We start from the raw sequence: 115,343 nt of genomic DNA on the forward strand, positions 1-115,343 counted from the left end.
TGCAATCGGCAAATGGTTCAAACTCTGCAACTGACCGTGATGCACTGCAAAAAGAAGTATCAGCTTTACAAACTGAGTTGACACGAATCTCTGACACAACATCGTTTGGTGGGCAACAATTGCTAGATGGCAATTTTGGTACTAAGCAGTTTCAAGTGGGCGCCAATGCAAACGAAACTATTTCTGTGTCATTAAATAGTATTGCTGCTAGCGATATTGGTGTTCAATCTTTTGACCTTGAAGGTGCATCTGCGGGCTTAGGTGAAGCATCAGCATTAACCTCTACAGCAACTGCAAATAGTGTTACATCAGGTGGTTTGACCTTAGTAGGTAAGAATGGTGAGGATACACTTATTGGGAATGTTGCTGGTGCAAGTGCTGCAGAAATTGCAGATTCAATAAATGCAGCACAGTCATCTACAGGTGTAACTGCCGATGCGAGAACGCAAGTTGAGCTATCTACATTAAGTGGCGGTGGCGCACTTTCGTTTAAGTTAAATGGTAGTGTTATTTCAGCAAACCCTTCGTCGGGTACTGATATGGCTGCTATAGCAAGTGCCGTTAACGAGCGTTCAGGTGAAACCGGTATCTCTGCTGCGGTATCTGAAGCCGGGAAAATGATATTAACAGATGAGTCTGGTGATGATATTGAAATAACAGACTTCAAGGGCGGAGCTTCTGGAGCTGGGACAATAGTTGTTACTGGTGTCGATTATGATGGCACAACAAGTGCGACTACAGGTATTACATTAACTGGCGGTGGAGCTGATAAGGCTGTGACAGCTGGTACAGTAAGGTTATCCTCTACGCAGGCATTCTCAGTTACGTCTGGTGATACTACTTTAGGTGCTAATACAACTGGTGATGTATCTACTTTAGATAATGTTGGTAAGATGAATATTGAAACGCAAGCGGGTTCTCAAAATGCGTTAGATGTAATTGATGGTGCAATTGCAATGATTGATAGTCAGCGTGCTGACTTGGGTGCGGTGCAAAACCGTTTTGGTCATACAATTAGTAACCTTGCTAATATTTCTGAGAACGTATCTGCATCACGTAGCCGTATTCAAGATACTGACTTTGCTACTGAAACAGCGCAAATGACTAAAAACCAAATATTGCAACAAGCAGGTACGTCAATATTATCGCAAGCTAACCAGTTACCACAAACAGCACTTAGCTTATTAGGTTAATAAGTTAAAGCAATAGCTTAGTGGCTAGCTAACTAATACATAAAGTCAGTATTAGTATTTTAAAAAAGGAGGTGGCTTTAGCTACCTCCTTTTGTGGTTTAAGAATATAAACTAAGCTATTGTTGGTTTAATTAAGTGAAAAATAGGAATCTGTTATGAGCACAATCACTTCAAACGCAGAAATTACAACATTACCGACTCCCATTGCTAGTGATGATAAGCAAGTAGGGCAAACTGCTCGCTCTTTGACTGAGCGAGCGGTAGATGATGTAAAGCAAACGGAAGCGCTCAATCAACAAAAACTACAGCAAAGTCAATACGAAAATAATAATCAAGATGAAAAAACTCAGCCGTTAGAGCGCGAACAGCTAGAACAAATGGCACAACAATTGCAGGACTTTATGGGCGAAATGAACCGAAGTTTGCAATTTAAAGTTGATGAAGATTCTGGCCGCGATGTAATTAAAGTACTTGATAAAAACAGCGGCGAAGTAATTAAGCAATATCCTTCTGAGGAAGTATTAAGTTTAGTGTCTAAATTATCTGAATCTGCAGGAATTTTGATCGACCAAACAGTTTAGTCGATAGTTGTAATTACCAATATTAAGTTAGTTTATTTTTGAGTATTTAAAGAGGTAAAGTATGTCTATTACATTTAATGGTTTAGGCTCTGGGTTGGCTGTATCAGATATTGTTGATGCGCTAGTAAATGCTGAACAAGCACCAGCTGAAGCCCGTTTAAATACTACAGCAGGAAAATTAACAACGGATATTTCAGCGGTTGGAGCGCTAAAATCGGCGCTTGAAAAAGTGCAAACCTCAATGGGAGCATTGGGCGACAGTGATAACTATCAAAAGCGAACTGCATCTGGCAATGATAATTTTATATCAATTAGCTCAGATAAAGACGCTCAACCTGGTAGCTACAATGTAAAAGTAGACGCATTAGCACAAGCTCATAAATTGTCATCTCCTGCATTTGCAGCAGACGAGGCAATAGGTGCTGGTGTAATTACAATTGGCTCGGGCGAAAATAGCTTTTCCACTGTTTTATCGGCTACAAATACGTTAGAAGATTTACGCGACCAAATTAATAACGGCCCTTTTACTGGCAGTAATAGTAATGATTCTGTTGTTGCAACTATAATAACCAGTGATACCGGTCAGCATTTAGTGCTTACTAGTAAAGAAACTGGCGAAGACAACGCAATAACAATTACCGTACAAGACGATGACGGGAATAATACAGATACAGGCGGGTTATCTCGGTTAGCTTATGATGTATCAGACGCAGACACTGCTAACCACACAACTAATTTAACACAAGTTAATGCAGCACAAAATGCACAAATAACAATCGATGGCACTTTGACGGTATCAAGCAATACTAATGAGTTCAGTAATGTGATTGACGGCGTGGATATAACAGCTAAAAAATTGCATGATGTTGACGACGATATTAGTGATATTTCTGTTACCGAAAACAATAATAATATTAAAACAGGCTTAAATAGTTTCATAAGTAGCTACAATGAGTTGTTAGAGCTTAGTAACAACTTGGGGGCTTCAGGTGCAGATGGTGCAGGTGTTATGGCCGGTGATTCGCTACTTCGTGGCGTAATGTCAAAGCTTCGTAGTGAAATCACTGAGTCAGTTGATTTAGGCGATGGTAATTCGTTATCACTTTCGCAATTAGGCGTAGAAACAGACCGCTATGGTGTTTTAACGCTAAATACAGAAACACTAGATGAACAAATAGACGCTAATGTAAATTTAGTGCAACAGTTTTTTGTAGGCGATGACGATGATGGCTTTGCTCAGTCGTTTGATGAGCTAATGAGCTTTTATACAGACTCCGACGGTATTATCCAAAACCGAATAGACAGTAAAACGAATCAACTCGATGATTTAGATGATGATCGCTTGGACCTTGCCAGTAAAATGGAGTCGCTGTCGTCTCGTTTGTACGCTCAATATAATGCTATGGATTTACTAGTGGCGAGTCTTAATAACACCAGTAGTTATGTTCAAGCTCAGTTAGAGAATATGCCAGGCGTAGTTAGACAATCAAATTAATCACTGGGTAAAAAGTATTACAGAGTCAATAAAAAACCGCTAAGTTTAAACTTAGCGGTTTTTTATTGTGTACTGCTCTTTGGTTCAAATAGTAAGATATAGCTAGTACATTTAGTTAGAATAAAAGTCGTTTATTAAAACTATTTACTAGGTGGCTCTATAGGCCTTTATCGCCTTTCCTGATTTTTTATGTTTAATAATAGCTTTTGATGATTCGTTTTTGGCACAGTTCGCTTTTACTAAAATAGTATTTATACGAAGCTGGATTGACTTTAATTCTTCTTCACTTGGTATATCATTGCCCTCGCACCATTGCTTTATTTGGGCATTTAAAGCGTCTAAAAAAGGCTGAGCTTCGTCTGCATTATTATCGCTAACTAATACTTCAATTTTACTCAGTAATGCTCTTATTTGCTCAGAATAGCTTGTTAGCTGTTGTGAATATGTTGGCGTATCCATAATTAAAATTAAACCGTTGGGTTACGTTGCTCTAATGGTATGCTATCCCAGCCTTCTTTAATTTCTTTAACAATACTTGATACTTCAATAATTGCTTCAATATCGTTATTCATATTCGCTTGCGTTAAACGGCGCTGGCAGTAATCGTAAAGTGCCAATAAGTTGTTAGAAATACTAGGGTCTTGCTCTACTTCTAAATTAAGTGCGTCTTGTAGGGCACCAAATAATAAAACACAGGCTGAAATGTTTTCACCCTTCTTTTGTATTTCTTTGCGCTCAATAAATCCTTTTGTTGCTGCTAAACGACCGATAATATTACTAAATATAAGGTTTATTTGTTCGTAAGGTGCCATTTCGGCAATATTACTAGCACGAACTTGACTGTATTTTTTTACTGAGACATGGGCCATGGGAAATCCTAAAATTTAAAACGGTGAAAACTTTATTAGCAAAGCAATAATAATGCCAATGTTTATCATTGCCTCTATATCGACTATTCTTTAGATAACTTAAGTGATTAGATTGTAATAGGCTCTAACCCAAGCATTACAGTGTAACTAACTTTAGTCGATATGTAAAAAGACAGCAATTGCTTGCATCATTTTTTAAGTAACTTAGACTTGAAACTATATAAATTTATTTTAAGGAATCTGTTTTGAATACAGAGAATAATGAGCTAAAAAAAATGATGTTACATGCTACTTTATTAGCAAATATGACTTTATTAAAAGAAAAAATGCCTACCTTATATGATTTTTTTAAAAATTATCACCCTATAAATACGGGTGTAGTAATCGATGATAATGGGGATGAAAATTTATATAATAATAATCAATTTGTTTATAAAGAACCACCACAAAGCTTGGCTAAAAAACAAGTAACTAAGTTTCTAGAAAAACCTGCTTACTACAGTTACGAAATAGGGCATCAATCTGATGAGGACATTGCTTTCAAGCATGCTGCTTTGCTTAAATCTATTTATAATGTCAGAAGTAATAACACTGACAATAAAATTAGTAATCCAGCAAATGAAAGTCAGCTAGACTTTGTGTGTTTTTTAGGAGGAGGGTTAGGCTATCAAATAGAGGTGTTATTAAGCATGAAAAGCGTACCAAATGTGTTTTTATTTGAACCAAATAAAGATAGTTTTTATGCGCTATTACATTGCATAGAATTACGCCCTTTGTTTGAAAAGTGTACAAACAAAGGCGGTCGGTTCTCTATCCGCGTTGGAGGTGATGAGCATAATGTTGTGAATGAAATATCTTCATTTTTATTTCAACAAGGCCACTTCAATATGAGTGTAATGTACTTTTTCAAGCATTATGATAGTCCTCTGATGACTAAAATTGTTGAAAAAATAAAAGTCGCCGGCCATAGTATGCACGCAGGGTGGGGTTTTTTTGAAGATGAAATAATAGGTTTATCTCACACTTTAGCTAATTTGAATGCAAAATTTCCTATATTAAAAAAACCTTCTTTATTTAAAAACCCATTGCAAGACTCACCTGTATTTGTTGTAGCAAACGGACCTTCGTTAGATTTAGCGATAGATTTTTTAAAAGAAAATCAAGAAAACGTAATCATCATCTCGTGTGGTACGGCATTGAAAGCATTATTAGTCAATAAGATCGTTCCTGATATTCATGTTGAAATGGAGCGTGTGGCGGGTTTATTAGATTGGGTCAATGTTGTTGAGCGAACTAATGATTTGACAGTAAAATTAAAAGATCTAAATATTGTTGCTCTAAATACGGTATATGATGAGGTTTTAAAACGTTTTAAAACAGCTTATTTACTTCCTAAGGTTAGTGATTGTGGTGGAAGCTTTATTCGTGGGCTTGATATGAAAGCGCAGTACACCTACCCTGAATATATCAATCCTACAGTATCTAATACTAGTTTAGCGATCGCTGATAAACTTGGTTTTAAAGACGTTTATTTAGTTGGTATGGATTTTGGTTTTGTTTCACTAGATAACCACCACTCTAAACATAGTATCTATTTTGATAGTGACTTTAAGCATAAGGAATTAATGAAGAAGCTAATGAAGGGAGATATGTATGTGAAAGGCAACTTTAGAGATAGAGTATTAACTACTTACACGTTTGATTCGTCAAAATTTAATATAGAGCTGTTACTGGAAGAAAATAAACATATTCATGCATTTAATACTTCTGATGGTGCTTTTATATCCAATACTATACCTAAGAAAATAGCTGATATTGAAATTAATGAAAAAATAAATAATAAAAAAGAAAAAATTACAAAACTTCTTAAAGAAGCATCATCTCTAGACATTACACAGCTAAGCGAAATTGACAATAATATAGCCGAGATTAAAACTAGAACCAAATTGATATTAGGGCACTTAATTTCAATAACAACACCTTATTTTAATGATCGAGAAAATCTTGCTAATGCATTCACAATTCAAAATAAAATATTATTAGGGTTGTACGGGAGTCCGAATCATAATGATGTTTCTGTCTATTGGTTAATACAAGGGACATTTAGATATTTTCAAACATATATCATGGTAAACACTTATTATTATAGTAATTCAGAATCTCGAGCTGAATTTATGAATGCATGCATAGATGCCTTTCATAGTCATTTGAATGACATCTATATAGAGTTTGTCGAAAACTACGATAAACCGGCAAAAGTTTAACTTATTTCTTTGACAGCCGTACTATTAGAGCTAGTAAAATCCTATAGGTACTAGGTTACAAGAACGAGTTGATTGCGAAGAGGGAAGGCTGAAAAGTAATGTGATGCTCTTGCATTTAGTATAAAGCAGTCAAAAGTAGAACATTAGTAACCAAGTACTCTACAAATATAAAAGTTTCTATACACAAAAGTTATAGTATTTGAGTGTTGAGTCATTTATTCAGAAAAATACAAAATATTTCATCTACGTAAGGGCAAGACTTGTTGGTGACTATAGACTGGGTAGTGTGGACATAAATATCAGTTGATAGCGTCCCCTACTATATTAATCAATTTGTAACAATAGCGATAAGGTAGTTAGAATTCAATATCCACACAAGTGTTTTTGCAATTGGTGTCTGATTATATAACTTATAGTGGGTTTAATCTAATGGAGAGATATGTACTTTTCTAGTGTTAATATTTTAGTTGATAATGAATCATGGGTATTACCGTATGCAAAAAATCTATACGGGAAATTAAAAGAATTTAATTTGGAAGTTAAATTAGTTCGCTCTCAAAATGAATTGAAGAATGCAGATGTAACTTTTTTCTTGGGGTGTATACAGGTTGTTACTCCTAGAAATCTCGCTAAAAGCAAATTTAACTTAGTTGTACATGAAAGCGCCTTACCAAAAGGAAAAGGCTTTGCTCCAATGGCATGGCAGATAATTAATGGTTCTAACACTATACCTATTAGCTTAATTGAAGCAGATGATAAAGTTGATAATGGTAAAATATGGCTGCAAAAAAAAATATATCTAAAGGGAGATGAACTTTATTTAGAATGGCGGAAACTGCAGGGGGAGGCTACTGTATCTATATGTATTGAATTTATCCTTCAATATAAAAATCTTATACCTCATGAGCAGGTGGGTGAATCGACTATATTCAAGAAAAGAACAGCTAAAGATAGTGAGTTAAATACAGATTTATCAATTGCTCAGCAGTTCGATTTGTTAAGAACCGTTGATAATGATAATTTTCCAGCTTTTATTTACTATCGAGGCTACAAATATGAAATTTTAATTAAGAAAAAGCTATGAGTTTCTCTTTGAATTTATTTATTAGGGCTGATGCTTCTAGTATCATTGGGCTTGGTCATTTATACAGGACGCTTGTTTTTGCTAAATACGCTTTGCAATATGGTACAAAGGTACATTATTTTTGTAGAGATCATGACGGCTACGATTACAGTTGGCTATTAAAACATGGTGTAGCTCTCACAGTCAGGCAATCACGAAAAGAATTAGTATTTGATAGTGTTGAAAACAGCACAGATGATAAAGACTGGTTAGGTGTGAGTAGTATTGATGATAGCGATGAATTTAATATGCTTCTATCTCAATCTGTAAAAGACAAAACTATTGTGTTAGTTGACCACTATGGTGTCGATATTTGTTGGGAAAACTCTGTAAGGGAGTATTGTGATCAATTAATAACAATAAGTGACAAGGCATCAAGAAAATACGGCGCAGATATAGTTGTTGACCCAACATTTAATCGCGTACCTGAAGAATATTTAAATTATGTTAACGGTAATACTCAAGTGCTAACTGGCGGGAATATGTGCTTTATAGATAACCGCTTTTTAGAATTAAAAAGCGGAGCATTAAGTCGACGTAAGAGGAAAGCTAAAGTAAGTAATATTTTAATTATGTTTGGTGGGGCTGATCCATTGAATTTAACAGATAAACTACTTGAGCAATTAATAAGTTCTGGAATGCGTCATAATCTAAATATCGTTATCGGCTCTGCTAATAAACATAAAGCTCAAATCAAAAAAAAATATTCTTATCTTTCATTTATTAAAATTCATTACAATACTACTGAGATGCCGAAATTAACTGCCGAGGCTGATCTTGCTATCGGTGCCGCAGGAAGTGCATGTTGGGAGCGCGCAGTTTTGGGTTTACCCTCAATTATTGTCCCTTTCGAGTCAAATCAATTGGATATCGCTCATTCTCTTAATAAAGTACACGCTGCGGAAATTGTTACTTTAGAGCATTTTTCCAGTTTAAGTGAACGGGTTGCTTTATTATGTAAAAGTTATAAAAACCGGAAAATATTAACAGAAAATTCAAGCACAATTTGTGATGGGCAAGGGGCATTGAGACTCTATACGAGATTAGTAAATAAATATGTTTAATAATGAGATTTTTGTAGGTAGCCGGCGTATAGCAAACAACGAGCCAACTTATATAATTTGTGAGATAGGTTCAAACCACAACCAAAGTCTAAGTCAAGCTAAAGAGATGATTGAAATAGCTTATGAGTGTGGTGCTGACGCAGTAAAGTTCCAATCATTAAAATATGATCAACTTTATAAAAAAGATAAAACTCCGAAAGGTATTGAAAAATTATTTGAAAAAATTCATCTTGAAGAATCATGGTATAAAGAATTAGCTCTACATAGTCAAAAGGTGGGCCTCCATTTTTTATCCGCACCTACTTACCTTAATTCTATTGAATTACTTCATAAAGTAGGGTGTCCAGCTTTTAAAGTTGCGTCACCTCAATTTGATCTTTTTCCTGAAATTACGTTGGAAGCTGCTAAGTATAAAAAGCCTTTATTTATGTCAGTTGGGATTAGCCGTATTGGCGATATTGATCGAATGATGAAGCTCTGTAGTGATAAAAATATAAAAGATATCGTTTTATTACACTGCGTATCTCAGTACCCAACTCCACCTCGCCATGCTAATTTATCTTTTATACGAACTTTATCCACTATGTATAATACTATTGTGGGTTATAGTGATCATACTTTAGGTACACACTTTCCTGTTTCTGCAGTTGCTTTGGGCGCAAGAGTGATTGAAAAACACTTTACATTAGATAAATCGGATCAAGGGCCTGACCACTATTTTGCGAGTGAACCAAGCGAGTTTAAAATAATGGTGAATCAAATAAGAGAAATCGAAGTGGGCATTGGAAGTGGTGAAAAAGCCCCTTTGACAGATTGGGAGAGTAAACACAGGCAATCTATTGCAATGAAGTTTGTAGCTTCCAAAGTTATAAAAGCTAACACACAATTTAAACTTAATGATTTTCACTTACTTCGTGCTGAAGGAGGTATTAGTAGAGAGCATTTGGAGTTACTTGTAAATGGACAAATACAGACTGAACTAAAAGAAGGAGAACTATTGACATGGAAGAATATATGTCTCTCTTAAATAACAAAAAGAACGTTTTATTGATTAATATGGGATGGGAACAACAAGAGTATATAGAAAAACTACATAAATTAGAGTGTAATATATTTGCGGTACATCATGAAAAATGTAATGAAGATAGTCGGATTCAAGATTTGCTTATTTGTGACTACTTCTCTGTCAATGAAATAATTCAATTTGCTGTAAAAAATGATATTGAAGCCGTTTTGACAGATCAATGTGATTATGCATTATATGCTGCAGCTGCTGTAAATGATGCGCTTAGTCTTACTGGTGTGAGTATGAAAGAGGCTATCGCAACTACAGATAAGGGGATACAGCGTAATTTATTATCATTAAATAATGCTGCTTTACTACAGCCTCGGTGGTTTTTATGTAAAGATTTTCAAAATGCACATGATAATATAGAAGAAGTAGGTCTCCCGGCGATAGTTAAACCAGTTGATGCAAGAGGAAGTTTCGGTGTAACTAGAATAGACACTGTAGCTGAATTAAAAAGTGCGTTTTTTAGTGCTATAACACATAGTTTAAGTCGGCAAGTAATCATTGAGCAGTTTATTTCAGGTGAACAGTATACTGTTGATGGTTATATAGATTTAAAACTAGGTGCTCAAGTTTTAAATATTGCAAAAAAGAAGATGCTAAGTGAGAGTTTACAAGTCGCAGTAGAGATTTCCTATAATCAATTAATACCTGATAATTTATACTCTAAATTAGAAGAATATAACCTTGCTGTTGTAAAAGCATTAGGTATTAAATTCGGGATGACGCATGGAGAATATATGATCACCCCTAGTGGGGATATATACTTGATAGAAATAGCGAACCGTGGAGGGGGTTGTTTTACTTCTACTCTGATATTACATGCCGCTACAGGTTTTGATTTTTCATCTAAATTAATCGCAGATTCCTTTGCTGTTGAGTCCCCTAGGTGTAATTATGATTTACTTTCAAGAAATAGTATTAGCCTTATTTTTTTTAGTATTCCCCAATCAGGAAAAATAGAAAGTATTGAAGGCGTAGAAAAATTACTTTCAAACCCTAATATACTTTATTACCGCTGTAATATATCTATTGGCGACGATGTTGTCGTTACAAGTAATGATGCTGATCGACATGGATTTATAATCGTAAAGGATGTATTAATAATTAATATCAATTATGAGCTGCAATCAATAGATATTAATTTCGATAATGGCGAAGTTGTTAATCCAAAATGTTATTGAGAAGAGATCTTATGTTATGTGACGCTAATTTTCATTTACCTACGAGTTCAGGTTTGGATCTGCAAGATCCTGTAAATAAACTTGAGTTAGATAGTGTTATTGAGCAAGAATTTAATATTAATCAAAAAAATTTAAAGATAGTTCTTGAAGAGGCAATGTTAAAATCAGAAACTTTAGGCTTAAGTCATGCGCATTACATGATTTTAGATGAAAGTGCTGCAAGCAGTTTATTATTGAATGATTTTAGTGACGTTTTTTTTAATATTCATGTTTCTTTATTGATGAATTTTAGGCGAAAAGAATATAAAAAGGTTATTGATGAAATTAGCCGGCAGGGGGCAGTCGGAATAAAATTGCATCCCTACTTGCAAGAAATAATAGAAAAAGATTATAACAAAGTATTAGAAGTTGTAACTTATGCATCTGAAAAAAAACTCATAATTTCAGTCGATTGTTCATATGGGACAAAAAACTTATATAAAAGTAATGGGGTTCATTTAATTGCTTTCCTTTTGTCTAAAAATATCGAGACCAAAATAATCGCCTTACATTTTGGAGGACCTAAAGTATTAGATGTTATGTCTTTAATGGCGCAACACACTAACCTTTATTCTGAATTATCATTATCTTTATCTTACTGGAAGGGAAGCTCTGTGTGGCAAGACTTATGTTTTGCAATTAAGAAAGTAGGGGCTCATCGTTTTATGTTTGGCAGTGATCAACCTTTTATCGAGTTTTCTAAAGCCTTACATGATTTTAACCTTTTTTGCGAATTTGCTGATTTATCTAACTCAGAGATGTCTGACTTATCCAGTCAGACATATTTAGGTATTTTTGAAGGACAATGATGAACCCAATAGTAAAAAGTATTCCGCAAGCTTTATCTGTATACATTAATCAATTGGTTTATAAATTAAAGCAAAGGCAATTTAATATTATAACTTTATCATTGGGCGAAGCGTATTTTAATATCCCTTCAATAGACTTTAATGATATTGACTTTGAAGCGGGTTATCATTATTCAGATAGTCAGGGGTTATTTTCATTACGAAAAAGAATCAGTGATTATTATTATAATTCGTACGGTGTAAAATGTTCTCCAGAAAATGAAATATTAATTACTGCAGGTTCCAAAGTTGTCATTTACATGGCTATGCTAGCTGTATTAAAAAAAGGAGATGAAGTATTAACGCATGAACCAGCTTGGCTAAGCTACCAAGAACAGGTGAAATTGGTGGGTGGGGTATCATCTTTTATTCCTTATGACGCTTCTGTAGAAAGTTTTGAAAGTTATATTACCAATAAAACACGCTTGATTATTATTAATAACCCAAATAATCCTCAAGGTAAGGTATATAGTAAGTCTGAAATGCAACTTATCCACAGGTTATGTTTAAAATATGACATTTATTTGTTGGTTGATGAGGCATATAGTGATTTTGTCGATGGAGATGATTTTTGCTCTGCAGGTAAAGCTATAAAAAAATTGGATAATCTCATCATAGTTAATTCGTTATCTAAAAATTTTGGTATGTCTGGTTGGCGAATTGGCTATGTGATTACGAATAAAGAATTAACCCAAGAGTTACTTAAATTAAACCAACACCTTATAACTTGTGCACCCACACCTTTAATGATGTATTTAGATAAACATTTTGACGCGATACTTAATACAACAAGACAGCAAGCTGTTTTAGTCACAAAGAAAAGAAACAGAATAGTAAAAAAAGCTGAATCACTAGGTTTTACGTGTTTACCAGGGAGTGCAACATTTTATATTTTTATAGATCTTAATAAATACCTTGGAAGTGTCTATGATTTAACACTATATCTATTATTAGAGTGCAAAATCGCTGTTGTACCTGGTTTAGCGTATGGAGGAAGTACGGAGGGGTTTATTCGAGTTTCAGTAGGCACAGAAAGTGAGGTGGATATTATAAAAGCGCTAAAAGAAATACAAACTGTAATCAACAACCCTAGTTTATTAAAAATAGATGTAGATTTACTTTTGAAAAAAAACAACTTACCGAGTTTTTATTGATAGGAGTATCATTATGTCGACTGTATTAGTCGTTGTAGCTCATCCAGATGATGAAGTACTCGGATGCGGAGGTGTAATAGCTCGGCATACATCTCAAGGAGATAAAGTTGTCCTGTGCTGTATGACAAACGGTGTTTCTGCTAGAGAAAATCATCATGAGGAGCTGCTAAAACGACAATTAGCACAGAAAAGTGCTTCAATAGAGCTTGGGTTATTTGATGTCATTAACTTTAACTTTCCCGATAACCAACTAGATAGTGTGCCTTTATTAACTATCGTTAAGTCGATTGAAACAGTGATGAGTAAATATAGACCAACAATTATATATACTCATTTTTCAGGTGATTTGAATATAGATCACAGTATTACAAATCGTGCCGTTTTGACTGCTTCTCGTCCTCAAAAAGGAAATACCGTAAATGAAATTTATAGTTTTGAAGTGCTAAGCAGTACGGAGTGGTATCCGAATAGCTCCCAAATATTTTCACCGCAAATGGTTGTTGATATCACCCATGTATATGAAAAAAAAGTACGTGCATTGAATTGCTATGAATTAGAGCTAAGACCATTCCCCCATAGCCGAAGTTATGAATGTATTCATGCATTAGCCACTTTGAGAGGGGCTACGCATGGGTTTAAATTTGCAGAAGCTTTTATGGTTGAAAGGATATTAGTTAATACATAATAATTTTTATAAATAATTTACGTTAGAACCTTTAATTAATTAGGATGAGCTAGTGAGTCAGTGTGTAGTGGTCAATAAAATTTGGCCACAGTTTTAGAATCTTGATATCTAACCTCAGATTCATTTGGCGCTAAACCGGCATTATAATGATGCGGCCTAACGTTGTTGTAATATCCGTTGATATAATCACTAACGCTATATTTAGCATCTATAAAATTTCCATATCCAACCTTTGGCATAAATTTCCATATCCAACCTTTGGCATCCATTCCGTTTTAAAGCTTCTAAAAAATCGCTCCATTGGTGCATTATCCCAACAGTTTCCACGCCTACTCATACTTTGTTTGATTTTATAGCGCCATAAACGTTGACGATATTTTAAACTGGTATAGTGACTACCCTGGTCTGAATGAAACATCAGTCCTGTCGGTTTTCCTCTGCTTTCATACGCGAGTTCAAGCGCTTTTAGCGTTAAATTAGTATCTGGCGACAACGACATGGCCCAGCCAACTATTTTACGTGCAAATAAATCAATAATAACGGCTAAATAAGCCCAGCGATTACCTACCCAAATATACGTCACATCACCGCACCACACAGTATCTGGCTTAACAACATCAAATTGTCTATCAAGCAGGTTTGGAATTTCAAGGTGTTCATTACCGCCGCGTTTATATGAATGTTGAGGTACTTGGCAGCTTTCAAGCTTTAATTTAACCATTAGCTTAGCAGCACGATAACGACTCAATTCAAAATCGTTGTTCGTTGCTATTGCCGCGATTGTCCGCGCCCCAGCTGAGCCGCCGCTCATTGCATGTATTGCTCTAACTTCAGCCTCTAGCCTTACTTGTTCTGGTGTCGGCGTTGTATCCCTTATAGCCCAATATTTATAGCTGCTACGATGCACATTGAATACGTTACACAGCACGCTAATTGGGTAACGCTCTCGTTGATTTAGTTTCTCAATTAACGAGAATTGTTCAGGGAGTCGGACATCAAGAGAGCGGTAGCCTTTTTTAATATATCCTTTTCTAATTCGATGCGTTGGATTTGCTTTTTAAGTTCGCGGATTTCAATTTGTTCGGGCGTCATTGGCGAAGCTGATGGTGGCTGGCCATTACGCTCTTGCTTTAATTGAGTAACCCACTTACTAACGGTTGATTTACCCACACCCATCGCTTTGGCTGCTTCTTCTTGAGTATAACTTTGGTCAACTACAAGCTGAGCTGTTTCTAATTTGATTGCTGCAGAATACGTTGCGCGTTTTAATTTCGTCATTTTTTCACCCAAATTTGTATGCTTATCAGCATAACATTTCTTTCTTAATGGGTGGCCAAAATCACTGTACCACTACAGCCAGAAAGCGTTAGAAAATCAAAGTTTATAAAAGAAGATATACAATATTTCGATTTTATAGAGTCTTTAGAAGAACTCGAGATTCCGATTAAAGATTTGATTTATCATTTCCCATTATATGCAGGGCAAGTCAATATTGCTCGATTACTTACATTTTATGAAATTTATAAGCAAGTAGTAAACATATCAGGAGAAGTTGCTGATATCGGTACTTGGAAGGGAGCTTCGCTGCTTACATTAGCTAAGTTGAGCAGTCTACTTGAGCCACATTCAAATACAGAGTTATACGCTTATGATTGGTTTCAAGGGACGCATACGGAGTCAAACTATAATGAAAGTGGTAAAACCGTATATCAAAGTAGTCGTGTAGAGCTTGAGAAACTTATCTCAGGTCAAGGTCTGCAAGATCGAATTAATATAAATGAATTAGATTTATCTAAAGATACAAAGGGGTATTTCGAGGGTAAATCATGGTTAAGATTTAAATTAATTTTTATGGATTGCGGTATTCAAGCAGTATTAAAGCATTCATTACCTGAATTTTGGGATAAACTTTCTAATGGAGGGATTTTAGTACTAGATCACTATAATCACCCAAGCTCACCTTATGAATCAGATGTAGTACAATCTTTGATCGGTGATAGAGTGGTACATCAAATCCCTTTCTCTAGAAGCCCAACAGGCTATATTATTAAATGATCTTATTTCCTAATAGGTTTTTGTAATATTTCGAAAGCTAATTCTGCTTGTTCCCAATCATCAAGTGTATCGATATCGTGCACTAGTTGTCTGGGGATTATAATAGCAGCACTATTAGATGAAAAAAAGGGTTTAGATTCTTTTATTGCGGATGGAGAGCACCAATAAAACTGTCCCGCATCATGAAAGGCCGGAATTAAATCTTGAGAGCGGCTTGTTAAATGTTCTGGTTGAAACATACTGATAGTGCTTAGATCATTAAAATAGAATGCTCTTTGAATTGGGAAGTTATACTCAGTTGCCGAAAAAGTATAATTTAAGTTTGATGACATAATTTGTTCCCTGCCTTTTGCGATGGCATGCTCTGTTAAAAATGGGGAAGTTGCATATATACAGCAAATATATGTAACGTTAAAATTATTTTCTTCTAACCAAGTTAGCGAATGATTCAGTACATCAAGTGTGCCAGTATAATCGTCAGCTAAATTATTAGGTCTCATAAATGGAACTTCAGCACCATAGCTCCTTGCTATTTCCGCTATTTCCTGGTCATCGGTTGACACAATAATATGCTCGAATAAACCGCTCTTTTTAGCCACTTCAATTGAATACGCAATTATTGGTTTACCATGAAACATTTTAATATTTTTACGAGGAATTCGCTTGCTGCCACCACGGGCAGGTATAATTGCTATATTCATTATTAACACTCTAGTATGGCTTTTAATTTAGCAATTACTTCATCTTGTTGCTCATAAGTCATACCATGGAACATAGGAATAGAAATTGCGTTAGTATAATAAGCTTCAGCATGCGGGTAATCTCCAGGCTTAAAACCCATTTTTTGATAGTAAGGTTGTAAATGAACAGGAATATAATGCAAGTTAACCCCAAGCCCACCTCTTCTAAGCTCATCAAACACTTGTTTATACGTTTTTGAAAGCTTTTCAATGTCTAAGCGAATCACGAATAAATGTAATCCTGAATAGGTCTCTGGTAATTGATATGGCAAAGTAATCGGCAAGTTAGCTAACTTTTCATAGTAACGGGCAGCTAATTGATGGCGTGTAGCTACAAAATTACTTAAACGCTGCATTTGTGATAACCCTAGCGCAGCTTGCAATTCGGTCATACGGTAATTAAAACCTAAGGTTATTTGCTCGTAATACCATCCACCATGCGATGGATTTTCCATTAGAGCTTCATCGCGTGTAATACCATGGCTTCGGTATAGATCCATTTTTTCTGCTAGTGATTTGCTGTTTGTCAAGGCTGCACCACCTTCAGCGGTAGTGACGATTTTTACTGGATGAAAACTAAATACGGTTATATCACTGAACTCACATGCACCAACTGGTTTGTTTAAATAATGGCCACCAATAGCATGTGATGCATCTTCTATAACTTTAAAGTTGTACTCGATAGATAGTGAGCGGATAGCTTTCATATCACATGGCTGCCCACATAAATGAACAGCAACGAGTACTTTAGGTAATTTTTTTTCAATTTTTGCTTTTTCTAACTTTTTTCTAAGCTCATTTACCGATAAGTTATATGTTGCAGGGTCAATATCGACAAAGTCAACGGATGCACCACAATATAGTGCACAGTTGGCGGATGCGACGAAAGTAATAGGTGATGTCCACAAAATGTCGCCTTGGCTCAACTTTAAAGCTAAACATGCAATATGCAATGCAGATGTTGCGCTATTTACAGCAAGTGCATAGGTTGCACCTGTTACATCAGTTAACGATTTTTCAAATGCAGGAACTTGAGGGCCTTGAGTTAACCAATCTGAGCTTAATACATTTACTACAGCATCAATGTCTTGTTGTGAAATTGATTGCTTACCGTATGGAATCATTTAACTTCTTCTTAAACTAATGCTTGTATATTGAATTCTTTTATTTCTTTAATCGTCATAAAGTGTGAATTATGCAGCGAGTTATACTCAAATCCTTGCTCAACTTTATCTCCTTTTTCACCCAGTGCGTTTACAGTAAAGTCATTACTGCGGCTACTAAACTTAATACCAGGAGCAATAACAAAATGGTCATTATACTCATAAGTTTCAAAGCATAAATCAGCTGGGCACATTACCTCATGTAGTTTTTCACCTGGGCGAATTCCGATGATCTTCAGTGGCAAATCAGGGGCCATGGCTTTTGCAAGATCTGTAATGCGAATAGAAGGAATTTTAGGAACGAAAATTTCACCGCCTAACATACGTTCAAAGTTAGTTAATACAAAATCTACACCTTGCTGAAGGTTTATCCAAAAACGAGTCATTTCTTCATGAGTGATTGGAATATGATCGCGTTTTTCGTCAATGAACTTTTGAAAAAGGGGGACAACAGAGCCGCGAGAGCAAACCACATTTCCATAACGTACAACAGAAAAGGTTGTTCGGTTACCGCCAGCAATATTGTTAGCTGCGACAAATAGTTTATCTGACGCCAATTTAGTTGCACCGTATAAATTAATTGGGTTTGCTGCTTTGTCAGTAGATAGAGCTATGACTTTTTCAACATCGTTATCTAGTGCCGCATCAATAACGTTTTCTGCGCCATTAATGTTTGTTTTGATGCATTCCATAGGGTTGTACTCAGCGGCGGGAACTTGTTTTAGTGCGGCCGCATGAATAACGTAGTCAACCCCGCGCATTGCGCGAATTAATCTATCTTTATCTCTTACATCGCCAATAAAATAACGCATACAAGGTTGGTCGAACTCTTGTTGCATTTCAAATTGCTTAAGCTCATCGCGTGAAAAAATAATTATTTTTTTAGGATTGTAGCGCTCAAGTAGCGTTTTTACGTATTTCTTTCCAAATGAACCAGTACCACCAGTGATTAAAATTGTTTTATTATTGAACATAGTACTACCCAAATTATTTATTATTGGCATTTTATTACACGTAATCGTAATTTTTTAATACATATCTCAATACTTTAACTACAAGCAAGCAAAGTGCCAAGTTAATTTAGTAAAACGGTGGTATAAAGTATGGGATTTAGTAAGTTAAGTTATAATTTAATCAGTTAGCACCTTTTTACTGTTATGAGAGTTTGATCGTTGCGAATTAACGTTTTAAACCAAACGAATCAAGCTAGTAAGAAGTTTATAAAGTAATTAACCTCAAAGAAAATAATGCGCAGCCTGAGTTACTCTGGCTATTGTTTAGCAAAAATCTATTTATCCGCTTTAATAACATGAGCAATCGATAGAAGCTATTCTAGATTTATTTTAGTTTTGGTACTTAATGATTAACTATTAAGTATGATTGACTTAACTAGCCCGTCTGTTTTTTGGCGTTTATGTCAAAAAACTGCCGCTATCACTTGCATCCATGCTGAACTGGCTTACAATTTAACTAATTATACAAATTAGTGAAAGTACGGCTCGCTAAATATGATCTTGATTTTAGATAATAATAACAACCGCGCAATAGGATTAAATGCTTCACTTGGCTTTATTGGTGAAGCTGCTCAACTATTAAGCGAAGATTGCTTTGAACAAGAATGCAAAAAATATCAGCAGCAAGAATGCATGATTATTTTAGGAGCGTTGCAATCACTTGACCACGAAAGCTTAATTAAACGCTATCCAACATTACCGTTTTTATTAATTGGCGAAACGCTAAAACCACTATTAAGTATAGCTAATGTGGTGGGGCTTATTTGCGAGCCATTTAATCACGAAGTGACAACTCAGTTACTTCACGACTGTCAGCAATATCAGCGTATGCTGCCTAATGAGCATAAGCATACTAAACCGCATAAGATTTTTGATGGACTTGTTGGTGAAACAGAGGCCGTAAAAGATGTTCGCTTTTTAATAGAACAAGTGGCAAAAACCGACGCTAATGTTTTAATTTTAGGCGAATCAGGCACAGGTAAAGAAGTGGTTGCCCGTAATGTTCACTTGCTTTCAAAGCGTATTAATGGACCGTTTGTACCAGTTAACTGTGGTGCTATTCCTGCAGAGCTGCTCGAAAGTGAACTATTTGGCCATGAAAAGGGCGCGTTTACTGGTGCTATATCGGCTCGTAAAGGGCGCTTTGAACTTGCTCAAGGTGGAACGCTATTTTTAGATGAAATAGGCGATATGCCACTGCAAATGCAAGTTAAGTTGCTGCGAGTATTGCAAGAACGCAGCTACGAACGTGTAGGTGGTACCAAGGCTATTCAGGCTGATGTACGCGTTATTGCAGCCACGCATCGTAATCTTGAAACAATGATTGAAGAGGGCAGTTTTAGGGAAGATTTATATTACCGCTTAAATGTATTTCCTATCGAAAATCCATCGCTGAGTGAACGTGCTGATGATATTCCACTGCTTTTAAAAGAGTTAATGCGCCGTGTTAACGACCAGACTGGTTCTACCGCTAAGTTTACAGAGCGCGCAGTTGAGAGCTTAAAAGAACATGCTTGGCCTGGTAATATTCGTGAGCTTGCTAACTTAGTGGAACGAATGGTTATTATGTTTCCTGAGAAAGTGGTCGATATACCTGATTTACCTAATAAATATCGTTACATTGAAGTTGAAGCCTACGAGCCAGAATACCCTGAAGAGTTAATGGAAAAAGACGCCTTTAACGATATATTTAGCACCGGCTTTAGTGATTACGAAAGTGAGCCAGACGCTGAGTTTAGCCAAACGGGTAGTGGTTTATTGCCAGATGATGGTATTGAACTTAAAGATTATTTAGCAGAGCTTGAAATTAGCTTAATAACCCAAGCGTTAGAGCGCTATGATTACGTTGTGGCTCGCGCAGCCGAAATATTAGGTGTTCGCAGAACAACACTTGTTGAGAAAATGAAAAAGTATAATCTTTCAAGAGATTAAGGTTTAAAAGCAGCTGTCAGTGTTTAGTTATAAATTGGCCAAACACAGTAGATAAATAACCCCTCGTTTTGTAGGTGCGGTTTTATACCGCACTTTACTTAAAAATATTAGCAAGAGCGCGAAGTAAATTCGCACCTACACGGTTTTTACTTTTGTTGTAGACGCTAGACTTGCTCGCGTGAAAAACAAGACTTTTAATCATTTAAATAAAACGTTATTTCACAAATAGAAAAAACGAGGGTAAATGAGAAGCCATAGTCAACCTACGCGTTACTTCTCTAAAGCGAAGCGTCTCTTAACCTCTTTGTAAACAAATCACTTTTATAGCTATAAATCACTTACCCACTAAAAGCCTTAATAATTTCTTCTTTTCTAAAACAATCATTACTGTGATCGTTAACCATACCGCAGGCCTGCATATGAGCGTAAACCGTTGTAGGGCCTAAAAACTTAAAACCCCGTTTTTTTAAATCTTTCGCAAATGCGGTTGATGCCTCTGTAATTGCTGGGTAGTCCTCAACGTTATTTAAATTACTTATAATCGGCTTATTACCCACAAACTGCCATTGGTAGTTACTAAAGCTACCAAATTCTTTTTGTATTTCTATAAAGCGTTTAGCGTTATTGACGGTTGCCGCAATTTTTAAGCGATTGCGCACAATCCCTTCATCAAGCATTAGTCTCTCAACGTCATCTTGTGTGAATTGTGCCATTTTATCTACATCAAAATTAGCAAATGCTTTTTTGTAACCGCTGCGTTTTTTTAAAATTGTGTACCAGCTTAAGCCGGCTTGCGCGGATTCAAGCGTGATAAATTCAAACAGTTTTGTATCATCATAAAGAGGCACACCCCATTCTTCATCATGGTAAATAACGTAGTCGGGTTTAGTGGTGTCGAGCCACGGGCAACGGCACTTTATTTGCTCACTCATTATTATTCCTTTTTGTGTGCGTCATTTTTATGTCGCTCAAATTATTGATGTAACTTAATGATAAGTATGTAAATAAATTTTGGTATAAATCGTGCATTTAGACATATATCTACATCAATTCGAGATTTGATTATGGCCCTTGCTAGCGTGCTTAAACCACAGTTTTTTTCTGCAAATCAGTATAACCCATGTTTACTTCAAGAGGAGTACATTGGTGAATTAAGCGATCTGCGCAAGCAAGCAAGTTGGCTTTCACATTTGGTTGATACCATGCCAGCAGGTGTGGTTGTACTTGATGGCAAAGGGTTGATTGCAAAAGCGAATCAAATAGCGATTGATATGCTTGGCGAGCCACTTGAAGGCGAACGCTGGTTTAATGTTATTCAGCGCTCTTTTAGGCCACATCAAGATGATGGTCACGAAGTGTCTTTAAAAGACGGGCGCCTAATAAAACTTGATATTACCGCTTTAGCCCCAGAGCCAGGGCAACTTATTTTAATGACGGATTTAACCGAAACTCGCCGTTTACAAAAACGTGTTGCACATATGCAGCGATTAAGCGCGCTGGGTAAAATGGTTGCGTCACTGGCGCATCAAGTACGTACGCCGCTCTCAGCCGCTATGCTGTACGCTGCTAATTTAGGGTCTAAGCGCTTACCCGAAGCATCTCGCGATAACTTTCAAACAAAGTTAATGTCGCGTTTAAAAGATTTAGAAACTCAAGTAAACGACATGCTGTTATTTGCCAAAAGTGGCGATCAGCAAGTTGTTGAGCAAGTTTCAATGCAGCAGCTTTTAACAGAAGTTAAAGCAGGTGCTGATGCGATGGTCGCACTTAATGAAAGTGAGCTGGATGTAAGCTTACCAGAGCCAGATATACAAATAGTCGGTAATAAAACGGCATTGGCCAGTGCTATTCAAAATCTTGTGCACAATAGTATTCAAGTTATTGGCGGCGGTGCAAAAGTAAAAATTAGCGCACAAAGAGATTTAAAAGATTTAGATATGGTTCGTATTAGCGTGAGCGACAATGGCCCAGGTGTTGATTTAAGCCAAAGCGATAAAATTTTTGAACCATTTTTTACTACAAAAAGTCAGGGCACAGGTTTAGGACTTGCTGTAGTGAGTTCGGTGGCTAGTGCGCACCAAGGCCGTGTTGATGTGACCAATAATACGCAGGGTGGTGCCTGCTTTAGCTTGTTACTGCCTATTAAGGCAACATCTAAATTAGAGGGATCATTATGAGTAACACTATTTTAGTTGTCGAAGATGACGCTGGGCTTCGTGAAGCCTTAATAGATACCCTTGAAATGTCGGGTATTGAATGTGTTGCAGCGAGCAGTGCTGAGCAAGCTATGTTACTGCTTAAAAAAGATCAATTTTCGCTTGTTGTAAGCGACGTGCAAATGGGCGCAATGAGTGGCCTTGATTTACTACGCAGTATTAAATTAAACCACCCTGATTTACCTGTATTGATGATGACGGCGTACGCCACAATCGACGATGCGGTAGAAGCCATGCGCCTAGGTGCAATTGACTACATGGCTAAACCATTTGCACCTGAAGTGCTGTTAAATATGGTGAGCCGTTATTTGCCTGAAAAAGCAAAAGAAACCGACGGCCCCATTGTTGCTGACCCAACTAGTATTCAATTATTGGAGCTTGCAAGTAAAGTAGCACGCTCTGATGCAAGTGTAATGGTACTTGGCCCAAGTGGTTCTGGTAAGGAAGTACTTGCGCGTTATATTCATGATAAGTCGAGCCGATGTAATGAGCCATTTGTAGCGATTAACTGCGCGGCTATTCCTGAAAATATGCTCGAAGCCACGTTATTTGGTTATGAAAAAGGGGCTTTTACGGGGGCGATTCAAGCATGTCCGGGTAAGTTTGAGCAAGCACAAGGCGGTACTATTTTACTTGATGAAATTACTGAGATGGACTTAGGACTACAAGCTAAACTGTTACGCGTACTGCAAGAGCGTGAAGTAGAGCGTTTAGGGGGGCGTAAAACAATTCAGCTCGATGTACGTATTTTGGCAACCAGTAATCGTGATTTAAAAGAAGCTGTGTCTGAAAATCAGTTTAGAGAAGATTTATATTACAGGCTTAATGTTTTTCCACTTATGTGGCGACCATTGAGCCAACGCCCTGGCGATATTATTGTATTGGCTAAGCATTTAATTGAGCGCCATATAAGTAAAAGCAAAGAGCCTATGGCGTATTTAGATAAAGCTGCCGAGCAAAAGTTACTGGCTCACGCGTGGCCTGGTAATGTGCGCGAGCTTGATAACGTTATACAGCGTGCACTTATATTGCGCACGGGTAACACAATAAACGAGCATGCTATTTTTATCGAAAACTTAGTATCTAATAACTTTGTTATGGAGCCATCATTGGCACCAGCGCAAACAGTATCGCCAACAGAATTAGCTCACGCAGATAAAGGCGTTGACAAAAGCACGCTAAGCTCTGCATATTATGATGAAAAATCGCATGCCGAGGATGAGCCTAAGCAAGGTTTACTAGCGGCAGATACCGGTAGCTATAAAGATGAGCTTAAAGACAAAGAGCATCGCATTATTTTAGAAACCCTTGCACGTTGCCAAGGCAAGCGTAAAGACGTTGCCGAAACGTTGGGCATAAGCCCACGAACTTTACGTTATAAACTAGCGCAAATGCGCGATTTAGGTATTTCACTTCCTGCATAACCTCCTATAAACCCTAAGTTTGCGCTACGAACTTAGGGTTGTCAAAACTCTGACTAACACAAATTAAAGTTAACCTATTGTATTTTAATGATTAATTATTTGGCATGCTTTGTGCTTTATTACTTGTAAGAGTTCACTGCGTGTCAGAGATAAATTATGAAAATTCAAAACAGTGCTGTATTTCAAGAAATGCAATCAATGGCTTTAGAAGCCGGCCGTAATAATCAAATAAATAAATTGCCGACTCAAGTTCAACCTACTTCTACTTCCCAGTTTGGCGACATGCTAAGTGATGCACTAAATTCAGTGCATGGATTACAACAAGATGCCGCGCAAAAAGTAACAGCAGTTGAGATGGGTGATCGAAGTGTATCGCTTGCTGAGGCGATGATTGCTTCTCAAAAATCGTCAGTTGCTTTTGAGGCTACAGTACAGGTTCGTAATAAACTTGTTGAAGCTTATAAAGAAATCATGAACATGCCTGTTTAATTAGGTAGTGGAGAATTATTGTGGCGCAATCTAACCAATCTACAGACCTAGCACTTGCTGGTGGCGGTATTGACCAAAGTGGTGGTGATGATCAACAAGAACAAAAGTCAGGCTACTTAAGTGCTTTAAATGGTGTTGATGTATTGCGCCAAGTAACATTGGTTATAGCATTGGCTATTTGTTTAGCTATCGCGATTTTCATTATTATTTGGGCTCGTCAGCCAGATATGCGCCCGTTAGGCAAAATGCAAACTGAAGAGCTTATTCAAACACTCGACTTTTTAGATGCGCAACAAATTGAATATCAACTAGATGGCAATGTTGTATCGGTTGATGAAAGCGAATACCAAAATATTAAATTGTTAATGACCCGCGAAGGGTTAGAGCAAGGGCCAGCATCTGGCTCTGATATAATTATGCAAGATATGGGCTTTGGTGTAAGCCAACGCTTAGAGCGCGAACGCCTAAAACATGGCCGTGAACAGCAATTAGCACGGACCATTGAAGAGCTTAATAATATTACTCGCGCTAAAGTATTGTTAGCCATTCCTAAAGAAAACGTATTTGCCCGCAGAGAGAAAAAACCATCAGCAACTGTTGTATTAACACTCAAACGTGGACGCTCACTTGACCGTGAAGAAGTAGATTCTGTTGTTGATATGATTGCTTCGGCAGTACAGGGTTTAGAGCCTATGCGAGTTACTGTTACCGATCAAAATGGTCGATTACTAAATTCAGGTTCGCAAAGCTCATTAGCAGCACGCTCTCGTAAAGAATACGATTTAGAACGTAAGCGCGAACAAGAGTACCTTGAAAAAATAGACAGTATTTTAATACCGGTTGTTGGGCTTGCAAACTATACAGCTCAAGTTGATTTGAGTATGGACTTTAGCTCGATTGAGGAAACTCAAAAGCGTTATAACCCAGACCTACCAGCGGTTAGAAGCGAAACCACATTTGAAGAAAATAACATTGGCGGCCTAGCTGTTGGTATTCCAGGTGCGCTTACAAATCAGCCACCGTTAAACTCGAACATTCCTGAGGTTGCGGGGCAAGGTGGTGCAGGCACAGCTACATCACCAACACGCAGCCACAAAGAAGCCACGCGTAATTATGAACTCGATACAACCATTTCGCACAAGCGCCAGCAAAGTGGTGTAATACGTAGAATAAGCGTATCAGTTGCTGTTGACTACATCGCTAAAGTGGGAGAAAACGGTGAAACAACCATGACTCCACGTTCGGTAGAGGCATTGTCAAATATTCGTCGCTTACTACAAGGTGGTGTAGGTTTTGATATGCAACGTGGTGATGCACTTGAAGTCGTGACAGTGCCGTTTGTACGTGAAGAAACAAATTTAGCAATAGAAGTGCCACTGTGGGAACAAGACTGGTTTATGAAAATAGCCCGCCTTGTATTAGGCGCCTTAGTTATCATTGTATTGATAATGGCAGTAGTAAAACCAATGCTTAAACGCTTAATTTACCCAGACGATACACTAGAAGAATACGACGAAGATGCATTAAGTTCAGGCGTAGATATTGGCGACAATACACTTGATATGCTAAATAAAGACTTTGATTCTGCTTCGGTTGGTTTCTCAAGTGATGGTACACTGCAGTTACCGGATTTACATGGCGACGAAGATTTACTTAAAGCAATTCGTGCCCTTGTAGCTAACGAACCAGAACTATCATCACAAGTAGTCAAAGCGTGGTTAACAGAAGATGACTGATCAAGAACAAAAACAACTCCCGCCAGCCTTTGATGTTGATAAGCTAGATGGGGTAGATAAAGCCGCTATATTACTTTTGAGTTTATCAGAAGAAGATGCCGCGCAAATCCTTAAACACTTAGAACCTAAACAGGTGCAAAAAGTGGGTATGGCGATGGCTGGGTTACAGGACTTATCACAAGCTAAGATTAGCGCTGTACACAACTTGTTTATAGAACAAATTCAAAGCTTTAGTACCATTGGTTTTCAGTCAGAAGACTTTATTAAAAAAGCGCTTACAGCAGCACTTGGTGAAGACAAAGCCGCTAGCCTTATTGACCAAATTGTTATGGGCTCAGGCGCTAAAGGCTTGGATTCATTAAAATGGATGGACTCTAAGCAGGTAGCAAACATTATTCGTAATGAGCATCCACAAATTCAAACCATTGTATTATCGTACTTAGAGCCAGAGCAGTCTGCTGAGATTATTGCTCAGTTCCCTGAAAAAGTGCGCTTAGATTTAACCATGCGTATTGCAAACCTTGAAGAAGTTCAGCCGGCAGCACTGCAAGAGCTAAACGAAATTATGGAAAAACAATTTGCCGGCCAAGCAGGTGCACAAGCCGCTAAAATGGGTGGCTTAAAAGCAGCGGCAGATATTATGAACTACCTAGATACCAACGTAGAAGGGCAGTTAATGGACTCTATTCGTGAACATGACGAAGAGATGTCGCAGCAAATTCAAGATCTTATGTTTGTGTTTGAAAACTTAATGGATGTTGAAGACCGCGGTATTCAAGCAATCCTACGAGAAGTACAACAAGACGTATTAATGAAAGCAATTAAGGGCACCGACGATGCGCTTAAAGACAAAATACTGGGCAATATGTCTAAGCGTGCAGCCGAAATGCTTGCTGATGATTTAGAAGCTATGGCACCGGTACGCATAAGCGAAGTAGAAGCGGCGCAAAAAGAGATTTTATCAACAGCGCGTCGTTTATCTGACTCAGGTGAAATTCAGCTGGGCGGCGGCGGTGGCGAGGAGTTCCTGTAAACTATGAGCAAACTCAAAGGACGCACACTTCGGGCTGATGAAGCCGATGAATTATTAAAAAACTGGGCTATTCCAGATGTAGCACCAGATGAGAGCAGCTTTGGCAATCGCTCTACGGCTTACGGCACACCGCTTAGTGAGTTGTACAAAAAAGAATTAGCCGAAGAAATGCCTATTGATGAGCCACAAGAACCAGAACTCCCTGCGCTTACCATGGTTGAGCTTGAACGCATTAGACAAGACGCGTACGAAGAAGGCCTTAAACAAGGTCATGAGCAAGGCTACATAGACGGCTTTGAAAAAGGCGTTGGCGAAGGTAAAGAAGCTGGCTACAAAGAAGGCTTAGAGCAAGGTAAAACACAAGGCCTTGAAGATGTAAAACCATTAATTGAAGAGCAGTTAACAAGTTTAAAAGCCATTTTAGAGGGGCTAACTGCACCGCTAGATAAAGTGGACGAACAAGCCGAGAAGCAATTAGTACAACTTGCTAGCATGTTGGCGGAAGCTGTTATTTATCAAGAAGTAAAAACATCGCCTGAAGTGATTTTACATACTTTAAAGCAAAGTATTGATTCACTTAATGCGGAGCAAGAAAAAGTACGAATCCATTTAAACCCCGAAGATTTAGAACTCATAAAAGAGAGCTACGGCGAACAAACCATTATTGATAATAACTGGCAATTAATGGCAGAGCCCACTCTTGAGCGCGGTGGCTGTGAAGTTAAAACAGCGCAATCGTCACTCGACATGACCTTTAAAACACGTGTCAAAGAAACGTTGGATAGTTTTTTGCATAATAGTGGTATCTAACTATTTTATTGGCGTGTTATGTCAACTCAACGTGCACCTTTAAGCGAACGCTTATCTCAATATCAACAACATATTAAAACCCCAGCGCCTGCTGTGGCAGGTATTTTAACGCGTGTTGTTGGCCTTACCCTTGAGGCTAGAGGTTTACGTGCACCCGTTGGTAGCCAATGTAAAATAGAAACTATGAACGGCTTTGTAGACGCCGAAATAGTCGGTTTTAACGATCAAACTTTGTACTTAATGCCTAACGACCACATCTCTGGTGTATTACCTGGTGCGCGTGTTATTCCTCAAGTAAATAATTTAGGTTTACCTGTAGGGATGAGTTTATTAGGCCGCGTGGTGGATGGTTTAGGGCGACCGCTAGATGGCTTAGGTAAAATTAATGCTGAGCATCATTTAAAGTTTGCGCAAAATACTATAAACCCGCTTTCAAGAAGACCAATCACTAAGCCTATGGATGTAGGTGTGCGTGCTATTAACTCGGTTATCACAGTAGGGCAAGGCCAGCGTATGGGCTTGTTTGCAGGCTCTGGTGTGGGTAAATCAGTACTTCTCGGTATGATGACCCGAGGTAGCGAAGCCGATGTCATTGTTGTTGGCTTAGTGGGGGAGCGTGGCCGCGAAGTAAAAGAATTTATTGAAGAAATACTCGGTGTAGAAGGGCGCAAACGCTCAGTTGTTGTCGCAGCGCCTGCTGATTCATCACCACTTATGCGTTTAAAAGGCTGTGAGAGCGCCGTAACTATTGCAGAGTATTTTAGAGATCAGGGTTTAAACGTATTATTGTTACTCGATTCGGTAACGCGTTATGCAATGGCACAACGTGAAATTGCACTTGCTGTTGGCGAGCCGCCCGCTACAAAGGGTTATCCGCCTTCGGTGTTTGCTAAATTACCTGCGCTGGTGGAGCGTGCTGGTAATGGCGGTGAAGGGCAAGGTTCAATTACTGGCTTTTTTACGGTGTTGAGTGAAGGCGATGATATGCAAGACCCTATTGCTGATGCAGCGCGAGCTATATTAGATGGACACATTGTACTATCGCGTGATTTAGCTGACAGTGGGCACTATCCCGCTATAGATATTGAAAAGTCGATTTCGCGTGTTATGCCTCAAGTTGTTTCTGAGCCGCATATGCAACAAGCCCGAGTGCTTAAACAAGTGTATTCAATGTATCAACAAAACAAAGACATGATTACGTTAGGCGCTTATCAAAAAGGGACCGATCAAATGCTCGACCAAGCTATAAATATGATGCCAAGAGTGAATGCATTTTTACAACAAGGTATGCGAGATGTCATTAGTTACGATGATGGTCTGCAAGGACTTGCTCAGTTATTAGGACAAGCATAATGGCTAAAAACAAACTCGATTTATTGCTCAAAATTGAAAATGATAAAGAAGAAAATTTGCGCATGAGTTACTTACAAGCCAATCAAAACTTGCAAGCAAACCAACAAAAACTACAAGGTTTAAACAATTTTAGACTTGAATACTCTCAGCAGTTACACCTAAAAGGTAAGTCGGGTTTATCTAGTGCAGGGTTTGGGCAGTACCATGCTTTTATAGCTAAAATTGAAGAGGCAATTCGCCAACAAGCAAGTACCGTAAATACCGCTAAGCAAGTTGTTACTCAACGTAAAACTCTATGGCTTAAGCAGCAAATTAAAGCTAAAGCAGTTGCCAAACTAATCGAAAATCAAAAACTCAAAGCAAATGCGTTAATGGCAAAAAATGAGCAAAAAATGTTAGATGAATTTTCAGCTAATCAGTTTTTTCAACGTCGTAAAGCTTTGTAATTCAGGCACGTTAATTGCTTTGTTACTTAGTGGAATTCAACTTTTGGCGGTATGCGGTGGCATATTGCCGTAATGGTATTAGGTGATTTATGGCGATGAATAACATTTCGTTTTTAGTTTCTTCTGAAAAAGATTCACTGTTAGCTTTTAAAGACAATAGCTTAGCTAATGGCGAAGAAAATTTAGGCGATGAATTTTTAAGTCAGCTAAACGAAGCGCATAACTCTATGGAGCCATTGCTTAAAGGCAATAAAAATCCCGATGCCGAAAATTCGATTGCCATACCTAAGCATAAACAGCCAGAAGAAAATGAAAATCTGAGCATAAAGCTAGATGAAATAACAACAGACGAAGTTACTTTTGTGTCTGTTGAGATGCTTGATCAAATTAATTCAGCACAAGCAATGAGCACTTCGGTCAATAAGCCGTTCGATGCAACTAACAGTTCAGAATCAGAAAATGCAGAGCTAGAAGCTACACAAGCAGAGAATACCGAAATAGAAAACACAGAAATAGAGAATACAGAATTACAAAGCACACCAATAATTGCATCCACTAATACAAGTGATGAAGTATCGGCTAAAGAAGCGAATACAGCCAGTGTAGTGCAAAATCCAATTGCCACTAATATAGACTCTAAAACGGCTAAATTAACTGATTCAAAAAGCGATAACTTTAGCTCACCATCTTTGAATTCGTTACCATTAAATGAAGGCAAGCATCGTAAAAGTGGTGTTGCTGAAGCTATTGAAGGGCCATTAAATTCTATAAATAAAAAGCCCGATGACAGCATTGGCCCTATATTAGAAAAACCTGAAGTTGCATCAATGAGTTTTAAAGAGCAGCTAGGACAAAATAAGTCTGCTGATAAAAATAATATAGTTTTGCCAACACTCACCGACAAAGCGGGCGTTACTCAGTCTTCTTTAGTCGCAACTGAAGCTGATAATAATGCAGCAATAGATACGTTAATGACTAAAGATGCGAGCTTAATTAAAGCTAATGATGTTATTGCTAGTTTAACGCCTGAGCAGCGCTCACAACTTAACGCGCAAGTTAAAGTATTAGAAAATACTGATTCAACAAGTAACGCAACTAGTAGCACTTCAAATCTTAAGCAAATGCTTGCGCAATTTATTACTGATAACGAAAAAACGCAGAGCACTAGCACAAAACAATCTTTTAGCGCAGAAATCAATTCACTTAATACAGCTGAAAAACAAAGCTTATTAACGCAATTAAACGCTTATATTAAAGCAGAGCAGCCTAAAGGCGAGCAATTGGAAGTGCTTAAGCAAACAGTTAATGAATTAAAAGCTTCAATTGAAATAGGACTTGCCGATACCGCTAAGACCGACTCAAAAACGTTTGTAGCGTCAGAGACTCCTAATACAGTATATAATCCACAAAAGTTAAGCTTAAAGACATCGACAAACGAAGGGGCTGATTTAAATAAAGCCGTAACAACCTCAACTAAGGGTGATGATTTATTAAAATCACTTGAAGAATTACAAAAAGATGGCCTTAAAAAAATAACTGCAGAACAAACTCCTGTACGCGTGGCACAAGTATTTACGCAAATTACAGCTGCTTTAAATACTCAGCAAACGAGCACATTAAGCCAATACGACTCATTAAGTTACGAGCAGAGCTTACTTGATACCCAAATAATACAAACTCAACAATTACAAAGTACATCGCAAGTTAAGCAAGTAAGTATTGATCCTGGTGTAATGCAGGCAATTAATATTGTTAAAAGTGATGCAGCTAAATTACTGCAAGAGCGCGTTAGCTCAATGCTGAGCATTAATAACAAAGAAGCAGAAATTCGCCTAGATCCTCCCGAAATGGGCAGTATGCAAATACGTATTCGTAGCGATGCAGAACAAGCACATATAAACTTTGTAGTACAAAACCAGCAAGCCAAAGAAGCACTTGAACAATCAATGCCGCGCTTACGTGAAATGTTAGCGCAACAAGGGTTAGAGCTTGGTGAAAGCACTATTTCTTACGGGCAATCAGGTGGTGAAACTGCCGAGCAAAGTGAGAGTGGACCCCAAGGTAATATGGCTAATAATAAGTCAGTTAATGATGAAAACGACGAGCAAGCAAATAACACTGCACAAAGTTCTCGACAACAAACTTCATCATCAATAGATTACTATGCCTAAGTGCTGCTATTATAATAACTAAAACAAGCAAGTACCTTTGCGATTAAAGGAATCATGATGGCTGAAGAAACAAGTTTAGAAATTGAAGAAACCGGTAAAAGTAAAAAGAAACTAATAATAATCATAGTAGCTGTACTATTTATTGTAGGCGGTGCTGCAGGTTACTTTTTTATGTCGGGTTCGGATGCGCCAGTTGAAACCTTAGATGAAGAGACTGCGATGTCAGCAGATGCACCTTCTGCTGCAGTTGGTGATTCAGCTGAAATAGGCAGTGCTTTATATGTGTCAATGCCACGCCCATTTGTATTTAACGTTCCCGGTTCAAGTCGCGACAGAATTGTGCAAATTAAAGTGCAGTTACTAGTACGTGGCGAAGTAAATGAAGAAACAGCCAAAAAACACATTCCACTAATAGAAGGGACGCTACTAAGCGTGTTTTCTACTACAACTGCTGATGAGTTAAGTACGAGCTCTGGTAAAGAAACACTTCGTTTTTCTGCACTTGAAAAGGTACAAAAAGCCTTAATGGATGTTGAAGGCAGCAAAGTAATAGAGCGGGTATTGTTTACCGGCTTTGTGATGCAATAAGGGGTTAGCGTGAGCGATTTATTATCCCAAGACGAAATTGATGCGCTATTACATGGCGTTGATGACGTTGAAGAGGAAGATATACACGAAGGTGAAGATGGCGGGGGAAGTACGCTTCAGTACGATTTTTCTTCGCAAGATCGGATCGTGCGTGGTCGTATGCCGACGCTGGAAATTGTTAATGAACGCTTTGCTCGTCATATGCGAATTAGCCTATTTAACATGATGCGCCGCACCGCAGAGGTGTCTATTAACGGCGTGCAAATGATTAAGTTTGGCGAGTATATTCATACTTTATTTGTTCCAACCAGCTTAAATATGGTCCGTTTTAGACCTTTAAAAGGCACTGGCCTGATTACCATGGAAGCACGACTTGTGTTTATTTTGGTAGATAACTTTTTTGGTGGTGACGGGCGTTATCATGCAAAAATAGAAGGCCGAGAATTTACCCCAACAGAGCGCCGAATTGTACAAATGCTCCTTAAAATAATCTTTGAAGATTATAAAGAAGCTTGGGCACCGGTTATGGATGTATCGTTTGAATATCTCGATTCTGAAGTAAACCCAGCTATGGCTAATATTGTAAGCCCAACAGAGGTTGTGGTTATTAGTTCTTTCCATATTGAGCTCGATGGCGGCGGCGGCGATTTTCATATTGCACTTCCGTATTCAATGCTTGAGCCAATTCGAGAGCTGTTAGATGCGGGTGTTCAGTCTGATACTGAAGATACTGATTTGCGTTGGAGCAAAGCGCTTCGCGATGAAATAATGGATGTAGAGGTTGAAATATCAACTCAGTTACTTGAAGTTGATTTAACCTTAAAACAAATTATGGAACTCAAAGCCGGTGATATTATTCCGGTTGAAATGCCTGAGCATATAACCGTGTTTGTTGAAGAACTACCTACATTTAGAGCCAAAATGGGTCGCTCTCGCGATAATGTTGCGCTTCAAATTAGTGAAAAAATTAAACGACCTGATTCAGTTAAATCTGAGCTGCATGTATTTACCAAAGGCGGCAAGAAAATTGACTCAGATGCAGAATTAGCAGAACTAGAAGATGATTTACACCTCTCTGACGGTGTAGACTTAGACTGGTAATTGATTAAAAGGTTAAAAGTATGAGCGATGATCAAGACACAATGGATGAATGGGCAGCAGCATTAGCAGAAGCCGAAGCTCCAGATGATAGTAGCGAAGCACATGTTGCAGAGCTTGATGAGTTAAGTGATTCAAAACACGAAATGAGTGGCGATGAAAAACGAAAACTCGACACTATTTTAGATATCCCCGTTACTATTTCAATGGAAGTAGGGCGCTCTAAAATTAATATTCGTAACTTATTGCAACTTAACCAAGGCTCTGTTGTTGAGCTTGACCGTGTTGCGGGCGAGCCGCTAGACGTGCTAGTTAACGGTACTTTGATAGCCCATGGTGAAGTAGTTGTAGTAAACGACAAGTTTGGTATTCGCTTAACTGACGTGATAAGCCAAGTAGAGCGGATCAAAAAACTACGATGAGCTTATTAGTTGCTTTAACGAGTTCCGTTTTTTCAAAAGCAGATGTGGCAACACCAACTGGAGATATACTCTCTATGGTGCTGTCGCTTGTAATGGTGCTAGTACTAATTATTGTGCTGGCATTTTTTGTTAAAAAGCTTAATCCAAATTTAGCAAACAGCGATGAATTTAAAGTAGTCAGAAGTCTACCTTTGGGTTCTCGCGAGCGTTTAATGGTTGTTGAGATAGATAATGCTCAGCATTTACTTGGTGTAACTCCCCACAGTATTAATTACTTACACAAGTTAGAAACCCCATTAAGTGAAAAAGAACTACCTGAATTAGCTAAACGATTTGGTAAACTTTTAAACCCGCAATCAAACCAAAATAAAAAGAATTAAACCTATGACAAAGTGGCTGCTTATTATTTTTGCCATGGTGTTTGTACCAAATGTAAGCGCAGAAGGAATTGATGCGCTTACTATTACAACAAACGCTGATGGCACACAAGATTACTCAGTAACGTTACAAGTTTTAGCAATTATGACGGCGCTGAGTTTTATACCGGCTGCCATAATTATGATGACCTCCTTTACACGAATTATTGTTGTACTCGCCATTTTGCGCCAAGCAATTGGTTTGCAGCAAACACCGTCAAACCAAGTGTTATTAGGTATGTCGCTTTTTTTAAGTATTTTTATAATGTCGCCTATTTATCAGCAGGTAAACGAGCGAGCTATAGAGCCTTACTTAAATGAGCAGGTTACTTCAGTACAAGCATTAGAGCTGGCTAAAGAGCCAATGAAAGCCTTTATGCTTTCTCAAGTTCGTCTTAAAGATTTAGAAACGTTTGCTAAAATTGCCGGTTACGATCAGCTAGATTCGCCACAAGATACACCGTTAATAGTGCTTATACCCGCCTTTGTAACCAGCGAATTGCAAACCGCATTTATAATAGGGTTTATGTTTTTTATCCCATTTTTAATTGTTGATTTAGTGGTCGCCTCAGTATTAATGGCGATGGGTATGATGATGCTTTCACCCATGATTGTGTCCTTACCGTTTAAAATTATGTTATTTGTACTTGTAGACGGTTGGAGCTTAGTGATGGGGACTCTAGCCAAAAGCTTTGGTTTAGGGACTTAGTATGCAAAGCATTAACATGACCCAACAATAGGAGTACAACATGGAACCGGAAATTTTTGTTGATATCCTAAGTGACGCTCTTTTTTTAGTTATCAAGCTGGTGTCTGCAATTGTAGTCCCAGGCTTAATTATTGGTTTAGTTGTGGCTGTGTTTCAGGCCGCAACGTCTATCAATGAACAAACATTGAGCTTTTTACCTCGTTTATTAATTACCATTAGTGCGCTTATTGTGGGTGGGCATTGGCTTACTCAAGAGCTAATGGACTTTTTTACTCGCCTAGTATTACTTATTCCTGAAATTGCAGGTTAAGCGTGGAATACCCCTTTGCTGTCGTTATTCAATGGTTGAGCGATTTTTTGTTGCCGCTGGTACGCATTAGCTCAATGATTATGATTATGGCTGGTTTGGGGGCTAAAAATGTTCCTACACGTATAAAAATGGGTTTATCGGTTGTTGTAACTTTTGTTGTAGTTCCTGTTCTGCCCCCAGCTACATTCACTAATTTATTTTCGTTTGAGATGATTTTAGTCGTTATTCAACAAATGCTGATTGGTGTTGCTATTGGTTTTGCATCTATACTTTTATTAAATACTTTTGTGTTAGCAGGGCAAATACTCGCGATGCAAACCGGTTTAGGTTTTGCTTCGGTTATTGACCCTTCTAATGGTGCGAGTGTGCCTGCTGTGGGCCAGTTTTTTCTTATTTTGGCCACCCTATTATTTTTTGCTTTTAACGGTCATTTAATGATGATTCAAATGGTGGTGCATAGTTTTCAAGTGCTACCCATTGATGGCACATGGTGGTCTGTAGATCATTACTGGGACATAGTGACCTGGGGTGGCTGGATGTTTACTACAGCACTTGTACTCTCACTTGCACCGCTTACCGCGATGCTCGTTATTAATATGTCGTTTGGTATTATGACGCGTGCAGCACCGCAATTAAATATTTTCTCCATTGGTTTTCCGTTTACCTTGGTAGCGGGGCTTATTATTATTTGGGCGACACTAGGTAACTTTGTTACTCAGTTTGAGTTTCAATGGTTAAAAATGGTTGAGCTAATGTGTACTTTAGTTGGTTGCTCACCTTAGGAGAAAGTCATGTCTGAAGACTCAGGACAAGAAAAAACAGAAGAACCCACATCCAAAAAACTTGAAGAATCTAAAAAGAAAGGCCAAATAGCGCGCTCAAAAGAGCTAGGCACCATGTTTGTACTTATTTTTTCGGCTATATCGCTTTTGATGTATGGGCCAGAAATTGGCAAAGGTTTATACAATGTAATGGGCCGAACCCTTAGCTTAAATCGCAACGAAGCCTTTGATACCACTAAAATGTTTGCCGTATGGGGAGAGGTTGCAGACGCTTTAATGTTTCCTATGGCTATGTTTGTATTAATTATAGTTTTGGCTGCATTTATTGGGAATACGTTACTAGGTGGTTTTAATTTTAGCTGGGAAGCCGCTGCACCTAAAGCAAGTAAAATGTCGCCAATGAAAGGCTTTAAACGTATGTTTGGCCCGCAAGCGGCTATTGAGCTTGTAAAGTCACTTTTAAAATTTGGTTTGGTTGCAAGTTTTGCTATATTTTTAATTAATACCTATTTTGATGAAATACTGCATTTAAGTTTAGAAAGTGCGCCAGGTAATATTATCCATGCCTTAGAGATTTTAGGCTGGATGTTTTTAGGCCTTTCATGCACTTTAATTATTATTGCGGCTATTGATGCACCATTTCAAAGTTATAACCATAACAAACAACTTAAAATGACAATGCAAGAGATTAAAGATGAGTATAAAAACTCTGAAGGTGACCCACAAATAAAAGCGCGTATTAGGCAAACTCAAAGGCAAATGTCGCAAAACCGTATGATGCAAGATGTCCCTGACGCTGATGTTATTGTTACCAACCCAACTCACTACTCAGTAGCATTAAAATACGATACAGAGCGCGCAGGAGCGCCCATAGTACTTGCTAAAGGTATTGATGAAATGGCGATGCAAATTAGAAAAGTAGCAATAGGGAACGAAGTACCTATTTTAGAATCCCCTATGCTGACCCGAGCGCTTTATCATACGGCTGAAGTAGGAGAGCAAATACCCGATCAGCTATTTACTGCAGTAGCGCAAGTTTTAGCGTATGTATTTCAGCTTAAGCGCTTTAATAAAGGGCGCGGAAAACGCCCAACTAAACTTAATAATAAGCTCCCAATCCCCGATGCCTACAAGTATTAAACCGTTAACTTAGTAACTTGGAATAGTTATTGCAAATTCTACGTAGTGTCAATTTTTTGAAATTGTAGAATTATGAGTTTTAAAGCGGTATTACAACAACTTAACAGAGACAAAAAAGACTATGCCAAAGGGGTAGGTACTCCTTTGCTTGTGCTTGCAGCCTTGGGAATGGTGATCTTACCGTTACCGCCATTTTTACTCGATATCCTTTTCTCGTTTAATATTGCCCTCGCATTAGTGGTTTTACTCGTGACTGTTTACACGATGAAGCCGGTTGAGTTTGGTATATTCCCCTCTGTATTACTAATCGCTACGATTATGCGCTTAGCGCTTAACGTTGCCAGCACTCGAGTTGTATTACTTGAAGGTCATAATGGTGGTGATTCTGCCGGTAAAGTAATTGAAGCGTTTGGCTCAGTTGTTATTGGTGGTAACTACGCAGTTGGTTTGGTCGTATTTTTAATTCTGATCATTATTAACTTTGTGGTAATTACTAAAGGTGCTGGGCGTATTTCTGAGGTATCTGCACGTTTCACCCTTGATGCAATGCCGGGTAAACAAATGGCAATTGACGCCGATTTAAACGCTGGTTTTATCAGTGCTGAGCAAGCGCGTGACCGCCGCGAGGAAGTAACTCGCGAAGCTGATTTTTACGGCTCAATGGATGGTGCGAGTAAATTTGTAAAAGGCGATGCCATTGCAGGTATTGTTATATTAATCATCAATATTGTTGGTGGTTTATTTGTCGGTATGATTCAACATAATTTGAGTTTTGGCAACGCAATGGAAGTATATACATTACTTACCATTGGTGATGGCTTAGTTGCTCAACTCCCTTCTTTACTGCTTTCAATTGGTACCGCGATTGTTGTAACACGTCAAAATGAGTCGCTCAATATGGGTGACCAATTTAAGAAACAACTAGGTAACGAAAAATCACTCTTTATTGCTTCAGGTATTTTGATCATCATGGGTTTAGTGCCTGGTATGCCGCATTTTGCTTTTTTAAGTTTAGGTGCGTTATTGGGTTATTTAGCTTACTACACACAGCAAACTAAGTTAAAAGCCGCTGCAGCAGAAGCCGAAGAGGCCGCCAGTGGCGGAAGCGCTGCAACAGGTATTGCCAATAAACAAGAGCAAAAAGAACTTGGTTGGGATGATGTTCAGCAGGTTGACGTAATTGGCCTAGAAGTAGGTTACAGATTAATTCCGTTGGTAGATCAATCTCAAGGTGGTGAGTTACTTAATCGTATAAAAGGTGTACGTAAAAAGCTTTCTCAAGAACTTGGCTTTTTAGTACCACCTGTTCATATTCGCGATAATTTAGAGCTTGACCCTAATGCTTACAGAATAACGCTAATGGGTGTTTCAACAGGTGAAAGCGAACTTAAACATGGCGACGAGTTAGCGATTAACCCAGGGCAAGTATTTGGTCCTATTAAAGGGGTTGAAACTAAAGATCCTGCGTTTGGCCTTGATGCAGTATGGATCAAGCCTGATCAAAAAGATGAAGCGCAATCACTAGGTTATACCGTTGTAGATTCAGCCACGGTAGTCGCCACTCATATTAGCCAGTTATTAACTAACAGTGCGGCGTTGCTACTAGGGCATGAAGAAGTTCAAAACCTGCTTGATATGCTTGCTAAAAGCCATCCTCGCTTAGTGGAAGGACTAGTACCTGATGTGTTGCCATTAACTGCAATTGTAAAAGTACTGCAAAATTTATTGAATGAAGGTGTAGCTATTCGCGATATGCGCTCAATTGTTCAAACCCTTGTTGAGTATGGTCCGCGTAGCCAAGACCCTGATGTATTAACGGCTGCAGTGCGTATTTCTCTGCGTCGGTTAATTGTTCAAGATGCGGTTGGCATGTCATCAGAAATCCCTGTCATAACCTTGGCACCTGAGTTGGAACAGATGTTGCATCAGTCATTACAAAATGCAGGCGATGAAGGTGCCGGTATTGAGCCTGGACTTGCAGAGCGACTTCAAGTGTCATTGACACAAGCGCATCAAAATCAAGAAATGGCCGGTGAACCTTCTATATTGCTAACGTCAGGAATGTTACGCACTGTGTTATCTCGTTTTGTTAAGTACACCATTCCAGGATTGAGAGTGATGTCTTATCAAGAGGTACCAGACGAAAGACAGATCAAGATTGTTAGCTCTGTAGGCCAACAATAAGATTTTAACAGGGGTTGAATCATGAAAATTAAACGTTTTTTTGCTAAAGATATGCGCACAGCACTTAAAGAAGTTAAAGATGAGTTAGGTGTTGATGCGGTTATTATGTCAAATAAGAAGCTGGCTAACGGTGTAGAAATTGTAGCGGCAGTTGATTATGACAAAGCAGCTCCTAAAGTAGCAGCGCAACCACAACGTACTGCAGAGCCGCGTGCTCAAGCACCACAGCAAAGTATGCATAATTTTGTAAAACCAGAGCCTCAGCGTGCCAAACCAGAGCCGCAAGCAAAAGTGGCTGACAGCCTACAGGCTTTGTTAGAGCGCCAATCACCGCGTCCTCGCTCCCCTGAACTTGCATCAATGTTTTCACAATCAGGTATTGATACTACCGATAACTATCAAGAACCAGTTATGGAACAGCGTACTAAAAATATGTTTGCTCCTGAAAATGCAGCGCCAGTTCGTCCACAAACTCAAGCGGATAGCTTAGGTTTTGATGATTTAGACAGCGACTTTGATGATTTAGATAGTCCAGTAACTGCTCGCCAACAAACACCCAATAATGAAAGCGAAGAAATGACAACAATGCGTGAAGAAATGAACGCAATTCGTCAATTACTTGAGCATCAAGTATCAGGCTTAATGCAGCAAGATATGGCGCGTCGCGATCCAACACGCGCTTGCATGGTTGACCGCTTAGTCGGTATGGGTATTGATAAAGAAGTAGCGCAACAAATGGCATGTTTTGTACCTGATGATGTATCTCGTAAGCAAGGCTGGAAAGCGTTGTTAACGATGGTCGAAGATCAAATGCAAACAACCAATAATGAAATACTTCGCCAAGGTGGTGTATATGCGTTAGTGGGTCCAACAGGTGTTGGTAAAACAACAACAGTTGCTAAGCTTGCAGCGTTAGGCGCACAAAAATATGGCGCTGATAAAGTGGCCTTAATAACCACTGATACATACAGAATTGGTGCATATGAACAGCTTGCTACTTACGGCCGTATTATTGGTTGTGGTGTAAAGCAAGTTAAAGATGCTAATGAATTAGCTGAAGTTTTATATCATTTACGAAATAAACGTCTAGTATTAATTGATACAGCAGGTATGAGTCAGCGAGATTTACGTTTAACTGAGCAGTTAAACACGTTAATGCGTAACCAACGTGTGGATATTCGCAGCTACTTAGTACTAAGCGCGACGGCACAAATTAATGTATTACAAGAAACAGTACGTCACTTTAAAAAAGTACAATTAAGTGGTTGTATTTTCACTAAGTTAGATGAATCATTAAGTTTGGGTGAGATTATTAGTATTGCGATTCAAAATCGCCTTCCAATAGGGTATCTTACTAACGGTCAACGAGTGCCAGAAGATATTCGTGTTGCAAATGCTGAAAAACTAGTGAAAAAGGCTGAGCAGTTATATTTAAAAAGAACAAAAGCACAACATTCAAGGCACCAAGCAGTGGCGCCAAGTACAGTAGGGATGTATGATTAACACAGTATTAGATCAAGCAAGCGGCCTGCGCAAAATGAGTCAAAACAATAACAACGGCGTAAAAGTTATCGCTGTAACCGGTGGTAAAGGTGGGGTGGGGAAAACAAATGTTTCTCTAAATACCGCTATTGCACTAGGGCAACAAGGTAATAGAGTATTAGTGCTGGATGCTGACTTAGGTTTAGCAAACTGTGATGTGATGCTTGGTTTACGTGTAGAGCGCAATTTATCACACGTTTTGTCAGGTGAATGTGAGCTTGACGAGATTTTAGTTGAAGGGCCTGCTGGTATTAAAATTGTACCCGCTACATCGGGCTCGCAAAGTATGGTTGAATTATCGCCATCTGAGCATGCCGGGCTAATTCGTGCATTTAGCGAATTGAATACCGAATTTGATATTTTAATTGTAGATACAGCCGCTGGTATTTCAGACATGGTGCTAAGCTTCTCACGAGCAGCACAAGATGTAATGGTTGTAGTGTGCGATGAACCAACATCAATAACCGATGCTTACGCACTTATTAAAGTATTAAGCCGCGAGCACGGTGTTTATAAGTTCAAAATTGTTGCCAATATGGTCCGCAGTATGCGTGAAGGCACTGAATTGTTTGCAAAACTATCTAAAGTTACCGATCGCTTTTTAGATGTTTCAATGGAGCTAGTAGCAACGGTTCCTTATGACGAAAATATGCGCAAAGCAACACGTCGCCAAAAGGTGATTGTTGAGCTCTTTCCAAGTTCGCCAGCCGCTCTCGCGTTTAAAGCGCTGGCGACAAAAGCAGTTAAATGGCCAATACCAAATCAACCATCTGGGCATTTAGAGTTTTTCATTGAGAAACTAGTAAACGGCTAATTATGACAACATTGGTGAATAGAGCTATGGGATATCAATCAACACAAAACTTAAATGTGATTGTTGAGAAACATGCATCACTTGTTAAAAAAGTGGCATGTCATCTAATTGCTCGATTACCACCTAGCGTTCAGCTTGATGATTTAATTCAATCAGGAATGATAGGTTTAATAGAAGCTTCAAAAAACTTTGATGCAACAAAAGGCGCAAGCTTTGAAACCTTCGCCGGTATTCGTATTCGCGGGGCTATGCTTGATGAAATGCGTCGTGGTGATTGGGCTCCTCGTTCAGTACACCGTAAAAGCCGACAAGTTGCAGAAGCAATTACTGGGCTCGAAAGCAGTCTGAATCGCGAACCAACAGATACAGAAGTTGCTGAAAAACTTGAAATTTCACTCAATGAGTACCATCATATCTTAAATGATGTTAATACCAGTAAAGTATTAGGCATAGAAGACCTTGGTGTAGATGAGGATGTTATTACTCCCGTAGGCCAAGATTTAGCGCTAGACAAACCTTTTAATAATGTTAAAAATGATCGGTTTAATGAGTCTTTGCTAAATGCAATAAAGTCATTACCAGAGCGTGATGCAATGGTACTTTCTTTATACTATAACGATGAAATGAATTTAAAAGAAATAGGACATATACTCGATGTAAGCGAATCGCGTGTAAGTCAGATACATGGTCAGGCGATGATTAAGCTTAAAGCTAAAATCAATGACTGGATAAACTAGTAGTAAGTAAACTAAGGTTAATACCTCACTGGGGGATGTTTTGGATAAAAACATGAAAATTCTTGTAGTTGATGATTTTTCAACGATGAGACGAATTATAAAAAACCTATTACGTGACTTAGGTTTCACTAATGTTCAAGAAGCTGATGACGGGTCTACAGCTTTGCCTATGTTACAAAATCAAGTATTTGATTTTGTGGTTACAGATTGGAATATGCCGGGAATGCAAGGTATTGACCTTTTAAGAGCAATTCGTGCAGATGATAAGTTAAAACATATCCCTGTACTGATGGTAACGGCAGAAGCTAAAAAAGAACAAATAATAGCTGCAGCGCAAGCTGGCGTTAATGGTTATATTGTTAAGCCATTTACGGCTGGAACATTAAAAACTAAATTAGAAAAAGTATTTGAACGCTTAGGCTAATGATGGGGGAGAGGCTTATGTCAGCACCAGCTGCGCCTCAAATAACGTTAGAACAAGCTCGTCAACTCGTCATTTATTTAGAAAACGATGAGCAAGATAAAGCTAATCAGTTGATTTTAGAGACAGCTTCGCAAGAGCAGTCTAAATTATTTGCTGAAGTTGGGAAGTTGACTCGTCAACTGCACGAAGCACTTAAAAGCTTTGAGCTTGATACTCGCTTAACTAACATAACGACAGATGCGATTCCAGATGCTAAAAAGCGGCTTAATTATGTTATAGAAATGACAGAAAATGCGGCTAATAAAACAATGGATGCTGTTGAGGCTAGTTTACCTATAGCTCAGCAACTTGCAGATGAAATATCTCATATCAAACCGACATGGGATCGTTTAATGAGCCGGGAGATTGAGCTTGGTGAGTTTAAACAACTTTGCCATAGTATCGATAAGTTTATGAATAACTCTCATCATAAAACGGATGAGCTTCAAAGCTTAATGACAAATGTACTAATGGCTCAAGACTATCAAGACTTAACAGGTCAAGTTATTCGCCGTGTTATAGAACTTGTTAGAGAAGTAGAAGAAAGCTTACTTCATCTTTTAACAGCGTTTGCTGAACAAGATGACAGTGACAACACAGCGAATAAAGTAGAACAACAAAAAATAAAAGAACCAGTTGCCACACAAACTTTAGCAGGTCCTGAAGGCCCTATTATTGATAAAGAATCGCGTAATGATGTTGTATCTGATCAAGATGAAGTCGATGATCTTTTATCAAGTTTGGGCTTCTAAGAGGAGAGTAACTGCATGTTTGAAGTCGATGAAGATATTTTACAAGACTTTCTTGTAGAGGCAGGAGAAATCCTAGAGCTTTTATCTGAACAGTTAGTTGAACTGGAAAATAATCCAGAAGATACCGAGTTACTAAATGCCATATTTAGAGGCTTTCACACTGTAAAAGGTGGTGCAGGCTTTTTAGCTATGACAGAACTTGTTGATGCTTGCCACGGCGCTGAAAACGTATTTGATTTACTACGTCAAGGCGTGCGAACGGTCAATTCAGAGTTAATGGATGTTATTTTACAAGCGCTCGACACTATTAATGAAATGTTCGCGACTATCCAAAATAGGGATAAGCCAGAACCAGCAGACCCTGAGTTACTTCAAACCCTCCATATTTTGGGCCTACCTCCAACAGAAGCCGAGCTTAACGGAGTCGCTTCAGAAACTCACGTTGAACAACCTCTTGATGAAGTAGTTGATACGCCAATAGCTGATGAGGAAGATCCATTTGCATTTGATGAAATGTTTAGTGGAACTCCTTCGGTTAGTGACGCTGAAATAAACGAAATCACTGAAGATGAATTTGAAAACTTACTTGATGAACTACACGGTAAAGGACAAGGTCCTGCAGTTGAAAAGCCAGTAGCAAGTAGTAGTGATTTTAATGGTGATATTACTGATGATGAATTTGACAGCTTATTAGACGAGTTACATGGAGTTGGCAGTTTTGGTGAGGTTGCGAGTAAAGCACCTGAGCAAAGTAGTGCAGTTAAAGCGCCTGTAGAATCAGCTAAACCAGCGTCAAATACTGCTAATTCATCAGATGATGAAATTAGTGATGATGAATTTGAAGCGCTTCTCGATGAACTTCATGGCAAAGGCACTGCACCTAAATCAATAGAAAGCACTCCAGCTGTGAAACAGCCCAATATTCCAGCTAAACCAGCTGCAAAAACGAGTGTGCCTGTAAAAAAACCAGAACCTGTAAAAGCACCCGCTTCTAAACCGGTAGAAAAACCGGTTGCTAAAGCAGCGCCAGCAACGCCTAAAAAATCAGCGCCACCAGCAGCAGAGACGACAGTTCGCGTAGATACAAAACGACTTGACCAAATTATGAATATGGTTGGTGAGTTAGTACTTGTGCGAAATCGTTTGGTTAGTTTAGCGACCAACTCAGACAGTGAAGCAATGGGTAAAGCAATCTCTAACTTAGATGTAGTGACTGCTGATATTCAAGGCGCGGTTATGCAAACACGAATGCAACCAATTAAAAAGGTATTTGGTCGTTTCCCTCGCGTAGTACGCGATTTAGCACGCAGCTTAAACAAAGACATTGACTTACAACTTGTAGGTGAAGAAACCGATTTAGATAAAAACTTAGTGGAAGCACTAGCCGATCCGCTTGTGCATTTAGTTCGAAACTCAGTTGACCACGGTATTGAAATGCCAGCTGTTCGTGAGGCTGCCGGTAAGCCTAGAACAGGTAATGTTACTTTATCAGCGTCTCAGGAAGGCGACCATATTTTGTTGACCATTAAAGATGATGGCGCTGGTATGGATGCTGAGAAACTGAAAAAAATAGCAATTAGTAAAGGCGTACTCGACCACGATCAAGCGAGTCGACTTTCTGACACTGAAGCATACAACCTCATTTTTGCACCTGGCTTTTCTACAAAAGAAGAGATATCTGATATTTCAGGTCGTGGTGTTGGAATGGATGTGGTGAAAACTAAAATCACCCAATTAAACGGCTCTGTAAGTATTCAATCTGAGTTAGGCGTAGGTACCATTTTAGAGATAAAAGTACCACTTACCTTAGCTATATTACCGACCTTAATGGTAATTGTTGGCGCACAAACATTTGCGTTACCACTTGCAGGTGTTAGTGAAATATTCAACTTAGATTTAACGAAAACAAATGTGGTTGATGGGCAATTAACAATTATTGTGCGTAAAAAGGCAATACCATTATTCTACCTCGAGCACTGGTTAGTTAAAGGCTCAGATCGTTCACAGCGAAAAGCAAAAGGCCATGTAGTTATTGTGCAAATTGGTACGCAGCAAATTGGTTTTGTTGTTGACTCATTAATTGGCCAAGAAGAAGTTGTGATTAAGCCGCTTGATGCGTTACTTCAAGGAACACCAGGTATGGCAGGTGCTACAATAACTTCGGATGGTGGCATTGCACTGATTTTAGACGTTCCAAACATGTTAAAACATTACGCAGGCTAATAATAAAGTAGGTATATATTTAATATATACCTACGCATAAATTTAATAAGAGAGCTAAATGGCCGTTAAAGTTTTAGTTGTTGATGATTCAAGCTTTTTTCGCCGCAGGGTAAGCGAAATTCTTGAGCAAGATAGCGACATACAAGTTATAGGCTTTGCTGTGAATGGCAGAGAAGCTGTTGAAAAAGCAGCTCAGCTACGTCCAGATATGATCACTATGGATGTCGAAATGCCTGTGCTTGATGGTATTAGCGCAGTTAAAGAGATAATGGCGAGTAATCCAACCCCGATCTTAATGTTTTCATCACTAACACGTGATGGCGCAACAGCAACGTTTGATGCGCTAGATGCTGGAGCAATGGATTTTTTACCGAAAAAATTTGAAGACATTGCTCGCAATAATGAAGACGCTATAAAGCTTTTACAAAATAAAGTGAAAGATATAGGGCGAAGACGTTTACCGCGAACGTTTAAAGCTGCAACACCACCTAAGCTAGTAATATCAACTAAACCGATAACAAGCTCACTTTCGCAAAGAACAAACACACTAACGCCTTCGATAAAACAACCCGATAGAAGCTTTCAAAGAGCAGCACCTACAATACCGTCAGGTTCAAATGTTGCCTCAATGCGAGCAAGTGGAAAGCAATACCAGCTTGTGGCTATTGGCACTTCTACAGGTGGCCCTGTTGCACTACAAACTATATTAACTCAATTGCCTGCTAATTTTCCTCATCCTATTTTGCTTATTCAGCATATGCCTGCGGCTTTTACACCTGCATTTGCGGCACGTTTAAATGGCCTGTGCCAAATAAAAGTGAAAGAAGCGCAACAAGGTGACCGCTTACAACCAGGAACGGCTTATCTAGCGCCTGGCGGACAGCAGATGATGGTAGAAGGGCGTGGGGCAAATAGAACACTGCGCGTATTTGAAGATCATAGCGAGAGAATAAGTTATAAACCGAGTGTAGATGTAACTTTTGCCAGTGCAGCAAAAACGTATCAAGGCGATGTGCTTGCTATTGTTTTAACAGGCATGGGCGCTGATGGACGTGACGGTGCAAGAATGTTAAAGCAAACGGGTGCAACTATTTGGGCACAGGATGAGAAAAGCTGTGTTGTTTATGGAATGCCTCAAGCCATTGCTAATGCGGGGCTTTCGAGTGAAAGCTTAGCATTAAACGATGTTGCAGCACGTATCAAGAGAGAGGTAGGTTGTGGATAAACTCTCAATATTTGGACTATTTGTAGCACTGGGCGCAATAGGTTTGGGTTACTCTTTAGAAGGCGGCGTTGTTTCTGCTTTATTTAATGGTCCTGCCCTTATTATTGTATTAGGCGGCACGCTTGGTGCTGTTATGTTGCAAACATCAGCAAGTACCTTTAAAAAAATGCTAAATATGAGCTCTTGGGTTTTTGTTGCGCCACAATATGATATTGAAGATGCAATAGAACAAGTTAAGCGATGGTCTCATAAGGCACGTCAAGAAGGTTACTTAGCGCTTGAAAATGAAGCGCTAGCTCACCCAGATGCATATGCAGCAAAAGGTTTAAGCTTGCTTGTAGATGGCTGCTCAGAGCAAAAACTACGTGACACGCTTGAAATTGATTTACTGCTAGAACGCGATCGCTTGCTTGAAGCCGCACGTGTTTATGAAGCGATGGGGGGCTACAGTCCTACCATTGGTATTTTAGGTGCTGTGCTTGGTTTAATACAGGCAATGTCGTTTATTACCGATCCACAAATGCTTGGTGCAGGCGTTGCAACGGCATTTATCGCGACCATTTATGGTGTTGGTTTAGCTAATTTATTGTTTTTACCTATGGCAAATAAGTTAAAACAGCGTGTAGAGCAAAAAATGCTTTACCATGAAATGCTTGCCGAAGGCGTGATTGCGATAAGCGTTGGCGAAAGCCCAGTAAATATAGAATTAAAGCTTGAAGCCTACCGTGTAGAGCGTCCTAATTTAGTGGACGAATAACATGCTACGCCGACGACTTCGTCACTCTGCTCCTAAAAGTCAACATACAGAGCGTTGGCTTGTATCGTATGCCGATTACATGACCATTATGTTTGCTTTTTTTGTGGTGCTGTATGCGATAGCGATCAACAAAGAAGAACAATTTCAAATATTGTCAGACTCCCTCGAACACGTTTTTGATAAATCTGCCCGCCAGCACTCCCAGCAAGGTGAGGGCGTCAATGGTAATGGAATATTGACTGATAGAGTGACACCTGAACAAGAAGTTCTTTATGGTGAAAGTATTTTAAAAGAAGAACAGGGTCCAGAGTTACTCGACGGTCAAAGTGATACAAGTAACATACAACAGAAATATTTAGGTAAACCACTCGATAGCTTACTTGCTAAGCTGCAGTCAGCGCTTATTGATGAAATTCGTGATGGAGAAGCCAGTTTAGAGCTTAATCAAGATTGGCTGATTATAGAGCTAAGCTCAGGTATGTTATTTTCAAGTGGTAGCTCAGTTGCACACTCTAGGGCAAAGCAAGTCGTCAAAATTGTTAAAGATATTATTGCTCCAGTAGATAACTATATTAGGGTGCGTGGCTATACTGATGATGAAAGTATTCGCAATGAAATATTTCGCTCAAATTGGGAACTCTCGGTTGCTAGAGCAACATCTATTTTAGTAGAGCTGGAAGCATTAGGTATTAATTCTGCCAGAATGGCGATAGAAGGTTATGGTCAATATTCACCTTTTGTAAGTAACGATACAGAACAAGGGCGAGCAGAAAATCGTAAAGTTGTTATTGCACTTTCTAAGTATGGTTTACCACCGATACAAGACATTAAAGGTGATGAACAAGCCGTTAAGCCAGTAGCGGAAGAGCCTGAAATTAAGCTCCCTTCAGATGACGATACAATAAAAATAATTCGTTTGCCTCATGGTGGTATTCGCATAACAACGCGCAATGAACAGTAATTAGGATGTAATGTGAAGATTTGGACTGTCGCAAATCAAAAAGGTGGTGTTGGTAAAACAACAACAGCAGTGAGCCTTGCTGGTATTTTAGCTTTGCAGGGTAAGCGTGTGTTGCTTATTGATACAGACCCTCATGCATCACTCACTTATTACTTTGGCATTGACTCAGAAGATTTGGAAGTCAGTGTATATGATATTTTTGCGCGTGGCACGAGCATGCAAAGTGAAGAGATACTTCAAGCTTTATGCCCATCAACACTTGAAAACCTAGATATTTTACCCGCAACAATGGCGATAGCCACGCTTGATAGAAGCATGGGAAATAAAACAGGTATGGGATTAATACTAAAAAAAGCGCTTGCAAAAATCAGTGAACATTACGATTATGCCATTTTAGATTGCCCCCCAGTTTTAGGGGTGTTAATGGTTAATGCGCTTGCAGCAAGTGAGCGAATTTTAGTGCCAGTGCAAACGGAATTTTTAGCACTGAAAGGGCTTGATAGAATGATGCGCACTATGGAATTAATGCAAACCTCTCAAGCGAAAGATTATCAATATACTATAATCCCTACTATGTATGATAAACGAACTAAAGCATCGTTAGAAGCATATAAAACACTGCAAAGTACGTATGGTGATAAAGTCTGGCCAGGTGTGATACCGGTAGATACTAAATTTAGAGATGCAAGCTTTGCGCAAAAAGTGCCTGTAGAGTATTGTCCTCGTTCGCGTGGTGTATACGCATATAAAGCACTGCTAGAATATTTAATTGAACAAGGTTAATGAATGAGTAAGCAATTATTTGCTAATGAAAAAGTAATGAAACAATACCTAGGGGCTTTGTTATGTGAAGACGAGCCTGTAGATAACCTTGAGCCAGTCGCAAAATTACTTGAGCAAATGCCACACGACTCGCAGCAAGAACATATTCATTTAAAACCAAAAGAACAGATAAAAGCGGCAGAAAAAATATTTGATCAAGATTTACTTAATTCTGAAATTAAGCCAATAGTTGAACCGATTTTTGAAGCCGCAAAAGTTAATAAAGCCATTGACGATGAAGTAATAGAGCCGATAAGTACGACTACAGAAGAACCAGAACCACAGATTATAACCACTAGCCAATCTGACTATTTTGATGGTGAATTTCAGGCATTATTTTTTGAAGTTGCTGGTTTAACATTGGCTGTGCCATTAAAAGCATTAGGCGGTATACATCAATTAGGTGAAGTAAATCATTTATTTGGTAAGCCAAAGTGGTTTAAAGGCGTTATGCTCAACAGAGAAGAAAAGCTTAATGTTGTTGATACTGCTCGTTGGGTAATGCCAGAAAAGTATGATGATAAATTAGAGGCGTCTTTAGATTATCAGTATTTAATTACCTTAGGTGATAGCCAGTGGGGCTTATTAGCTGAAAAGTTGATAAATAACATTACATTGAGTAAAGAAGATGTAAAATGGCGTACAAATAAAAGTAAGCGCCCATGGCTTGCTGGTGTTATAAAAGAAAAAATGTGTGCTTTAATAGATGTAGATAATTTAAATATATTATTAGAGAAAGGCTTAGATAGCCGTCAGTAGTAACGACCATTACGGGGTAATAGCATGAATCAAGATAAATTACTGTCAGCAAATAAAAACGCAGATAATAATGATGAAATTTTACAGTGGGTTACGTTTAAGCTAGAGGAAGAAACCTACGGCGTAAATGTAATGCAAGTACAAGAAATACTTCGTTATACAGAGATAGCCCCTGTACCAGGTGCACCTTCTTACGTTATTGGTATTATTAACTTACGCGGTAACGTTGTAACTGTTATTGATACTCGTGCACGTTTTGGTTTGTTAGCTGCTGATGCAACCGATAATTCTCGTATATTAATTATTGAAGCTGAAGAGCAAGTTATCGGTATTTTAGCCGACAGCGTATCTGAAGTCGTTTATTTACGCAGCTCTGAGATCGATAGTGCACCAAATGTTGGTACTGAAGAAAGTGCTAAGTTTATTCAAGGCGTTTGTAATCGTGATAATGAGCTACTGATTTTAGTCGATTTAAACAAGTTACTCAGCGATGATGAATGGGATGAGTTAAGCGATATATAAGCTTTACCAAATAAATTATGCTGTTACTTAGTATAGCCATATCAGCGTTAGCGGTAGGACTTATATCGCTTGCGCTAATAATTGCATTAAAAAACAAACAAGTGAATGAAGTTAATGCTGTATTACAGCAGCTTAAAGATAGCTCAGAGCAAACTCATATTTTGCGAAGTGAAATTTCAGAGCTTAGAACAGGGCTTTTAAGTATTGGTAAGCGAGTGCTTGAGGTTGAGCAACAAAATCAAGATTTAATACAACAACAAGCTGCGCAGAAATACGATGACCCTGATGCTAAAATTTACTCCCGTGCAGTAAAAATGGTTGAGTTAGGTGCGGACCTCGATGAGGTGATACGCGAATGCGAATTACCGCGAGCAGAAGCCGAATTACTATTTTCACTACATAAACAAAAAGGCGCTTAGCGCCTTTTTAGTTATAAGCGTGTAAATAATCTCACGCTTTAATATTTAACTTACCTTGAAAGTCTTGCCAGCCTGGCGGAAATTGACCTCTTAATACATACGAAAACGCAATAAGCTCTGCAATTACATAATAAAGCTCTTTAGGGATTTCTTCCCCTAAGCTTAAATGCGACAACGTTTTAGCAAGCGCTGCATCTTCGTGGATCATAATTCCTTTTAATTTTGCCGCTGCAATTATTTCGTCAGCTAACTCACCAAACCCTTTTACGCTTACAGTGGGGGTGTTGCCAGCTTCGTATAAAAGCCCAATGGCTGACTTATTAATAGGTGTATCACTCATTACTAAACCTTAATATTAATAATTGCATGAGATTTATAAAATGCTTGATTATTAGCATCGCCTCGCTTTAAGTTGAGCTCTCCAACCTGTAAACCATGCTTAGCTAGTTTGGATCTTAAATTATCTAAGTGAGGGTGAGCAATTGCGCTTACTTCTTGGCTTGAGGCTAATAGCTGGCAATCGAGTGCTTTATCCATTAACTCAGCGGTAATCTGTAACTGCCCAATCTGTGCATAATCAAAGTTTAGCCTGACAAACCATACATTTTTATCTTCTAATTTATCTGCGCTTGGCTTTTTATATTGCCCCAATGTTATTTCTGTTTGGGCGGCCTCAGGCGGCAATTTCATTGGTAATAAAAATTGTGCAAGCGGGTTTGTGTCAGGTTGCTGATTTGGTGTTGAAACACTTACTTGGGTAAGTGTGTTTTTAACTTGTACGATTTCGCTAGCCAATGCTTGAACTTGAGCTTGCTGCAGTTGCTCAAGTATTTTTGCTCCCGCGTTTCCTGTTTTAAAAGTAGGTATGAGTACTTGTAAAAGTGCATCTAAGCCAGTTTGGTTATTAAAGCTTATCGGTGTTACTGATTGGCTAATTATAGGGGCTGCTAAAATACTCACTGCAACTTGTTCAAGTCCTTTAGTGAAGCTACTTTGTAGTATGTCACCCGTTAATTGAGATGGTTGTAAGGTGGCTAATACTTCACGCTGTATGGTCGCAGGGTTAACATTATTACTTGAGACCATGCGATTAAATGCTTGGTTAATTAAGCGAGTTAAATCGGGCGTGTCTTTTGTTGCTCTATTTGTAATGTCAGTAATTTGACTACTTAAAAGCTGTTTGTTACCAGCTAATCTATCCGTAGGGATTGTGGTATCAGGAAGCTTTAATAATGTGCTTAATAGCTTTGCTTCTATTGGTTGTAGCATTTGACTACGAGAGGCAATATTAGATAACGGCTCTGCTAATGGGAGCATGTTTTTAATCGAGGCTGAGTTTGCACTGTTTTGATTGTTGCCGTTTATTACTGGTTGCACTGAAGAGGTTATTTGCTCTTTAGTAACAATTTCACTTGTAGGCTTAATTAACGTATCAACTTTACTGTTAGTACTAATATTCAGAGCACTCAATTGACTCGCGTTTAAATTACTTGGCTTAGCGCTCGCCACTCCATTTTGAGTAATATTATTTGGCGTTGGCGTTGGCGTTGGCGTGTTAGCTGTTGTTATATTTGTAGATGATTGCCAAACACTAACACTTCCTTTTATTTGCTGAGTTAATTGTACAAGTGGCGGAAGTCTTGAAAAGTGCTCTGGTAAAGTATTGCTCGTATTACTATTTAACGCAGTACTTACATTTTGGGTAATATTCACTCTATTAAACGGTGATACTGTTAATTGCATAACTAAGCTCGGCCTTTGTATCGCAGATGATGCAGACGGCGGCATTAACTCAGATTTATTTGCTGCTGCAAAGGGCTTACTTTCAAAATATTTAACTGCATCATTAATTCGCGTTTTTAAATCACTAAAGCTATTTTGTAGCCACGATTTTATTGGGCTATTAGGTGTAAGCAGTGGACTTGCTTTAATAGTGGACGCAGAAAAAGGTATTTCAGGGACACTGCTTCTTTGAGTTAAAAGTAACTCGTTAAACGGTTTAGAAAATGAGTTATTAAGCGTTACTTTTATATTATTAGTATCGGTCTTAATAAGTAATTTATCAGCCTGATTTACTAAATTCACTTTAATGGGGGTGTTGGGTAGTTCACTAACTTGTTGATTAGTAATAGGCGTCGTAAACGAACCTGACTTTTGAGGATGAGTCAAAATAGCTAGTTTAGGTGTTGCTTGAAGTTGCGCACTAGGTAATAAGGCCACGAGTAATTTAGTAAGTTTAGTTTGGCTAAGTGGTTGCGTATGAATTGTATCTGCAAAGCGATTAATAACATTAAGCTGTGCGCCTTTGTTCGTCGTGCTAACAACTACTTTTAAAGGCTGCTCGGTTAAAAGTAACTGCGCTACGTCTTTATTTATGGCAATACTGGCGTTAAGTTTATCAATTACTAATTTTGGGGTAGGGGACATAACCACTTGTAAATCCATTGGTTTGCTTTGTACCTCAGTGCCCGTGCTTACATAATTTAATAAACGCTGTAATTGTACTGGTTGATTTAAAGTAAGGGTTGTAGTGTTTGGCGTGATGTTGAGCTGTTTGCCATCGGGACTAAGTTGTATGTTAGCACTGGCTATTTTTTGTAAATTTTGAGGTGCGCTTGTAGTGCCAAGTCTTAATGTTTGCCAATGTTTATCAATAAATACATCAAGCGTAATCGAGTCTTTCGAAAATTGAATGTTTTTAGCGGCAAGTACCTCATTAGGTAATTGCGATAACTCATTGGTTTGAGGGTTTGTCGATTGATTGATAACCAATGAATTAGATAATGTTATTTGCGTTGGCGTATTCATTATTTTAAATCAAGTTTTCTCTATTTTAAGTGAATCGATTTTAAAGCAATATTCGTATTACCCTATCATTATGGTAGACTAACGCCTAATTTTTGGCAGAGAGAATCGTCATCTTGTTACACATTAAGTCCGTCACCTGCATCAAGCAAGATCGTTGTTTGTTTGCGGATCTTAATTTTAGCCTTAATAGCGGTCAAATCATGCAATTAGCGGGCCCTAATGGGGCTGGTAAAACATCGCTATTACGTATTATCGCAGGCTTTTCTGTGCCTGATGAAGGAGCTGTTTTATTTCAAGAACAGCCTATATCTAAGTATTACGAAGAGTATGCCAGAGAATTACTCTTTATAGGCCACAAAACAGGTGTAAATACTCAGCTTAGTGCCGTTGAAAATGTTCGTCATTGGTTACAAATTAATGGCTACATAAACCAGCCTGACTTGTATCCCATTTTAGCGCAACTTGGCCTTGTTGGACTTGAAGATGTACCGGTTAGAATGTTATCTGCTGGACAACAAAGACGTGTAGCTTTGGTCAGGCTTTGGTTAAGTGATGCTAAATTATGGGTACTTGATGAGCCATTTACCGCGCTTGATAAAAGCGGTGTTGCCTTTTTACAGCAGCGATTTACCGAGCACTTACTAAACGGTGGATCTATTTTGTTAACGACTCACCAAGACTTAACGACCCATTTTAGTAACTTGCAAACGGTTACACTGGAGTATCGTCACTAATGACTCGTCAACATTCTTATTGGTTGCTATTTAGTGCGGTATTTACCAAAGATGTAAAACTTGCGTTTCGCCAGCGCGCTGAAATTGTAAATCCTATTTTGTTCTTCTTAATTGTAATTTCATTATTTCCGTTAGCAATCGGGCCTGAGCCTGGTTTACTAGCGAGAATGGCACCGGGAATTATTTGGGTTGCCGCATTACTCTCTACCATGTTGGGCTTGGATAAGCTGTTTAGAGATGATTTTAATGATGGCTCATTGGAGCAGTTAATTGCATCGTCTTACCCGTTATCGTTAACCGTACTTGCTAAAGTGGCTGCTCACTGGGTGGTAACAGGTTTGCCGCTTGTATTAATGACGCCGCTATTTGCATTGTTGTTAAACCTAGAAAGTACGGCGTTAACAGCGACTGTTTTGACATTATTATTAGGCACTCCACTATTGAGCTTTATTGGCGCAATAGGCGCAGGGCTTACTGTGGGATTACAAAAAGGGGGTATTTTGATGAGTTTACTCGTACTGCCTTTGTATATTCCTGTTTTGATTTTTGCAACGTCGGCTATCGATACCAGCACCATGTCGCTGGATTATAGTGGGCAGCTTGCCATCCTTGGTGCAATGTTACTTATTGCTATTATTAGCGCACCAATTGCCATATCGTCAGCTTTAAAAGTGAGTGTAAGTTAATGTGGAAGTGGTTACATCCCTATGCTAAAGCAGAGCGTGCATACCAGTTATGCAATACGTTACTGCCTTATTTTGCCGTAGTTACTGTAGTTAGTATGATTGTTGGATGGGTATGGGGGCTTGGTTTTGCACCTGCCGATTACCAACAAAAAGACAGCTACCGTATCATCTTTATTCATGTTCCTTCTGCCATTTTGTCTATGGGGGCTTACTCATCAATGGCTATTGCAGCTGTTGTTGCACTTGTATGGCAACTACGAAATGCCGAACTTGCCGTTATTGCTATAGCGCCTGTTGGTGCTTGTATTACAGCTATAGCGCTTATTACTGGCGCTGCATGGGGTAAACCTATGTGGGGTGCTTGGTGGGTATGGGATGCGCGTTTAACGTCTGAACTTATTTTATTATTTTTATATCTTGGCGTGCTTTCGCTTTATCATGCATTTGAAGATAAGAAGTCAGCAGGGCGTGCAGCTTCTATTTTAGCAATTGTTGGCGTAATTAATTTACCTATTATTCATTACTCAGTTGAGTGGTGGAATACGCTACACCAAGGCGCAAGCATTACAAAACTAGACACTAAAGCAATAGACCCAAGTATGTTTTGGCCACTTATGGTTAATATTTTAGCCTTTGCTGCTTTTGTAGGAACAGTGACTTTAATTCGTCTTAAAAATGAAATTTTACAACGCGAAAAGCACCGACCGTGGGTGCGTTTGTTGTTAAATAAGGGGTAATTATGCAGTTTGACTCTTTTTCTGATTTTATTGCAATGGGAGGCTATGGGTTTTATATCTGGCTTTCTTTTGGTACATGCGCTCTTATTTTACTCGGTATTTTAGTGAACTCTTTAAGAGATACCAAACGTATTATGGCTTCAGTTGAGCAACAAATAATACGTGAAGCGCGAATTAAAAAAGCTAAACAGGAACAAGCCTCATGAATCCAAGACGTAAAAAGCGCCTATTGGTAATTATTGCCGTACTGTTTGGTATTGGTGGATCAATTGGTTTAGTGCTTTATGCACTTCAAGAAAATATTAATCTTTTTTATACACCAAGCGAACTTATTGATGGCAAAGGGCCTAATAAAGAAAAACCATTCATTGGCCAAAAGCTACGTATTGGTGGCATGGTTGTACCAGGCACGGTTGAGCGTAATGAACAGAGCTTACAAGTAAGCTTTAAGCTAATTGATACAGGTCCATTAGTGACCGTGCGTTATCAAGGCATATTGCCAGACTTGTTTCGTGAGGGGCAAGGCATTGTAGCGCAGGGCGTATTAATCGAACCTAATGTTATTGAAGCATTTGAAGTGCTTGCAAAGCATGACGAAGAATATATGCCAGCAGAAGTTGCAGAGGCAGTTAAAGGTATTAAGCACGAAAAACCAAAATACAACTTAGATAGTGGTAATTAGCTATGATCCCAGAAATTGGTTATTTTTCTTTAACGCTTGCCATGGTGCTAAGCGTTTTACTGTGTATTTTTCCTCTTTGGGGCGCGCATACCGGTAATCTTCGATTAATGCGTGCAGCTCCCTCTTTAGCAATTGGGCAATTCGCTTTTGTTTTAATCTCTTTTGCAGCACTTATTTACGCCAGTGTAACGGATGATTTTACCGTATCGTATGTGGCATATCATTCAAGTAGTACGCTACCTTGGTATTACAAAATCACCTCTACATGGGGCGGCCATGAAGGCGCTATTTTACTGTGGTTAGTAATGCAAGCAGGTTGGACTGCCGTTGTCGCTGCGCGTTCTAAATCATTACCTTGGGTACTACGTGCTCGCGTATTGGGCGTACTTGGTTTTTTAGGTGTGGGTTTTATGATGTACACCTTACTACTTTCAAGTCCGTTTGAGCGCCTACTTCCTTATTTCCCTGTTGAAGGGCGTGATTTAAATCCGTTACTTCAAGATCCGGGCATGATTATTCACCCGCCATTACTGTACATGGGTTATGTAGGGCTATCAGTTGCTTTCTCTTTTGCTATTGCTGCGTTGTTAACCGGTAAGCTTGATAACACATGGGCTAAGTGGTCACGTCCGTGGACAATGACTGCATGGGGCTTTTTAACTCTAGGAATCACAATTGGTAGCTGGTGGGCATATTCAGAGCTTGGCTGGGGCGGCTGGTGGTTCTGGGATCCAGTCGAAAACGCATCATTAATGCCATGGCTTGTTGCAACAGCATTACTACACTCATTAAGCGTAACCGAAAAACGTGGTGTATTTAAATCGTGGACCGTACTACTTGCTATCGCAGCATTTTCATTAAGCTTGTTAGGCACCTTTATTGTACGTTCGGGTATTATTGTATCGGTGCATGCTTTTGCAACAGACCCTGATAGAGGCTTATTTATACTCGCCTTTTTAGGCATCGTTGTAGGTGGTGGCTTAGCGTTATATGCACTGCGTGTATCGCAAGTACATAGTGAAGGCCGATACAAGTTTGTATCACGCGAAGTGGCGTTATGGCTCAATAATATATTTTTAGTAGTTGCTACATTAATCGTATTGCTGGGTACGTTATTACCTATGGTTCATAAAGAAATGGGCTTGGGCAGTATTTCTATTGGCGAACCATTTTTTAATAAGATGTTTGCAATAATTTTAGTACCATTTGCTATTTTGATGGGGATAGGACCATTTTTACGCTGGAAGCAAAATAAATGGGCTTTCTTACAAAACAAAATATTAATGGGCGTATTAGCCAGTGTAGTGATTACCTGTGCTTGGTTGTTTTCAAGTTACGATTTAGTAAAACCACTTACGCTACTGGCCACTACGCTTGCGGTTTGGATTGCAATATCAACTGGGATCGACATTTACACTAAAGCCGCAGTGCATGGCACCTTAAAAGAAGGTTTAAAACGCTTAGGTGTAAGTTACTGGGCTATGGTGCTTGGGCATATTGGTATTTCGTTTGTTATTGCAGGTGTAACGCTTACATCGGCGTATTCAGTTGAGCGTGACGTATCGATGAAGCAAGGCGATACAGTTCAGCTTAACGAGTATGAATACCGTTTTGATGGTGTTAAAACTATTCGCGGGCCGAACTACAGTGGTCATGCTGGTGTTGTATCGGTGCTTAAAAACAATGAGCTAGTAACACGCTTACATGCCGAAAAACGTAAGTATGATATTGGTATGCAGTTTATGACCGAGGCGGCCATAGATGCAGGCTTTACACGTGATTTATACTTAGCGTTAGGTGAGCAGTTGAGCCAAGGTGCATGGTCACTTCGCATTTATCATAAACCGTTTGTTCGTTGGATGTGGATTGGTGGTGTGCTTATTTCCCTAGCTGGATTTATGATTTTATTTGATAAACGCTACCGCACATCAGCTAAAACAGCGCGTAGAGCTGCATCGGAGAATGTTTTATGAACCGTAAAATTTTAGCTATTGCGCCGCTTTTAGTATTTGCTTTTGTATGTGTATTTTTATACCAAGGCCTTTTTGCTAATCCTCGTGAAATTCAAACGGGTCGGTTAGGTCAAGAAATGCCAGCATTTAATCTACCTGATTTAATGCAAGACAATAAGCCGTGGACCAACGAGTCTTTAAAAGGCGAAGTTTACTTACTAAATGTATGGGGTACTTGGTGTCCAACATGTTTAGTTGAACTTGGTTATTTAACTAAGTTACGTGAGCAAGGCGTTAAAATTATTGGGCTTTATTACGTACAAGGTTACGATGCTGACTTTGATGGCCCGTTTGATATGCAATCACTTCGAACAGAAGTGAGCGATATGCTGCAACGTGCGGGTGACCCATATCAATTTAATATCTTGGATTTACATCGTACTTTGTCGTTGGATTTAGGTGTTTCAGGTGCGCCTGAAACGTTTTTAGTCGATAAAAACGGCACTATTTTGCTGCATCACACGGGCGATATAAACCCGCGAGTATGGCGAGCTAAATTTGCGCCAATTATGCAGGAGCTTAAATAATGAAATGGTTACTACTTACGCTTAGCCTTTTTGTAAGCATCAGTGCGTTTGCAGAGCAAGATCGCTATCAATTTGATAACAACAAACAAGCGATATTGTTTGAAGAGCTAACTAAAGAGCTGCGCTGTCCTAAGTGTCAAAATCAAAACATTGCGGACTCTGACGCTGTTGTTGCTAAAGACTTACGCGATAAAGTGCTCGTATTGGTTAAAGAAGGTAAGAGCAAAGACGAAGTGATTGATTACATGATTGACCGCTTTGGCTATTTTGTTCATTACGACCCACCAGTTACACCAGCGACTTTAGTACTTTGGGTATTACCTGTATTAATTGTCATAGTCGGCTTTGGTTTTATTGTTATTCGCCAGCGAAAAGCATCAGTAAAACAAACGTGGAGCAGTGACGACGAAATGCTGTTAGCTAAGCTAATTGAACAAAATAAACGTCAGGAGCAAAGTTAAATGATTTTAATGTGGGCGTGTTTTGCTTTACTCACACTGGTTGCTCTTGGGTTTGTGATGTTGCCTTTTTTAAAAAAAGAGCGCGTTCAAACAATTACTCATAACGCCAACGCTGAGCTAATTAGCATTTATGAGCAGCGTTTAGTTGATTTACAAACCGATTTAGATAATCAGCGTATTGATACCGTAAATCATGCAGAATCAATTATTGAATTAAAACGCCGTTTATTGAATGAGTTATCACCAGAAAAATCACTAAACAGCAAAGGTAATAATCGTATTTTTGCTTTAACTGGTGGCGCATTTGTTCTTGCCCTAACAGGTGTTTTTTATGGTTTAACGGGTAGCCAGCAGCAAATTTCGGCTTGGCATGATGCAATGGATAATTTAGCTGATTACGGCGAGCGTGCTGTAATGCAAAAAGGTGAGCCGCTTAGCCAAAATGAGCTGCAGGCTTTTGCATTGGCACTTCGTACAAAGCTTAGCCGCTCAGGTGATGACGAAGTCGCTTGGATGCTACTTGGACGAGTTGCTATGTCGCTTAATGAATTTGACATGGCGCAGCAGTCATTTGATAAAGCACTACGTATGAATCCTGATAATATGCAGGTACTTATTAGTTATAGCCAAGTTTTATTACTAGAAGGCAGCGAAGCTAATATGACTCGTGCGGCAGGTATGCTCTCAAAAGTACTAAAAGTTGAGCCTACCAATTTAGATGCAATTTCGTTATTAGCACTCATTGCTTATGAACGTAAAGATTGGCCTCAAGCCAAAGCTGCATTTGAAGTTTTACTTGCGAGTATGGAAAAAAATGATTCTCGTTATAGCATGATCTCTGAGCGTATCGCTGATATAGAGAAGCAAATGCAAACGGAAGGCTCTGTTATGCCAGTTACTACAACGGGTGCTATTGCAGTTACAGTCGACATTGCAAAAGAGCTTATAGATAAACAGCCAAAAGACGGTATCTTGTTTATATTTGCTAAAGCAGCAAGTGGTTCGCCTATGCCATTAGCTGCTGTTAAACTCGCTAAATATTCATTTCCAATTACAGTTGAGTTGAGTGATAGTAGTGCAATGGTTGCAGGCCTTAACTTATCTAGTGCAGAAAATATTATTATTTCGGCGCGTATTTCTATAGATGACTCGGTTATGCCAAGTTCTGGTGAGCTAGAAGGTCATTCAGAGTCGTTAAAGCGTGAAAGTGTAAGTGACTACCAACTTCAAATTGATACATTAATACCTTAAGGACGTTAGATGTTAAAACACAGTTTTACTTTTTTATGTTTATTGATACTAGCCGGCTGTGCTCAAGTACCACAAAGCAAAGTAGATGACAGAGATCCGCTGCAAAGTATTAATCGTCCGTTATACGACTTTAATATGGATGTACTGGATGCTTATTTATTGCGCCCAGTTGCTGTAGGTTATGTTGAAGTAACGCCTGTACCGGTAAGAAACGGTATTGTTAATTTCACAGGTAATATTACAGCACCTGTGGATATGATTAATGCGGGTTTGCAAGGTAAGCCGGGTAATGCAAGTGTGAGCTTAGCGCGTTTTTTAGTTAACTCTACGGTTGGTATTTTTGGTATTTTTGATGTTGCCAGTTCACTTGGTCTTGAAATTGTAGATGAAGACTTTGGACAAACGTTAGGTGTCTGGGGCGTGGGTGATGGCGCTTATTTAATGCTACCTGGCATGGGTCCTACAACAGCACGTAACCTGACCGGTGATGTAGTCGACAACTTTGTATTGCCTGAAGTTGCGCTAACGACTCCACAAACTATTCTAGTGTTTGTTTTAAAAGCGGTAGAAGCTCGTGCATCATTAATACCTCAAGAAGGGCTATTAAATGATTCACTTGATCCGTACTTATTTGTAAAAGATATCTACTTTCAGCGTCAAATTTATGAGCTGTACGATGGCAACCCACCTATAAAAGAAGAGCCAGCTGATTTTGATGAAGACTTTTTAGAAAGTTTATAATTGAAAAGCCACTCACAAAAACGCCAGCTAAATGCTGGCGTTTTTATTTGCTGTTTATATATTTAACCTGAACTCTGGTTAATAAATCTATCTCGAGCAGTTATTTTCAGCGCTAACTACGTTGAATTTACTTGCAATAGGCCAACTATTGACGCGTAAGTTCGCCTTGTTTTCACTGAAAATCTCTGGCTAGAGAAAAATAAATTTAAATATCATTATGATTTAATATATTAGTAAATATCTTAACCAGAGTTCAGGTAGTTTATTTTTCGTTCACTACTAACTGCATTTGTTCATTAACCCAAGCTAGCGCTTCATGATAGGCATCGGGAACTTTTTCACCTAGATTTAGCTCTTTCGTTAGCTCGTTTGCAGCTGACCAGTTTGCTTGTTCGTAGTATTTAACTAAGTTTAAATATTTTGCTAGCAAGCCTTCATCGTTTAATAGCGCTGCTTTTATATCATTAGAAAGTGGAAGCTTTTTCATGACGCTTTCCATACTCTCATCTAAAATAGCATCCATTAGGGACATCATACCGGTTAAAAATGCCATGCCGGTATCTTTAAACTGCCCATGGGATATAGCGAGCAATTCAGCAAATCGAGCGCGCGTAAGCGATAGCCTAATTAGCTCTACAGGTTTATCTGCTGATACTTGTGCTGCAAACAGTAGTGACAATAGCTTTTTAATTTCATTGGCGCCAAGCACTATAAGAGCTTGCTTAATGGTACTTATTTCTGCGCGTCTTGCAAATGCGGCAGAATTTGAATACCTAAGTAATTTATAAGATAGGTTTACATCACGTTCAAACACATCAGTGATTTTCTTAAGATCCATATCAACACTTGATGTTTCGTAAAGTAATTCAGCTAATGCCATTTCTGATGGTGGTAGAGCTTTACTTTGTACCATTTCAGGTTTTGAGAAGAAAAATCCTTGGAAATAATCAAACCCAAGCTCTAAAGCTTGTTGGTAAATTTCATAGGTTTCTACTTTTTCGGCAAGTAACTTAATATGTGAGTGCGGTTTTAAATCGTTTAGAACCGTTTTTATTGTATCTATATCGGATGCTAAAAAGTCTATTTTAATAATATCAATAAATGGGTAAAAATGACGCCATACAGGTTGATGAATATAGTCATCAAGAGCAATAGTGTAACCTTTATCTTTTAAATCTTTAACGATAGCTAATAAACGCTTACCAGGCTGGATAGTTTCAAGTATTTCTACAACTATAGTGTCTTTACCTAGTAGTGTAGGGTAACCCTTTGATAGTGTTTCTAGGGTGAAGTTTATATAGGCAGGTTTATTGTCGGTTAAATCTTCTAAACCAAAATTAAACTGGCTACCCTCTATAAGTCGTGTTGTTGCTTCGTCACCATCTATATCGGGAAATACGTTATCAACGCCATCACGAAATAAAAGCTCATAACCGATAAGTTTTTTATCTCTATCTAAAATCGGTTGACGTGCAGCGTAAAAATACATAAACAGTTCCGTAAGAGTGATGTAATTGGGTATTGTATTAATATATGGCAAAAGATTCAAAATAGCATTACGTATATTTGCATGATTAATAAATTATCATTATAAATTAAGGTGTTTCTTCTATTTAATTTATTATATTTTACCAATTCGCTTTAAAATTATTCAACATGAGTATTTTTGTATCAGCTGAAAGCAACAAGTTGGAGATTTTATTGTTAGGCATGATATAGTCAGCGAGAATGGTTTTTATCCTAATAGTGTCTTTATTATAATATTTTAAGAGTCAATATTCGGATCAAGAGCCTGTTATTAATAATTATGCGGAGGCTAATTTGGAAACAGGAATGATTATTTCACTAGCATTATATTTTGTTGTAATGTTGGGTATCGGACTATATGCATATAAGCAATCTACTGGCGATGTATCAGGTTACATGTTAGGTGGACGAAATCTATCACCAAGTGTTGCTGCACTATCTGCAGGTGCATCTGACATGAGTGGCTGGATTTTAATGGGCCTACCTGGTGCGATGTTTGTTACTGGTTTTAGTAGTACATGGATAGCAATTGGTTTGGTGATTGGTGCTTGGTTAAATTACCTGTTAGTTGCACCTAGATTACGTGTGTACACTGAAAAAGCAAATGACTCTATAACAATCCCAGATTACTTCTCAAATCGCTTCAATGATAAGTCAAACTTATTACGTGTTGTATCAGCAGTTGTGATTATAGTCTTCTTTACTCTTTACACGTCATCTGGTGTTGTAGCCGGCGGAAAATTGTTTGAAAGCTCATTTGGTCTAAGTTATGAAGTGGGTTTATACATTACAACGGGTGTCGTTGTTTTATACACTTTGTTTGGTGGTTTTTTAGCGGTTAGCTTAACTGATTTCGTGCAAGGTTGTATTATGTTCATCGCACTGATTCTAGTGCCTACTGTTGCATACTCTTTACTTGAACAACCTCTGGAATCTACTTTACATAGTGTAAATCCAGATATGCTTAACTGGATTGGAGCAGGCTCTGCATTAGGTATTATTTCTGCAATGGCATGGGGTTTAGGTTATTTTGGTCAACCACATATCATCGTTCGTTTTATGTCGGTACGTAGTGTTAAGGATATGCCTAAAGCTCGCCGTATTGGTATGACATGGATGATTGTTGCTGCCCTTGGTGCTGTTGGTACTGGTATATTTGGTGCTGCTTATACTTATGAGAATAATATTGTAGTTGAAGATCCTGAAACGATTTTCCTAATTCTTTCTGAGTTATTGTTCCATCCACTTATTGCTGGCTTTTTACTAGCTGCAATTTTGGCTGCTATCATGAGTACTATCTCATCGCAATTGCTAGTAAGCTCAAGTTCATTGACTGAAGATTTATATAAAACATTTTTACGTAAAGATGCTAGCGACTTTGAATTAGTTACTGTTGGTCGAATTAGCGTTGCATTTGTTGCCCTGTTTGCAATTTATTTAGCGTACGATAGAGATAGCTCTATTTTAGACCTAGTAAGTAATGCATGGGCAGGCTTTGGTGCTGCTTTTGGACCACTTGTATTGTTTAGCCTTTATTGGAAACGTATGAATTTTGCTGGCGCCTTATCTGGTATGTTAGTAGGTGCGTTTACAGTGCTTGTTTGGATTTATGGTCCGTTTACTATTAATGGTGAAAGTTTAAGTAGCTTCATGTATGAAATAGTACCTGGCTTTATTTTAGCGAGTATCGCAATTGTTGTTGTTAGCTTAGTAACAAAAGAGCCAGAGCAAAATATCACTGCTTTATTTGATGAAGTAGAAAAAGAGCTTTAAATAGCAATTACTATTCATTTTAAAATGAGTAGTAAGTAATACCAATCCGCGATAATACTTAATCATTTTGCGGTGCTAAACGTGTTGCTACCGGCGTTAAAAAATTATCATTTAGAACAACTAAATATCAAATTTTTTGCCTAGCTATCAACACGTTTTCCCACCCTCAAAATAGATCACTTAATTAAGCGAATTGGTATAATAAAAAAGGGAGCAACTAAGTTGCTCCCTTTTTTATTTAGTTTGTCCCGTCCGAGGAGAGGACAATCTACGAGTTAACTTGCTTTTTTATCGTTGTTATCTTCAATTGACGCAACGTTATCTGACTTTTTACTTTTTGCTGGCGCTTTGGTAACAACTGGATCTTTGCCGCCCTTTAATATGGTCATAAAGTCATCTTTGCTTTTCGCTATTTCTAAAGCAAGTGATTCAATTTGTTGCTCACTAAGCGGTACGTCTACCTTTTCTAGCATTAGCTCAAGTGATTCTGCTATATCGAGCATCTTGTCATAAGCATCAGCTTCTTTTTTGGTAGTAAACGTCATACGCTCGACTCCGTTTCGTTCTACAACATATTTAACAACAACAGCCATGATTTCTCCTGCAAAATTGCTTGGCACCGTGGTTTGTAAAAACCATTAGATTACTGTTTTTATGTACAGTAATGGTTTGGGCGTAAATTTGCAAGCGCGAAGTATTAATTTTAGGTGTCTTAAATTTGACAAAAAACGGTAACTTTACTTTAGTTAAGCAATCACTTTGTTGTACCAGCTGCATTTTCAGGATTTCGGATCATAGTGATAATGCGTTTAGGTACACTTTAAGTGATGAGCATTTCAGTTCCTTACTTTTTGGTTTTCCTGAGCAACATTCAAAATTAAGAAAAGAAGAATAGGGACAAGTTTGATGAAAACGTTAAAAAATTTATTCATAATAAGCTTATTATGCTTACTACCTGCAACTACCGTATATGCACAACTATCGGAAGTAACTAAGCAAATGCCTCAAGTTGAGACAATTAGTATAAATAATGCTGATGCAGATATGCTTGCTAAGCTACCGGGTATAGGTAAGAAAAAAGCGCAGGCAATTGTGGATTATCGTGAAGAAAACGGCGAATTTAAAAGTGTCAGTGATTTATCGCAAGTTAAAGGAATTGGTAAAAAACTATTAACCAAATTAGAAGGGAAAATATCCCTTTAATAGCAGTAGATAACAATCAGGGCGCTATGCGCCCTGATTAAATTGTTTTAATGCATCGCTTAAGTGTTTTTTAGCAAAGTTGATTTCAATAGGTGTTGTTAAAAGTGGGTAGCAAAGTCCGCCGAGTATCAAAAACGGGATTAATATCCAACCTTTAAATACCGTGAATATTAAAAATAGTGGACTTAGTAATATTAATTTAATAATACGCAGTAACACTTTATCAGTTGGCGATAACATACTTAACGAAAGTGCTATCACGTCTTGGCGCTTGCGTACTTTTAGATGTTTAAGCTCATCTAATTGGCTTGAAAAAAATGTAAACATATCAAATCGACTTTTTAATTAATAAACGGCCAATAACTATAATAAATAGTGTTAGTGAGAAAATCCCAAATATAATTTCCATCCAAGCAGGCATGCTCAAACCAACAAATTGCCAATCTATATTTCCACAATCCCCGGTCGCCTGAAAAAAGCTAGGTATCCATTCATGTAACGACATAAACGACGGGAAGTTTGGTTCAAACTCACAGCTAAATGCAAAAGGGTCTGTGGTGGTTTGCATATCAATATGCTCGCGAGCAATTAAATATCCCCAAACACTCGATACACCCCAAATTACATACGCTAATATACGAACTGCTTTGCTCTGTGGTTTAGTCGAACCTACAATTCCTGCGCCTAATAGACCCAGTACGGCTGTACGTTGATATATGCACATTATGCAAGGCGCCAATCCCATTTGGTATTGAAAGAAAAGGGCGGTCACTTCAAGTAAAAAAACGATAGCTGTAAATAAAAGCCACGGGGTACGTTGGGTGGGTAATTGCGCAAGCCAGTTCATAAAAATTCCGCGTTTAAATAAGACGTTAGATTATGACCTAGGATAATGTATGCGGCAACAAAAAGGAAAAAAAAGCTACCGAAGTCGCTTTTTATAAGATGAAATTATTGACCACTCAATGCAGCCTCAGCAGAGGCTACATGACGCTCTACTTAGTTCCCATTGATACATAAGCTTAGTTATATCGTTTACTTATATCACATTGGTGCATTGCCTAAAAAGTTCTTTAAAGTTGCAGTTAGAGCGCTCTGTTGCATAGGTGTTCCTTTTTAATGTACTTATGTGTTTTAAGTTGATTCAGCTAGGTATGTGTAAATAAAAAATACCAGTAATTACAATGTACCTACAATGAATATTGCTCTGTATATTTATACATTGTAGCGATATTAGAGAAACCTAAATTTTATTATTTATTAATCTTTAATTTCTACTCATTTGCTTATTAATATACCTGACTTTACTTGTTAGTTATGCTTCGTCTGGTACAATCAGTCAGTTATTCGTGTAAAACGATGAGTGTTGATTAATTCGAGTGGGAACTGGATGAGAATTTTTAAAGCGAAAAGCCCAGCAGGATTTGCTGAAGAATATATAGTTGAATCTATTTGGAACGGCGATTTCCCTCCAGGTTCAATTCTACCTGCCGAGCGAGAACTTTCAGAGTTAATTGGTGTAACAAGAACGACCTTGAGAGAAGTATTACAGCGTTTAGCACGTGATGGTTGGTTAACAATTCAGCATGGTAAACCAACAAAAGTAAATAACTTTTGGGAAACGTCTGGCTTAAATATTCTTGAAACACTAGCGCGCTTAGATGAAGACAAGATGCCAGAGCTGACAGATCAGCTTTTATCTGCACGTACTAATATTAGTGCTATTTATACACGTGCTGCAATTAAGTTAAATCCTGAACGTGTAATTGAAATTTTATCACAAAGTCATGAGCTAGAAGATACTGCGCAGGCATTTGCTGACTACGATTACAAAGTTCATCACGAATTAGCCGTTGCGGGTAATAACCGTATTTATGTATTAATACTCAACGGTTTTAGAGGTTTTTATTCAAAGATTGGTTGTCATTACTTCTCTGATGCCGGAACTCGTGAACTTGCTCGTCAGTTTTATAAAGATTTAACAATCTTGGCAGAAAATAAAGAGCACGATGGTGCTATTTCGATGATGCGTAAATACGGTCATCAAACAGGTGAGATTTGGCAAAAAATCCGAGGCGATATGCCCTCAGATATAATGGATTAAATTTAAACGAGAAACCTGCATTTGCAGGTTTTTTTGTACCTGTAAAAATTAATACCACATTATATGAATTTTTAAACAATTTAATGTATTAAGCCTTCTTCAGTAACGTCAAAAGTTCTATCTAATTACAACGCAATTTACACTTCAAAATAAACCTATTATTCAAGCAGATTAGTGCAAGTTGTAAGTGTTCGTTATTTTCGATTGCTCACATCGTTAAATGCGATTGTTCTTTTGTAGTGAATAACTTTAGAATGCCAATTAATTATATGTGTTCGCTATTGGTTTTTAATTTTTAGCGCCCATATAAGTACCAGCATTGCGAAAGCAATTGAAAACAAACTCAAAATATTTGGAGAATAAAATGGGTGTATTAGTAGGCCGCCAGGCACCAGACTTTACCGCTGCAGCTGTTCTTGGTAACGGTGAAATTGTAGATAGCTATAACCTTCATGAAACAATTAAAGGTAAAAAAGCAGTTATCTTCTTTTACCCACTAGATTTCACGTTTGTATGTCCTTCTGAACTTATTGCATTTGATAAGCGTTTTGAAGAGTTTCAAAAGCGTGGCGTAGAAGTAATTGGTGTTTCTATCGATTCACAATTCTCACATAACGCATGGCGTAACACTGCTGTTGCAGACGGCGGTATTGGTAAAGTTCAATACGCACTAGTTGCAGATGTTAAACACGAAATTTGTAAAGCGTATGACGTTGAGCATCCAGAAGCGGGTGTTGCATTTCGTGGTTCATTCTTAATCGACGAAGAAGGCAATGTACGTCACCAAGTAGTGAACGATTTACCACTAGGTCGTAACATCGACGAAATGCTTCGCATGGTTGACGCGCTAGCGTTCCACACTGAGCACGGTGAAGTATGTCCTGCTGGTTGGACTGAAGGTAAAAAAGGTATGGACGCAAGCCCTGAAGGCGTTGCTAAGTTCTTATCTGAAAACGAAGGCGAGCTATAATTTAGCCCTTAGTTTTAAATAAAAAAACCGCCAATTGGCGGTTTTTTTGTGTCTTTAATTAGAAAGAAAAACTTACTTTAGTGTACAAGTAGCGGCCACGAGGGTTATGCACAGCTGATGCATAACCGTATAAATCGCCATCGCCATCACCAATTGCAAATGGTGGCTCTTCATCAAATAAGTTATTAACACCTAAAGATATTTTAGCTGACTCAGTAATACGGTACGACGTTTGTAAATCAACAAGCGTTTGCGAGTCAATCATACGTGAAGTATTGCTATCAAAGTCTAAATTGCCATCAAAGTCGATATCAGGCGTATCTTCAAATTCACCTACATAACTGATATTTACATTGGTGTTAAACTCACCAATTTCCCAGTTGGTTGAGAAAATAAAGCGATGCTCTGGGTAGCCATATTCACCCGTGTAATCACGACCATCTTTTTCAAACTTATCTTGATATGCCCACTCTAAATTAAATTTAAGTAAACCTAAGTCATCAAGAGAGTGGTTATAGTTTGCTGAAACATCAACACCAGATACTTCCTGCGATGATAAGTTTTTAAATGTGCTGTGTATTTTTTGTATTGTGCCTAAGCTTGCACCGCCTGTAGGGGCTAAACGAACACATACGGTACTATTTTGGTTACCACATTCTGCAGCATAAATAGGACCAAATTCTTCTTCATCGATTTTGTTATCTTGAGTAATACTCCATACATCAACACTTAAACCAAACTCAGCTGTTGGTGCCCAGATAACGCCTACGTTCCATGATTCTGACTCTTCTGCTTGTAAATCAGGGTTACCAGAGAACTCAATGTTGTAATCAAGTGCTTGGCAATCTAATCCTGTTTGTTCACAGCGCTGTGTATCAACAAAAAATTGGCTTTTTTGTGATGGACCTAAGCCTATTTGCGCTAACGAAGGCGCTCTAAAGCCTTGCGCCCAAGAACCACGAACCGTTACTTCGTCAGTCGGTGCCCAGCGCAGAGCTATTTTTGGATTTGTTGTTGTACCAAAGTCGCTATAATCATCGTAACGACCTGCTAATTGTAGTTCGAGGTTTTCAGCAAGTGGGATTGAGAACTCAACATATGCAGCGTATTGTTCACGATCAGCAGAAGCTGATACTGATTCAGTACCAAATATTAAGCCACGTTGAAATTGATCATCAGGGATATCATTTACATCTTCTTCACGGTACTCAATACCGGCGGCCATCATTACAGCTTCGCCACCAAAACTAAACGCTTCACCTGTAATGTTAGCGTCAAAAGAGGTCATATGAGACTCACCGCGACGCACTAAGCTAGTTGTGATTCTGTCAATTACAGCTGGGTCGTTATATGTGCCACCGAATGGATTATAGTTACCGGCATCAATTTCTTGTTGTAAGAAATCGGTGCGTACCCAGCCTTGTGTACGATCGCCTGTTTGTAGTGATTTACTGCGACCTTTTTGTACCGCTGTCTCCCAGCTCCAATCGTTTATTTCGCCTTTTAACCCTGCAACAAAGCGTAAGGTGTCTGACTCAATGTCCCATTGGCGAGCGCCTGCATCTACTGTACGGTAACGACCAATTTGAATGTCTTCACCAAATGAATTGTTTGGGTGATTAGCGGGTACCGTAAGGCCTGCATCCTCATCAAGTGGTGTTGGTGCACCTGCAGCGACAGAGCTGTTATGCTGAACAGCCATTTCTAAAAAGCCAGTAATGCCGTTATCAAAGCGGTATTCAAATTGTGAAATAGCGCCTACACGCTCAGATGCTGGGGCAACATATCCATATGGGCCGTAATCAAATAAACAGCTACCACTTGAAGTTGCATTTTCAGCAGGACAGGCAGGGTCGATTGTTTTAACGCCATCCACATAAAAGTAGCCTGGGAAACCACGAGATGAACGGAAATCTTCACCACCATAAGGTGCTTGGTTTGCAGTGCCAAGGCTGCCCATTTCATCAGAAGAAAGAGATGTGTTTTTAAAGTAATCGATAATAACAGATGCACTACTTTTTTCGCTTGTTGTACCCCAAACTAGGCTTGCTGTTGTTTCTTCATAATTTGGACCATCCGTACCGCCATAGCCTAGGTTAATCTCAACACCATCAATATCTTTCTTTAAGATAACGTTAACTACACCCGCTACTGCATCTGAGCCATAGATAGCTGAAGCGCCATCTTTTAGTATGTCGATACGCTCAATAGCAGAAACAGGAATACTGTTAATATCTACAAATGAGTTGGTGATACCTTCAGCAAAGGCACTAATTGATACACGGCGACCATTAATTAATACCAGTGTTGCATCGGCTCCTAAGCCACGTAAGCTTACTGCAGCTGAACCGTTAGCGGTTGAATCTTGGTTGTTACCACGAGTAGAGAAAGTACCGCTACCTGCTACAGGCATTCTTTCTAGAAGTTGCTGTAAATTATCGTAACCCATGTTTTCGATTTCAGCTCTACCGATTGATTGTACCGGAGAAGGCCCTTCAATATCAGTTCGCTTAATACGAGAACCAGTAACCTGAATTCGCTCTACTTTTTTAGCTTCTTCTGCTGCGTAGGCTGTTGTTGTAAAACCTGCTGATAATGCGAGTGTTGCGCCCACAATAATGCTTGGTGTAAATGCAGTTGATTGCTTCATCCTTAAGTCCTTGTTGATATATTATAAAATTATTTGCTTAACAAGCGCGGGTATTAATATCATGTAACTTAAGTGTTAGCAATTAGCTTAATTTGTGATTTAAGTATTAGTTTTAATGCTTTTTTGTGGGTTTTATGACCTTATTTATACTTTGTTTTCTAGGTGAAACTAAGCGTGAATAGGACATAGGGTTAATAATTGTTATATAGCTAGATGAAGCCATGTGTGGAATAGCTAATGATTAAAATAATTTGTAATAATTTATTTCTATAAATTAAAACTTATGTTTGTTTTTCTGCTTTTAATTTATTCAATTATGTAATACCAATTCGCAGTAATACTTAATCAATTTGAGGGGTTAAAGTTGATGCTAAAGGCATTGAAATTTTCTGATTTACGACTGCTAGATACAGGAGGTGGGGTAATGCAGGAGTAATTGCTGATAATGGCTAAGTAATACCAACCTGCATAAATCTTTGATCAATTTAACGAATTAAATTGCACTATAACGTCGTTAAAAATTTTTTATTTAGAACAACTAGATATAAAAATTTTTGCCTAGTTCTAGCGTAATTTTCTTAACGTTAAATAGACCCCATATATAAGCAGATTGGTATAACAAGTTTTGTCTTGTTATCGACACTATTTTCTCATCTCATAATAGATTACTTAATTAAGAGAGTTGGTATTATTTGAGCTTTTATATAGGTGAAATTAAAAACGCCTAATAAATTAGGCGTTTTTATTTATGCTTTATGCTTCATTAAGCGTTCTTTTTCACGCGACCAGTCTTTATCTTTACCGTCTTCGCGTTTGTCGTGTAATTTCTTACCTTTTGCCAAATGAAACTCAAGTTTTACCCAGCAGTTTTTCCAGTACATCGCTGTAGCTATTAAAGAATAGCCATCGCGCTCTGTAGCACCGAATAAACGGTCAAGTTCGCGTCTGCTTAATAGCAATTTACGATAACGTAGCGGGTCGCAAATTACGTGGGTCGATGCACTTATAAGTGGCTGAATTTGACTGCCAAGTAAAAATGCTTCGCCATTTTTAAGATGAATATAAGTTTCTGTGATATTTACTTTACCAGCTCGGATACTTTTAACTTCCCAGCCTTGTAGTTCAACACCCGCTTCAAACTTATCGTGTAAAAAATACTCATGTCGCGCTTTTTTGTTTAGCGCGATGGTATTACTTGTCGATTTTGATGAATTTTTCTTAGCCATAGTGCCCTATAATATACGTAATGTGAGATGTTTTACATCGATTTTTTTAATAATGCTTTTAAAAATTTAGCTTTAATTTAAGCAGCATGAAAATTTGGGGAAACGCGCAAAGCTTGCTAAAATTCGCCCACACAGTTGGGAGTGAGTATGCCACAAATAGAAAAAAGTGCGCTGGTTATGTACAGCACTAAAGAGATGTTTGATCTAGTTAATGATGTAGAAGCTTATTCACAGTTTTTACCAAATTGCTCAGACTCAAAAATTGTTTCACAGCACGATAATAACATGACCGCGAGTTTAGAAATATCTAAGGCGGGTATAAAAAAGTGGTTTACCACCGAAAACACCTTTGTTGATGAACAAACCGTGTTACTGCGCCTTGTTGATGGTCCGTTTAAGACGTTAAAAGGGCGCTGGCATTTTCAAGAGCTTGACGCCAAAGCATGTAAGGTTCATTTGCACCTAGAGTTTGAATTTTCAAGTAAGTTAATAGAGCTTGCCTTTGGAAAGATTTTTAACGATGTAGCAAAAAATATGGTGAGTGCATTTACTCAACGTGCAAAACAGGTTTATGGAGCGCGAGTATGATTAATGTTGAAGTGGTCTTTGCATTACCGACCACGGCCACGTGTTTATCAATTGAAGTGCCACAAGGGACTACAGTCGAGCAAGCTGTTATTCAGTCAGGTATTATAGAAAAGTGCCCAGAAATAGATGCCACATCGCTAACGTTAGGTGTGTGGAATCGAACTGTAAAAGCTAACTATGAATTAAAAGACGATGACCGTATAGAAATATACCGTCCATTAATTGCAGATCCTAAAGATGCCCGCAGAAAACGTGCAGAAAAAGCAAAAGAAGAGGGGCGTGCAAATAAAATAACGGGTGGTCGCCCACTCGAGAAGTAATACCAATCGGCATAAACTTCGAACAATTTAACAGATTAAATCACACGCTAACGTCGTTTAAAATGGTAAAAGCTTTTTAAGTAAACCAATAAAAAAGGTGAACCATGCTCACCTTTTTTACTACCTGAGACGTTTATTGCTCTAGCGGTGTAGTAAAGTTTTCAGGTTGGTCATAATCACCTGAGATTGAAACTAACTTTTCATTTTCAAAGTTAATTACTAACTCTTTATTTTGTTCGTTTTTACGGCCTTTATTAAAGCTGTAAATATAGCGCCAAGTATTGTTATCAAAGGCGTCCTCGGCAATAGGTCTACCTAATACATAAACAACTTGCTCTCGGGTCATATTTACACGAAGTTTTTCAACATCCGATTGCTCTAAAAAGTTGCCTTGTGGGATGTTAATTCGGTATACCCAGCTAGAGCAACCTGCTGCTGAGCTAAGTGTTAAAGCGACGATAAGCCAAAGAGAAAAAGTTTTTAACGACTGCATTGTTAGTTGTGATCCTTATTTTTTATAATCTGCATGATACCGATTAGTCACTGAAGGTAAAACCCTTTTAAGCAATTGTTTTATGTTAAGGGCGTTAAGGTAATGTTTTGACCACTGATAATGAAAAAAGTTTACAGCATATTGAAACGAATATTTTAAAAACTGAGTCTACTTGGTTTTTATATATAGTTGAAACACGATTTGGTCATTGGTACACAGGGATCACGACTAATGTTGAAAAACGCTTTGCAACTCATCAAGCTGGTAAAGGGGCTAAAAACCTTAGAGGAAAAGGGCCTCTTTTACTTATCCATCAACAACAAGTAGGTAATAAAAGTGAAGCAAGTAAGCTTGAGTATCAATTAAAAAAGCTCCCTAAAGCTAAAAAGGAAGCGTACGTTTCAGCATTTAATACTGGCGATAGCAAAAGTACTTAGTTTGTGTAAATTAAGCATATTCGTTATGAGCAAAAACTATCTTCGAATATAGTTTTTGCTCATAGCTGGCGTGTAATATCAGAGCTGCTTAGCGATGCTTTTCAAAGGTAGCTACAAGCGCATCAAGTGTTTGTGCACTGTTGGCTAAGTCGCGAATCGCTTGCTCTGTATTGATTTGTTCGCTCATTGCTTTATCGCTAATTTCGCTAATTTGCTCAATATTACGACTTACATCGGCAACCACATTACTTTGCTGCTCAGTTGCAGTCGCTATAAGCGTAGCCATATCGTTTATTTGATTTGCTGTTTCGGTTATCGTATCAAGTAATTCAACAGAGCTTTGCATTGCACCAACGCTTTGCTGAGCTTTATCTTTCGATTGGCTAATATCATTAACTACATCATCAGATATTTTTGTAAGCTCTTCAATCATAGATTGAATTTCGGTGGTTGATTGCGATGTACGGTTTGCCAGTGCACGTACTTCATCAGCAACAACAGCAAAGCCGCGTCCGTGTTCACCTGCGCGAGCAGATTCAATTGCAGCATTTAAAGCAAGTAGATTAGTTTGATCCGATATGCCTCTAATTGAGTCAACAATACTTGCAATATCAACCGTTTTTTTAGAAAGCAAAGTAACTTGCTCTGTTATGCCATCAATATCGCTGGCAAGGGCTGATATAGTTGCTTGGCTTTGGAGTACTTGTTTATGGCTTTGAATAGTATTTTCGCGGCTGTTATCGGTTAACTTAGCTGTATTTGCTGCGCTTTGCGCTATTTCTTGTACTGTAGCGCCCATTTCGTTGATTGCTGCTGCGACAGATATTGTTTGTTCTTTTTGGTTGTCTATTGCTTGGGAGTTCCGTTTTGCTTGTTCAAATACATGATCAGAGCTTTTCCTAATATCGTGACTTTCGCTGGCAACTTGAGTAATCGCTGTTTCTATTTTATTTATAAACTGGTTAAAGCCGTTACTTAGATTGTTAAGCTCTGGTTGGCTCGATTCTGGTAAGCGGTACGCTAAATTTGCATCGCCGGAGCCTAGGCGTGAAAATAACTCAGCCATTTTAGAAAGTGGAGATGAAAGTGAGCGAGCAAGCAAATAACTGATTAAACTCGCAACTAATGCTGTAATTACCGTAAAAGTAAATATTTGCCATTGCAGGGTGTTTACGCTTGCGAAGACTTCACTTTTTGGCACTTGAGCTACAACATATAAATCGGTGTTTTTAATAGGCATAGCAGCTACAAGTGTCGGTTCGCCATTTAAATTAATTTCTTCTAGTGCAAAGCCATTACTATTAAATAGTTGGCTGTGGATATTTGCAGTATACAAATCATCAATATTTGCTTTAGCTACTTTACTTGCATCTTTATGAAGCTGAATCAAACCATTTTTATCTGCAATGAATACAAAGCCTGTTTGCTCAATTTTAAATTGCTGTAATAGCTTTTGCATATCAGTGATGCTTTTTGCAAGACCTGCTAAACCAGTACCATTAGCCTGCTGATGATTTACAAACATTTTCACATCATTGGCTGACTCTTGATAAATACTGATAGAGTAAGGTTGTTTTGATTGCTTAAAAGCAAAGAACCAGCCATCGGCTGCATCGTTTTTTAACACACGCAAAAACCCATTCTGGTTCCAGTACTGTGCAGTGTCTCTATTTGCCCAAGATGCTGTGGCTAAATCGTATTGCTGGGCAACGCGATTTAATTCTTTTAATAGTAATGTATCGTCTTGGTTGTTTGATTGAGCCCATTGTAAAATAAATTCGTTTGATGATAGTTGCTGAGCAGCACCGAGTAACTCGTTGATTTCACCGCCTATGTGATTGCTGATTGTTTGCAGTTTACTAGGGAGCTCTGACTCAATCATACGTCGCTCAATAATATCCTCTGAGCTGTGTAGGGAAGTCAAACCAATCAGTGCGGCTACGCATATAGCAATAACACTACCTAAAGCTGTGATTTTTTGAGTGATCGAAAGATTTTGTATCGTCATGATATTAATTAATTTTACAACTAAATAGAAAAACATATTAGCACATTATTTATTTGGAACTAAATATTGGCTAAGCAGAATAGGCAAAGATATACCAGATTGATTAAAGTTTTATTAACAGGCATAAAAAAGCCCACATGCAAAAAGCATACGGGCTTGGTTTCTAACAAGCGAAACATTTATTGTTTAGGGTTAAACAATCTTTTTCATTGCTGACATGTAGCCACGTAATTTAGCACCTACTTTCTCAACTGGGTGTTCGCGCAATGCAGCGTTAATTTGAATTAATGTTTGGTTATCAACTTGGTTACTGTGATCGCCAAGACCTTTACCGATAATGTCTGTATCAACGTTTTTCATAAAATCAGCAAGTAATGGTAAACATGCATGGTTATATAAATAACAGCCGTATTCTGCAGTATCAGAGATAGTACGGTTCATTTCAAAAAGCTTTTTACGCGCAATAGTATTGGCGATTAATGGCGTTTCGTGTAATGACTCGTAGTAAGCTGACTCTTCGATAATGCCGGCTGCTGTCATGGTTTCAAATGCAAGTTCAACACCTGCTTTAACCATTGCTACCATTAAAATACCGTTATCAAAAAATTCTTGTTCAGAGATTTCTACATCGCCAGCAGGGGTCTTTTCAAAGTTAGTTTCTGCTGTTTCTGCGCGCCATTTAAGTAAGTTTACGTCATCGTTATTCCAGTCTTCCATCATAGTGCGTGAGAAAGTGCCGTCGATGATGTCATCTTGATGCTTATTATAAAGCGGGCGCATAATTAGTTTTAGCTCTTCACTTAGTTCAAACGCTTTTACTTTTGCTGGGTTTGAAAGGCGGTCAAGCATGTTAGTAACGCCACCGTACTTAAGTGCTTCGGTAATTACTTCCCAGCCGTATTGAATTAGTTTTGATGCATAACCCGCATCAACGCCTTTTTCTACCATTTTATCAAAACATAAAATAGAGCCAGTTTGTAACATGCCACATAAAATGGTTTGCTCGCCCATTAGGTCAGACTTAACCTCAGCAATAAATGATGATTTAAGTACACCTGCGCGATGTCCGCCAGTACCCGCTGCATACGCTTTAGCTTGTGCTAAACCAAGACCTTGAGGGTCATTTTCTGGGTGAACTGCGATCAGAGTTGGTACACCAAAACCGCGTTTGTATTCTTCACGTACTTCAGAACCAGGACACTTAGGTGCAACCATGATTACAGTAATGTCTTCACGTACTTGCATGCCTTCTTCAACGATATTAAAACCATGAGAGTAAGCAAGTGTAGAGTCTTTTTTCATAAGTGGCATAATTGCACTTACTACAGCGGTATGTTGTTTATCTGGCGTTAAGTTAAGTACTACGTCAGCTGTAGGAATTAATTCTTCATAAGTACCAACAGTAAAACCGTTTTCAGATGCATTTAAAAATGATTGGCGACGCTCAGAAATAGCTGAAGCGCGTAATGTGTAAGAAACATCTAAACCAGAGTCACGTAAGTTTAAGCCTTGGTTTAAACCTTGTGCGCCACAGCCTACAATAACTAGTTTTTTACCTTTAAGTGCGTCAACGCCATCAGCAAATTCGCCTGCGTCCATAAATTCACATTGCGCTAATTGCGCTAATTGTTCGCGTAAAGGTAAAGTATTGAAATAATTCGCCATTGTTAGTGTCCTATAAAGTCATGTTTGTTAGATGCGCAAGGTTTGTTGCGCTTACAAACACCATATGTAAAATCGTTGCTTGCGTAAAATGATATATTTGAATTAAAGTGTTTCATAATATGAAATACTGGGTTTGGCATGGATCATAAACATTTAAACTACTTTTTAGCACTGGCTAAAACACTTCATTTTGGACGCGCAAGCGAGCTTTGTCATATAAGCGCACCCACTTTGAGCCGCAATATAAAACACTTAGAAGAAGAGGTAGGTGTTGCATTATTTGTACGCGATAACCGCAGTGTTAAATTAACGCGTGAGGGTGAGTCGTTTATTGATTACGCCACAGCAACGCTTGCTAATTGGCAGCGTTTTAAAACGAATGTGAAAGACCCACAACAACATATTTACGGCAAAGTAAGTATCTATTGCTCGGTTACTGCATCTTATAGTTTTTTACATCAAATATTAGAGCAACTTCGTGCGCAGCATCAGTATATAGAAATAACATTAAATACAGGCGACCCTGCACTTGCTATAAACCGTGTATTAGATGGGCACGAGCTAATGGCTATTGCAGCTAAGCCAAATAAGTTACCGGCGCAAATTGCTTTTGTAGATATAGGGCATTCTCCACTTTTATTAATTGGACCAAAAATTCAATGCCCGATCACACAAAAACTAACACATAATAGTGATGACATTAATTGGTCTGATTTAGAATTTATTGTGCCAGAACAAGGTTTTTCTCGCCAAAGGTTAGAACACTGGTGGCGCAAAAATAATATTCACGGGAAAATTTACGCACAGGTCGCTGGGCACGAAGCAATGGTATCTATGGTGAGCTTAGGATTAGGTGTCGCAATGGTCCCTAAAATAGTGCTAGATAACAGCCCGCTGCAAGATAAAGTACAAATACTAACACCAAAAATGCAAGCGCCTGATGGGTTTGATATTGGTTTGGCAGTATTAAGGAAAGAGTTAAATGACCCTGCAATCAGTGCTTTGTGGAATATTGCGCAAACTTTAGATGCAAAAGCGATTTAATGCGCGCAGAGAATAAGCAAGTTAGTTAAATAGTATGAATATAGGTTGCGTATAAGTTTACTATTACTTAACATTGAGCGCTAATAATAAAAACAATGACGCTTGAGAGTTTATTTATGAACCACGCCGTATCACTTGCTCATTCTGCTCAATGCCTAAAAAAGGCGATTCCTTTGATGGTAAAATACCGAATGCCGGTTACACCCATCAACTATGCAATTTGGTACTGTTATATTCAAGGAAACAAACCTTCATTAAATGCTGAGTTAGACCATGTTATTGCTCTGCAACAAACATGTTCACAAGACAAAGCAAAAGAAATTTTTGATAAACATTTAACGCAAGACGATCTCGTTTTTTTTCAAGAAATGACTGAAAAATTTCATACAACTATGGAGCAAGTTCAGCAAGATATAAGCACAACGCTTGATCACTCTAAAAGCTTTACGACGAGTTTAGTCGACTCACAAAATGAATTAAATATGCTTGTTGATGTAAACTCTTACAATGAGATACTAGGTTGTGTTGAGCGTTTAACTGACGATTCTATTGCAATGCAAGATTATGCTCGGGAGTTTCAGACTAAATTAGCCGTTGCCTACAATGAAATAAAAGATTTAAAAGAAGCACTCAATATTTCAAAGGAAGCAGCCGATACCGACACGCTTACGGGTTTTTATAATCGAGGTAAGTTTGATTCTGATATTGTAAACTTTTGCCTCGAATACTCAGAGCAAGCGCAAGAAGACTCTCTTGCCGTACTCATTATGTTTGATATTGATCATTTTAAGCGCTTTAACGATGATTTTGGCCATCAAAAGGGTGATGAAGTCCTTAGGCTAGTTGCTAAAAAAGTGAGAGAAAATACAACTGAAGCTGCAAATGTGTATAGATATGGTGGCGAGGAGTTTTGCATAACAGCCTACTTTGACACTATTAACGATATAATAGCATTTGCAGATTGTATTCGTTTAGCAATAGCAAAATTGGCGATTCGTAAAAAGCATGATGTAACTGCAAAACGTGCTATTTCAGCAAGTTTTGGCTTAGCAATTTTACGGCCATTTACAAATAGTTCTGTTTTAGTTGAGCGTGCAGATAGAGCCTTATACATTGCCAAAACACATGGACGAAATCGTATAGAAATAGCCCCTGATATTTAATAAGTGCCAGAGGTTTCTGATTTATTTGGGTTAAAGCCGCTCAATTTAGGGCGATTTAATCCAACTTCAGTTTTGGTAAACAAGCAGGTAAAACCCAATAGAGCTGTAGCGAGTTAGCTCTTAGTAATTTTTTATTTGAATAATTGCATTTGCTACGTAGTGCCTCATTTTCAAAGTATCTTAAAGTACTATTAGTCAAAAATTACACAAGCAACTCAAAATATAGTCCTTAGACACAACTACCTTGAAAGATAAATAGTCCGAAAAGCATAAAGTTAACATTTTTGTATACAAATTGTGAATAATTGTAATCAGCTAGAGCTAGTTTAAAAAGACCTTGCTAGTATGGGGAACTCACTTATTTTGATACTTTGATTTACGCTGATGCGGTATGCCTTCTCATTATTAACAGCTCTATGTTTTAGCACTTTGTTTGTTTGCCTTTCGGTGCAAGCAACACAGGCAAGCAAGCATGCTGACGATTATACAGAGCAAGATATAACAACCGATCGTCTGTATTTGAGTTTAAGCGTGGGGGCTGGAGTTATAACCAACCCTTTGCATGGTGGAGATAATATTCCGCTCGTGCTTATTCCTCAAGTTGCGTTTTATGCAGAGCAATGGTTTTTTGATAATGGCCGTCTTGGTTATTCATTTTTGCAAACCCCTAAACATCACTTTAATCTAGTTGGTGAACTCAACTCTGAGTCTCGCTTTTTTATAGACTGGCACCCTAAAAATGTATTTACACTACAAAGTAGTGCCCTCAACAATCAGTTCGTAATGCAAGATGAAGCCTCGTCATCTCGCTATGTTGATATTGATAATTTACATAAACGGCAAATTGCACTTGATGCGGGTATTGCATATCACTATGTAAATGAAGACCATGTTTTTTCGGTTCAGGCTCTGCATGATATAACCGATGTTTATCGAGGTGTACGCGCAGCATTACAGTGGCAGTATCATACTGTGATAGGAAAGCTCAAAATAAAGCCAACACTTGGAATAAACTATAAATCTGCGGAACTAAATAGCTATTTTTATGGACTTAATGAGGGTGAAACTCAATTTGGCAAAATAGACGTTGGTAGTAGTTGGCAACCTTATGCTAAAATCGACGCCCGTTGGCCTCTGAGTAAGGCTGACTCTCTTCGTTTTCATGTAGCATATTACGACTATTCGGCTATGGATGGCAGTCCGCTCTTCGAACGTACTTATTCAATGACTGCATTTATAGGATTCGATCGTACTTTTTAATATGAAGTATTCAATATTAGTTGTCTTTATTACCGCTTTTTTTAGTGGTTTTAGTGTGGCACAACCCCCTTTTTTTAGTGTTTCTCCAAAAGTCTGCGTTGTCTCTGAACAGCAGGGTTTTTGCGATCTTGATTTACAATTTAAATGGCAATTAAACGCCTACAGTGATGTCTGTTTGTATCAGCAAGAGCAACGGCTTCAATGCTGGGAGCAACAACTTTCTGGGCAATTTAATTATAAAGCGCGTGTTCAGGTGGAGACCATATACTCCTTAATCAATCCTCATACGGGTGTGTTAATAGCAAAAACACAGGTTGAAGTACAAAGCGCCCATGCTAAAAAAAATAGGCGTAGGCTTCGCTCTCCGTGGAGCTTTTTTTAATTTAGGAGCAACTAATGCCAAAAATTTTACTTGTTGAAGATGATCTCGGTTTACAACAACTAACAAAAGATTACCTTGAACATAATGGCCTTGAAGTCGAAGTATTAGACCGTGGTGACGAAGTGTTTAATTACTTAGAAAACAATACACCTGATTTAATGATTTTAGACGTTATGCTGCCAGGTAAAGATGGCTTTAGCGTTTGCCGCCAAGTAAGAGATAAATTTACTCTACCAATTTTAATGTTGACTGCTAAAGGTGAAGATTTCGACCAAGTACTTGGCTTAGAGCTTGGCGCTGATGATTATGTAATAAAACCAGCAGAGCCACGAGTATTACTAGCGCGAATTAATGCATTACTGCGTCGTGGACAACCCATGGTAAAATCAAGCGAAGAGCTCCAGTTTGGTGATTTAGTCATTGATAAAACAAGTCGTATTGTAAAACTAAGTGATTCGGAGATTGTATTAACTTCGCACGAGTTTGAGTTACTATGGCTATTAGCGTCAAATGCGGGTGAAGTACTAAGTCGAGAACATGTGCACCAGCATATGATTGGCCGCCAATACGATGGACTTGATAGAACGGTGGATGTACGCGTATCACGAATTCGTAAAAAATTAGGCGACAACAGCGATAAGCCGTATCGTATAAAAACTGTATGGGGACAAGGCTACTTATTTGTTTCTGATGCATGGGATCTTTAGAACTATTTAAGGTTAGTCGGCTTTAATGGGAAAACTGTTTACCAGCTTATATTTATATATCATCGTTTCTTTGTTTGTAGTAAGCGGTGTTATAGAGCAATTGTGGCCTTACGAAGAGTCGCAACAACAGGTCTTCTTAGATGATGAGTTTGGGCAATCACTCTGGTTGCTCTCACAAACTCCAAATGGTCTTAAAAAATTAAAGCACAACTTTGAAAGTAAAGTGATTGAACGACGTGATTTAATACTCCCTCAAAAACAACAATCGCAGCTCAACCAAAACCACTACTTATACTTATACGATAAGCAACAACGCATTGTTTGGTATGTAGATCTCGGTAATGATTCATTACTTCAAGTAGGACCGGTAGGTGTATTAACGCAGGAATCATCTTCTGTTTGGCCGTATTTATTACTACTTATTATTGTAGGTATACCTGTTGGGCTGTGGAGCTTTTTACTATGGCGCGACTTTGCAAAGCTACGTAAAGCGTGTGAAGCGGTAGAGGGTTTGCAAGACTTTCAACTAAATGACTCTTCTAAGTCTTTCTTTTTACCTATTACTGATACATTAAAGGTAATGCAGCAACGTATTGAGTTTTTACTTAGTGCGCAGCAAGAACTTACCTCATCGGTGTCGCATGAGTTTAGAACACCACTAGCACGTTTAAAGTTTGCAATTGTAATGCTGCAAGAACAAATGCTTGACGAAAAAGGTGAGAAATACTTAATAAACATGCAAACAGACATTAGCGAGCTTGAGTCACTAGTTTCTGAAATGCTCGAATACGCGCGATTAGACTCTCAACAACCTAGTTTACAGCCAATAAACTGTGACTTAGCTGGGCTGGTAAAAACAACTGTTGAAAAGCTAAACTTTGAAGCCCGAACAACGCTCTCCGTAAACCTCCCTGAGCATTTAAATTATTACTGTGATAGTCACTTTATGGCGCGAGTATTTCAAAATTTAATTGGCAATGCGCTCAAATATACCCATAAACAAGTCAAAATTACATTGCTACAAGAGACAAAATACATCGTATTGATTGTTGAAGATGATGGGGAGGGGATAGCTCCCGCTGAGCGAGAAAATGTATTTAAACCTTTTACTCGACTAGATAAAAGTAGAGGCAAGGATACCGGTGGTTTTGGTTTAGGACTCGCTATAGTTGCTAAAATTGTGTCGTGGCACCAAGGAGAGTGTAAAGCAGAAAGCTCAAGCTTAGGTGGTGCTAAATTTATTGTATATTTACCTCTCAAATTTAAGACATAAAAAAAGCGCCTAAAGGCGCTTTTTTTGCGGTTAAAAACCAAAATCAACAAGTAGCAATATAATAGACCGCAGGTGCTTAAAAAAGTTCTCAACTATTTTTATTTTTTTCAAGTAATGGCATTAACATTTGCTCAAGGCCATTTAGTTTTACCTCATACATCATCGCAAGTTGACTACCTAGTTTTGAGTCAGGAAACCCTTGCTGATTAAACCAGACTAAATAAGGCTCTGGGAGTAACAACAATGGCCGTCCTGCATATTTTCCAAACGGCATTGTAGTATTTATCGCTATTTTTAGTTGTTTTGGATCCATAAAAACTACTTATGTATTTAAAGTATGCGTAAGTGTAAGGGATTTTAGAGATATAAAATAGGCTGTGACGGGCAAGAAACAGCCTATTTTGCGAGGGAGTAGGCCCTCTGATTTAATAATTTTATGTTGATTGATATAAACCTAGTTGAACTTTAATTAGCTGGGATCTAATTAAGTTATTATTAGAACATGGGTTCTTATTTAACCAACACAGTTAGTCTACCTGTTTTTCATTGTTGTGGTGAATTGGCTTGTAAAGGAATGTAAATAGAATTGCTTTTTATTTAAAAACTAATAACAAAGCCTTAACTGATTAAGGCCTTGTTATTTATAGACGTTATAAAAAGTAATTATTCGTTAAATAGCTCTTGTTTAACGTGCTCTGCAAAACCACTACCGGCTTCTAGGTAAAAGTTATAAGTAGAATGAACACCCATTTCTTCTAGTTCTTTTTGTTGATCAGGGTAGTTTGCAATAGCTGTTACTTGGCCTTTATAACCAGAGGCTTGTAGCTGCTCTAGAGCAAAGATATTTTGCATATGCTTTGGCATTGCAAGCATAACCATTTCTACTTGTGAGTGATTTACTCGTTGCCAAAAGTCAGGGTCGGTTGCATCAGCAATTAAGACGTTGCGGCCTCTGTTAACGTGCTTATCTACCACCTCAGGTTTTATATCTATACCTGCAACAACATTTGGGTGAGTCGCGTTGATAGTCTCATAAGCACCAGTACCAATACGTCCCATACCAAAAATGACTATTCTAGTATCGTTAAGGTTAACAGGTAGCTCTTCAGCTAAACGAGTTTTGCTTTCGAACTTTAATAACCAGTGCTCAATTTTGACGTACAACTCGTTTGAACGTTTATTTAATGGGGAGGCAATTATAAAGGTAATAGAAACAGCAATTGCCATTACAGCTAGCCATTCAGAGGTGATCATGCCTGTAGTTGCAGCCACTGCACATACAATTAAACCAAACTCACTGTAGTTAGATAAGCTAAAAGCAGTAAGTAATGATGTACGCGCGCGTAGTTTAAATATATTAGTGAACATATAATAAAGCGCTATTTTAACGGGTAATACTAAAATAAGTATAATAGCAACAATCAAGGAGTTAGTGGTTAGCTCTGCGCTCAAACCAATACTTAAGAAAAAGCCAACTAGCAATATGTCCTTTAAATTAAGTAGGGATTTTGATAGCTCGCCTGCCTTTTTGTGAGGGGCAAACATCATTCCTATTATTAATGCACCTAAATCGCCTTTTAGGCCTGCAAATTCAAATGCATGATAACCAGCAACTAGAGCAAAGAAAAAACCAAACAATGGTAATAGTTCACCATGTTTAGATCGGTTCAACACGCCATACATTACAGGTCGTAATAAAGGCAAAGCAATTATTAGTGCAATTGCCCATAAATTTGGGACTTTGCCGGTGCTAATAGCTAAAAAGATAACAGCAAAGATATCTTGCATTACCAATATACCAATGGCTATTTTACCGTGTAAGCTTGCCATTTCCCCGCGTTCTTCAAGCACTTTTACTGCAAATACAGTACTTGAAAAGCTAAGCGCAAACCCAACTAATAAAGCACTTTGCCAACTTAAATCAACAAATAGTGGAATAGCGAATACGCCAAGTAACAGCATAAAACCACTAAATAACGCACTGCTAAAAATGATATGCAATGTTGCAGGTGCCCAAACTTGAGGTTTAATTAAACTGTTAACTTTAAGTTTCAAGCCAATACTAAAAAGAAGAAGGGTTACGCCAAGTGCTGCAATTGTATCGAGCAACTCTGTACTTTTATATCCCGATAAATTTAAAGCAAAGCCTGCTAATAAAAATCCAATAAGAGGAGGTAGTTTTAATTGATAAACGGCAAAACCACAAACAAACGCGGCAGCAAAATAGATTAGTTCCATAATTCTTAATATCACTTCATTTGGTGTTGCAGTGTAACGAAAAATTTATGCCATTGAAAATATAATAGACCTAAAAATGAACGCGTCTAATCAATTACTTGCCTTGCTGCGTATGAAAAATACGCATTAAACACTTATTTAATCGTAAATAGTATGTAAATAACATTTTTTCACTGACATTAGCTTTTAAATATGGTTAAGATGCGATAACGAAGAAGTTTAAGCCAGAGCAAATAATAGAGCAGCTCAGCTTAAGGAGAGAGATATGTTTAAAAAGATTTTAGCGTCGGTAGGTATTGGTGCTGCAAAAGTAGACACTATTTTAGAAACTGAACACCTACAACCAGGTCAACTTTTTAACGCACAAATAGTTATCACAGCAGGGGATGTTAGCCAAGATATCGCAGGCTTAGATTTATTATTAATGACTCGTGTTAAAGTTGCGGGTGATGATGGCGATTATTTTACTAATCATGTAATTGAGCAATGGCGAATTACAGATATTGGTACAATTGAGCCAGGCGAAGTTAAAAACATCCCTTTTGAAGCACGTCTTCATTCTGAAACACCTATTACAGAAATTAATGCAGGTTATAATCAATCACATGTATGGCTAGAAACAGGCCTAGATATAGACTTAGCACTTGACCCAACAGATAAAGATCATTTACACATTTACCCTAATGAAGCGGTTAAAACGTGTATGCAAGCGATGGAAAAGTTAGGTTTTAGTTTAATGAAAGCTGACGTAGAAAAAGGCCACTTACGGGCTTCAACTTTTCAGTCATTATCTGGGTGTTACCAAGAACTTGAGTATAAACCTAATAGCCGCAGCTTATTTGGCATTCAGGAGATTGAATTATCGTTTGTACCAGAGGCACATAAAACACATGTGCTTATAGAGCTAGACAGAGCCTTTAAAGGCGATGGTTATGTAGATTTGACCATAGAGCACGATCATGTGAATCTATCGCAGTTGTGTGATCAGCTAGAGCGCTTATTTACTTAGTATAAGCTAACTAAGCTAACGAGTGATTTTAATAAACCCAGCCTAAGCTGGGTTTTTTGCTTATAGGATTTAATATGCAGTTTAAATGTGAGCAGTTTGATGCTTTTGATACACAGACTCTTTTTACTATTATGCGTGGGCGGGTTGATGTGTTTGTTGTAGAACAAAAATGTCCTTACCCTGAACTTGATGATGTAGATATTGCTTTAAATACACAGCATTTATATACATTGGATAATGGGCAACTACAAACTTATGCGCGTTGTTATGACAAAAGTGAGCAATACAGCGCAATAGGTCGCGTGCTAGTAAGTGAAAGAGCGCGTGGCAATGGGTATGCTACTTTACTTATTACTGAAGCTATAGACTGCTGCAAAGCACAATGGCCTGAGCGAGATATTTATATAGGTGCACAAACTTACTTGCTTGATTTTTACCGCTCTTTTGGCTTTGAGGATTATAAAAGTGAATATTTAGAAGACGGTATACCTCATCAAGATATGATTTTAAAACTCACTAAATAAATCCAATTTAAGCAGCTATAAAAAAGCCCACTAATGTGGGCTATTTTAAGGTTAAGGTATTATTTAGCTCAAGAGTGAGTGTAAAAACACCATACCAATAGCAAGTGGACACACAAACTTGGTATACCAAGGCCATATTTTCCAAAACAATGTGTTATGGACCTCAGGATTACCTTCTTTAATTGCTTTAAGTAATGAGCTTCTGTACCAAATCCAACCTACAAATATACAACACATCAGGCCAAGCAAAGGTTGAGCTACTTTTGTAGTTAAAGTAATCACTAAGCCAAATAAGCTGCTAAGGTTACACACAATTATAATGCTAACGATAGCAATTAAAGCTCCAATCAACCAGGTTGCCTGAACGCGTTTCATCCCAAAGCGTTCTACAGTGTATGATACTGGCGCCTCTAACATTGAAATAGATGACGTTAAAGCAGCAATACTCATTAACGCAAAAAATGAAAAGCCCACAAATAAGCCAACTTCGCCCATTCCATCAAATAAAGCAGGGAGTACCTGAAATACTAACGTATCTTCAGAGAGTAATTTACCTGTTGAGGCCGAGAATATTTCAACGCCTTGAGCTTGCGCTACATACATAGCCGGAATAATCAGTAAACCCGCTACAAAGGCTATAAATACATCAATAAGGGTTACATAGGCACCTAAAGAAACAAGATTTTCTTTTTTGCTAATGTACGAGCCGTAAATAATCATTACGCTAGTACCTAGCGATAAAGAGAAAAAAGCTTGTCCTAGTGCGCTAACTAATAGTTTTGCGTCAAAAATAGACGAAAAATCAGGAACTAAGTAAGCCTTTAAACCTTCCATTGCGCCATCTTGGGTCATTACATAAGCAATAAGTGCAAATAAAATCCCCAAAAGAGCGGGCATTAAACGTTTTGACCATTTTTCAATACCGTTCTCAACGCCTCTACTGATAATAGCGACAGTTAGTACGATAAAGACAAGAGTGAATATAATGTTTCGGGTAAGTGATTGTTCACTTAGCCATGTCGATGCTGTGTCGGCACCGACAAGAGTAGCTATGGGTTCAGCTGTAGCGCTGAGCATCCAACCAGCAACAATGGCGTAAAAACTTAATATAAAGCCAGCACATAAAATACCGCCAAAACCAACAATAAAGGCAAAGTGTTTTTGCCATGGCTTATTAGATATTTTTTGAAGTGATGAAACCGCGTTTGCTTGGCCGTGACGACCAATCATAAGTTCAGCCATTAAAGCGGGGTAGGCTAAAAAGAACGCAAGCACTAAATATGCTACTAAAAATGCAGCACCGCCATTACTTGCTGTTTGTGTAGGGAATCCCCAAATATTGCCCAAACCAACGGCAGAACCCGCGGCGGCCATAATAAAACCAAAGCGAGAGCTGAACTCGCCTCTAACTGCGCTCATATTATTGTACTTCTCTATTGTGTGACGGCGGTGACAATCTACTGGAAATGTTAAAAAATAAAAAGTGCTTATTTGCTGATCTAGCACAATTTAATAAGTAAAGTGTGTGTTATAACCATCGATTTTAATTGTTGTTATCGAGTCGTTTAAAATAACGAGTTGATTTTGTTTAATAATTGTTAATTACAGTCTGTAACTATTGCTTTACGAATTATGATGCTGTGCAATAGTGAGAGTAAAACACGCACCACCTAGCTGGGTACTTTTACTTACTTTAACACTGCCATGATGCCAGTCGGCTACTTTTTCAACAATAGCTAGACCAAGGCCGTAACTTTTATCAGCTCTGTTACGGTGATCTTCTTCCCTAAAAAATGGGCTAAATACATTACTAAAATTTTCTCGAGCGATACCCGGGCCGTCATCTTCTACCGTTATTATAAGCTGTTGCTCGTGTAACTTTGCGCTTAAGTAAATATGTTGGCTTGCAAAATCACATGCGTTAGTTAATAAATTAGTAATTGCGCGAGCAAGCCAGTGAAGATCTGCATTTATTATTTTATCGGTACTATTGAGCTGTACGTTGAGCATTTGCATTTCAAGCTTAGGTGCAAGTTGCACTAAAATATCTTCAAGGTAGGACTTAATGTTTGTTGATGAATAGGTCAGCTTATTAGCATTTTGCTCTAAAGTAGCAAATGCTAAATAGCTACTAAGCATCGATTCCATATGGTCTAAATCATTTTCCATACGGGTTAAATACTGTTTTACTTTTTGCTCATCATGGCTATCTAATGCCGCATCTAAACCAAATCGCAGGCACGCGATAGGGGTGCGTATATCATGAGATAAACTTGAGGCCATTAGCTTGTTTTCGGCGACAAGTTTCTCTATTTGGCTGGCCATGCGGTTAAAGGTAAGCTCTACGTCTTTTATGTAAGTAAAATGCGATACTTTTATTCGGGCTTGAACATTACCAGAGGCAAACTTTTTAGCGGCTTCATTTAACACGGTTAATCGTTTAGCTAAGGGCGCAATAATAAACCCCATAAATACACATAAGCCTGCGTAAAAGAGCAAGGTTAATATAATGTCATTATGTTGCTCGCTATCAAAAATTTTATCTAAACGCATTGATAAGTGAAAAGGATTTAAAACAGCGCTGCTATAAAGCATATAAAAGCCTTGCTGATCTTCTAAAATCAGCCCACCCGGCGTGTGCATTTGTAATAATAAAGAAGGCGGTAAAGCAAGTGATTCATTAGGTTTGTAATCAATTAAAACATCAAACTCTAGCGCCAGTTGTTTTACATAATCGCTGCGCTCAGATGTGGGTATGTTAGCTAACTGCTTGCTAAAACCCATGATCATTTTACTTTGCTGACTAAATTCATCCTGTGGGGTATGCGCTTGTTGACTAAAAGCATCAATAAGCCAGCCCAATACCACAATAGATAAAAGTGCACTGCCTAGAAGCGATATATAAAACTTTTTCATTTATTTATTCATCACTTTATTACCACGCAGTAGAAACAAGTAAATATCCACGGCCCCAAATAGTTTTAATTTTTTCAGGGTTTTGTGGATCATCATTAAACTTTTTACGAAGTGCAGAAATAAGTACATCAACACTTCTATCAAGCCCATCGTATTCTCTGCCTTTGGTTGCTTTAAATACAGCGTCACGCGAGACCACTTGGCCTGCATTGCTCGCAAGGTAATGAAGCAGTAAATACTCAGCACTTGATATGTTTACGTCTTGCTTGTTGAGTTTTACATTTCTAGATTCGGTATCAATACTAAGCGCACCAACATTAATAACACTCTCGTTAACGTGTGGGGTATTTGGCTCATTATTTTGGCGAAGGGCTGCTTTTATACGCGCTAGCAATGCACGAGGGCGTACAGGTTTCATTATGTAGTCGCTTGCACCTACTTCTAGACCAATGACCTCATCCATTTCTTCATCGCGTGCGGTGAGCATTATAATGGGCGAATTATAAAAACTACGAAGTTCTCTACACACGCTTATACCATCTTGCCCTGGAAGCATAATATCAAGGAGCACGATATTTGGATTTAACGTTTTGACTTGGCTAATTACTTCGTCACCTCTGTGACAAACATGCGTTGTGTAGCCTTGCTCTGTTAAATATTCAGCAACCCATTGAGCAAGTGATACATCGTCTTCAACGAGTAAAATAGTGCCATAGTTATCCATGAAAATATCCTTAATGCGATTGGTATTAAAATAGTCGCCAGCGGCGCTTTTTTTGCCTGTTTTGATATACCCATTGAAGCTTTACTTCGGCAATACTAATTATTTTAGAGGTATTGCTGTCAAATAGTTCAAATGAAATACTTTGCTGTGAATCAAATGCATAATTAAAGGTACCGCTCTGTTGCTTGAGCCAACATTGCATTATGTACTTTGAGGTGGCGTCACGTAGGCAGTAATTACCAATGATAGGTTGCTCCCACGTTAGCGTTACGTCAGCATAGCAATTTCGTCCTTCGCGCAATGCAACGCAGGTGTCGGGAACTGCTATAAGTGCTTCAGGAGGTTCCTGAGCTTTAACAGTAAAAGTACTGGGGAAGATCAGTAATACACAGATCCATCTAAAATACATAACGTAGGCCTACCTTGGCTTTGTGTTGATATCCTTGGGAAATAATTGGACTGTCGTCAATCTCTTTTGAAAACCATGTGGTAAGCCAGCCGGATAAAAACACCCAATCTTGGCTTATTGGGTACTCAGCATGGAACTCAAAAATAATACTAGTACTGGCATTGCTGCTATAAATCGGGCGAAGGCTGGTGGCTTCATCGCTATCAATGCCAAAGTAATAATTGGTAAAGTCAGCAGAGTAGGCGCTTAAACCAACACCAGATCTAAACTCCCAGTTTCGCCATGGTAAAATGTGACTAAAAAAGCTGTTTATAACCCAGCCATTGTGCGCGCCAGATACATCATGAAGGTATTCAAAAGAGAATTGAGAATTTTCAAATCGACGAGAAAGTCGAAGGCCGATGTCAAAGTCGTAATTACGTTTTTTTATACCTTGGAGTTCTTTTATAACACCATGGTTATAAAATCCGAGGCCTTTTTCGTCAAATCCAGCTTGAGTATTTGTGCCTAATATATCTAGGCCCCAATCAAATTTATCTATAAGACTGTAGCCTATTACAAGGCCGCCACTGAGTTGATTGTGATCGAAATCAAGATAAAATTTATCGTAGGAAACAGCAAGACTTAAGTCGAGCTCAACGCCTTTATCGTAAGACTCAATGCCGACAAGGTAAGAATCTTCAATATAAAAGCCCGCACCAGCACTCCAATCCCACGCAAAGCCTTGGGTTGGCTCTAACGTATTATCTGCATAATAGCGGTTACTTGCCATACTCGACGTGCTAAAAATGCAGCAAAAAAGCAGTGTTATGCTCAGTAAAGTATGGTTAAGCAAAGCGTTTCTCATCCCTTAGGGCCTAATTATTATTTGTTATTAAGCGTAGTATATTGTTAATTCGTTCCTTTAATCTGTAAAAAAATGTAGTAAGTGTTAGGTCTGTTGATCTTTCAAGGTTGAATTTACAGCAGTCTGTTTGGTATTTAGGCAAGGCGGAGCCTATGCAGTGTGGTATTCCCCATAAATGGGCGATAACGTAGCATTAATGCCAAACAGGCGCTGCCCAAAGGGTTCTTCCTAGGGGCTATTTACTCTTTGTTACTCAGTTTTTACTTATTCTTACATGGATGTAAGCCATTAGAATAACGCAGGAGCAGTTATCGAGCCCACTAGGTTACAAATCTCGCGCCGCGATTAAATAGCCCCTAGTTTGAACAAATTTCAATCCGTAAAGATCAACAGACCCTAATTTACTGAACTTTAATTTTATCGATTAATATACTACTCAAGTAAAACTGCATCATAGGTGTTAATGCACTTACTTCTGTTCTGTTACATGGACCGCTAAGTTTGGTAAGGCTAGATAGTTTTGACAACGTTTTGTACTGAGGGATTTGAATATCCTTGCCAAGTCTTTCAATACGGGCCTCGTCAGTGTTTTGCTGATGAATAAAAGCGACAACCTCAAGCTCATTTGTGATTTTTTGCTCTTCAGTGAAATTGTAAATTAGTGGTTCACGATGAAAACTTGCGCTGTCGATTGAAGATTTAGCAAACCAAACAACATCACCCGATGACTTGTGCGTGAGACGCATACTAACTTGTGCAAATATTGCAGCGCACTGCTGTGTTGGGTATTGCTGGGCAACATTTGAATATAAAGTAAATGGCTTCTCTGGTTGCTTTATTGCGTACTTAGTATCGTCTGTGAAAGTTAAATCGAGTTGCTGAATAGTCAGTGTGTAGTCACTGTTATTTTTAGTTGTTACTTTTAGTTGTTTATCGTTCAGTGCTTGGCTAATTTGCGATAGAAGTTTATCGGTTACGCTTGCCTTATCGGTAATGATTTTTACTGTTTGGTTTCTAACTACTTTATGTGCAGGAAGTTGAACCGATTTAACTTTTGGAGATGAGTACTCTGTAGTGTACTCAAGTTGATAGGTCTGACTTTTTAATGTTGGCTTTAATGGCATAGCCAGTGGTTCGGCCGGTTGCTTTGTAATAGCACAACCAGTTGATAATAAAATAAAAAGTGACACAACTAAAAAACGCATAAGTACTAAACACTCGCTTAAAACCAAATAATCGTCGTATTGTACGTTAGTACAAACAAAACTTCATGATATTATCTGCGCAGATGTAGTTAAAAAGATAAATTTTATAAAAAATGAAGTATCTCAACTCTTTATCGTATTGCCTATCTGCTTTGTGTTTGCTGTTTAGTTCTGTGGGTTTTGCAGCAAAAGCGGATCCTGATTGGGATGCATTTGTAAAAAAGTACGGCCGTTACGCACAAAAAAAATTAAAAAGTAAAGGTATACCCGGTGCAGCGCTTTCGATTGTAAATATAAATAACTCAGACTACATCCACACCATGGGCGTAACTAAATCACGAAATGGACAAAAAGTTAATAAGCATACTCGGTTTAGACTCGCGTCTGTTTCGAAGACATTTGCAGGCTCGTTATCAGCTAAATTGGCTGTTAACGGCCTACTGGAATTAGATAAGCCTGTTAGCGAATACATAACTGATTTTAAAGGGACTGTTTATCAAGATGATTTAAAGGTGTTTCATCTTTTAAGCCATTCAAGTGGATTAGTTCCTAATGCATACGATAATTTAATTGAATCTCGTATGGATTACCCAGGTATTGTTGAAAAGCTGCTTAGCGTCAAACCAATTTGCAAACCCGGCGAATGTTATGGCTATCAAAACGTTATGTTTAGTCTTATAGGCGATGTGATATTACAAAGCACCGATAAAAGTTACGGACAGTGGTTACGAGAAGCTATTTTTGAGCCATTAAAAATGAGTGATGCGAGCTTAGGTTTTGAACAAATGGTGCATGACAGTAATTATGCTCTACCTCATGTGCGGGGTAAAAAGCGCTGGTATAGCGCTAAGCTTAAAAAAAATTATTATAAAGTGGGACCTGCAGCTGGTGTGAACGCTAGCGCAAGTGATATGGCTATTTGGTTAAGAGCGCAGCTGGGCCAATATCCTGATGTTTTATCATTGGATACTCTAGCAAAACAAACACGCCCTTATACACATACAAAAAAAGAAATGCATCGCAGGGTGTGGAAAAAACACCTTAATGAAGCTTATTACGGGTTAGGTTGGCGCGTTTATAACTATGCTGATGAAACACTTTACTATCATAGTGGCTGGGTGCAAGGTTATAGAAGTGATGTGGTTGTATTTCCTCACTTAAATATTGGTTTTAGCTTAATAGTTAATGCTGAAACCGGCGTAATCAATGAGCTAACGACTGAATTTATCGACAGGCTATTAGAATACAAACGAGGTAAAAAAATATGAATAATAAAATAATATTAGCAATCACTTTTTTAGTCATGTCATTCAATTGTAGTTTAGTGTTTGCAGCACCTGATGAGATATATTTGTTTCGTCATAGCGAAAAGTTAACGGGTAAAAACCCAGCGCTCTCAGAGGAGGGGAAAGTACGCGCCAATAATTTAGTTACTTTGTTTAAAGAACATCAAAATATACATATTTTCAGCAGCAACTATAAACGCACGTTACAAACAGCGTCCCCTTTGCAGGCATATTTAAATACCGACATAAATGTGTATAACGCAGGTGAGCTAAGTGATTTAAAAAATGAGTTACTAAAACTAAAAGGTGTAGTTGTTGTTATTGGGCACAGTAATACAACACCGCAACTAGCCGAGCTACTTTCGAATGAAAAAGTGCCAGCAATGAGTGAAACACAATTTACTCAGTACTTTATATTGAATAAGAAGCCCAGTAGTAATGGCAGTGAATATGATGTAACCCATCATAAAATGAGCTTTTAATTTAAGCGTTAAATAATAAAAAACCAGCATTAAGCTGGTTTTTTTAATTTAAACGTACTCAATCCTTTAACAGGATTAATTAGTTACGCGGTAAATGTATTTTTTTCTCAACGCTTTGACGATAAAGCACAATAGTGTGACCTATCGTTTGTAGCTTAGTCGCACCAGTTTCACGTACGATTGCTTCAAAAATTAGTGCTTTTGTTTCACGATCGTCAGTTGGAACTTTAACTTTGATTAATTCATGAATTTCTAATGCACTTTGAATTTCGACTACTACGCCTTCGGTTAAACCGTTAGAACCTAGTAAAACTACAGGCTTAAGGCTATGTGCCTGACCTTTTAAAAACTGCTTTTGTTTGTTTGATAATGTCATGTTTATACAAATTTTGCTGAATATGGCTTGAATTAAGGGTATTCTAACGCCATCTAGAGAATATTACTAATTAGTTGCGTGTTAATTTATGACAAATAAAAAACAGTCAGCCAGTTCACAGCGATGGCTGAAAGAACATTTTGATGATAAATATGTTCAAGAAGCGCAAAAAAAAGGCTGGCGTTCCCGAGCGGTTTTTAAATTAGATGAAGTACAAAATAGAGATAAAATACTTCGTCCAGGTATGACAGTTGTTGATTTAGGGGCGGCTCCAGGAAGTTGGTCTCAATATTTGGCTGAAAAAGTAGGTGACAAAGGCCAAGTGATCGCGTGTGATATATTACCGATGGATTCACTTGCGGGTGTTGACTTCTTACAAGGTGACTTTCGTGAGGAGGCTGTATTAAATGCGTTGTTAAAACGTATTGATGGTAAAAATGTTGATGTGGTACTCTCTGACATGGCACCAAATATGAGTGGTAATAACTCAGTAGATCAAGCGGGTAGTATGTATTTGGTAGAACTTGCGCTGGATATGTGTAGTCAAGTACTAAAGAAAAATGGCGCATTTATTGTTAAAGTTTTCCAAGGAGAAGGCTTTGATCAATACTTGCAAGATGTACGTAATAGTTTTAAAGCAGTGAAAATACGCAAACCTGATGCCTCACGTGCCCGTTCTCGGGAAGTATATATAGTAGCGACTGGATACAAACTGTAGTACAGTTGCTTGGCGTTTAGTTGAATTTAAATTAATTGGATACAAGAGGTTAACCCCTTGAGCGATATGGCGAAAAATTTAATACTATGGCTGGTGATTGCAGTTGTGCTGATGTCAGTCTTTCAGAGCTTTAATGGCGGCGAGCAAGTTGATCGTCAAACAAGTTACACTCAATTTGTAAAAGATGTCCGCAGTGGCTCTTTACAAGAAGTTATTATCGACCGCGGTACTGGAAATATTACTGGTACTAAGAGCAGTGGTGAGCGTTTTCAAACAACGATGCCAATGTACGATGAAGACTTAATAAATGATTTACTTAAAAATGATGTAAATGTGAAGGGTGTACAACCTGAAGAACAATCATTCTTAGCAAGTATATTTATTTCTTGGTTCCCGATGATACTGCTTATAGGTGTATGGATATTCTTCATGCGTCAAATGCAAGGCGGCGGCGGTAAAGGCGCTATGTCATTTGGTAAGAGTAAAGCTCGCTTAATGAGTGAAGATCAAATTAAAACAACGTTTGCTGATGTTGCAGGTTGTGATGAAGCGAAAGAAGATGTTACTGAGCTGGTAGACTTTTTACGAGATCCTTCTAAGTTTCAAAAACTTGGCGGTAGTATTCCTAAAGGTGTACTAATGGTTGGTCCTCCAGGTACCGGTAAAACGTTACTTGCGAAGGCTGTTGCTGGTGAAGCTAAAGTGCCATTTTTTACAATTTCTGGTTCAGATTTTGTTGAAATGTTTGTGGGTGTTGGTGCGTCACGTGTACGTGACATGTTTGAGCAAGCTAAAAAAGCGGCGCCTTGTATTATCTTTATAGATGAGATTGACGCTGTTGGTCGTAAACGTGGTGCTGGTATGGGCGGCGGTAACGATGAACGTGAGCAAACACTTAACCAAATGCTAGTAGAAATGGATGGTTTTGGTGGTAACGAAGGTATTATCGTTATCGCAGCAACTAACCGACCAGATGTATTAGACCCTGCATTACTTCGTCCAGGTCGTTTTGACCGTCAAGTTGAAGTAGGTTTACCTGATATTCGTGGTCGTGAGCAAATACTTAAAGTACACATGCGTAAAGTGCCATTAGGCGATAACGTAGAAGCTGCTCTTATAGCACGTGGTACTCCAGGTTTCTCTGGCGCGGATTTAGCAAACTTAGTAAACGAAGCTGCACTTTATGCAGCGCGTGGTAATAAACGTGTTGTAAGTATGGCTGAATTTGACGCTGCTAAAGATAAAATCATGATGGGCGCAGAGCGCAAGACCATGGTGATGAGCGAGCAAGAAAAAGCAATGACAGCGTACCATGAAGCTGGCCATGCAATTGTTGGTCGTATGGTGCCAGAACATGATCCAGTTTATAAAGTATCTATTATTCCACGTGGCCGTGCGCTGGGTGTAACAATGTACTTGCCTGAACAAGATCGTGTTAGCCATTCAAAAGAGCTTTTAGAATCAATGATTTCTAGCCTTTATGGTGGCCGTATTGCTGAAGCGCTTATTTACGGCGCAGATAAAGTAACAACGGGTGCAAGTAATGACATTGAACGAGCTACAGATATAGCGCGTAAAATGGTTACACATTGGGGTTTAAGTGAAAAACTAGGTCCGTTACTTTACGCTGAAGATCAGAACGAAATGTATATGGGTGGTGGCGGTAGTCGCTCATCTAGCATGTCGGATGACACGGCAAAAGTAATTGATGCAGAGGTTCGATTACTTTCAGATCGTAACTATCAAAGAGCAGAAGAAATATTAAAAGAAAATATTGATATTCTTCACTCAATGAAAGATGCGTTAATGAAATACGAAACTATTGATGCTAAGCAAATTGATGATTTAATGGCACGCCAACCAGTACGTGAACCGCGTGATGCACATGACCGTCATGAAGCTAAACCGGTAAAAGCGGAAGAACCTCAAGAACCAGTTGCTGATGAAAGTCAAAAGACTGATGATTCATCAAAAAAAGATGAAACAAACCTTGATGACAAAGCTGAATAATCGTTAAAATAGTAATGAAAGCCCCGAACTTCGGGGCTTTTTTGTATCAGCTATTTAGAAAAAGAATAAAGGTTGGCAATGACTAACATATTAAAGCTTCCGAGAGGGCGTACGCTTAATCTTGAAAAGCCCGTTATTATGGGAATACTAAATGTAACGCCGGATTCATTTTCTGATGGTGGGCAGTTTTTAGATCCCAAAATAGCGCTAAAACGCGCAATGCAATTATTAGATGACGGTGCGACAATTTTAGATATAGGGGGAGAATCTACTCGCCCAGGCGCGCCAGATGTTAGCTTAGAAGATGAACTTGCTCGAGTAATCCCCGCTATTAAAGCGATACGTCAGCACAGTGATTGCGTTATTTCAATTGATACCAGTAAAGCACAGGTAATGGAACAAGCAATACTTGCAGGTGCAGATATAGTCAATGATGTTAGAGCTTTACAAGAAATAGACGCCTTAGAAACGGTTGCGCAGTATGAAGATGTAGCAATTTGTTTAATGCATATGCAAGGGCAGCCCCGGAGCATGCAATCGTCACCTCATTACGATAATTTGTTTGCAGATATAAGTATGTTTTTTAGTGAACGCATTAAAGCATGTGAAACAGCTGGGATTAAGTTTGAACGACTTATTCTAGACCCAGGTTTTGGATTTGGAAAAACGCTTAGTCATAACTATCAAATATTGGCTAAGTTTGACGATTTTAATAAATTAGGTTTGCCATTATTGGCCGGATTATCTCGTAAATCGATGATAGGTAATTTATTAAACAGAAATACAAATGAACGGTTAGCGGGCAGCTTAGCGGGTGCGTTAATCGCAGCGCAAAATGGCGCAAAAATTATTCGTGTACATGACGTAAAAGAAACCGCAGATGTACTTGGTGTATATCAAGCCTGCGAACAAGGAATTTCACAATGAAAGAAAGAAAATATTTTGGCACCGATGGCGTGCGTGGACTTGTAGGCGCTGCTCCAATAAACCCTGAATTTGCAATGAAGCTAGGCTGGGCTGCTGGGCGTGTATTATCGCAAAGTGGTACTAAAAAAGTAATTATTGGTAAAGATACGCGTATTTCGGGCTATATGCTTGAAACCGCACTTGAGGCTGGTTTAATTGCTGCTGGCATTGATGTTGTATTATTGGGTCCTATGCCTACACCGGCCGTTGCTTATTTAGCGCAAACATTTCGTGCTGAGGCAGGTATTGTAATTAGTGCCTCACATAATCCGTATTACGATAACGGTATTAAGTTTTTCAATGGTCAAGGCTTAAAGCTTGATGATGCAGTAGAGCTTGAAATTGAAGCGATGCTTGATGAGCAAATGACATGCGTTGCTTCAGATAAATTAGGCAAAGCATCGCGTTTAGTCAGTGCGGATGGCCGCTATATAGAGTTTTGTAAGAGCCAGTTCCCGCAAGGCCTGTCTTTAGAAGGTCTTAAAATTGTTGTCGATTGCGCAAATGGCGCAACTTATCATATTGCACCTTCTGTTATGCGTGAACTTGGCGCAGAAGTAATAACACATGCGTGTGAGCCTAACGGCGTTAATATCAACCATGAATGTGGCGCTACTCACGTAGATACCCTTAAACGTAAAGTGCTTGAACTTAAAGCCGACGTAGGTATTGCATACGATGGTGATGGTGACCGCGTGATGATGGTTGATCATAATGGCCGTGTTTTTGATGGTGATGATCTGGTTTATATTATTGCTTGCCAAGCAGCCCAAGATGATAATTTGGGTGGTGGTGTAGTTGGTACTGTTATGTCTAACATGGGCCTTGAAAACGCTTTAAAAGCAAAAGGTATCGAGTTTGCTCGCAGTAAAGTGGGTGATCGCTATGTTATGGAATTACTACAGCAAAAAGGCTGGAAAATTGGCGGTGAAAGCTCAGGTCATGTACTGAATCTAGACTTAATTAGCACGGGTGATGGTATTATTTCAAGCTTACAAGTACTTGCTGCTATGGTTGCACAAAATCGTACATTGCAAGACTTAGGCGCTGGTTTTACCAAGTATCCAATGAAGATGATTAACGTGCGTTATACAGCTGGAACTGACCCGACAAAAGCACCAGAAGTGCTTTCAGCTGTAGCAGAAGTAGAGCTTGCTTTAGGCGATAAAGGCCGTGTTTTACTGCGTAAGTCAGGCACTGAACCAGTGGTCCGTGTTATGGTTGAAGCCGAGCAAGAAAAGATTGTAATAGACAGCGCTCAAAAAATTGCAGCTGTTGTAGAATCTATGAGCAAACAAACTGATTAATAACAATAATCTCTTGTAACTTTGGGCGAGAAAAGTTAATATCTCGCCCGCTTTCTAATGTGGAGTGGATAATGGCAATACGCAAGGCGATGGTCGCAGGCAACTGGAAAATGAATGGCTCTTTAGAGTTAGTTAAACAAATGTCTGACGCTATTAACGATGTAAAATCACAAGAGATGGACATTGTTTTATTTCCTCCATTCCCACTTGTACCAGCAATGGTAGCTAGCGGTGTTTCTACAGGAGCTCAAACTGTTTCTGAAAATACACCTGGCGCATTTACTGGTGAAGTTGATGCGCAGCTTATAAAAGATTTAGGTGCAACTTACGTACTCGTTGGTCATTCTGAACGCCGCAGTATTTATAACGAAAGTAATGCAACAGTCGCTGAAAAGTTTGCTAGAGCACAGCAAGTTGGGTTAACACCAATATTATGTGTAGGCGAGAGCGAAAGTGAGCAAGAAAACGGCCAAACCGAACAAGTAGTTGCTGCACAAATTGATGCAGTAATAGAGAAATTAGGTGTAGCAGCACTGAAAGATTCTGTGATAGCATACGAGCCCGTTTGGGCCATAGGCACAGGTAAGACTGCATCGCCAGAGCAGGCACAAACTGTTCATAAATTTATCCGTGACAAAATTGCATCACTTGATAGCAATTTAGCACAAGGGCTTACCATCTTATATGGTGGTAGCGTTAATGAAAAAAATAGCGAATTATTATTTGCACAAACAGATATAGATGGCGGCTTAATTGGCGGCGCAAGTCTAAAAGCAGAATCTTTTACTGCAATCTGTAACAGTGCAAAAGGGACTGTATAAGATGTACGAAATTTTATTAGTAGTTTATTTAGTTGTGGCTTTGGCTCTAGTTGGAATGGTTTTAATTCAACAAGGTAAAGGCGCAGATATGGGTTCTTCATTTGGCGCTGGTGCATCAGGCACAGTTTTTGGTTCGTCAGGTGCAGGTAACTTTATGACAAAAACAACCACAAGCTTAGCAACGGTATTTTTTGTATTAAGCATTGTGTTAGGAAACCTAACTGCTGGTCAAATTAAAAAGACTGACGAATGGGAAAACCTAGAAGCAGCTCCAGCAGTAGAAACAGTAGTTCCTGTTGAAGAAGATGTTCCAGTAACATCTACTAAAGAGCAAAGCTCTGACGTACCAAACTAATTTAGCGTAAAGCTATCGTTAAACGATTTATAGTCCTCAAATAAATCACATGTTTAACAATTAAGCGAAAGCTTAAAAAATGCGGATGTGGTGGAATTGGTAGACACGCCACCTTGAGGGGGTGGTGCTTTAGGGCATGGGGGTTCAAGTCCCCCCATCCGCACCAAATTTAGAAACCAGTAGCAGTGATGTTACTGGTTTTTTTGTATCTGTAATTTATTGTGATTGTTTTATGAGCGATGTGTGTTTATTGTTAAATAATTCTTCTATTTGTTAGAAAAAACTAGAAATATTACAAATTTAGCTCACACTTATAGATATCAAGCCGATAATAGATATAGACAATAAAATAAGGTAGCACAGTATGGCTTCAGGCTTCTCTTTTCAAAACCTAAGCATAACAAAAAAAATACATGCAATAACATGCATTGCGGTAGTGGCTTTCATAGTGATCGTATTGATAAACTATTTAGCTATGAATGATAATAAGGTTTCTCTCGATGAAATGAGTAACTCATCGTATAAGGTTGTAAAAATAACGTCGCAAAACGTAGGGCTTTTAGAAAAACTTGATGAACTTTATACCCAAGCGGTTACGTTTGGTGAGCAAGATCTTATAGTTAAAGCAGACGAGGTATATCAAACTTTAGAGTCTAATATTACCTTAATAACGCAACTTAATAACTCCTACATTAATAACGATATTATTAATGAGTTGTCAGATTATGAAAAAATATCCTCAAGTATTGCTACAGGTATGGTTAACGGTACTGCTGATTTTAGTAAGATTCAGCAACAAGCGCAGCTTAAAACAAGTTTATATGGATCTGTCTTAGAAAGTTTTAAAGGCGCTCAACAAAAAGCGGATAATCGTTTTTTTGAACTGGTTGCCAACACTAAAGCGCGCTCTGATGAAGCATTAACTCTAATGTTAGCTGTATCCATTATTTCATTAATTTTATTATTGTTTATGGCTATTTGGATTGCTAAGAATATAGGTTCATCTGCGAGTGATGCAGCTAACAACCTTAGTTTATTAGCAAGCGGCAATGGTTCTTTAAGCACACAGCTATCTGTTAACTCAGAAGACGAAATTGGCCAAGTCTCTATTAATTTTAACGCATTTATTTCTTTACTAAGAGAAACAGTTCTTGAAGTTATTGCTGTATGTGAGCCTTTAATGGAAAACTCAACACGACTAGTTCAAGGTATGGAACAAGCTGAGCGTGCTACAACAAAGCAAACCACAGATGCTGAAATTGTTAAGCAATCTATGGAAGAAATGAAGCAGAGTGTTGGTGATATATCAGAATCTGCAGCTAACGCTTCTCACGCAGCTGAAACGGCCGAGAAAGAAGTTGAACAAAGTCGTACACAAGTACAGATGTCAGTTACCGCTTCTCGTACGCTCAGTGATGAAATTAATCGAGCTGCAGGGACTATTAATAAGCTTGCGGACGATACAAAAAATGTATCGCAGATTTTGAATGTAATTACGTCTATTGCAGATCAGACAAACTTACTTGCTCTTAATGCTGCTATTGAAGCTGCACGAGCAGGTGAACATGGAAGAGGCTTTGCTGTAGTGGCAGATGAGGTTCGTGAACTGGCTTCTCGCACTGCACATTCTACTAATGAAATACGTGAACTATTGGGATCATTAACGACTGCCGCAAATGAATCTGTAGCTGCTATGACTTCAGCACGTGATATGGCAACAGATAATGCTACAGCCGCAGAAAAAACAGGTATTTCAATAGAGAAAATCGCAGAGCAAATGTTAGAAATTAATGGTATGAATTCGCAAATAGCAGCAGCAACTGAAGAACAAACATCCGTTGCAGCTATGGTAGTAGATAATGTGTCAAATATGCATGTATCGTTCGAAGATACTATGGACTCACTACTTGCTGTACGCGACGTAGCCAAAAACCTACATTACCTATCTGATAACCTATTAGATGCAACCGCTAAGTTTAGAATCGAGTAAAGCTTAGTACTGAGCCAGTATAAAAATCTACCCTAGGATTGATGCCAGTTAGTTAACCGCTGACTGGCTTTTTTGTTTGGATAATTGGTTTGACATACCTAGTATATGTCCACTCTCGCTTTATTAGTAATATGTGATGCTCTACTTTAGCTTACTATTGCTCTATTTATTTAGGGATGCTCCCTGAGATCTCAATAAACATAGTCTGAATTAAGTTAATAATATTAATTGCACACGTCGTAACACTCAGTTGACAGAAGTCTTCTGAATTGGGTGCGTAGCTATTGGCTAGAGAAAGTGTTGTAGTGGGTTGCAAAAAAAGGCCTCTGAATAAATTCAGAAGCCTTCATAAAGGAACCCGAAGGCCGGTTTATCGATTAGTTAAATATTTCTCAACCTATCTGTATTAACCTCTGGGTGGTTTTTTATATCAATTTCACTGCTAAAAGGTCGCAATAACTTTTACTTTATCGGTCACTTTAGCGCTATCAACATAGCCAATTGCATTTCCATTAGCTGCAACAAAATCAATAACAGCTTGGTCAGATGTTAGTTTTTCAGGCGGGGTACCTTTACCTGTAAATACAAGCTTTGACCAATATGCATTTAACTGACTGCTAGACTTACCCACTACTTTGTCGTTAAATTCATCAGCTACAGATGTACCGTCTTGATTTATAGGATTAACTTTATCGCCATTACTAAATGACTTACTTTTTCCCAGATAAATCTTTTTTATTGTGTCAGCATCTACAGAGCTAGCATTGCTTGGATTAATAATCACAGCAACTTCTGCAAATACATTAATTGAGCACAATGAAAGTGCACTTACTAAAATTAATTTTTTCATCATAAGCTCCAATTAAAAGACAAGATCTACACCAACAGCTACAACATCCGTCTCTGTATCAGTTATGTCATCTTCAAAACGACTAAAGTCGATCTTGAAAGCAGCGGAAGGATGAAAATCATAACGTGCACCAATTGTGTATACGTTACTTTGTGCACGAAGACCTTCAAGAGCACCATTTACAGCTGAATTTAAGGTTGGTATTGACTCAATGGTATTAAAACGTGATGAGTCATGTTTGTCATCATTGTCTTCATAAGTAAAATGAACAATTACACTGTCAATACGGTAACCAACTGATGCGTAATACTGTGACTGTTTTGGTAGTATACTGTCTTCAACCTCAAATTGTGTATATTCGGCATCAAACAAAAAGTTTTCATAATCAATAGAAAAACCAACGCCAACGAAGCTCGTTTTATCTTCTTCAGTGATTAGGTCATTCGCAGTATTAGTTAAGCCACTATCAGACAATACACTTACGAGACCAATTAGGCCGCTATCCTCTGAAGAAATGCTAGTGTCGGCCACAATGTATGCAGCTCGCGCACTGAACCAGTCGTATGATAGACTCCAGTTTATACCGCCTAAATTATTTAATTCAGCAGGTAATTCTGTTCCAAATACGTCAATATCACCATCGAATGCACCATAAAAGCCTTGAAGCGTAGAATCCCAATCACCCAATTGAGAGCTGTAAACTACACTAACTCCTTCATAAGTTGAAAATGGGATACCGTATACTGATTTTGGCGGACGTACCCAGCGATAAGCATAACCTACATCCAAGAAATCAGAATACTTGTAAAAAGGAACACGCATTTTACCAGCGCTAAATTGCAGTTCATCGCTGTATTCATAAGTAACGTATGCCCATTCGAATGTAGCGTCAAAGTCATCCTCTCCACGCGCAATAATTTGAGCCGTAGCTGTTAGCTTTTCATGTAGGTCTGCAGATAATTGTAAAGCGAATTTACTCTCATTTTTAAAAGAGATATCGTCATCATAGCCGTACAAAGTACTGTCACTATCCAGACTTTTACCACCGACAATTGATGCAAAACCATTAATTCTTACCTCAGCACTAGCATAGCTAGATGCTAAAACTGCACATACAGCCACTGCTACAGATAGCTTTTTCATATGTTGTTCCTATTTGTTATTTAAATGTTGATTTCTTTATTAGTATAAGTGCATAACGAGTATTTATCTAATAAACAGAATGGTTTAAGGTTTTTATTTAATTTTTAGTCAATATTATTTTGTTTTTTAAATTAATCAGGTGCGAATGTTTGTGTTTAAAAATGTTTAGTACTGTTTCGGGTATAAAAATATGCCACCTGTAACTTATTTTTATAATTTTATCTGTAAGCCATCAGAGCTGTATTTACTGCTACATAAAGTTGCTATTACTTAACTCTATGTATTTCACACAAGTTACTTGGTTTAAATGTTTATATTTTATGTAAATATATAGTCGAAATTATTAATAAGTAAAGTTAGCTATAAGCAAATGGCAACTTTCTAAACGGAAGTTTTAGTATAGGATTAAATTTGTCTTAGAGAGGTTGTTCAAAGGAAATGGCGCGGATGAAGAAGCTAACTTGGTTTTTATTATGTTGCTTTGCAATGAATGCATACAGTTACGATGAAGTAAGTCTTTTGATAGGTTATATCTCGCTATTTAGTGTCTCCATTACACAAAATAATACTTTGTAGTTCTATCAGATGACCTCGTGAGTATAAAACTAGTGATTAATTGAAATTCACCTATGGAGAGTCAATGCATTCTGAAAGTGGTGGCCTTCGTTATCAGTAATTACTACTCTAGGGCCTGGCCCAGTATTTGCTGGAGATCTGAAAGTTTGTGGGCCGGGCCACTGCTTTGTACAATAAGTAATATCAATACCTTGTAATTATTCAGGTATTAATAAGTAGTAAGGAGAAAAGTATAATTTTTATTTGCAGTATTAAGTTCGAAAAAGTGGGTTTTTGATATTGACTCGACATGAAAGGCACTTCCAGAGTGCTGTTTAAGAAAAGAAAGTTGCTGGTTGTATAGGGTATTTAAGTGGGGCCAACTTTTACTTTATGCTTTCAGTTGAAATAATAATTCAGAGTCAAAGTCGAGTAGACACAATAAGGTTTCAAATAAGCCCGCTTAACTATTGATCTTATTTAAGTTTTTTTGACACCAAAGTAATGCTTGTTGCTTATTTTTTACAGCAATTTTTTGATACACTTTATGTAAATGGACGCGAACAGTAGCCTCACTTATAAATAAAGTGTCGGCAATTGCACTTGAATGTAAGCCAGAAAATAATAAGTTTAATACTTTCATTTCCTTGCAGGTTAAGTTGTTTGATTGCAGAGTAGTTTGTTGTTCACTCGCTAGCATTTGCCTCATCCAATCATCGGTTACTGCACGAGGGAACCATAACTTTCCTTGTTCAATGGCTTCTAATCCTTGTTGAAGTAGTACTTCGTCAGTGCCTTCGTAAAACAATCCTTTTAAATTTGGCCACTCTTTTAATGCTAGTACATCGCAGTCTTTTGGGACATCAAAAATTACCAGTCCTTGGTGACCATTTTTTAGCATGAATTGATTAATAAGTTCATAATTGGTAATGACGTTTAAAGCTTGATAATTAACAAGTAAAACGTTGAAGTCAGCTGCAACACAAAAAAGTGAAGTGTAATTTGGATTTGTGAAGCATTTGAGGCTTTTATCAGCTGTGTTTTCAATATTCATAATATTCTATCCATAGACTACATTTTAGTACTATATTCTTATTTTTAGTTAATTTCAATGGTAGGAGAATGTGTTGTAGCTCTTTTTTTATACACTAAAGTACATGTGTAAAGTACGTTTTATGTGCTTTTTAAAATTGTATTTATGCGGTTTTTTGTTTTAAAACAGCTTTTTAGTTAGGTTGATATTAATGTTCTTCATTTATGATAATCCACCTAAAGCTAACAATGCCTAAATTGCTTTTATTCTTTATACATTTATTCAAATAATTTATACATTTCTTCACAATTCTGTCATATAATACCCATCCAGAGGAAAGATGCATTACGCATCTTTTTTTATGCCTGAAATTTATACTCTTAAGTATAAATGCATAACTAAATCACACGGTATCCTTTGGAGAATATTTTGAAATTACGTAACCTCTCACAGTTAAGTCTAGCAATTTTTGCTGCACTCACTACCTCTGTAAACGCCGAAGAAACTAAAAAAACAGCTAAACAAGACGCATTTGAAAAGATAGAAGTCACAGCTCGTAAACGTACAGAGAGCCTGTTTGAATCTCCAACCGCTATCACTTCAATTGGCGCTAACCTAATTGATAAAGCCAATATGAGTAACCTAGAAGATATTGGTAAATATGTTCCAAACTTGAATATTACCCGCTATGGCGTGGGCAATTCTGCGCATGCGTCTGTATTTATCCGCGGTATAGGTTTGCAAGATCACATAATAACTACCGATCCGGGTGTGGGTGTGTATCTTGATGGTGTGTACTTAGGTCGCCAAATGGGTTCTAACTTATCATTACCTAATGTTGAGCGTGTTGAAGTGCTTCGTGGCCCGCAAGGTACTTTATATGGTCGTAATACATTAGGTGGCGCTGTAAATGTAATTACAAAGCAACCTGGTGATGAAGGTATTGTTACTACTACAGCTAAGCTGGGAAGTCGTGGACGTATTGCCGGTGATGTTTATTTTAATAACTCACTAACAGATGATGTAAGTATGTCTGCAAGTGCATCGTACAAAACACGTGATGGTGTGGGCGAAGCTGTTAATTTAGCAAACCCAGAAAAAGAAATTGGTGAAGAAGAAGAATTTAGTGGTCGTGTTGCACTTAAATGGCAAGCAAATACCGACTTAGCATTCACTTTTTCTTTAGATGGTGTTGATAACGAATCTGGCCAATCGCCTTATACAATTGAATTGACAGACCCACTAGACTCAAATGATGTTTTTAATGGCGACTTCCCATTATTGACTCAAGATTTAATTCCATCAGACCCTGATGATTTAGGCACAACTGTTGCGGGTATTGAATCTACCTCTTACTCAGGTTGGGGCACATCGTTTTCAGCCGATTGGGCAATTAACGATACTTATACCACTAAGTTTATCTCAAGCTACCGTACATCTGAGTATGAAGGTGGCCTAGATGATGATGCATCACCTTTAAACTTGTCTGAGTTTCCAGAGGAGGGCGGTGCTGATCAGTACTCATTTGAAGTTCAGCTAAATGCAACATTCGATAATATGGACTTTGTATCTGGTCTTTACTTTTTTAATGAAGATGGCTTTACACGTTCAGGCCCATTTGTATTCAGCCCATTTAATACACCTAATGGCTTGTTGAATGATGGTGTAACAGAATCATTTGGCGGTTACGGCGAATTTGAAATTAACCAAGAAACTAATTCGTATGCAGCATATATAAATGCCAGCTACGATTTAACTGACGATTTAACGGTTGGTGGTGGCCTTCGTTATTCAAAAGATAAGAAAGATGCAAATGCTATATTCCCATCATTTCCAACTCGTAAATATGTAAGTGCAGATTTTGATGCAGTTACGTGGGATGTAAATGCATCTTATCAGCTTAGCAATAATATGAATGTTTATGGCCAGATTCAAAAAGGCTATCAAACAGGTGGTTTTCCACCGCGTCCATTTGGTGGACCAGATCAATTTGTATCGTTTGACGAAACAAAAGCGATTAACTACGAAATGGGCTTAAAAGGCCAAGTACACGAAAATGTATCTATGATGCTTGCGGTATTTGTGACTGATTACACCGATTTAGCATTACCGTTTTCAGATCCAACAGCGGGTGGTGGCTTTGTAACAATTGTAGAAAATGCGGGTCAATCTAAAGCGCAAGGTATTGAGCTTGAAACAACTGTTGCTATTACCGATGACTTTACTATTCGTAGTGCAGTTGGTTATTTAGATTCTGAAATAACAGAAGTGGCTGAGGGCGTACAAGGCATAGGTAAAGGCGATTCACCAGCACTGACGCCACGCTGGACTGTCATGGTTGCACCTTCTTACTTTATGGATTTAGAGAGTGGCGCAACACTTGCGTTTAATGCTAATTATTCGTATCGCAGTGAAATGCAAGGTCAATCAGTTTACAACCAAAGTGAGACCATTGATTCTCGTGAACTAGTTGGTTTTAATATTTCGTACACTAATCCATATGGCGATATGGAAGTTACACTGTATGGTGAAAACGTTCTAAACGAAGTTTACGATGTTGGTCGCCTACAACAATCAGGTTTTGTTGGTGTAATGCGTAGTAATGACCGCAGTGAATTTGGTTTGAAATTCAAAAAAGATTTTGAGCTATAAACTAAAATCAAGTAAATAAAAATTCAATGTAATTGAAGTTTATTTTTCATAATAAAGGCCGAATCATGCTGTGATTCGGCCTTTATATATTCAATAGTAAAATTATTATCCACATAATTTAAATCCCTAATTTAAATTGCTGATTTAAAACAATCAACATAACCACTTTTAAGTATTTGTATCAGCTAAAATGCGCCTTTTTAGTTTGTGTAAAGGCTTGGTTGTTCGTTACAATGGCGCCACTTAATTGCCAAACGGACTCAGTGATGAAAATTCTTGCCGATCAAAATATGCCTTTAGTTGAGCAGTACTTTGCAGACTTTGGTGAGGTTGAGCGTTTTGATGGTCGTAAATTAACGCCTGAACAATTAATAAATGTAGATGTACTCCTTACTCGTTCAGTGACTAATGTTAATCATGAACTATTGGCACAAGCTAACAAGCTGAGCTTTGTGGGCACTGCCACAATTGGCATTGACCATATTGATACGCAATTACTACATGAAAGAAATATTGCTTTTACCAGTGCTCCTGGTTGTAATGCAGTTGCTGTAGCTGAATATGTAATTAGTAGTTTATTTGCATTAAGCCAAGAAAATGCGCGCCTATTGTGTGGTCAAACAATTGGTATTGTAGGAATGGGTAACATTGGCACGTGTTTGTCGCAAAAATTAAAAGCATTAAATGTCGACGTACTGTTATGCGATCCAATTAAGCACGAACAGGGCTTACTACAAGAGCATGTAGCGCTTGATGAGTTATTAGCGCAATCAGATGTTGTTACTTTTCATGTTCCACTTATTAAAAGTGGCGAGCACAAAACGCTGCACATGATGAATAAAGAGCGATTACAGGCACTTAAGCCAGGAACCACGCTAATTAATGCAAGCCGAGGCGACGTAATTGATAATCAAGCATTGCTTGAGGTAATGGAAGCTGGGGCTGATTTAGATATAGTACTTGATGTATGGGAAAAAGAGCCCAATATTCTAACTGAATTACTAGAGCATGTGCGTTATGCCAGTGTGCATATCGCAGGGCATACACTTGAGGGGAAAGCACGAGGTACACAAATGTTGTATCAAAAATTGTGTGACCTAAAAGGTGTAGAGGTGAGTAAATCGTTGGATGATTTTTTACCAATACCTGCTATTACAAATACAACTATTACGCAAAGCCTAAGCGAGCAAGATATTGCCCGTTTGGTGCATTTAATTTATGACGTACGCCGCGATGACGGAATTTTACTTCGTCATTTAGAAGGTGAGGGCTTTGATAGTTTACGTAAAAACTATCCGGTAAGGCGAGAATTTAGCACCTTATTCCTACAAGGTGATAGCCCACAACTAGCAGCACTTAGTCAACTTGGCTTTAGCATAGCTAAATAATTATTTAACTAACGATGTTGTTTTAATGTCGTTTATAGAGGAAGAAATATGTCGCAAAAATATAACGTTGCCGTACTTGGCGCTACTGGTTTAGTAGGCCGTCAAATCATTGAAACGCTAGCAGATCGTAAGTTTCCTGTAGATCAGCTTTTTTTACTTGCGAGCAGCCGCAGCGCAGGTGAAGACATAAAGTTTCGTGGTGAGACCATTGAAGTACTTGACGTTGAAGGCTTTGATTTTAGCCAAGCGCATATAGGTTTGTTTTCTGCTGGTGGTAGTGTATCTGAAAAATATGCTCCTATTGCTGCTGATGCCGGCTGTATTGTAATCGATAATACATCGCACTTTAGAAATGATTTTGAAATCCCACTAGTGGTGCCAGAAGTTAATGCTTCAAGCCTAGCTGATTTTAGGAATCGTAATATTATTGCTAACCCTAACTGTTCAACTATTCAGATGATGTTAGCACTTAAACCAATTTATGATGCTTACGGAATAGACCGTATTAACGTATCTACTTACCAAGCTGTATCGGGCGCAGGTAAAGAAGCGGTTGATGAACTTGCAAAGCAAACAGCTAACTTGATGAATGCACGCCCTATGGATAATAAAGTATTTCCAAAGCAAATTGCATTTAACGTTATTCCTCAAATTGATAGCTTTGAGGATAATGGCTATACACGCGAAGAAATGAAAATGGTAAATGAAACTCATAAAATTTTGGGTGATACCACTATTGCAGTAAATCCTACATGTGTACGTGTTCCCGTGTTTTTTGGTCACTCAGAATCAATTAATATTGAAACGCGCATGCCTTATGACTTTGAACACGTTAAGCAACTTTTAAAAGACGCGCCTGGTGTCGAGCTAATTGATGATGAAGGTGATTACCCTACAGCAGTCTCTGACGCTAGTGGTAACGATACTGTTTATATAGGCCGATTACGTGCTGATATTTCTCATCCTCATGGATTAAATATGTGGGTTGTAAGTGATAACACTCGCAAAGGTGCTGCAACTAACAGCATTCAAATTGCAGAAGAGCTTATTGCTAATTACATGTAATAGTTAATAGCGCTGAACACACTTTAGAAGCGGTAAACATTATTTGTTTGCCGCTTTTTGTTTATAGAGCTTGTCAATTTTTTGCCGTTTATTTTTAAAAGTATAAAAACTGATTGATAACACTCAATAAATTAATATTTATAAAGATGTTTTAAGGCATTTATTTTCAAGGTGTTGCGATGGATATTAAGCCTTAACTGGTTTATAGTTTGTAATTGGAATAGAGCTTGCAATAAAAATAGATTGTAATAATAAATGCGAGTCAGCCATTTGGCTGATAACAGCAATAATCAACAATATTTATGCACTTAAGCTTTAAGTGTTTTGTTAATATTTAAATATTAAAGGATCAGCATGCGCGGTTTAGTTACACTTATTATATTAGCGTCTGCATTGATAGTAACGCCTGTTTACTCTCAAGACAGTACCCAATTAAAGGGGCCTAAAGGCGTTGACTATGGTGCGCAAGGGCGATCTATTGGGCCAATTAAACCAACAGACACACTTTGGCGTATAGCGGCTAAAGTGCGCCCAGATAACTCCGTCAGCATTTATCAAGTTATGCAGGCCTTGTATAACAAAAACCCCAACTCATTTTTAGAACAAAATCTTAATCATATTCAAAATGGTGCCTATTTAAAAATCCCTACTTTAGCCGAAATAAAAGGTGTAAATACACAGCTTGCAAAACAACGCTCAGAGCAAGATGATGCATTATGGGAAAAGAAAAAAAATGGCACACTTACGCAAAGCGAAATTACCTCAGCACAAACAAAAGTAACTCAAGCTCGTAAAGTCGATGTAGACGATGCCAAAAAAGAGATACAGAAAGAATTAAATGAAATAAAAACAGAGCAAAGTACTAAGCTGGTTGAGTTACAACAACAATTTAAAAATTCTGTAAGCAATGTAGAAGAAATTTTAGTTGAGAATAATAATCTTAAAAAACAATTATCAGGTATTTCAAACGAACTCGAAAACTTACGCTTGCAGTTAGGACAAGACAGTGAAATTCAAAATCAATTAAAAGAACTAATTGTTAAGCAAAACGAGATTATTGCACAACAAAAAAAACAAGAGATAGTACCAAAAGAATCGTTTGATTTAAGCTCATTATTTTCAAATCCGATAGTGCTGGGTTTATTAATGTTTATTCCTGGGCTACTGATTATTTTTGCAATTGTTATGTTTTTACGCAAACGAGCAAGTAATCAAGAAGAGCCACAAAACGATGATGACTTTTTACCA

At 38.3% G+C, this 115,343-nt stretch carries 111 protein-coding genes, 1 tRNA gene and 1 pseudogene (1 of these 113 running past the window's edge); 83 read left to right on the forward strand and 30 right to left on the reverse strand.

Translation table 11 applies throughout. The annotated features are described in order from the left end of the window. The 3 genes from GQR45_RS05245 to fliD all read left to right on the forward strand — a co-directional run. Positions 1-1,193 (forward strand): flagellin (locus tag GQR45_RS05245; RefSeq protein ID WP_165725357.1); only part of this gene is annotated, 1,193 nt, incomplete at its 5' end. Positions 1,194-1,348: 155 nt separating this feature from the next. Next, complete coding sequence (locus GQR45_RS05250; protein WP_165725358.1) at positions 1,349-1,774, forward strand: flagellar protein FlaG; 426 nt, start codon at positions 1,349-1,351, stop codon at positions 1,772-1,774. A 61-nt stretch (positions 1,775-1,835) separates the two neighbouring features. Then, positions 1,836-3,269 carry a flagellar filament capping protein FliD gene (fliD, locus tag GQR45_RS05255; RefSeq protein ID WP_165725359.1) on the forward strand — a complete coding sequence of 478 codons (1,434 nt, stop codon included), beginning with the start codon at positions 1,836-1,838 and terminating at the stop codon, positions 3,267-3,269. A gap of 147 nt (positions 3,270-3,416) precedes the next feature. Here fliD and GQR45_RS05260 read toward each other — a convergent pair whose 3' ends face one another. Both GQR45_RS05260 and fliS read right to left on the reverse strand, forming a co-directional pair. Next, positions 3,417-3,728, reverse strand: coding sequence for a hypothetical protein (locus GQR45_RS05260; RefSeq protein WP_165725360.1), 312 nt, complete (start codon positions 3,726-3,728; stop codon positions 3,417-3,419). 8 nt (positions 3,729-3,736) lie between these two features. Then, positions 3,737-4,138, reverse strand: coding sequence for a flagellar export chaperone FliS (fliS, locus tag GQR45_RS05265; protein WP_165725361.1), 402 nt, complete (start codon positions 4,136-4,138; stop codon positions 3,737-3,739). Positions 4,139-4,383: 245 nt separating this feature from the next. Here fliS and GQR45_RS05270 point away from each other — a divergent pair, with 245 nt between their 5' ends. From GQR45_RS05270 to GQR45_RS05305, 8 genes are all read left to right on the forward strand, one after another. After that, entirely contained in the window at positions 4,384-6,402 is a 2,019-nt protein-coding gene (locus tag GQR45_RS05270; protein ID WP_240920151.1) for a 6-hydroxymethylpterin diphosphokinase MptE-like protein, read from the forward strand. A 439-nt stretch (positions 6,403-6,841) separates the two neighbouring features. After that, positions 6,842-7,486, forward strand: a complete 645-nt coding sequence (locus GQR45_RS05275; protein ID WP_165725362.1) for a formyltransferase family protein — start codon at positions 6,842-6,844, stop codon at positions 7,484-7,486. After that, positions 7,483-8,589, forward strand: coding sequence for a UDP-2,4-diacetamido-2,4,6-trideoxy-beta-L-altropyranose hydrolase (pseG, locus tag GQR45_RS05280; protein WP_165725363.1), 1,107 nt, complete (start codon positions 7,483-7,485; stop codon positions 8,587-8,589). Before GQR45_RS05275 ends, pseG begins: the two co-directional genes overlap by 4 nt. Then, positions 8,582-9,616 (forward strand): N-acetylneuraminate synthase family protein, encoded by a 1,035-nt coding sequence (locus tag GQR45_RS05285; RefSeq protein WP_165725364.1) that lies wholly within the window; start codon positions 8,582-8,584, stop codon positions 9,614-9,616. Before pseG ends, GQR45_RS05285 begins: the two co-directional genes overlap by 8 nt. Beyond that, positions 9,592-10,842 carry an ATP-grasp domain-containing protein gene (locus GQR45_RS05290; protein WP_165725365.1) on the forward strand — a complete coding sequence of 417 codons (1,251 nt, stop codon included), beginning with the start codon at positions 9,592-9,594 and terminating at the stop codon, positions 10,840-10,842. Before GQR45_RS05285 ends, GQR45_RS05290 begins: the two co-directional genes overlap by 25 nt. Positions 10,843-10,853: 11 nt before the next feature. Further along, positions 10,854-11,690, forward strand: a complete 837-nt coding sequence (locus GQR45_RS05295; RefSeq protein ID WP_165725366.1) for an amidohydrolase family protein — start codon at positions 10,854-10,856, stop codon at positions 11,688-11,690. Beyond that, positions 11,690-12,883, forward strand: coding sequence for a pyridoxal phosphate-dependent aminotransferase (locus GQR45_RS05300; RefSeq protein ID WP_165725367.1), 1,194 nt, complete (start codon positions 11,690-11,692; stop codon positions 12,881-12,883). Before GQR45_RS05295 ends, GQR45_RS05300 begins: the two co-directional genes overlap by 1 nt. 13 nt (positions 12,884-12,896) lie before the next feature. Further along, the gene (locus GQR45_RS05305) at positions 12,897-13,568 is read left to right on the forward strand and encodes a PIG-L family deacetylase (protein WP_165725368.1); all 672 of its coding nucleotides are present in this window, start codon (positions 12,897-12,899) and stop codon (positions 13,566-13,568) included. 71 nt (positions 13,569-13,639) lie between these two features. Here GQR45_RS05305 and GQR45_RS05310 read toward each other — a convergent pair. Then, positions 13,640-14,846 (reverse strand): annotated as a pseudogene (locus tag GQR45_RS05310) (IS3 family transposase). A 51-nt stretch (positions 14,847-14,897) separates the two neighbouring features. Here GQR45_RS05310 and GQR45_RS05315 point away from each other — a divergent pair. Further along, a complete protein-coding gene (locus tag GQR45_RS05315) occupies positions 14,898-15,623 on the forward strand; it encodes a class I SAM-dependent methyltransferase (protein WP_165725369.1) in 726 nt (241 codons plus the stop codon). Between the two features lie 2 nt (positions 15,624-15,625). On the opposite strand, the gene pseF is transcribed toward GQR45_RS05315, so the two are convergent. From pseF to pseB, 3 genes are read right to left on the reverse strand one after another with little or no spacing between them, the layout of a single operon-like run. After that, positions 15,626-16,324 (reverse strand): pseudaminic acid cytidylyltransferase, encoded by a 699-nt coding sequence (pseF, locus tag GQR45_RS05320; RefSeq protein ID WP_165725370.1) that lies wholly within the window; start codon positions 16,322-16,324, stop codon positions 15,626-15,628. A gap of 2 nt (positions 16,325-16,326) precedes the next feature. Next, a complete protein-coding gene (gene pseC / locus GQR45_RS05325; protein ID WP_165725371.1) occupies positions 16,327-17,487 on the reverse strand; it encodes a UDP-4-amino-4,6-dideoxy-N-acetyl-beta-L-altrosamine transaminase in 1,161 nt (386 codons plus the stop codon). A gap of 11 nt (positions 17,488-17,498) precedes the next feature. Beyond that, positions 17,499-18,500 carry a UDP-N-acetylglucosamine 4,6-dehydratase (inverting) gene (gene pseB, locus GQR45_RS05330; protein ID WP_165725372.1) on the reverse strand — a complete coding sequence of 334 codons (1,002 nt, stop codon included), beginning with the start codon at positions 18,498-18,500 and terminating at the stop codon, positions 17,499-17,501. 534 nt (positions 18,501-19,034) lie between these two features. Between pseB and GQR45_RS05335 the strand changes: the two genes are divergently transcribed. After that, the gene (locus GQR45_RS05335) at positions 19,035-20,471 is read left to right on the forward strand and encodes a sigma-54-dependent Fis family transcriptional regulator (RefSeq protein ID WP_007581875.1); all 1,437 of its coding nucleotides are present in this window, start codon (positions 19,035-19,037) and stop codon (positions 20,469-20,471) included. 338 nt (positions 20,472-20,809) lie between these two features. On the opposite strand, the gene GQR45_RS05340 is transcribed toward GQR45_RS05335, so the two are convergent. Further along, the gene (locus GQR45_RS05340; protein WP_165725373.1) at positions 20,810-21,403 is read right to left on the reverse strand and encodes a DNA-3-methyladenine glycosylase I; all 594 of its coding nucleotides are present in this window, start codon (positions 21,401-21,403) and stop codon (positions 20,810-20,812) included. Between the two features lie 132 nt (positions 21,404-21,535). Between GQR45_RS05340 and GQR45_RS05345 the strand changes: the two genes are divergently transcribed. The 31 genes from GQR45_RS05345 (at position 21,536) to GQR45_RS05495 (ending at position 51,794) form a co-directional block, all read left to right on the forward strand. Next, positions 21,536-22,648, forward strand: coding sequence for an ATP-binding protein (locus GQR45_RS05345; protein ID WP_007581877.1), 1,113 nt, complete (start codon positions 21,536-21,538; stop codon positions 22,646-22,648). Beyond that, complete coding sequence (locus GQR45_RS05350) at positions 22,645-24,111, forward strand: sigma-54 dependent transcriptional regulator (protein ID WP_165725374.1); 1,467 nt, start codon at positions 22,645-22,647, stop codon at positions 24,109-24,111. Before GQR45_RS05345 ends, GQR45_RS05350 begins: the two co-directional genes overlap by 4 nt. 156 nt (positions 24,112-24,267) lie before the next feature. Then, on the forward strand, positions 24,268-24,600 hold the full coding sequence (gene fliE / locus GQR45_RS05355) for a flagellar hook-basal body complex protein FliE (RefSeq protein WP_007581879.1): 333 nt from the start codon (positions 24,268-24,270) through the stop codon (positions 24,598-24,600). A 20-nt stretch (positions 24,601-24,620) separates the two neighbouring features. Next, positions 24,621-26,336: a flagellar basal-body MS-ring/collar protein FliF gene (gene fliF / locus GQR45_RS05360; protein ID WP_007581880.1), complete on the forward strand. Its 1,716-nt coding sequence runs from the start codon at positions 24,621-24,623 to the stop codon at positions 26,334-26,336. Beyond that, a complete protein-coding gene (gene fliG / locus GQR45_RS05365; protein WP_007581881.1) occupies positions 26,329-27,369 on the forward strand; it encodes a flagellar motor switch protein FliG in 1,041 nt (346 codons plus the stop codon). The genes fliF and fliG overlap by 8 nt, the downstream gene beginning before the upstream one ends. A 3-nt stretch (positions 27,370-27,372) precedes the next feature. After that, complete coding sequence (gene fliH, locus GQR45_RS05370) at positions 27,373-28,179, forward strand: flagellar assembly protein FliH (RefSeq protein WP_165725375.1); 807 nt, start codon at positions 27,373-27,375, stop codon at positions 28,177-28,179. Between the two features lie 18 nt (positions 28,180-28,197). Further along, a complete protein-coding gene (gene fliI / locus GQR45_RS05375; protein WP_024589949.1) occupies positions 28,198-29,532 on the forward strand; it encodes a flagellar protein export ATPase FliI in 1,335 nt (444 codons plus the stop codon). Then, the gene (gene fliJ / locus GQR45_RS05380) at positions 29,532-29,978 is read left to right on the forward strand and encodes a flagellar export protein FliJ (RefSeq protein WP_002959337.1); all 447 of its coding nucleotides are present in this window, start codon (positions 29,532-29,534) and stop codon (positions 29,976-29,978) included. Before fliI ends, fliJ begins: the two co-directional genes overlap by 1 nt. Before the next feature lie 89 nt (positions 29,979-30,067). Further along, positions 30,068-32,149 (forward strand): flagellar hook-length control protein FliK, encoded by a 2,082-nt coding sequence (locus GQR45_RS05385; RefSeq protein WP_165725376.1) that lies wholly within the window; start codon positions 30,068-30,070, stop codon positions 32,147-32,149. A 57-nt stretch (positions 32,150-32,206) separates the two neighbouring features. Continuing rightward, positions 32,207-32,737 (forward strand): flagellar basal body-associated protein FliL, encoded by a 531-nt coding sequence (gene fliL / locus GQR45_RS05390; protein ID WP_165725377.1) that lies wholly within the window; start codon positions 32,207-32,209, stop codon positions 32,735-32,737. 9 nt (positions 32,738-32,746) lie between these two features. Continuing rightward, positions 32,747-33,838 (forward strand): flagellar motor switch protein FliM, encoded by a 1,092-nt coding sequence (gene fliM, locus GQR45_RS05395; protein ID WP_007585802.1) that lies wholly within the window; start codon positions 32,747-32,749, stop codon positions 33,836-33,838. Positions 33,839-33,858: 20 nt separating this feature from the next. Further along, positions 33,859-34,257, forward strand: coding sequence for a flagellar motor switch protein FliN (gene fliN / locus GQR45_RS05400; RefSeq protein ID WP_007585803.1), 399 nt, complete (start codon positions 33,859-33,861; stop codon positions 34,255-34,257). Next, on the forward strand, positions 34,254-34,637 hold the full coding sequence (fliO, locus tag GQR45_RS05405) for a flagellar biosynthetic protein FliO (protein WP_007377952.1): 384 nt from the start codon (positions 34,254-34,256) through the stop codon (positions 34,635-34,637). The genes fliN and fliO overlap by 4 nt, the downstream gene beginning before the upstream one ends. A gap of 4 nt (positions 34,638-34,641) precedes the next feature. Continuing rightward, positions 34,642-35,382 carry a flagellar type III secretion system pore protein FliP gene (gene fliP / locus GQR45_RS05410; RefSeq protein WP_165725378.1) on the forward strand — a complete coding sequence of 247 codons (741 nt, stop codon included), beginning with the start codon at positions 34,642-34,644 and terminating at the stop codon, positions 35,380-35,382. Between the two features lie 40 nt (positions 35,383-35,422). Next, entirely contained in the window at positions 35,423-35,692 is a 270-nt protein-coding gene (fliQ, locus tag GQR45_RS05415; protein WP_002959325.1) for a flagellar biosynthesis protein FliQ, read from the forward strand. A gap of 2 nt (positions 35,693-35,694) precedes the next feature. Next, a complete protein-coding gene (gene fliR / locus GQR45_RS05420; protein WP_007585805.1) occupies positions 35,695-36,474 on the forward strand; it encodes a flagellar biosynthetic protein FliR in 780 nt (259 codons plus the stop codon). Between the two features lie 9 nt (positions 36,475-36,483). Next, the gene (gene flhB, locus GQR45_RS05425) at positions 36,484-37,614 is read left to right on the forward strand and encodes a flagellar biosynthesis protein FlhB (RefSeq protein ID WP_007585806.1); all 1,131 of its coding nucleotides are present in this window, start codon (positions 36,484-36,486) and stop codon (positions 37,612-37,614) included. Between the two features lie 72 nt (positions 37,615-37,686). Continuing rightward, complete coding sequence (gene flhA / locus GQR45_RS05430) at positions 37,687-39,798, forward strand: flagellar biosynthesis protein FlhA (RefSeq protein WP_010553901.1); 2,112 nt, start codon at positions 37,687-37,689, stop codon at positions 39,796-39,798. Positions 39,799-39,819: 21 nt separating this feature from the next. Then, on the forward strand, positions 39,820-41,301 hold the full coding sequence (gene flhF, locus GQR45_RS05435) for a flagellar biosynthesis protein FlhF (RefSeq protein ID WP_007585808.1): 1,482 nt from the start codon (positions 39,820-39,822) through the stop codon (positions 41,299-41,301). Next, a complete protein-coding gene (locus GQR45_RS05440) occupies positions 41,294-42,154 on the forward strand; it encodes a MinD/ParA family protein (RefSeq protein WP_007585809.1) in 861 nt (286 codons plus the stop codon). The genes flhF and GQR45_RS05440 overlap by 8 nt, the downstream gene beginning before the upstream one ends. A gap of 26 nt (positions 42,155-42,180) precedes the next feature. Then, a complete protein-coding gene (locus GQR45_RS05445) occupies positions 42,181-42,891 on the forward strand; it encodes an RNA polymerase sigma factor FliA (RefSeq protein ID WP_007585810.1) in 711 nt (236 codons plus the stop codon). 40 nt (positions 42,892-42,931) lie between these two features. After that, positions 42,932-43,315, forward strand: a complete 384-nt coding sequence (cheY, locus tag GQR45_RS05450; RefSeq protein WP_008132609.1) for a chemotaxis response regulator CheY — start codon at positions 42,932-42,934, stop codon at positions 43,313-43,315. A gap of 17 nt (positions 43,316-43,332) precedes the next feature. Then, positions 43,333-44,106: a protein phosphatase CheZ gene (locus GQR45_RS05455; RefSeq protein ID WP_007585814.1), complete on the forward strand. Its 774-nt coding sequence runs from the start codon at positions 43,333-43,335 to the stop codon at positions 44,104-44,106. A 15-nt stretch (positions 44,107-44,121) separates the two neighbouring features. After that, positions 44,122-46,329, forward strand: coding sequence for a chemotaxis protein CheA (locus tag GQR45_RS05460; protein WP_165725379.1), 2,208 nt, complete (start codon positions 44,122-44,124; stop codon positions 46,327-46,329). Positions 46,330-46,387: 58 nt separating this feature from the next. Continuing rightward, positions 46,388-47,554 carry a chemotaxis response regulator protein-glutamate methylesterase gene (locus tag GQR45_RS05465; RefSeq protein ID WP_165725380.1) on the forward strand — a complete coding sequence of 389 codons (1,167 nt, stop codon included), beginning with the start codon at positions 46,388-46,390 and terminating at the stop codon, positions 47,552-47,554. Further along, positions 47,547-48,311, forward strand: a complete 765-nt coding sequence (locus GQR45_RS05470) for a flagellar motor protein (RefSeq protein ID WP_007585825.1) — start codon at positions 47,547-47,549, stop codon at positions 48,309-48,311. Before GQR45_RS05465 ends, GQR45_RS05470 begins: the two co-directional genes overlap by 8 nt. Before the next feature lies 1 nt (position 48,312). Then, positions 48,313-49,272 (forward strand): flagellar motor protein MotB, encoded by a 960-nt coding sequence (locus GQR45_RS05475; protein ID WP_165725381.1) that lies wholly within the window; start codon positions 48,313-48,315, stop codon positions 49,270-49,272. A 12-nt stretch (positions 49,273-49,284) separates the two neighbouring features. Continuing rightward, a complete protein-coding gene (locus tag GQR45_RS05480) occupies positions 49,285-50,055 on the forward strand; it encodes a ParA family protein (RefSeq protein ID WP_007585827.1) in 771 nt (256 codons plus the stop codon). A gap of 3 nt (positions 50,056-50,058) precedes the next feature. Next, the gene (locus GQR45_RS05485) at positions 50,059-50,853 is read left to right on the forward strand and encodes a chemotaxis protein CheW (protein ID WP_165725382.1); all 795 of its coding nucleotides are present in this window, start codon (positions 50,059-50,061) and stop codon (positions 50,851-50,853) included. 24 nt (positions 50,854-50,877) lie between these two features. Then, positions 50,878-51,375: a chemotaxis protein CheW gene (locus tag GQR45_RS05490; RefSeq protein WP_002959294.1), complete on the forward strand. Its 498-nt coding sequence runs from the start codon at positions 50,878-50,880 to the stop codon at positions 51,373-51,375. Positions 51,376-51,392: 17 nt separating this feature from the next. Beyond that, positions 51,393-51,794 (forward strand): DUF2802 domain-containing protein, encoded by a 402-nt coding sequence (locus GQR45_RS05495; RefSeq protein ID WP_024589935.1) that lies wholly within the window; start codon positions 51,393-51,395, stop codon positions 51,792-51,794. A gap of 31 nt (positions 51,795-51,825) precedes the next feature. On the opposite strand, the gene GQR45_RS05500 is transcribed toward GQR45_RS05495, so the two are convergent. Together GQR45_RS05500 and GQR45_RS05505 are read right to left on the reverse strand one after the other, a co-directional pair. Next, positions 51,826-52,134 (reverse strand): EscU/YscU/HrcU family type III secretion system export apparatus switch protein, encoded by a 309-nt coding sequence (locus tag GQR45_RS05500; protein WP_024589934.1) that lies wholly within the window; start codon positions 52,132-52,134, stop codon positions 51,826-51,828. Between the two features lie 2 nt (positions 52,135-52,136). Beyond that, complete coding sequence (locus GQR45_RS05505) at positions 52,137-54,602, reverse strand: flagellar hook-length control protein FliK (protein ID WP_165725383.1); 2,466 nt, start codon at positions 54,600-54,602, stop codon at positions 52,137-52,139. A 113-nt stretch (positions 54,603-54,715) separates the two neighbouring features. Here GQR45_RS05505 and ccmA point away from each other — a divergent pair, with 113 nt between their 5' ends. From ccmA to GQR45_RS05555, 10 genes are read left to right on the forward strand one after another with little or no spacing between them, the layout of a single operon-like run. After that, complete coding sequence (gene ccmA, locus GQR45_RS05510; RefSeq protein WP_165725384.1) at positions 54,716-55,336, forward strand: cytochrome c biogenesis heme-transporting ATPase CcmA; 621 nt, start codon at positions 54,716-54,718, stop codon at positions 55,334-55,336. Beyond that, positions 55,336-56,022, forward strand: a complete 687-nt coding sequence (gene ccmB, locus GQR45_RS05515; RefSeq protein ID WP_002959286.1) for a heme exporter protein CcmB — start codon at positions 55,336-55,338, stop codon at positions 56,020-56,022. The genes ccmA and ccmB overlap by 1 nt, the downstream gene beginning before the upstream one ends. Next, positions 56,022-56,759, forward strand: coding sequence for a heme ABC transporter permease (locus tag GQR45_RS05520; protein ID WP_007585844.1), 738 nt, complete (start codon positions 56,022-56,024; stop codon positions 56,757-56,759). The genes ccmB and GQR45_RS05520 overlap by 1 nt, the downstream gene beginning before the upstream one ends. Before the next feature lie 2 nt (positions 56,760-56,761). After that, positions 56,762-56,965: a heme exporter protein CcmD gene (gene ccmD / locus GQR45_RS05525; protein ID WP_007585846.1), complete on the forward strand. Its 204-nt coding sequence runs from the start codon at positions 56,762-56,764 to the stop codon at positions 56,963-56,965. Further along, complete coding sequence (gene ccmE / locus GQR45_RS05530) at positions 56,962-57,441, forward strand: cytochrome c maturation protein CcmE (protein ID WP_007585848.1); 480 nt, start codon at positions 56,962-56,964, stop codon at positions 57,439-57,441. Before ccmD ends, ccmE begins: the two co-directional genes overlap by 4 nt. Positions 57,442-57,443: 2 nt before the next feature. After that, positions 57,444-59,414, forward strand: a complete 1,971-nt coding sequence (locus GQR45_RS05535) for a heme lyase CcmF/NrfE family subunit (protein WP_024592754.1) — start codon at positions 57,444-57,446, stop codon at positions 59,412-59,414. After that, positions 59,411-59,980 carry a redoxin family protein gene (locus GQR45_RS05540; RefSeq protein WP_007585852.1) on the forward strand — a complete coding sequence of 190 codons (570 nt, stop codon included), beginning with the start codon at positions 59,411-59,413 and terminating at the stop codon, positions 59,978-59,980. The genes GQR45_RS05535 and GQR45_RS05540 overlap by 4 nt, the downstream gene beginning before the upstream one ends. After that, positions 59,980-60,441 carry a cytochrome c-type biogenesis protein gene (locus GQR45_RS05545; protein WP_007585854.1) on the forward strand — a complete coding sequence of 154 codons (462 nt, stop codon included), beginning with the start codon at positions 59,980-59,982 and terminating at the stop codon, positions 60,439-60,441. Before GQR45_RS05540 ends, GQR45_RS05545 begins: the two co-directional genes overlap by 1 nt. Beyond that, on the forward strand, positions 60,442-61,692 hold the full coding sequence (ccmI, locus tag GQR45_RS05550) for a c-type cytochrome biogenesis protein CcmI (protein WP_010553888.1): 1,251 nt from the start codon (positions 60,442-60,444) through the stop codon (positions 61,690-61,692). Positions 61,693-61,701: 9 nt separating this feature from the next. Further along, positions 61,702-62,433 (forward strand): VacJ family lipoprotein, encoded by a 732-nt coding sequence (locus GQR45_RS05555; RefSeq protein WP_007585858.1) that lies wholly within the window; start codon positions 61,702-61,704, stop codon positions 62,431-62,433. 262 nt (positions 62,434-62,695) lie between these two features. On the opposite strand, the gene GQR45_RS05560 is transcribed toward GQR45_RS05555, so the two are convergent. Then, positions 62,696-63,922, reverse strand: coding sequence for an HDOD domain-containing protein (locus GQR45_RS05560; protein WP_007584100.1), 1,227 nt, complete (start codon positions 63,920-63,922; stop codon positions 62,696-62,698). Between the two features lie 332 nt (positions 63,923-64,254). On the opposite strand from GQR45_RS05560, the gene putP reads away from it, so the two are divergent. After that, a complete protein-coding gene (gene putP / locus GQR45_RS05565) occupies positions 64,255-65,733 on the forward strand; it encodes a sodium/proline symporter PutP (protein ID WP_101217622.1) in 1,479 nt (492 codons plus the stop codon). 275 nt (positions 65,734-66,008) lie between these two features. Here putP and GQR45_RS05570 read toward each other — a convergent pair whose 3' ends face one another. Next, the gene (locus tag GQR45_RS05570) at positions 66,009-66,326 is read right to left on the reverse strand and encodes a YebG family protein (protein WP_007584105.1); all 318 of its coding nucleotides are present in this window, start codon (positions 66,324-66,326) and stop codon (positions 66,009-66,011) included. 313 nt (positions 66,327-66,639) lie between these two features. On the opposite strand from GQR45_RS05570, the gene GQR45_RS05575 reads away from it, so the two are divergent. After that, positions 66,640-66,936 (forward strand): helix-hairpin-helix domain-containing protein, encoded by a 297-nt coding sequence (locus tag GQR45_RS05575; protein WP_121953956.1) that lies wholly within the window; start codon positions 66,640-66,642, stop codon positions 66,934-66,936. Positions 66,937-66,960: 24 nt separating this feature from the next. On the opposite strand, the gene GQR45_RS05580 is transcribed toward GQR45_RS05575, so the two are convergent. Further along, positions 66,961-67,263, reverse strand: a complete 303-nt coding sequence (locus tag GQR45_RS05580) for a DUF6170 family protein (RefSeq protein ID WP_010553884.1) — start codon at positions 67,261-67,263, stop codon at positions 66,961-66,963. 1 nt (position 67,264) lies between these two features. Then, positions 67,265-67,783, reverse strand: a complete 519-nt coding sequence (gene dsbB, locus GQR45_RS05585; protein WP_165725385.1) for a disulfide bond formation protein DsbB — start codon at positions 67,781-67,783, stop codon at positions 67,265-67,267. A gap of 543 nt (positions 67,784-68,326) precedes the next feature. Between dsbB and fadR the strand changes: the two genes are divergently transcribed. Continuing rightward, positions 68,327-69,040, forward strand: a complete 714-nt coding sequence (fadR, locus tag GQR45_RS05590) for a fatty acid metabolism transcriptional regulator FadR (RefSeq protein WP_004335692.1) — start codon at positions 68,327-68,329, stop codon at positions 69,038-69,040. Positions 69,041-69,404: 364 nt separating this feature from the next. Continuing rightward, positions 69,405-70,010: a peroxiredoxin C gene (locus GQR45_RS05595; RefSeq protein WP_007378637.1), complete on the forward strand. Its 606-nt coding sequence runs from the start codon at positions 69,405-69,407 to the stop codon at positions 70,008-70,010. A gap of 58 nt (positions 70,011-70,068) precedes the next feature. On the opposite strand, the gene GQR45_RS05600 is transcribed toward GQR45_RS05595, so the two are convergent. After that, complete coding sequence (locus GQR45_RS05600) at positions 70,069-72,660, reverse strand: TonB-dependent receptor (protein ID WP_165725386.1); 2,592 nt, start codon at positions 72,658-72,660, stop codon at positions 70,069-70,071. A gap of 746 nt (positions 72,661-73,406) precedes the next feature. Continuing rightward, positions 73,407-73,886: an SsrA-binding protein SmpB gene (gene smpB / locus GQR45_RS05605; protein WP_007584119.1), complete on the reverse strand. Its 480-nt coding sequence runs from the start codon at positions 73,884-73,886 to the stop codon at positions 73,407-73,409. Between the two features lie 147 nt (positions 73,887-74,033). On the opposite strand from smpB, the gene GQR45_RS05610 reads away from it, so the two are divergent. Next, positions 74,034-74,474 carry a type II toxin-antitoxin system RatA family toxin gene (locus tag GQR45_RS05610; protein WP_007584120.1) on the forward strand — a complete coding sequence of 147 codons (441 nt, stop codon included), beginning with the start codon at positions 74,034-74,036 and terminating at the stop codon, positions 74,472-74,474. Further along, entirely contained in the window at positions 74,471-74,794 is a 324-nt protein-coding gene (locus GQR45_RS05615) for an RnfH family protein (protein ID WP_165725387.1), read from the forward strand. Before GQR45_RS05610 ends, GQR45_RS05615 begins: the two co-directional genes overlap by 4 nt. Positions 74,795-74,927: 133 nt before the next feature. On the opposite strand, the gene bamE is transcribed toward GQR45_RS05615, so the two are convergent. Then, positions 74,928-75,287 carry an outer membrane protein assembly factor BamE gene (gene bamE / locus GQR45_RS05620; protein ID WP_004335706.1) on the reverse strand — a complete coding sequence of 120 codons (360 nt, stop codon included), beginning with the start codon at positions 75,285-75,287 and terminating at the stop codon, positions 74,928-74,930. A gap of 107 nt (positions 75,288-75,394) precedes the next feature. On the opposite strand from bamE, the gene GQR45_RS05625 reads away from it, so the two are divergent. Then, entirely contained in the window at positions 75,395-75,724 is a 330-nt protein-coding gene (locus tag GQR45_RS05625; protein WP_165725388.1) for a GIY-YIG nuclease family protein, read from the forward strand. Positions 75,725-75,812: 88 nt separating this feature from the next. Here GQR45_RS05625 and GQR45_RS05630 read toward each other — a convergent pair whose 3' ends face one another. After that, entirely contained in the window at positions 75,813-77,732 is a 1,920-nt protein-coding gene (locus GQR45_RS05630; RefSeq protein ID WP_024594033.1) for a methyl-accepting chemotaxis protein, read from the reverse strand. A 192-nt stretch (positions 77,733-77,924) separates the two neighbouring features. Continuing rightward, the gene (gene ilvC, locus GQR45_RS05635) at positions 77,925-79,397 is read right to left on the reverse strand and encodes a ketol-acid reductoisomerase (RefSeq protein ID WP_165725389.1); all 1,473 of its coding nucleotides are present in this window, start codon (positions 79,395-79,397) and stop codon (positions 77,925-77,927) included. 138 nt (positions 79,398-79,535) lie between these two features. Between ilvC and ilvY the strand changes: the two genes are divergently transcribed. The 6 genes from ilvY to GQR45_RS05665 all read left to right on the forward strand — a co-directional run bounded on the left by ilvY (position 79,536) and on the right by GQR45_RS05665 (position 85,226). After that, positions 79,536-80,441, forward strand: coding sequence for an HTH-type transcriptional activator IlvY (gene ilvY / locus GQR45_RS05640; protein WP_165725390.1), 906 nt, complete (start codon positions 79,536-79,538; stop codon positions 80,439-80,441). 116 nt (positions 80,442-80,557) lie between these two features. Beyond that, positions 80,558-81,604 carry a GGDEF domain-containing protein gene (locus GQR45_RS05645; RefSeq protein ID WP_180961421.1) on the forward strand — a complete coding sequence of 349 codons (1,047 nt, stop codon included), beginning with the start codon at positions 80,558-80,560 and terminating at the stop codon, positions 81,602-81,604. Positions 81,605-82,051: 447 nt separating this feature from the next. Beyond that, complete coding sequence (locus tag GQR45_RS05650) at positions 82,052-82,864, forward strand: MipA/OmpV family protein (protein ID WP_165725391.1); 813 nt, start codon at positions 82,052-82,054, stop codon at positions 82,862-82,864. 1 nt (position 82,865) lies between these two features. Continuing rightward, positions 82,866-83,246, forward strand: coding sequence for a DUF3019 domain-containing protein (locus tag GQR45_RS05655; protein WP_180961420.1), 381 nt, complete (start codon positions 82,866-82,868; stop codon positions 83,244-83,246). Between the two features lie 14 nt (positions 83,247-83,260). Further along, on the forward strand, positions 83,261-83,953 hold the full coding sequence (locus GQR45_RS05660; protein ID WP_007584133.1) for a response regulator: 693 nt from the start codon (positions 83,261-83,263) through the stop codon (positions 83,951-83,953). Positions 83,954-83,978: 25 nt separating this feature from the next. Continuing rightward, complete coding sequence (locus tag GQR45_RS05665) at positions 83,979-85,226, forward strand: ATP-binding protein (protein WP_165721597.1); 1,248 nt, start codon at positions 83,979-83,981, stop codon at positions 85,224-85,226. A gap of 88 nt (positions 85,227-85,314) precedes the next feature. Here the strand turns inward: GQR45_RS05665 and GQR45_RS05670 are convergent, their stop codons facing one another. Beyond that, positions 85,315-85,539: a DUF3820 family protein gene (locus GQR45_RS05670; protein WP_101216204.1), complete on the reverse strand. Its 225-nt coding sequence runs from the start codon at positions 85,537-85,539 to the stop codon at positions 85,315-85,317. Between the two features lie 350 nt (positions 85,540-85,889). Then, positions 85,890-87,464, reverse strand: a complete 1,575-nt coding sequence (locus tag GQR45_RS05675) for a cation:proton antiporter family protein (RefSeq protein WP_165725392.1) — start codon at positions 87,462-87,464, stop codon at positions 85,890-85,892. A 265-nt stretch (positions 87,465-87,729) separates the two neighbouring features. On the opposite strand from GQR45_RS05675, the gene GQR45_RS05680 reads away from it, so the two are divergent. Both GQR45_RS05680 and GQR45_RS05685 read left to right on the forward strand, forming a co-directional pair. Beyond that, entirely contained in the window at positions 87,730-88,473 is a 744-nt protein-coding gene (locus GQR45_RS05680) for a sporulation protein (protein WP_007586609.1), read from the forward strand. 74 nt (positions 88,474-88,547) lie between these two features. Beyond that, positions 88,548-88,997: a GNAT family N-acetyltransferase gene (locus tag GQR45_RS05685; protein ID WP_165725393.1), complete on the forward strand. Its 450-nt coding sequence runs from the start codon at positions 88,548-88,550 to the stop codon at positions 88,995-88,997. 63 nt (positions 88,998-89,060) lie between these two features. Here GQR45_RS05685 and GQR45_RS05690 read toward each other — a convergent pair whose 3' ends face one another. From GQR45_RS05690 to GQR45_RS05715, 6 genes are all read right to left on the reverse strand, one after another. Then, on the reverse strand, positions 89,061-90,416 hold the full coding sequence (locus tag GQR45_RS05690) for a sodium-dependent transporter (RefSeq protein ID WP_007586611.1): 1,356 nt from the start codon (positions 90,414-90,416) through the stop codon (positions 89,061-89,063). Positions 90,417-90,620: 204 nt separating this feature from the next. Continuing rightward, positions 90,621-91,913, reverse strand: a complete 1,293-nt coding sequence (locus GQR45_RS05695; protein WP_007586613.1) for an ATP-binding protein — start codon at positions 91,911-91,913, stop codon at positions 90,621-90,623. A 19-nt stretch (positions 91,914-91,932) separates the two neighbouring features. Beyond that, a complete protein-coding gene (locus GQR45_RS05700) occupies positions 91,933-92,637 on the reverse strand; it encodes a response regulator transcription factor (RefSeq protein WP_101216200.1) in 705 nt (234 codons plus the stop codon). Positions 92,638-92,662: 25 nt separating this feature from the next. Beyond that, a complete protein-coding gene (locus GQR45_RS05705; RefSeq protein ID WP_007586617.1) occupies positions 92,663-93,046 on the reverse strand; it encodes a DUF3019 domain-containing protein in 384 nt (127 codons plus the stop codon). After that, positions 93,036-93,818, reverse strand: a complete 783-nt coding sequence (locus GQR45_RS05710) for a MipA/OmpV family protein (protein ID WP_240920158.1) — start codon at positions 93,816-93,818, stop codon at positions 93,036-93,038. Before GQR45_RS05710 ends, GQR45_RS05705 begins: the two co-directional genes overlap by 11 nt. Before the next feature lie 476 nt (positions 93,819-94,294). Then, positions 94,295-95,098 carry a hypothetical protein gene (locus GQR45_RS05715; protein WP_165725395.1) on the reverse strand — a complete coding sequence of 268 codons (804 nt, stop codon included), beginning with the start codon at positions 95,096-95,098 and terminating at the stop codon, positions 94,295-94,297. 113 nt (positions 95,099-95,211) lie between these two features. On the opposite strand from GQR45_RS05715, the gene GQR45_RS05720 reads away from it, so the two are divergent. After that, complete coding sequence (locus tag GQR45_RS05720) at positions 95,212-96,366, forward strand: serine hydrolase domain-containing protein (protein ID WP_165725396.1); 1,155 nt, start codon at positions 95,212-95,214, stop codon at positions 96,364-96,366. Further along, positions 96,363-96,866 (forward strand): histidine phosphatase family protein, encoded by a 504-nt coding sequence (locus tag GQR45_RS05725; protein ID WP_165725397.1) that lies wholly within the window; start codon positions 96,363-96,365, stop codon positions 96,864-96,866. Before GQR45_RS05720 ends, GQR45_RS05725 begins: the two co-directional genes overlap by 4 nt. Positions 96,867-96,945: 79 nt before the next feature. Here GQR45_RS05725 and yhbY read toward each other — a convergent pair whose 3' ends face one another. Next, positions 96,946-97,242: a ribosome assembly RNA-binding protein YhbY gene (yhbY, locus tag GQR45_RS05730; protein ID WP_002963153.1), complete on the reverse strand. Its 297-nt coding sequence runs from the start codon at positions 97,240-97,242 to the stop codon at positions 96,946-96,948. Positions 97,243-97,330: 88 nt separating this feature from the next. Here yhbY and rlmE point away from each other — a divergent pair, with 88 nt between their 5' ends. From rlmE to GQR45_RS05770, 8 genes are all read left to right on the forward strand, one after another. Continuing rightward, positions 97,331-97,960, forward strand: a complete 630-nt coding sequence (gene rlmE / locus GQR45_RS05735) for a 23S rRNA (uridine(2552)-2'-O)-methyltransferase RlmE (protein ID WP_007586629.1) — start codon at positions 97,331-97,333, stop codon at positions 97,958-97,960. Between the two features lie 66 nt (positions 97,961-98,026). Next, positions 98,027-99,970 (forward strand): ATP-dependent zinc metalloprotease FtsH, encoded by a 1,944-nt coding sequence (ftsH, locus tag GQR45_RS05740; protein WP_032827068.1) that lies wholly within the window; start codon positions 98,027-98,029, stop codon positions 99,968-99,970. A gap of 78 nt (positions 99,971-100,048) precedes the next feature. Next, positions 100,049-100,897, forward strand: coding sequence for a dihydropteroate synthase (gene folP, locus GQR45_RS05745; RefSeq protein ID WP_010553862.1), 849 nt, complete (start codon positions 100,049-100,051; stop codon positions 100,895-100,897). Continuing rightward, entirely contained in the window at positions 100,894-102,243 is a 1,350-nt protein-coding gene (gene glmM / locus GQR45_RS05750) for a phosphoglucosamine mutase (RefSeq protein WP_007586638.1), read from the forward strand. The genes folP and glmM overlap by 4 nt, the downstream gene beginning before the upstream one ends. A 71-nt stretch (positions 102,244-102,314) precedes the next feature. Further along, on the forward strand, positions 102,315-103,064 hold the full coding sequence (gene tpiA / locus GQR45_RS05755; protein WP_007586641.1) for a triose-phosphate isomerase: 750 nt from the start codon (positions 102,315-102,317) through the stop codon (positions 103,062-103,064). A 1-nt stretch (position 103,065) separates the two neighbouring features. Further along, entirely contained in the window at positions 103,066-103,419 is a 354-nt protein-coding gene (secG, locus tag GQR45_RS05760) for a preprotein translocase subunit SecG (RefSeq protein WP_002962769.1), read from the forward strand. An 81-nt stretch (positions 103,420-103,500) separates the two neighbouring features. Beyond that, positions 103,501-103,585 (forward strand) — tRNA-Leu (locus GQR45_RS05765). A 198-nt stretch (positions 103,586-103,783) separates the two neighbouring features. Then, a complete protein-coding gene (locus tag GQR45_RS05770) occupies positions 103,784-105,409 on the forward strand; it encodes a methyl-accepting chemotaxis protein (protein ID WP_024590962.1) in 1,626 nt (541 codons plus the stop codon). A 442-nt stretch (positions 105,410-105,851) separates the two neighbouring features. Here the strand turns inward: GQR45_RS05770 and GQR45_RS05775 are convergent, their stop codons facing one another. The 3 genes from GQR45_RS05775 to GQR45_RS05785 all read right to left on the reverse strand — a co-directional run bounded on the left by GQR45_RS05775 (position 105,852) and on the right by GQR45_RS05785 (position 109,011). After that, complete coding sequence (locus tag GQR45_RS05775; RefSeq protein WP_024590963.1) at positions 105,852-106,259, reverse strand: phosphate ABC transporter substrate-binding protein; 408 nt, start codon at positions 106,257-106,259, stop codon at positions 105,852-105,854. A gap of 12 nt (positions 106,260-106,271) precedes the next feature. Next, positions 106,272-107,402 (reverse strand): porin, encoded by a 1,131-nt coding sequence (locus tag GQR45_RS05780; RefSeq protein ID WP_165725398.1) that lies wholly within the window; start codon positions 107,400-107,402, stop codon positions 106,272-106,274. A gap of 1,018 nt (positions 107,403-108,420) precedes the next feature. Next, positions 108,421-109,011 (reverse strand): LuxR C-terminal-related transcriptional regulator, encoded by a 591-nt coding sequence (locus GQR45_RS05785; RefSeq protein ID WP_165721603.1) that lies wholly within the window; start codon positions 109,009-109,011, stop codon positions 108,421-108,423. Positions 109,012-109,419: 408 nt separating this feature from the next. Here GQR45_RS05785 and GQR45_RS05790 point away from each other — a divergent pair, with 408 nt between their 5' ends. From GQR45_RS05790 to GQR45_RS05805, 4 genes are all read left to right on the forward strand, one after another. Next, complete coding sequence (locus GQR45_RS05790; protein WP_165725399.1) at positions 109,420-111,642, forward strand: TonB-dependent receptor; 2,223 nt, start codon at positions 109,420-109,422, stop codon at positions 111,640-111,642. A gap of 266 nt (positions 111,643-111,908) precedes the next feature. After that, positions 111,909-113,030 carry a 4-phosphoerythronate dehydrogenase gene (locus tag GQR45_RS05795; protein ID WP_165725400.1) on the forward strand — a complete coding sequence of 374 codons (1,122 nt, stop codon included), beginning with the start codon at positions 111,909-111,911 and terminating at the stop codon, positions 113,028-113,030. Between the two features lie 48 nt (positions 113,031-113,078). Beyond that, positions 113,079-114,095 (forward strand): aspartate-semialdehyde dehydrogenase, encoded by a 1,017-nt coding sequence (locus tag GQR45_RS05800; protein WP_007586655.1) that lies wholly within the window; start codon positions 113,079-113,081, stop codon positions 114,093-114,095. A gap of 354 nt (positions 114,096-114,449) precedes the next feature. After that, positions 114,450-115,343 carry the beginning of a FimV/HubP family polar landmark protein gene (locus GQR45_RS05805; protein ID WP_165725401.1) on the forward strand. Its footprint extends 3,372 nt past the window's final position, so the window shows 894 of its 4,266 coding nt (coding positions 1-894); its start codon is at positions 114,450-114,452; the stop codon falls past the right edge of the window.

Source organism: Pseudoalteromonas sp. SA25, assembly GCF_011378705.1.
Classification (GTDB): Bacteria; Pseudomonadota; Gammaproteobacteria; order Enterobacterales; family Alteromonadaceae; genus Pseudoalteromonas; species Pseudoalteromonas arctica.

Coding starts and splice junctions, on each gene's coding strand:
- GQR45_RS05250 (WP_165725358.1), top strand. CDS start 1,349: ATGAGCACAATCACTTCAAACGCAGAAATTACAACATTACCGACTCCC.
- fliD (WP_165725359.1), top strand. CDS start 1,836: ATGTCTATTACATTTAATGGTTTAGGCTCTGGGTTGGCTGTATCAGAT.
- GQR45_RS05260 (WP_165725360.1), bottom strand. CDS start 3,728: ATGGATACGCCAACATATTCACAACAGCTAACAAGCTATTCTGAGCAA.
- fliS (WP_165725361.1), bottom strand. CDS start 4,138: ATGGCCCATGTCTCAGTAAAAAAATACAGTCAAGTTCGTGCTAGTAAT.
- GQR45_RS05275 (WP_165725362.1), top strand. CDS start 6,842: ATGTACTTTTCTAGTGTTAATATTTTAGTTGATAATGAATCATGGGTA.
- pseG (WP_165725363.1), top strand. CDS start 7,483: ATGAGTTTCTCTTTGAATTTATTTATTAGGGCTGATGCTTCTAGTATC.
- GQR45_RS05285 (WP_165725364.1), top strand. CDS start 8,582: ATGTTTAATAATGAGATTTTTGTAGGTAGCCGGCGTATAGCAAACAAC.
- GQR45_RS05290 (WP_165725365.1), top strand. CDS start 9,592: ATGGAAGAATATATGTCTCTCTTAAATAACAAAAAGAACGTTTTATTG.
- GQR45_RS05295 (WP_165725366.1), top strand. CDS start 10,854: ATGTTATGTGACGCTAATTTTCATTTACCTACGAGTTCAGGTTTGGAT.
- GQR45_RS05300 (WP_165725367.1), top strand. CDS start 11,690: ATGAACCCAATAGTAAAAAGTATTCCGCAAGCTTTATCTGTATACATT.
- GQR45_RS05305 (WP_165725368.1), top strand. CDS start 12,897: ATGTCGACTGTATTAGTCGTTGTAGCTCATCCAGATGATGAAGTACTC.
- pseF (WP_165725370.1), bottom strand. CDS start 16,324: ATGAATATAGCAATTATACCTGCCCGTGGTGGCAGCAAGCGAATTCCT.
- pseC (WP_165725371.1), bottom strand. CDS start 17,487: ATGATTCCATACGGTAAGCAATCAATTTCACAACAAGACATTGATGCT.
- pseB (WP_165725372.1), bottom strand. CDS start 18,500: ATGTTCAATAATAAAACAATTTTAATCACTGGTGGTACTGGTTCATTT.
- GQR45_RS05335 (WP_007581875.1), top strand. CDS start 19,035: ATGATCTTGATTTTAGATAATAATAACAACCGCGCAATAGGATTAAAT.
- GQR45_RS05340 (WP_165725373.1), bottom strand. CDS start 21,403: ATGAGTGAGCAAATAAAGTGCCGTTGCCCGTGGCTCGACACCACTAAA.
- GQR45_RS05345 (WP_007581877.1), top strand. CDS start 21,536: ATGGCCCTTGCTAGCGTGCTTAAACCACAGTTTTTTTCTGCAAATCAG.
- GQR45_RS05350 (WP_165725374.1), top strand. CDS start 22,645: ATGAGTAACACTATTTTAGTTGTCGAAGATGACGCTGGGCTTCGTGAA.
- fliE (WP_007581879.1), top strand. CDS start 24,268: ATGAAAATTCAAAACAGTGCTGTATTTCAAGAAATGCAATCAATGGCT.
- fliG (WP_007581881.1), top strand. CDS start 26,329: ATGACTGATCAAGAACAAAAACAACTCCCGCCAGCCTTTGATGTTGAT.
- fliH (WP_165725375.1), top strand. CDS start 27,373: ATGAGCAAACTCAAAGGACGCACACTTCGGGCTGATGAAGCCGATGAA.
- fliI (WP_024589949.1), top strand. CDS start 28,198: ATGTCAACTCAACGTGCACCTTTAAGCGAACGCTTATCTCAATATCAA.
- fliJ (WP_002959337.1), top strand. CDS start 29,532: ATGGCTAAAAACAAACTCGATTTATTGCTCAAAATTGAAAATGATAAA.
- GQR45_RS05385 (WP_165725376.1), top strand. CDS start 30,068: ATGGCGATGAATAACATTTCGTTTTTAGTTTCTTCTGAAAAAGATTCA.
- fliL (WP_165725377.1), top strand. CDS start 32,207: ATGGCTGAAGAAACAAGTTTAGAAATTGAAGAAACCGGTAAAAGTAAA.
- fliN (WP_007585803.1), top strand. CDS start 33,859: ATGAGCGATGATCAAGACACAATGGATGAATGGGCAGCAGCATTAGCA.
- fliO (WP_007377952.1), top strand. CDS start 34,254: ATGAGCTTATTAGTTGCTTTAACGAGTTCCGTTTTTTCAAAAGCAGAT.
- fliP (WP_165725378.1), top strand. CDS start 34,642: ATGACAAAGTGGCTGCTTATTATTTTTGCCATGGTGTTTGTACCAAAT.
- fliQ (WP_002959325.1), top strand. CDS start 35,423: ATGGAACCGGAAATTTTTGTTGATATCCTAAGTGACGCTCTTTTTTTA.
- flhB (WP_007585806.1), top strand. CDS start 36,484: ATGTCTGAAGACTCAGGACAAGAAAAAACAGAAGAACCCACATCCAAA.
- flhA (WP_010553901.1), top strand. CDS start 37,687: ATGAGTTTTAAAGCGGTATTACAACAACTTAACAGAGACAAAAAAGAC.
- flhF (WP_007585808.1), top strand. CDS start 39,820: ATGAAAATTAAACGTTTTTTTGCTAAAGATATGCGCACAGCACTTAAA.
- GQR45_RS05440 (WP_007585809.1), top strand. CDS start 41,294: ATGATTAACACAGTATTAGATCAAGCAAGCGGCCTGCGCAAAATGAGT.
- GQR45_RS05445 (WP_007585810.1), top strand. CDS start 42,181: ATGGGATATCAATCAACACAAAACTTAAATGTGATTGTTGAGAAACAT.
- GQR45_RS05455 (WP_007585814.1), top strand. CDS start 43,333: ATGTCAGCACCAGCTGCGCCTCAAATAACGTTAGAACAAGCTCGTCAA.
- GQR45_RS05460 (WP_165725379.1), top strand. CDS start 44,122: ATGTTTGAAGTCGATGAAGATATTTTACAAGACTTTCTTGTAGAGGCA.
- GQR45_RS05465 (WP_165725380.1), top strand. CDS start 46,388: ATGGCCGTTAAAGTTTTAGTTGTTGATGATTCAAGCTTTTTTCGCCGC.
- GQR45_RS05475 (WP_165725381.1), top strand. CDS start 48,313: ATGCTACGCCGACGACTTCGTCACTCTGCTCCTAAAAGTCAACATACA.
- GQR45_RS05485 (WP_165725382.1), top strand. CDS start 50,059: ATGAGTAAGCAATTATTTGCTAATGAAAAAGTAATGAAACAATACCTA.
- GQR45_RS05490 (WP_002959294.1), top strand. CDS start 50,878: ATGAATCAAGATAAATTACTGTCAGCAAATAAAAACGCAGATAATAAT.
- GQR45_RS05495 (WP_024589935.1), top strand. CDS start 51,393: ATGCTGTTACTTAGTATAGCCATATCAGCGTTAGCGGTAGGACTTATA.
- GQR45_RS05500 (WP_024589934.1), bottom strand. CDS start 52,134: ATGAGTGATACACCTATTAATAAGTCAGCCATTGGGCTTTTATACGAA.
- GQR45_RS05505 (WP_165725383.1), bottom strand. CDS start 54,602: ATGAATACGCCAACGCAAATAACATTATCTAATTCATTGGTTATCAAT.
- ccmB (WP_002959286.1), top strand. CDS start 55,336: ATGACTCGTCAACATTCTTATTGGTTGCTATTTAGTGCGGTATTTACC.
- GQR45_RS05520 (WP_007585844.1), top strand. CDS start 56,022: ATGTGGAAGTGGTTACATCCCTATGCTAAAGCAGAGCGTGCATACCAG.
- ccmD (WP_007585846.1), top strand. CDS start 56,762: ATGCAGTTTGACTCTTTTTCTGATTTTATTGCAATGGGAGGCTATGGG.
- ccmE (WP_007585848.1), top strand. CDS start 56,962: ATGAATCCAAGACGTAAAAAGCGCCTATTGGTAATTATTGCCGTACTG.
- GQR45_RS05535 (WP_024592754.1), top strand. CDS start 57,444: ATGATCCCAGAAATTGGTTATTTTTCTTTAACGCTTGCCATGGTGCTA.
- GQR45_RS05540 (WP_007585852.1), top strand. CDS start 59,411: ATGAACCGTAAAATTTTAGCTATTGCGCCGCTTTTAGTATTTGCTTTT.
- GQR45_RS05545 (WP_007585854.1), top strand. CDS start 59,980: ATGAAATGGTTACTACTTACGCTTAGCCTTTTTGTAAGCATCAGTGCG.
- ccmI (WP_010553888.1), top strand. CDS start 60,442: ATGATTTTAATGTGGGCGTGTTTTGCTTTACTCACACTGGTTGCTCTT.
- GQR45_RS05555 (WP_007585858.1), top strand. CDS start 61,702: ATGTTAAAACACAGTTTTACTTTTTTATGTTTATTGATACTAGCCGGC.
- GQR45_RS05560 (WP_007584100.1), bottom strand. CDS start 63,922: ATGTATTTTTACGCTGCACGTCAACCGATTTTAGATAGAGATAAAAAA.
- GQR45_RS05570 (WP_007584105.1), bottom strand. CDS start 66,326: ATGGCTGTTGTTGTTAAATATGTTGTAGAACGAAACGGAGTCGAGCGT.
- GQR45_RS05575 (WP_121953956.1), top strand. CDS start 66,640: ATGAAAACGTTAAAAAATTTATTCATAATAAGCTTATTATGCTTACTA.
- GQR45_RS05580 (WP_010553884.1), bottom strand. CDS start 67,263: ATGTTTACATTTTTTTCAAGCCAATTAGATGAGCTTAAACATCTAAAA.
- dsbB (WP_165725385.1), bottom strand. CDS start 67,783: ATGAACTGGCTTGCGCAATTACCCACCCAACGTACCCCGTGGCTTTTA.
- fadR (WP_004335692.1), top strand. CDS start 68,327: ATGAGAATTTTTAAAGCGAAAAGCCCAGCAGGATTTGCTGAAGAATAT.
- GQR45_RS05595 (WP_007378637.1), top strand. CDS start 69,405: ATGGGTGTATTAGTAGGCCGCCAGGCACCAGACTTTACCGCTGCAGCT.
- GQR45_RS05600 (WP_165725386.1), bottom strand. CDS start 72,660: ATGAAGCAATCAACTGCATTTACACCAAGCATTATTGTGGGCGCAACA.
- smpB (WP_007584119.1), bottom strand. CDS start 73,886: ATGGCTAAGAAAAATTCATCAAAATCGACAAGTAATACCATCGCGCTA.
- GQR45_RS05610 (WP_007584120.1), top strand. CDS start 74,034: ATGCCACAAATAGAAAAAAGTGCGCTGGTTATGTACAGCACTAAAGAG.
- GQR45_RS05615 (WP_165725387.1), top strand. CDS start 74,471: ATGATTAATGTTGAAGTGGTCTTTGCATTACCGACCACGGCCACGTGT.
- bamE (WP_004335706.1), bottom strand. CDS start 75,287: ATGCAGTCGTTAAAAACTTTTTCTCTTTGGCTTATCGTCGCTTTAACA.
- GQR45_RS05630 (WP_024594033.1), bottom strand. CDS start 77,732: ATGACGATACAAAATCTTTCGATCACTCAAAAAATCACAGCTTTAGGT.
- ilvC (WP_165725389.1), bottom strand. CDS start 79,397: ATGGCGAATTATTTCAATACTTTACCTTTACGCGAACAATTAGCGCAA.
- ilvY (WP_165725390.1), top strand. CDS start 79,536: ATGGATCATAAACATTTAAACTACTTTTTAGCACTGGCTAAAACACTT.
- GQR45_RS05645 (WP_180961421.1), top strand. CDS start 80,558: ATGAACCACGCCGTATCACTTGCTCATTCTGCTCAATGCCTAAAAAAG.
- GQR45_RS05655 (WP_180961420.1), top strand. CDS start 82,866: ATGAAGTATTCAATATTAGTTGTCTTTATTACCGCTTTTTTTAGTGGT.
- GQR45_RS05660 (WP_007584133.1), top strand. CDS start 83,261: ATGCCAAAAATTTTACTTGTTGAAGATGATCTCGGTTTACAACAACTA.
- GQR45_RS05665 (WP_165721597.1), top strand. CDS start 83,979: ATGGGAAAACTGTTTACCAGCTTATATTTATATATCATCGTTTCTTTG.
- GQR45_RS05670 (WP_101216204.1), bottom strand. CDS start 85,539: ATGGATCCAAAACAACTAAAAATAGCGATAAATACTACAATGCCGTTT.
- GQR45_RS05675 (WP_165725392.1), bottom strand. CDS start 87,464: ATGGAACTAATCTATTTTGCTGCCGCGTTTGTTTGTGGTTTTGCCGTT.
- GQR45_RS05680 (WP_007586609.1), top strand. CDS start 87,730: ATGTTTAAAAAGATTTTAGCGTCGGTAGGTATTGGTGCTGCAAAAGTA.
- GQR45_RS05685 (WP_165725393.1), top strand. CDS start 88,548: ATGCAGTTTAAATGTGAGCAGTTTGATGCTTTTGATACACAGACTCTT.
- GQR45_RS05690 (WP_007586611.1), bottom strand. CDS start 90,416: ATGAGCGCAGTTAGAGGCGAGTTCAGCTCTCGCTTTGGTTTTATTATG.
- GQR45_RS05695 (WP_007586613.1), bottom strand. CDS start 91,913: ATGAAAAAGTTTTATATATCGCTTCTAGGCAGTGCACTTTTATCTATT.
- GQR45_RS05700 (WP_101216200.1), bottom strand. CDS start 92,637: ATGGATAACTATGGCACTATTTTACTCGTTGAAGACGATGTATCACTT.
- GQR45_RS05705 (WP_007586617.1), bottom strand. CDS start 93,046: ATGTATTTTAGATGGATCTGTGTATTACTGATCTTCCCCAGTACTTTT.
- GQR45_RS05710 (WP_240920158.1), bottom strand. CDS start 93,818: ATGGCAAGTAACCGCTATTATGCAGATAATACGTTAGAGCCAACCCAA.
- GQR45_RS05715 (WP_165725395.1), bottom strand. CDS start 95,098: ATGCGTTTTTTAGTTGTGTCACTTTTTATTTTATTATCAACTGGTTGT.
- GQR45_RS05720 (WP_165725396.1), top strand. CDS start 95,212: ATGAAGTATCTCAACTCTTTATCGTATTGCCTATCTGCTTTGTGTTTG.
- GQR45_RS05725 (WP_165725397.1), top strand. CDS start 96,363: ATGAATAATAAAATAATATTAGCAATCACTTTTTTAGTCATGTCATTC.
- yhbY (WP_002963153.1), bottom strand. CDS start 97,242: ATGACATTATCAAACAAACAAAAGCAGTTTTTAAAAGGTCAGGCACAT.
- rlmE (WP_007586629.1), top strand. CDS start 97,331: ATGACAAATAAAAAACAGTCAGCCAGTTCACAGCGATGGCTGAAAGAA.
- ftsH (WP_032827068.1), top strand. CDS start 98,027: ATGGCGAAAAATTTAATACTATGGCTGGTGATTGCAGTTGTGCTGATG.
- folP (WP_010553862.1), top strand. CDS start 100,049: ATGACTAACATATTAAAGCTTCCGAGAGGGCGTACGCTTAATCTTGAA.
- glmM (WP_007586638.1), top strand. CDS start 100,894: ATGAAAGAAAGAAAATATTTTGGCACCGATGGCGTGCGTGGACTTGTA.
- tpiA (WP_007586641.1), top strand. CDS start 102,315: ATGGCAATACGCAAGGCGATGGTCGCAGGCAACTGGAAAATGAATGGC.
- secG (WP_002962769.1), top strand. CDS start 103,066: ATGTACGAAATTTTATTAGTAGTTTATTTAGTTGTGGCTTTGGCTCTA.
- GQR45_RS05770 (WP_024590962.1), top strand. CDS start 103,784: ATGGCTTCAGGCTTCTCTTTTCAAAACCTAAGCATAACAAAAAAAATA.
- GQR45_RS05775 (WP_024590963.1), bottom strand. CDS start 106,259: ATGAAAAAATTAATTTTAGTAAGTGCACTTTCATTGTGCTCAATTAAT.
- GQR45_RS05780 (WP_165725398.1), bottom strand. CDS start 107,402: ATGAAAAAGCTATCTGTAGCAGTGGCTGTATGTGCAGTTTTAGCATCT.
- GQR45_RS05785 (WP_165721603.1), bottom strand. CDS start 109,011: ATGAATATTGAAAACACAGCTGATAAAAGCCTCAAATGCTTCACAAAT.
- GQR45_RS05795 (WP_165725400.1), top strand. CDS start 111,909: ATGAAAATTCTTGCCGATCAAAATATGCCTTTAGTTGAGCAGTACTTT.
- GQR45_RS05800 (WP_007586655.1), top strand. CDS start 113,079: ATGTCGCAAAAATATAACGTTGCCGTACTTGGCGCTACTGGTTTAGTA.